Origin of the sequence: Arthrobacter burdickii, assembly GCF_030433645.1 — a bacterium.
In the GTDB taxonomy this organism is placed as follows: Bacteria; Actinomycetota; Actinomycetes; order Actinomycetales; family Micrococcaceae; genus Arthrobacter_D; species Arthrobacter_D burdickii.
Genome location: NZ_JAROCG010000001.1, coordinates 2787774 through 2899427, shown reverse-complemented (window position 1 = coordinate 2899427; position 111654 = coordinate 2787774). Strand labels below are relative to the sequence as shown.

General features: G+C 66.4%; 120 protein-coding genes, 1 pseudogene and 2 riboswitches (2 of these 123 running past the window's edge). Of the genes and pseudogenes, 58 read left to right on the top strand and 63 right to left on the bottom strand.

Translation table 11 applies throughout. From position 1 onward, the window contains the following. The 6 genes from P5G52_RS13665 to P5G52_RS13640 all read left to right on the top strand — a co-directional run. Window positions 1-858, top strand: the final stretch of a protein-coding gene (locus P5G52_RS13665) for a S8 family serine peptidase (protein ID WP_301228224.1). The gene continues 1944 nt to the left of window position 1, outside the view; the window shows 858 of its 2802 coding nt (coding positions 1945-2802); the start codon falls outside the window, past its left edge; the stop codon is at window positions 856-858. Between the two features lie 140 nt (window positions 859-998). Beyond that, on the top strand, window positions 999-1604 hold the full coding sequence (locus P5G52_RS13660; RefSeq protein WP_301228222.1) for a helix-turn-helix domain-containing protein: 606 nt from the start codon (window positions 999-1001) through the stop codon (window positions 1602-1604). Beyond that, complete coding sequence (locus P5G52_RS13655; protein WP_435868679.1) at window positions 1597-2340, top strand: B3/B4 domain-containing protein; 744 nt, start codon at window positions 1597-1599, stop codon at window positions 2338-2340. Before P5G52_RS13660 ends, P5G52_RS13655 begins: the two co-directional genes overlap by 8 nt. Further along, window positions 2327-3226: an EamA family transporter gene (locus P5G52_RS13650; RefSeq protein ID WP_301228220.1), complete on the top strand. Its 900-nt coding sequence runs from the start codon at window positions 2327-2329 to the stop codon at window positions 3224-3226. The genes P5G52_RS13655 and P5G52_RS13650 overlap by 14 nt, the downstream gene beginning before the upstream one ends. A 27-nt stretch (window positions 3227-3253) precedes the next feature. Continuing rightward, window positions 3254-4150 (top strand): dihydrodipicolinate synthase family protein, encoded by an 897-nt coding sequence (locus tag P5G52_RS13645; RefSeq protein ID WP_301228218.1) that lies wholly within the window; start codon window positions 3254-3256, stop codon window positions 4148-4150. Then, a complete protein-coding gene (locus tag P5G52_RS13640) occupies window positions 4128-5360 on the top strand; it encodes an MFS transporter (protein WP_301228217.1) in 1233 nt (410 codons plus the stop codon). The genes P5G52_RS13645 and P5G52_RS13640 overlap by 23 nt, the downstream gene beginning before the upstream one ends. Here P5G52_RS13640 and P5G52_RS13635 read toward each other — a convergent pair. The 6 genes from P5G52_RS13635 to P5G52_RS13610 all read right to left on the bottom strand — a co-directional run bounded on the left by P5G52_RS13635 (window position 5317) and on the right by P5G52_RS13610 (window position 12148). Beyond that, on the bottom strand, window positions 5317-5646 hold the full coding sequence (locus P5G52_RS13635) for a hypothetical protein (RefSeq protein ID WP_301228215.1): 330 nt from the start codon (window positions 5644-5646) through the stop codon (window positions 5317-5319). The two genes, P5G52_RS13640 and P5G52_RS13635, sit on opposite strands and share 44 nt — an antisense overlap. Then, a complete protein-coding gene (locus P5G52_RS13630; RefSeq protein WP_301228213.1) occupies window positions 5643-6329 on the bottom strand; it encodes a hypothetical protein in 687 nt (228 codons plus the stop codon). The genes P5G52_RS13635 and P5G52_RS13630 overlap by 4 nt, the downstream gene beginning before the upstream one ends. Before the next feature lie 119 nt (window positions 6330-6448). After that, on the bottom strand, window positions 6449-9145 hold the full coding sequence (locus P5G52_RS13625) for a winged helix-turn-helix domain-containing protein (RefSeq protein WP_301228211.1): 2697 nt from the start codon (window positions 9143-9145) through the stop codon (window positions 6449-6451). A gap of 122 nt (window positions 9146-9267) precedes the next feature. Further along, entirely contained in the window at window positions 9268-10746 is a 1479-nt protein-coding gene (locus P5G52_RS13620) for an MFS transporter (RefSeq protein ID WP_301228210.1), read from the bottom strand. A gap of 54 nt (window positions 10747-10800) precedes the next feature. After that, on the bottom strand, window positions 10801-11652 hold the full coding sequence (locus tag P5G52_RS13615; protein WP_301228209.1) for an HNH endonuclease: 852 nt from the start codon (window positions 11650-11652) through the stop codon (window positions 10801-10803). Between the two features lie 142 nt (window positions 11653-11794). After that, complete coding sequence (locus tag P5G52_RS13610) at window positions 11795-12148, bottom strand: hypothetical protein (RefSeq protein WP_301228207.1); 354 nt, start codon at window positions 12146-12148, stop codon at window positions 11795-11797. A gap of 179 nt (window positions 12149-12327) precedes the next feature. Here P5G52_RS13610 and P5G52_RS13605 point away from each other — a divergent pair, with 179 nt between their 5' ends. Then, entirely contained in the window at window positions 12328-13467 is a 1140-nt protein-coding gene (locus P5G52_RS13605) for an App1 family protein phosphatidate phosphatase (RefSeq protein WP_301228206.1), read from the top strand. A 32-nt stretch (window positions 13468-13499) separates the two neighbouring features. Next, entirely contained in the window at window positions 13500-14402 is a 903-nt protein-coding gene (locus tag P5G52_RS13600; protein ID WP_301228204.1) for a methylenetetrahydrofolate reductase, read from the top strand. 33 nt (window positions 14403-14435) lie between these two features. On the opposite strand, the gene P5G52_RS13595 is transcribed toward P5G52_RS13600, so the two are convergent. Beyond that, window positions 14436-15482 carry an SDR family oxidoreductase gene (locus tag P5G52_RS13595; protein ID WP_301228202.1) on the bottom strand — a complete coding sequence of 349 codons (1047 nt, stop codon included), beginning with the start codon at window positions 15480-15482 and terminating at the stop codon, window positions 14436-14438. A 92-nt stretch (window positions 15483-15574) separates the two neighbouring features. Further along, on the bottom strand, window positions 15575-16528 hold the full coding sequence (locus tag P5G52_RS13590) for a LysR family transcriptional regulator (protein WP_301228200.1): 954 nt from the start codon (window positions 16526-16528) through the stop codon (window positions 15575-15577). A 408-nt stretch (window positions 16529-16936) separates the two neighbouring features. On the opposite strand from P5G52_RS13590, the gene nrdH reads away from it, so the two are divergent. The 8 genes from nrdH to P5G52_RS18335 all read left to right on the top strand — a co-directional run bounded on the left by nrdH (window position 16937) and on the right by P5G52_RS18335 (window position 25277). Further along, entirely contained in the window at window positions 16937-17182 is a 246-nt protein-coding gene (gene nrdH, locus P5G52_RS13585) for a glutaredoxin-like protein NrdH (protein WP_087073531.1), read from the top strand. 38 nt (window positions 17183-17220) lie between these two features. Further along, a complete protein-coding gene (gene nrdI / locus P5G52_RS13580; protein WP_301228198.1) occupies window positions 17221-17694 on the top strand; it encodes a class Ib ribonucleoside-diphosphate reductase assembly flavoprotein NrdI in 474 nt (157 codons plus the stop codon). Continuing rightward, window positions 17691-19850 carry a class 1b ribonucleoside-diphosphate reductase subunit alpha gene (gene nrdE, locus P5G52_RS13575; RefSeq protein WP_301228196.1) on the top strand — a complete coding sequence of 720 codons (2160 nt, stop codon included), beginning with the start codon at window positions 17691-17693 and terminating at the stop codon, window positions 19848-19850. The genes nrdI and nrdE overlap by 4 nt, the downstream gene beginning before the upstream one ends. 96 nt (window positions 19851-19946) lie before the next feature. Then, window positions 19947-20921: a class 1b ribonucleoside-diphosphate reductase subunit beta gene (nrdF, locus tag P5G52_RS13570; RefSeq protein WP_301228194.1), complete on the top strand. Its 975-nt coding sequence runs from the start codon at window positions 19947-19949 to the stop codon at window positions 20919-20921. A 280-nt stretch (window positions 20922-21201) separates the two neighbouring features. Then, window positions 21202-21693 carry a DUF1801 domain-containing protein gene (locus P5G52_RS13565; RefSeq protein ID WP_301228192.1) on the top strand — a complete coding sequence of 164 codons (492 nt, stop codon included), beginning with the start codon at window positions 21202-21204 and terminating at the stop codon, window positions 21691-21693. Between the two features lie 43 nt (window positions 21694-21736). Beyond that, window positions 21737-24238 carry a molybdopterin oxidoreductase family protein gene (locus P5G52_RS13560; protein WP_301228190.1) on the top strand — a complete coding sequence of 834 codons (2502 nt, stop codon included), beginning with the start codon at window positions 21737-21739 and terminating at the stop codon, window positions 24236-24238. Continuing rightward, window positions 24235-24696 (top strand): hypothetical protein, encoded by a 462-nt coding sequence (locus tag P5G52_RS13555; protein WP_301228188.1) that lies wholly within the window; start codon window positions 24235-24237, stop codon window positions 24694-24696. The genes P5G52_RS13560 and P5G52_RS13555 overlap by 4 nt, the downstream gene beginning before the upstream one ends. 380 nt (window positions 24697-25076) lie before the next feature. Then, the gene (locus P5G52_RS18335; RefSeq protein ID WP_363321893.1) at window positions 25077-25277 is read left to right on the top strand and encodes a hypothetical protein; all 201 of its coding nucleotides are present in this window, start codon (window positions 25077-25079) and stop codon (window positions 25275-25277) included. A gap of 114 nt (window positions 25278-25391) precedes the next feature. Here P5G52_RS18335 and P5G52_RS13550 read toward each other — a convergent pair whose 3' ends face one another. The 3 genes from P5G52_RS13550 to P5G52_RS13540 all read right to left on the bottom strand — a co-directional run bounded on the left by P5G52_RS13550 (window position 25392) and on the right by P5G52_RS13540 (window position 28594). Next, window positions 25392-25589 (bottom strand): helix-turn-helix domain-containing protein, encoded by a 198-nt coding sequence (locus P5G52_RS13550; protein ID WP_435868678.1) that lies wholly within the window; start codon window positions 25587-25589, stop codon window positions 25392-25394. A gap of 333 nt (window positions 25590-25922) precedes the next feature. Further along, the gene (locus tag P5G52_RS13545) at window positions 25923-26165 is read right to left on the bottom strand and encodes a YegP family protein (RefSeq protein ID WP_363321892.1); all 243 of its coding nucleotides are present in this window, start codon (window positions 26163-26165) and stop codon (window positions 25923-25925) included. 1097 nt (window positions 26166-27262) lie between these two features. Then, window positions 27263-28594, bottom strand: a complete 1332-nt coding sequence (locus tag P5G52_RS13540) for an HNH endonuclease (protein ID WP_363321891.1) — start codon at window positions 28592-28594, stop codon at window positions 27263-27265. Window positions 28595-28846: 252 nt separating this feature from the next. On the opposite strand from P5G52_RS13540, the gene P5G52_RS13535 reads away from it, so the two are divergent. Continuing rightward, on the top strand, window positions 28847-29800 hold the full coding sequence (locus P5G52_RS13535) for a GlxA family transcriptional regulator (protein ID WP_301228184.1): 954 nt from the start codon (window positions 28847-28849) through the stop codon (window positions 29798-29800). A gap of 191 nt (window positions 29801-29991) precedes the next feature. On the opposite strand, the gene P5G52_RS13530 is transcribed toward P5G52_RS13535, so the two are convergent. Both P5G52_RS13530 and P5G52_RS13525 read right to left on the bottom strand, forming a co-directional pair. Beyond that, window positions 29992-31362, bottom strand: coding sequence for a DJ-1/PfpI family protein (locus P5G52_RS13530; protein WP_301228182.1), 1371 nt, complete (start codon window positions 31360-31362; stop codon window positions 29992-29994). A gap of 225 nt (window positions 31363-31587) precedes the next feature. Next, a complete protein-coding gene (locus tag P5G52_RS13525; protein WP_301228180.1) occupies window positions 31588-32028 on the bottom strand; it encodes a hypothetical protein in 441 nt (146 codons plus the stop codon). Window positions 32029-32215: 187 nt separating this feature from the next. Between P5G52_RS13525 and P5G52_RS13520 the strand changes: the two genes are divergently transcribed. Further along, window positions 32216-32452, top strand: coding sequence for a hypothetical protein (locus tag P5G52_RS13520; protein ID WP_301228178.1), 237 nt, complete (start codon window positions 32216-32218; stop codon window positions 32450-32452). Here P5G52_RS13520 and P5G52_RS13515 read toward each other — a convergent pair. From P5G52_RS13515 to P5G52_RS13475, 9 genes are all read right to left on the bottom strand, one after another. Then, complete coding sequence (locus P5G52_RS13515; protein WP_301228177.1) at window positions 32434-33288, bottom strand: sigma-70 family RNA polymerase sigma factor; 855 nt, start codon at window positions 33286-33288, stop codon at window positions 32434-32436. The genes P5G52_RS13520 and P5G52_RS13515 overlap by 19 nt on opposite strands. A 184-nt stretch (window positions 33289-33472) precedes the next feature. Further along, the gene (locus P5G52_RS13510; protein ID WP_301228176.1) at window positions 33473-35020 is read right to left on the bottom strand and encodes an amino acid permease; all 1548 of its coding nucleotides are present in this window, start codon (window positions 35018-35020) and stop codon (window positions 33473-33475) included. Window positions 35021-35029: 9 nt separating this feature from the next. Next, complete coding sequence (locus tag P5G52_RS13505; protein ID WP_301228174.1) at window positions 35030-36436, bottom strand: aspartate ammonia-lyase; 1407 nt, start codon at window positions 36434-36436, stop codon at window positions 35030-35032. Between the two features lie 8 nt (window positions 36437-36444). After that, on the bottom strand, window positions 36445-37503 hold the full coding sequence (locus P5G52_RS13500; RefSeq protein ID WP_301228172.1) for an asparaginase: 1059 nt from the start codon (window positions 37501-37503) through the stop codon (window positions 36445-36447). 60 nt (window positions 37504-37563) lie between these two features. After that, entirely contained in the window at window positions 37564-38292 is a 729-nt protein-coding gene (locus P5G52_RS13495; protein ID WP_301228170.1) for a FadR/GntR family transcriptional regulator, read from the bottom strand. A 141-nt stretch (window positions 38293-38433) separates the two neighbouring features. Continuing rightward, a complete protein-coding gene (locus P5G52_RS13490; RefSeq protein ID WP_301228168.1) occupies window positions 38434-39288 on the bottom strand; it encodes an ABC transporter permease in 855 nt (284 codons plus the stop codon). A gap of 9 nt (window positions 39289-39297) precedes the next feature. Continuing rightward, entirely contained in the window at window positions 39298-40194 is an 897-nt protein-coding gene (locus P5G52_RS13485; RefSeq protein WP_301228166.1) for an ABC transporter permease, read from the bottom strand. A 34-nt stretch (window positions 40195-40228) separates the two neighbouring features. Then, window positions 40229-41425 carry an ABC transporter substrate-binding protein gene (locus P5G52_RS13480; protein ID WP_301228164.1) on the bottom strand — a complete coding sequence of 399 codons (1197 nt, stop codon included), beginning with the start codon at window positions 41423-41425 and terminating at the stop codon, window positions 40229-40231. 34 nt (window positions 41426-41459) lie between these two features. Next, entirely contained in the window at window positions 41460-42527 is a 1068-nt protein-coding gene (locus tag P5G52_RS13475; protein ID WP_301228162.1) for an ABC transporter ATP-binding protein, read from the bottom strand. A 134-nt stretch (window positions 42528-42661) separates the two neighbouring features. Between P5G52_RS13475 and P5G52_RS13470 the strand changes: the two genes are divergently transcribed. The 3 genes from P5G52_RS13470 (at window position 42662) to P5G52_RS13460 (ending at window position 44585) form a co-directional block, all read left to right on the top strand. Beyond that, window positions 42662-43414, top strand: a complete 753-nt coding sequence (locus P5G52_RS13470) for a FadR/GntR family transcriptional regulator (RefSeq protein ID WP_301228160.1) — start codon at window positions 42662-42664, stop codon at window positions 43412-43414. A 4-nt stretch (window positions 43415-43418) separates the two neighbouring features. Next, window positions 43419-44108: a cache domain-containing protein gene (locus P5G52_RS13465; protein WP_301228158.1), complete on the top strand. Its 690-nt coding sequence runs from the start codon at window positions 43419-43421 to the stop codon at window positions 44106-44108. A 141-nt stretch (window positions 44109-44249) separates the two neighbouring features. Beyond that, complete coding sequence (locus P5G52_RS13460; protein ID WP_301228156.1) at window positions 44250-44585, top strand: DUF4440 domain-containing protein; 336 nt, start codon at window positions 44250-44252, stop codon at window positions 44583-44585. On the opposite strand, the gene P5G52_RS18330 is transcribed toward P5G52_RS13460, so the two are convergent. Genes P5G52_RS18330 through P5G52_RS13440 form a run of 5 tightly spaced genes read right to left on the bottom strand, consistent with a single transcriptional unit; the run spans window position 44582 to window position 50426 of the window. Further along, entirely contained in the window at window positions 44582-45067 is a 486-nt protein-coding gene (locus P5G52_RS18330; protein ID WP_363321890.1) for a hypothetical protein, read from the bottom strand. The genes P5G52_RS13460 and P5G52_RS18330 overlap by 4 nt on opposite strands. A gap of 11 nt (window positions 45068-45078) precedes the next feature. Further along, window positions 45079-45993: a M20/M25/M40 family metallo-hydrolase gene (locus P5G52_RS18325; RefSeq protein WP_363321889.1), complete on the bottom strand. Its 915-nt coding sequence runs from the start codon at window positions 45991-45993 to the stop codon at window positions 45079-45081. 4 nt (window positions 45994-45997) lie between these two features. Further along, window positions 45998-47773, bottom strand: coding sequence for an N-acetylglutaminylglutamine amidotransferase (locus P5G52_RS13450; RefSeq protein ID WP_301228154.1), 1776 nt, complete (start codon window positions 47771-47773; stop codon window positions 45998-46000). A gap of 23 nt (window positions 47774-47796) precedes the next feature. Beyond that, window positions 47797-49275, bottom strand: a complete 1479-nt coding sequence (locus tag P5G52_RS13445; protein ID WP_301228152.1) for an aminotransferase class I/II-fold pyridoxal phosphate-dependent enzyme — start codon at window positions 49273-49275, stop codon at window positions 47797-47799. Window positions 49276-49295: 20 nt separating this feature from the next. Continuing rightward, window positions 49296-50426 (bottom strand): glutamate--cysteine ligase, encoded by a 1131-nt coding sequence (locus P5G52_RS13440; protein WP_301228150.1) that lies wholly within the window; start codon window positions 50424-50426, stop codon window positions 49296-49298. 222 nt (window positions 50427-50648) lie between these two features. Here P5G52_RS13440 and P5G52_RS13435 point away from each other — a divergent pair, with 222 nt between their 5' ends. From P5G52_RS13435 to P5G52_RS13425, 3 genes are all read left to right on the top strand, one after another. After that, window positions 50649-51275, top strand: coding sequence for a TetR/AcrR family transcriptional regulator (locus P5G52_RS13435; protein WP_301228148.1), 627 nt, complete (start codon window positions 50649-50651; stop codon window positions 51273-51275). Beyond that, window positions 51272-52891 carry an MDR family MFS transporter gene (locus tag P5G52_RS13430; RefSeq protein ID WP_301228146.1) on the top strand — a complete coding sequence of 540 codons (1620 nt, stop codon included), beginning with the start codon at window positions 51272-51274 and terminating at the stop codon, window positions 52889-52891. The genes P5G52_RS13435 and P5G52_RS13430 overlap by 4 nt, the downstream gene beginning before the upstream one ends. A 223-nt stretch (window positions 52892-53114) precedes the next feature. Next, window positions 53115-53309 (top strand): YegP family protein, encoded by a 195-nt coding sequence (locus P5G52_RS13425; RefSeq protein WP_301228144.1) that lies wholly within the window; start codon window positions 53115-53117, stop codon window positions 53307-53309. A 156-nt stretch (window positions 53310-53465) separates the two neighbouring features. Here P5G52_RS13425 and P5G52_RS13420 read toward each other — a convergent pair whose 3' ends face one another. The 4 genes from P5G52_RS13420 to P5G52_RS13405 all read right to left on the bottom strand — a co-directional run bounded on the left by P5G52_RS13420 (window position 53466) and on the right by P5G52_RS13405 (window position 56146). Continuing rightward, the gene (locus tag P5G52_RS13420; protein ID WP_301228141.1) at window positions 53466-54248 is read right to left on the bottom strand and encodes an SRPBCC family protein; all 783 of its coding nucleotides are present in this window, start codon (window positions 54246-54248) and stop codon (window positions 53466-53468) included. A gap of 145 nt (window positions 54249-54393) precedes the next feature. Continuing rightward, window positions 54394-55209, bottom strand: coding sequence for an alpha/beta fold hydrolase (locus P5G52_RS13415; RefSeq protein WP_301228139.1), 816 nt, complete (start codon window positions 55207-55209; stop codon window positions 54394-54396). Between the two features lie 46 nt (window positions 55210-55255). Then, entirely contained in the window at window positions 55256-55657 is a 402-nt protein-coding gene (locus tag P5G52_RS13410) for a VOC family protein (RefSeq protein ID WP_301228137.1), read from the bottom strand. A 123-nt stretch (window positions 55658-55780) separates the two neighbouring features. Beyond that, complete coding sequence (locus tag P5G52_RS13405) at window positions 55781-56146, bottom strand: hypothetical protein (protein ID WP_301228135.1); 366 nt, start codon at window positions 56144-56146, stop codon at window positions 55781-55783. A 139-nt stretch (window positions 56147-56285) separates the two neighbouring features. On the opposite strand from P5G52_RS13405, the gene P5G52_RS13400 reads away from it, so the two are divergent. Then, window positions 56286-56828 (top strand): hypothetical protein, encoded by a 543-nt coding sequence (locus P5G52_RS13400; RefSeq protein WP_301228133.1) that lies wholly within the window; start codon window positions 56286-56288, stop codon window positions 56826-56828. A gap of 85 nt (window positions 56829-56913) precedes the next feature. On the opposite strand, the gene P5G52_RS13395 is transcribed toward P5G52_RS13400, so the two are convergent. After that, window positions 56914-57807, bottom strand: a complete 894-nt coding sequence (locus P5G52_RS13395) for a ribonuclease Z (protein ID WP_301228131.1) — start codon at window positions 57805-57807, stop codon at window positions 56914-56916. 254 nt (window positions 57808-58061) lie between these two features. Here P5G52_RS13395 and P5G52_RS13390 point away from each other — a divergent pair, with 254 nt between their 5' ends. Both P5G52_RS13390 and P5G52_RS13385 read left to right on the top strand, forming a co-directional pair. Further along, the gene (locus tag P5G52_RS13390) at window positions 58062-58832 is read left to right on the top strand and encodes a CPBP family glutamic-type intramembrane protease (protein ID WP_301228814.1); all 771 of its coding nucleotides are present in this window, start codon (window positions 58062-58064) and stop codon (window positions 58830-58832) included. A gap of 21 nt (window positions 58833-58853) precedes the next feature. Further along, window positions 58854-59465 carry a DNA alkylation repair protein gene (locus P5G52_RS13385; protein ID WP_301228129.1) on the top strand — a complete coding sequence of 204 codons (612 nt, stop codon included), beginning with the start codon at window positions 58854-58856 and terminating at the stop codon, window positions 59463-59465. Window positions 59466-59483: 18 nt separating this feature from the next. Here the strand turns inward: P5G52_RS13385 and P5G52_RS13380 are convergent, their stop codons facing one another. The 3 genes from P5G52_RS13380 to P5G52_RS13370 all read right to left on the bottom strand — a co-directional run bounded on the left by P5G52_RS13380 (window position 59484) and on the right by P5G52_RS13370 (window position 62232). After that, window positions 59484-60245 carry a glycosyltransferase family 2 protein gene (locus P5G52_RS13380; RefSeq protein WP_301228127.1) on the bottom strand — a complete coding sequence of 254 codons (762 nt, stop codon included), beginning with the start codon at window positions 60243-60245 and terminating at the stop codon, window positions 59484-59486. A gap of 43 nt (window positions 60246-60288) precedes the next feature. Beyond that, window positions 60289-61194, bottom strand: a complete 906-nt coding sequence (ypfJ, locus tag P5G52_RS13375; protein ID WP_301228125.1) for a KPN_02809 family neutral zinc metallopeptidase — start codon at window positions 61192-61194, stop codon at window positions 60289-60291. Between the two features lie 78 nt (window positions 61195-61272). After that, window positions 61273-62232 (bottom strand): SGNH/GDSL hydrolase family protein, encoded by a 960-nt coding sequence (locus P5G52_RS13370; RefSeq protein WP_301228123.1) that lies wholly within the window; start codon window positions 62230-62232, stop codon window positions 61273-61275. Window positions 62233-62537: 305 nt separating this feature from the next. Here P5G52_RS13370 and P5G52_RS13365 point away from each other — a divergent pair, with 305 nt between their 5' ends. Further along, window positions 62538-63395: a Rieske (2Fe-2S) protein gene (locus tag P5G52_RS13365; RefSeq protein WP_301228121.1), complete on the top strand. Its 858-nt coding sequence runs from the start codon at window positions 62538-62540 to the stop codon at window positions 63393-63395. A 121-nt stretch (window positions 63396-63516) separates the two neighbouring features. Here the strand turns inward: P5G52_RS13365 and P5G52_RS13360 are convergent, their stop codons facing one another. After that, a complete protein-coding gene (locus P5G52_RS13360) occupies window positions 63517-65070 on the bottom strand; it encodes an MDR family MFS transporter (protein ID WP_301228119.1) in 1554 nt (517 codons plus the stop codon). Between the two features lie 383 nt (window positions 65071-65453). Between P5G52_RS13360 and P5G52_RS13355 the strand changes: the two genes are divergently transcribed. From P5G52_RS13355 to P5G52_RS13325, 7 genes are all read left to right on the top strand, one after another. Next, window positions 65454-66230, top strand: a complete 777-nt coding sequence (locus P5G52_RS13355; protein WP_301228117.1) for a thioesterase family protein — start codon at window positions 65454-65456, stop codon at window positions 66228-66230. Between the two features lie 121 nt (window positions 66231-66351). Beyond that, a complete protein-coding gene (locus P5G52_RS13350) occupies window positions 66352-66636 on the top strand; it encodes a DUF427 domain-containing protein (protein WP_301228115.1) in 285 nt (94 codons plus the stop codon). A gap of 122 nt (window positions 66637-66758) precedes the next feature. Then, window positions 66759-67787, top strand: coding sequence for an aldo/keto reductase (locus P5G52_RS13345; RefSeq protein WP_301228113.1), 1029 nt, complete (start codon window positions 66759-66761; stop codon window positions 67785-67787). A 153-nt stretch (window positions 67788-67940) separates the two neighbouring features. Continuing rightward, window positions 67941-68039: riboswitch (TPP riboswitch) on the top strand. 38 nt (window positions 68040-68077) lie between these two features. Next, complete coding sequence (thiM, locus tag P5G52_RS13340; RefSeq protein ID WP_301228111.1) at window positions 68078-68923, top strand: hydroxyethylthiazole kinase; 846 nt, start codon at window positions 68078-68080, stop codon at window positions 68921-68923. Then, window positions 68923-69582, top strand: a complete 660-nt coding sequence (thiE, locus tag P5G52_RS13335; RefSeq protein WP_301228109.1) for a thiamine phosphate synthase — start codon at window positions 68923-68925, stop codon at window positions 69580-69582. The genes thiM and thiE overlap by 1 nt, the downstream gene beginning before the upstream one ends. Window positions 69583-69704: 122 nt before the next feature. Beyond that, the gene (locus P5G52_RS13330) at window positions 69705-70505 is read left to right on the top strand and encodes an alpha/beta hydrolase (protein WP_301228107.1); all 801 of its coding nucleotides are present in this window, start codon (window positions 69705-69707) and stop codon (window positions 70503-70505) included. Between the two features lie 161 nt (window positions 70506-70666). After that, window positions 70667-71401, top strand: coding sequence for a lipoate--protein ligase family protein (locus P5G52_RS13325; protein WP_301228105.1), 735 nt, complete (start codon window positions 70667-70669; stop codon window positions 71399-71401). Window positions 71402-71432: 31 nt separating this feature from the next. Here the strand turns inward: P5G52_RS13325 and P5G52_RS13320 are convergent, their stop codons facing one another. The 3 genes from P5G52_RS13320 to P5G52_RS13310 all read right to left on the bottom strand — a co-directional run bounded on the left by P5G52_RS13320 (window position 71433) and on the right by P5G52_RS13310 (window position 73498). Further along, window positions 71433-72062 carry an MBL fold metallo-hydrolase gene (locus tag P5G52_RS13320; RefSeq protein WP_301228102.1) on the bottom strand — a complete coding sequence of 210 codons (630 nt, stop codon included), beginning with the start codon at window positions 72060-72062 and terminating at the stop codon, window positions 71433-71435. Beyond that, complete coding sequence (locus P5G52_RS13315) at window positions 72062-73147, bottom strand: S-(hydroxymethyl)mycothiol dehydrogenase (RefSeq protein ID WP_301228101.1); 1086 nt, start codon at window positions 73145-73147, stop codon at window positions 72062-72064. Before P5G52_RS13315 ends, P5G52_RS13320 begins: the two co-directional genes overlap by 1 nt. 93 nt (window positions 73148-73240) lie before the next feature. Continuing rightward, window positions 73241-73498 carry a mycoredoxin gene (locus tag P5G52_RS13310; protein ID WP_301228099.1) on the bottom strand — a complete coding sequence of 86 codons (258 nt, stop codon included), beginning with the start codon at window positions 73496-73498 and terminating at the stop codon, window positions 73241-73243. Window positions 73499-73646: 148 nt separating this feature from the next. Between P5G52_RS13310 and P5G52_RS13305 the strand changes: the two genes are divergently transcribed. The 4 genes from P5G52_RS13305 (at window position 73647) to pgsA (ending at window position 77394) form a co-directional block, all read left to right on the top strand. Then, window positions 73647-73949: a chorismate mutase gene (locus P5G52_RS13305; RefSeq protein WP_301228097.1), complete on the top strand. Its 303-nt coding sequence runs from the start codon at window positions 73647-73649 to the stop codon at window positions 73947-73949. Window positions 73950-74168: 219 nt separating this feature from the next. Next, the gene (thrS, locus tag P5G52_RS13300; RefSeq protein WP_435868700.1) at window positions 74169-76163 is read left to right on the top strand and encodes a threonine--tRNA ligase; all 1995 of its coding nucleotides are present in this window, start codon (window positions 74169-74171) and stop codon (window positions 76161-76163) included. Then, complete coding sequence (locus tag P5G52_RS13295) at window positions 76163-76774, top strand: HIT family protein (RefSeq protein WP_301228095.1); 612 nt, start codon at window positions 76163-76165, stop codon at window positions 76772-76774. Before thrS ends, P5G52_RS13295 begins: the two co-directional genes overlap by 1 nt. Continuing rightward, window positions 76774-77394 carry a phosphatidylinositol phosphate synthase gene (gene pgsA / locus P5G52_RS13290; protein WP_301228093.1) on the top strand — a complete coding sequence of 207 codons (621 nt, stop codon included), beginning with the start codon at window positions 76774-76776 and terminating at the stop codon, window positions 77392-77394. Before P5G52_RS13295 ends, pgsA begins: the two co-directional genes overlap by 1 nt. 28 nt (window positions 77395-77422) lie before the next feature. Here pgsA and P5G52_RS13285 read toward each other — a convergent pair whose 3' ends face one another. After that, complete coding sequence (locus P5G52_RS13285; protein ID WP_301228091.1) at window positions 77423-77878, bottom strand: DUF7793 family protein; 456 nt, start codon at window positions 77876-77878, stop codon at window positions 77423-77425. A 229-nt stretch (window positions 77879-78107) separates the two neighbouring features. Between P5G52_RS13285 and P5G52_RS13280 the strand changes: the two genes are divergently transcribed. After that, complete coding sequence (locus P5G52_RS13280; RefSeq protein ID WP_301228089.1) at window positions 78108-78329, top strand: hypothetical protein; 222 nt, start codon at window positions 78108-78110, stop codon at window positions 78327-78329. 57 nt (window positions 78330-78386) lie between these two features. Here the strand turns inward: P5G52_RS13280 and P5G52_RS13275 are convergent, their stop codons facing one another. The 3 genes from P5G52_RS13275 to P5G52_RS13265 all read right to left on the bottom strand — a co-directional run bounded on the left by P5G52_RS13275 (window position 78387) and on the right by P5G52_RS13265 (window position 81121). Further along, window positions 78387-79640 carry an acyl-CoA dehydrogenase family protein gene (locus tag P5G52_RS13275; protein WP_301228087.1) on the bottom strand — a complete coding sequence of 418 codons (1254 nt, stop codon included), beginning with the start codon at window positions 79638-79640 and terminating at the stop codon, window positions 78387-78389. A 73-nt stretch (window positions 79641-79713) separates the two neighbouring features. After that, window positions 79714-80334, bottom strand: coding sequence for an AmiS/UreI family transporter (locus P5G52_RS13270; protein ID WP_301228085.1), 621 nt, complete (start codon window positions 80332-80334; stop codon window positions 79714-79716). A gap of 37 nt (window positions 80335-80371) precedes the next feature. Continuing rightward, a riboswitch (SAM riboswitch) is annotated at window positions 80372-80484 on the bottom strand. A gap of 247 nt (window positions 80485-80731) precedes the next feature. Beyond that, window positions 80732-81121, bottom strand: a complete 390-nt coding sequence (locus P5G52_RS13265; protein ID WP_301228083.1) for a MarR family winged helix-turn-helix transcriptional regulator — start codon at window positions 81119-81121, stop codon at window positions 80732-80734. A gap of 72 nt (window positions 81122-81193) precedes the next feature. Here P5G52_RS13265 and P5G52_RS13260 point away from each other — a divergent pair, with 72 nt between their 5' ends. Next, window positions 81194-81364, top strand: coding sequence for a zinc-binding dehydrogenase (locus tag P5G52_RS13260; protein ID WP_301228081.1), 171 nt, complete (start codon window positions 81194-81196; stop codon window positions 81362-81364). A 95-nt stretch (window positions 81365-81459) separates the two neighbouring features. On the opposite strand, the gene P5G52_RS13255 is transcribed toward P5G52_RS13260, so the two are convergent. The 4 genes from P5G52_RS13255 to P5G52_RS13240 all read right to left on the bottom strand — a co-directional run bounded on the left by P5G52_RS13255 (window position 81460) and on the right by P5G52_RS13240 (window position 83387). After that, window positions 81460-81828: a hypothetical protein gene (locus P5G52_RS13255; protein ID WP_301228079.1), complete on the bottom strand. Its 369-nt coding sequence runs from the start codon at window positions 81826-81828 to the stop codon at window positions 81460-81462. 349 nt (window positions 81829-82177) lie between these two features. Further along, window positions 82178-82600 carry a GNAT family N-acetyltransferase gene (locus P5G52_RS13250; RefSeq protein ID WP_301228077.1) on the bottom strand — a complete coding sequence of 141 codons (423 nt, stop codon included), beginning with the start codon at window positions 82598-82600 and terminating at the stop codon, window positions 82178-82180. 169 nt (window positions 82601-82769) lie between these two features. Continuing rightward, window positions 82770-83105: a hypothetical protein gene (locus P5G52_RS13245; protein WP_301228076.1), complete on the bottom strand. Its 336-nt coding sequence runs from the start codon at window positions 83103-83105 to the stop codon at window positions 82770-82772. A 72-nt stretch (window positions 83106-83177) separates the two neighbouring features. Continuing rightward, on the bottom strand, window positions 83178-83387 hold the full coding sequence (locus P5G52_RS13240; RefSeq protein WP_301228075.1) for a DUF4177 domain-containing protein: 210 nt from the start codon (window positions 83385-83387) through the stop codon (window positions 83178-83180). A 505-nt stretch (window positions 83388-83892) separates the two neighbouring features. On the opposite strand from P5G52_RS13240, the gene P5G52_RS13235 reads away from it, so the two are divergent. Both P5G52_RS13235 and P5G52_RS13230 read left to right on the top strand, forming a co-directional pair. Further along, window positions 83893-84207 carry a hypothetical protein gene (locus tag P5G52_RS13235; RefSeq protein ID WP_301228073.1) on the top strand — a complete coding sequence of 105 codons (315 nt, stop codon included), beginning with the start codon at window positions 83893-83895 and terminating at the stop codon, window positions 84205-84207. Between the two features lie 206 nt (window positions 84208-84413). Further along, a complete protein-coding gene (locus P5G52_RS13230) occupies window positions 84414-85151 on the top strand; it encodes an ankyrin repeat domain-containing protein (RefSeq protein ID WP_301228071.1) in 738 nt (245 codons plus the stop codon). Window positions 85152-85462: 311 nt separating this feature from the next. On the opposite strand, the gene P5G52_RS13225 is transcribed toward P5G52_RS13230, so the two are convergent. Continuing rightward, complete coding sequence (locus P5G52_RS13225; RefSeq protein WP_301228069.1) at window positions 85463-85870, bottom strand: RidA family protein; 408 nt, start codon at window positions 85868-85870, stop codon at window positions 85463-85465. Window positions 85871-86005: 135 nt separating this feature from the next. Beyond that, window positions 86006-86146: a hypothetical protein gene (locus tag P5G52_RS13220; RefSeq protein ID WP_301228067.1), complete on the bottom strand. Its 141-nt coding sequence runs from the start codon at window positions 86144-86146 to the stop codon at window positions 86006-86008. 145 nt (window positions 86147-86291) lie between these two features. On the opposite strand from P5G52_RS13220, the gene P5G52_RS13215 reads away from it, so the two are divergent. After that, complete coding sequence (locus tag P5G52_RS13215) at window positions 86292-87500, top strand: cysteine desulfurase-like protein (RefSeq protein WP_301228065.1); 1209 nt, start codon at window positions 86292-86294, stop codon at window positions 87498-87500. A gap of 110 nt (window positions 87501-87610) precedes the next feature. Next, complete coding sequence (locus P5G52_RS13210) at window positions 87611-87997, top strand: ACT domain-containing protein (RefSeq protein ID WP_301228063.1); 387 nt, start codon at window positions 87611-87613, stop codon at window positions 87995-87997. A gap of 178 nt (window positions 87998-88175) precedes the next feature. Here the strand turns inward: P5G52_RS13210 and P5G52_RS13205 are convergent, their stop codons facing one another. Next, a complete protein-coding gene (locus P5G52_RS13205; RefSeq protein WP_301228061.1) occupies window positions 88176-88607 on the bottom strand; it encodes an SRPBCC domain-containing protein in 432 nt (143 codons plus the stop codon). A 201-nt stretch (window positions 88608-88808) separates the two neighbouring features. Here P5G52_RS13205 and P5G52_RS13200 point away from each other — a divergent pair, with 201 nt between their 5' ends. Together P5G52_RS13200 and P5G52_RS13195 are read left to right on the top strand one after the other, a co-directional pair. After that, on the top strand, window positions 88809-89273 hold the full coding sequence (locus tag P5G52_RS13200; protein ID WP_301228059.1) for a GNAT family N-acetyltransferase: 465 nt from the start codon (window positions 88809-88811) through the stop codon (window positions 89271-89273). Window positions 89274-89434: 161 nt separating this feature from the next. Next, window positions 89435-89878, top strand: coding sequence for a GNAT family N-acetyltransferase (locus P5G52_RS13195; RefSeq protein ID WP_301228057.1), 444 nt, complete (start codon window positions 89435-89437; stop codon window positions 89876-89878). Window positions 89879-90205: 327 nt separating this feature from the next. On the opposite strand, the gene P5G52_RS13190 is transcribed toward P5G52_RS13195, so the two are convergent. Beyond that, a complete protein-coding gene (locus P5G52_RS13190) occupies window positions 90206-90487 on the bottom strand; it encodes a winged helix-turn-helix transcriptional regulator (RefSeq protein ID WP_301228055.1) in 282 nt (93 codons plus the stop codon). Continuing rightward, window positions 90484-90888, bottom strand: a complete 405-nt coding sequence (locus P5G52_RS13185) for a VOC family protein (RefSeq protein ID WP_301228053.1) — start codon at window positions 90886-90888, stop codon at window positions 90484-90486. The genes P5G52_RS13190 and P5G52_RS13185 overlap by 4 nt, the downstream gene beginning before the upstream one ends. 731 nt (window positions 90889-91619) lie before the next feature. On the opposite strand from P5G52_RS13185, the gene P5G52_RS13180 reads away from it, so the two are divergent. Genes P5G52_RS13180 through P5G52_RS13170 form a run of 3 tightly spaced genes read left to right on the top strand, consistent with a single transcriptional unit; the run spans window position 91620 to window position 93085 of the window. Continuing rightward, the gene (locus P5G52_RS13180; RefSeq protein WP_301228051.1) at window positions 91620-91958 is read left to right on the top strand and encodes an ArsR/SmtB family transcription factor; all 339 of its coding nucleotides are present in this window, start codon (window positions 91620-91622) and stop codon (window positions 91956-91958) included. A 1-nt stretch (window position 91959) separates the two neighbouring features. Next, complete coding sequence (locus P5G52_RS13175; protein ID WP_301228048.1) at window positions 91960-92604, top strand: dihydrofolate reductase family protein; 645 nt, start codon at window positions 91960-91962, stop codon at window positions 92602-92604. A 10-nt stretch (window positions 92605-92614) separates the two neighbouring features. Then, on the top strand, window positions 92615-93085 hold the full coding sequence (locus P5G52_RS13170; protein ID WP_301228046.1) for an SRPBCC domain-containing protein: 471 nt from the start codon (window positions 92615-92617) through the stop codon (window positions 93083-93085). A gap of 13 nt (window positions 93086-93098) precedes the next feature. On the opposite strand, the gene P5G52_RS13165 is transcribed toward P5G52_RS13170, so the two are convergent. Then, on the bottom strand, window positions 93099-94055 hold the full coding sequence (locus P5G52_RS13165) for an IS481 family transposase (RefSeq protein WP_301224114.1): 957 nt from the start codon (window positions 94053-94055) through the stop codon (window positions 93099-93101). Between the two features lie 246 nt (window positions 94056-94301). Here P5G52_RS13165 and P5G52_RS13160 point away from each other — a divergent pair, with 246 nt between their 5' ends. Further along, entirely contained in the window at window positions 94302-94865 is a 564-nt protein-coding gene (locus P5G52_RS13160) for a GNAT family N-acetyltransferase (RefSeq protein WP_301228044.1), read from the top strand. Between the two features lie 201 nt (window positions 94866-95066). Next, complete coding sequence (locus P5G52_RS13155) at window positions 95067-95537, top strand: GNAT family N-acetyltransferase (RefSeq protein WP_301228042.1); 471 nt, start codon at window positions 95067-95069, stop codon at window positions 95535-95537. 41 nt (window positions 95538-95578) lie between these two features. Here P5G52_RS13155 and P5G52_RS13150 read toward each other — a convergent pair whose 3' ends face one another. The 3 genes from P5G52_RS13150 to P5G52_RS13140 all read right to left on the bottom strand — a co-directional run bounded on the left by P5G52_RS13150 (window position 95579) and on the right by P5G52_RS13140 (window position 97290). Further along, window positions 95579-96055: a GNAT family N-acetyltransferase gene (locus P5G52_RS13150; RefSeq protein WP_301228040.1), complete on the bottom strand. Its 477-nt coding sequence runs from the start codon at window positions 96053-96055 to the stop codon at window positions 95579-95581. Window positions 96056-96121: 66 nt separating this feature from the next. Then, window positions 96122-96781, bottom strand: a complete 660-nt coding sequence (locus P5G52_RS13145; RefSeq protein ID WP_301228038.1) for a hypothetical protein — start codon at window positions 96779-96781, stop codon at window positions 96122-96124. 185 nt (window positions 96782-96966) lie between these two features. After that, the gene (locus tag P5G52_RS13140) at window positions 96967-97290 is read right to left on the bottom strand and encodes a hypothetical protein (protein ID WP_301228036.1); all 324 of its coding nucleotides are present in this window, start codon (window positions 97288-97290) and stop codon (window positions 96967-96969) included. 722 nt (window positions 97291-98012) lie between these two features. Between P5G52_RS13140 and P5G52_RS13135 the strand changes: the two genes are divergently transcribed. Next, window positions 98013-98252 (top strand): hypothetical protein, encoded by a 240-nt coding sequence (locus P5G52_RS13135; protein ID WP_301228034.1) that lies wholly within the window; start codon window positions 98013-98015, stop codon window positions 98250-98252. A gap of 315 nt (window positions 98253-98567) precedes the next feature. Here P5G52_RS13135 and P5G52_RS13130 read toward each other — a convergent pair whose 3' ends face one another. The 4 genes from P5G52_RS13130 to P5G52_RS13115 form a co-directional block, all read right to left on the bottom strand. Continuing rightward, entirely contained in the window at window positions 98568-99452 is an 885-nt protein-coding gene (locus tag P5G52_RS13130) for a GAF domain-containing protein (RefSeq protein WP_301228032.1), read from the bottom strand. Window positions 99453-99699: 247 nt separating this feature from the next. Next, window positions 99700-100104, bottom strand: a complete 405-nt coding sequence (locus tag P5G52_RS13125; protein WP_301228030.1) for a hypothetical protein — start codon at window positions 100102-100104, stop codon at window positions 99700-99702. Window positions 100105-100119: 15 nt separating this feature from the next. Continuing rightward, window positions 100120-101547 carry a BTAD domain-containing putative transcriptional regulator gene (locus tag P5G52_RS13120; RefSeq protein ID WP_301228028.1) on the bottom strand — a complete coding sequence of 476 codons (1428 nt, stop codon included), beginning with the start codon at window positions 101545-101547 and terminating at the stop codon, window positions 100120-100122. A 624-nt stretch (window positions 101548-102171) separates the two neighbouring features. Then, window positions 102172-102582: a hypothetical protein gene (locus tag P5G52_RS13115; protein WP_301228026.1), complete on the bottom strand. Its 411-nt coding sequence runs from the start codon at window positions 102580-102582 to the stop codon at window positions 102172-102174. Window positions 102583-103356: 774 nt separating this feature from the next. Between P5G52_RS13115 and P5G52_RS13110 the strand changes: the two genes are divergently transcribed. Further along, entirely contained in the window at window positions 103357-104103 is a 747-nt protein-coding gene (locus P5G52_RS13110) for a response regulator (RefSeq protein ID WP_301228024.1), read from the top strand. A gap of 753 nt (window positions 104104-104856) precedes the next feature. Here the strand turns inward: P5G52_RS13110 and P5G52_RS13105 are convergent. After that, window positions 104857-106173 (bottom strand): hypothetical protein, encoded by a 1317-nt coding sequence (locus P5G52_RS13105; RefSeq protein WP_301228022.1) that lies wholly within the window; start codon window positions 106171-106173, stop codon window positions 104857-104859. 372 nt (window positions 106174-106545) lie between these two features. On the opposite strand from P5G52_RS13105, the gene P5G52_RS13100 reads away from it, so the two are divergent. After that, window positions 106546-106941, top strand: a complete 396-nt coding sequence (locus P5G52_RS13100; RefSeq protein WP_301228020.1) for a recombinase family protein — start codon at window positions 106546-106548, stop codon at window positions 106939-106941. A 115-nt stretch (window positions 106942-107056) separates the two neighbouring features. Then, window positions 107057-107527, top strand: a complete 471-nt coding sequence (locus tag P5G52_RS13095; protein ID WP_301228018.1) for a hypothetical protein — start codon at window positions 107057-107059, stop codon at window positions 107525-107527. A 459-nt stretch (window positions 107528-107986) separates the two neighbouring features. Here the strand turns inward: P5G52_RS13095 and P5G52_RS13090 are convergent, their stop codons facing one another. Continuing rightward, window positions 107987-108436, bottom strand: coding sequence for a hypothetical protein (locus P5G52_RS13090; protein WP_301228016.1), 450 nt, complete (start codon window positions 108434-108436; stop codon window positions 107987-107989). 1155 nt (window positions 108437-109591) lie between these two features. Between P5G52_RS13090 and P5G52_RS13085 the strand changes: the two genes are divergently transcribed. Both P5G52_RS13085 and P5G52_RS13080 read left to right on the top strand, forming a co-directional pair. Then, entirely contained in the window at window positions 109592-110068 is a 477-nt protein-coding gene (locus P5G52_RS13085; RefSeq protein WP_301228014.1) for a GNAT family N-acetyltransferase, read from the top strand. A gap of 57 nt (window positions 110069-110125) precedes the next feature. Further along, window positions 110126-111067 (top strand): annotated as a pseudogene (locus tag P5G52_RS13080) (serine hydrolase domain-containing protein). 201 nt (window positions 111068-111268) lie between these two features. Here P5G52_RS13080 and P5G52_RS13075 read toward each other — a convergent pair. After that, window positions 111269-111654, bottom strand: the final stretch of a protein-coding gene (locus P5G52_RS13075; protein ID WP_301228012.1) for an AraC family transcriptional regulator. It continues 484 nt past the right edge of the window; 386 of the gene's 870 nt are visible here — the last part of the coding sequence; the start codon falls outside the window, past its right edge; the stop codon is at window positions 111269-111271.

The window sequence follows — 111654 nt, the reverse complement described above, 5'->3', positions numbered from 1 at the left end:
CCCGGCTATGACGGGCTGACGAAGGTGTCCGCTCAGACCGCTGCCGTCACCGCCGGCTCCCTGACGGCCCCCGTTCCGACGGTCTCCGGTACGACCAAGGTCGGCTACACCCTGACCGCGAACACCGGCGCCTGGACGACGGGGACGACGCTGAAGTACCAGTGGTACCGCTCCGGTGTCCCGATCACCGGAGCGACAGGCGCCACCTTCGCCCTGACGGCCGCCGACCTCGGCAGGAGTGTCAGCGTCGGAGTGACCGGCTCGAAGCCCGGCTACACCACCGTCCTGAAGTACTCGGCGTGGTCCGGGACCGTCGTGGCCGGAAGCCTGGCAACCGCAAAGCCCACCGTCACCGGCACGACCAAGGTCGGCTACACCCTCACGGCGAACACCGGCACCTGGACCTCGGGGACGACCTTCAAGTACCAGTGGTTCCGCACCGGCGTCCCCATCACCGGCGCGACCGGAAAGACGTACGCGCTCACCGCGGCCGATCTCGGCAAGAACATCAGCGTCGGAGTGACCGGCTCCAAGGCCGGGTACTCCAACGCGACCGTGTACTCGGTGCGGACGGTTGCCGTCGCCGCAGGCACGCTGACCGCCTCGAAGCCGACCGTGTCGGGTACCACTCGCCTGAACTACACGCTGACGGCAAACACCGGCACGTGGACCACGGGGACGACGTTCACCTACCAGTGGTTCCGCACCGGAGTTGCGATCACAGGTGCGACCGCGAAGACCTACAAGCTCACCACCGCGGACCTCGGCAAGACCATGAGCGTCGGGGTGACGGGCTCCAAGGCCGGCTACAACAAGGTCCTGTCGTACTCGGTGCGGACCGTGGCTGTCACCCGGTAGGGCATCAATGATGGTGGCGGGCCCGGACTCCCGGGCCCGCCTTCGTCGTCAGGTCGACTCGCCGACACGGAAAGAGGTGCCGTCGCCACTCGGCACGTGAAGCATTAAATACTGCACTTCTAGTGCAGTATGATGCACTTATGGATGCAAGCACATCGGCCCTGGCCACGGCGATCGGCGATCGGGTGAAGGAGCAGCGACAGTCGAGGCGCTGGACCCTCGATCAGTTGGCGGAAGCGGCGGGGGTGAGCCGGCGGATGGTCGTCAACGTTGAGCAGGGAGCGGTGAACCCGAGCGTGGGTACGCTGCTGAGAATCGGGGACGCGCTGGGCGTCGGGCTGCCGGCATTGGTCGAGTCACCGCGCCCCAGGCCCGTGGCGGTCACCCGGAAGGGCGAGGGCGCGGTTCTGTGGAGGTCGGAATCCGATGGCCGGGGTGTCCTGGTGGCCGGCACGGAACTGCCGGATGTGGTGGAGCTCTGGGATTGGACGCTGGGTCCAGGGGACCGACACGGAAGCGAGGCCCACTCGGAGGGCACGAAGGAACTGCTGCAGGTCCGGCAGGGGTCGGTCACAGTAGAGGTGGGGGACGAGTCGTTCGTCCTCGAGGAGGGTGACGCCGTGTCCTTCCCCGGCGACGTCGCCCATGCCTACGCCAACGGAGGCACGGAACCGGCATGGTTCTCCCTGGCGGTCTTCGAGCCCGGTGCAGGGTCAGGACATGGAGTGGAGGTAGCCGGTGCGTGAGACGGAGATGCTCCAGGAATTCCTGGACGGTGCTTGGGTGGACGATGCGGTGTTCTCGCTCCGGCCCGACTACCGCGCCGTCCTGCTGGCGGTGGACGGGCTGCTGCCCGGTCCCAGCGACGAGTCCGGCGACCTGCTGCTGCAGGCAGCGGAAACTGCGGCGCGGAAAGCGCTGGAGGAACTGCCGGTGGAAAACCTCCCACAGGTGGCTGCCTGGCGCGAGGCCTACAAGTCGTTCGGGGCGAAGCCGCAGCGGACGCGCAACAGCCTGGAGTCGCTGCTGCGCCGCGCGGGGTCCGGGTTGCCCCGGGTGAACCGACTGACCGACATCTACAACGCGGTGTCGGTACTGCACCAGGTGCCACTGGGCGGCGAGGACCTGGCCGGCTACACCGGTCCGCCCCGACTCATCCGTGCCACAGGCGTCGAGGCCTTCGACACCATCGCCGGCGGCGATGAAGTGATCGAACACCCGGACCCCGGGGAGGTCATCTGGTGTGATGAGGCGGGCGTGACGTGTCGTCGCTGGAACTGGCGTCAGGGCCGCCGCACCCAGCTCACCGACGGTACAACCACGGCTCTGTTCATCCTCGACGCCCTGGCGCCCCTGACCGATGATGCCCTCACTGCCGCTGCCGACGACCTGACCGGCCACCTGATGGATTGTGGACCGGACGTCACCGTCGTCGGCCGCTTCATCACCGACGACGGGGAGCGCCATCATGAGCAGTCCTAGGGCGGGTGCCGCGGTGCCGCCATGGGCGCTCGCGGTGGCAGCGATCCTTTCCGTGCAGCTGGGGTCGGCCCTCTCCGTGGACCTCATCCGGGAGGTAGGTGCCGGAGGTACCGCATGGCTCAGGCTGAGCATGGGCGCGGTGATCTTCCTGATCATCGCCCGACCACCCCTGTCGCGGGTGCGGCGGAGCGATGTTCCGGTGCTGCTGGGATTGGGGATCACCACCGGGCTCGTGACAGTCGGGTTCCTCGCCGCGATCGAACACATCCCGCTCGGCACGGCGGTCGCCATCGAATTCCTCGGCCCGCTGACCGTCGCCGCCCTGCAGAGCCGTTCCCTGCGTGCGTTGATCTGGCCCGGTCTCGCCCTGTGCGGTGTTCTCCTCCTCACCGAGCCCTGGCACGGCGCGATCAACCTGACCGGCATCCTGTTCGCAGGACTGGCCGCCGTCGGGTGGGGTGTCTACATCACGCTCACCCAGCGCATCGGCGACCGGTTCACCGGGATCTCCGCGCTGTCCCTGACGATCCCGGTCGCGGCCGTCACCGCCGCGGCCATCGGTATCCCGCAAGCGGTGGGGCACCTCAGCCCCGGTATTCTCGCCGCGGCAGCCGGCCTGGCCATCCTCCTGCCCGTGCTGCCCTTCGCCCTCGAGATGCTGGCGCTGCGCCGGATGACAGCGACCGCTTTCGGGACCCTCATGGCCCTGGAACCTGCCGTGGGCCTGGTGCTCGGGATGATCGTGCTCCACCAGCAACCCTCTTCCCTCCAGTTCCTCGGGATCCTCCTCGTCGTCCTGGCCGGCGCCGCAGCACAACGTGGAGGCCGACGGCGAAGTCCCGCCGAGCAATTGCCCGGCGGGTCGACGCTGGACCCCATCCCATAACGCCCTACCCACCATCGGAGCCACTCCATGTTCACCGGCCTCAGCGCCTTCCCCCTCACCCCACTCGTCGACGACGAGGTCGACGAGAGAGCTTTCGTGCGCCTGATCGAACGTCTCGCGACAGCGGGCGTCGACTCCATCACGGCTCTCGGATCCACGGGCTCCTACGCGTACCTCACCCCTGAGGAAAGGAGCCGCGTCGCCCGGCTGGCCGTCGACCACGCTGCCGGCACTCCTGTCGTCATCGGCATCGGAGCCTTGCGGACCTCGCAGGTCCTCGCCAACGCGGCCAACGTTGAGAAGGCCGGGGCAGCGGGCCTCCTCCTGGCACCGATGACGTATCAGCCCCTCACGGAGGACGACGTCTTCGCACTGTTCCGGACCGTCACGGCGCACTCGTCACTGCCCGTCATCGTGTACGACAACCCGGGCACCACCCACTTCATCTTTTCTCCCGAGCTGTATGGGCGCATCGCCGAACTGCCCGGGATAGCCTCCATCAAGATCCCCGGCGTGCCCGCCGAACCGGAGGCGGCCCGAACCAGGGTCGGGGAGATCCGGGCTGTCATCCCCGACCACGTGACCATCGGTGTCTCGGGCGACGCCCGCGCGGCCGCCGGACTGGCCGCCGGCTGCGACGCCTGGTACTCGGTCATCGGAGGAACCCTGCCGGTCCTCGCCCTGGGGATCACCCGGGCGGCCAGGGAAGGGCGGTTCTCCGACGCCATCGCCGAGTCGGAACGGCTCGCCCCGTTGTGGAACTTGTTCTCCGAGTTCGGTGGGAGCATCCGCGTCGTGGCCGCTATCGCCGAACACCTGGCGCTGGCGACCACATCCAGCCTGCCCCTGCCCCTGCAGGGCCTGACCGAGGCCCAACGTCATCGTGTCGTCGAAGTGATCGATGAACTCGGCCTCGACCGGTAACCCCGACACCCGGGCTCCGGCGCTGATGAAGCGTCGTCGCGGGGCGTTGGGCCGCTACGTCTTCGCTGCGACACTGGTCCGGAGTGCCGACGGCGGTGCGGTGGTGGCCATCGTCCTCCTCGCCCATGCCTCGGGGCTACCCAACTGGCTGGCGGGGTTGCTGGGAGCGTCCATCACCGCCCCCCACCTCCTGGGGCCCTTCATCGCCCGCCGGCTGGATACCGCCCGCGACGGACGCCGGGTCATCGCGTTCTCCGCTGTCCTCCATGGCCTGCTCCTTGCCGGCGCGGCACTGCTCATCCCCGTCACATGGGCGCTCTGGCCGGCCGTCCTGCTGTTCGTCTCCGGGGTCTTCGGGCCGATGCTCACCGGCGGGATCAGTAGCCGCCTGCCCTCCATCGCCGGACCGGGGAAGCGCGACCAGCGCAGGGCGCAGAGCTGGGATGTGGCGAGTTACGGGATCAGCGGAACCCTCGGTCCTGCGGCGGTGGCCTGGATCGCGGCCACCTCCGACGCGCTGACAGCATCCTTGGTCCTCGCGGGAGCGGCGGTCCTCGGTGCCGGAGCGGTCCTCGTGCTTCCCCGCCAGGCACCACCCGATCACGCGGTAGCGGTGCCGTCGCCGCGCCAGACACTCCGGAGCATGTCGCGACACGGACCGCTGCGGCGCACGCTGGGCCTCACCGTCACGGTCGCTTTTTCGGTCGCCGCGTTACCGATCTACGCGGTCGCCATCGCTCCCGGCCTCGGCGGCGCTGCAACGGCCGGACTATTGGTCGCCGCGTACGGGGTAGGCAATCTCCTCGGGTCAGCAGGACTCATGGTCCGGCCGCTTCGCGGCGACGCAGACCGGCTCATGAGCTCCCTGGCCGTCCTCGTGGCGGCAGCATTGATCCTGGTGATTCTCGCCCCCTTCCTCGAGGCTTCCCTGGTCGCATTCTGCCTCGCCGGGGTGGCCAACGCGCTGTTCTTCGCGGCGACATTGGCCGCCCGCAGCGAGTATGCACCCATCGAGTCCCGCGGGCAGATCTTCATCTGGGTGGGTGCCCTCAAGATCGCCGCGGGATCAGCTGGAACCGCCGTCGCCGGTGCAACGACATCCCCCGCCGCCTGGGTGCCACTCGTCCTCGCGGTAACACTCACCGCACTGGCCACGACCGTCAGCATCATCGACAGACGCCGGCTGCCGTTCCGTCGTGGGCAGGGGTAGTACCGGCACGCCTGCCGATTGAGGCCAGCGGTTCTGGTGCGTCGTCATCGGCGCTCTGTGTGCGCAGGGTACGGTCGACGACGTCGTCGCGCAGGATGGTGATCGAGAGCAGGACCACTCCCAGATCGCCGACTCGCCGAAGCACCCCGTGGAGGGCGGCCTGATCGACGACGGCTCCGGTGAGCACGGTGGAGCCCTCCGCACCCTGCGTGAGCGTGAAGCCCTCGAACCAGGAATCCCATCCCGCATCGATCTGCGCTGCCAGGCGGATCTCGTAGCGGTTCATCGCACCAGGCGGCCGATGCCCGCTTCGTCCGCTCCCGCCCGCGACACGGAGGCGTTCCGCTGCTCGGACCAGAGGGAACAGCCGAGCCAGATCAGGGCGAAGCCCATGGGGACGGCAGCCATGCGCTCAAGGGTGTGGGGCAGGAACGCCCCGGCGATCGGCGTCGCGGCCGCCGCGGCGATCAGCAGGATGCCCGCTCCGCGCGACAGCACCCGGGCGCGGGTGACGGCGATCCCGAAGAGCAGCGCGCCGCCCACATACAGCAAAGCTCCGACATCGGGGAGTGCGGCCAGCGGGCCCAGGTCCGTCACGGCCTCGTACCGGCCGAACAGCCCGACGACATCCACGGAGACCTGGGGCGCGTCGGCGACGAACAGGGGCGCGACGAACGCTTCGACGAAGGTGAACGAGGACTGCAGGATGAAGAAGAAACCGAACATGAGGTACCCGATGAGCCCGAGGATCCCGAAGTGCCGTACCTGCCGCAGATAGATGGCTGTGATTCCGACGACGGCGAGCACCGCCTCGGCGAAGCTCAGGATGTGCACGACCGCCCAGCGTTGTGTGGACAGCGAAGCGACCACGTCGGCGGGGTGGATGAATTGGATGACGATGTACGCGAGCCCCGCCAGGACGGCGGCGACTGCGCCTCCGCGGGTAAGGGTGGACGGCGTGATGCTCATGATGCGCTCCTCGTGTTCCATGGCCGGGCGATCCGGCCACAGTCGAAAGCTACGCAGCGACGTGGTGACGCGGCATCACCACATCCGTCGAGCGTGTGGTGATACCGCCGCGGACGTCGCTAGATCAACCCCAGCGCTTCGGCGCGGCGGACAGCAGAGGCCCGGCTGCTGACCTCGAGTTTTACGTAGATGTGTTTCGTGTGGGTCCGCATCGTGTTGAGCGAGACGTAGAGTTCCCGGGCGATCTCCGGGCCCGACAGTCCTGTGGCGAGGAGCCTCAGCACGTGGAGTTCGCGCTCGCTCAACGCCTCGGCGGGGTACTCGGAGGCCAGGGCGGGAGCCGTATCGCGGAGTGCCTGGCTGAGCCGACGGACGTACTCGGGGCGGATCCCGGCGCCGGCCGCGGCGCGCAGGAGGGCCAGCATGGGCGCGCCCTCGTGGATGAAGAGCCGGAAGCCGCCCTCAGGTTCGGCCTGCGCGAGGGCGCGTTCGAGGGGGGCGAGTGCACGTGCTGTTTCGCCCTGCGCGTGGAATGCCAGAGCCTGCAGCACGCGGATCTCGCTCAGGCTTCCCATACGCCCGCCGCGTTCCGCCGAAGCCGCCAATCGGCCGAGCAGTTCCTGCGCATTGTCGAGCGAACGGCCGAGGGGAGTGACGGCGTGCTCCGCGATCAGGAGCCGGGCGAGGGTGACGTGTCCGAACTCCCGGAGATAGTCCGGCGTGTCCGTGAACGCCAGCCCTTGCTCGTCCACCCAGGCCCGCGCCTCGGGCAGGCGTCCCTGCGTGATGAGGATGCGGGCCCGAAGCGCGCCGATGGGGCGGACGTCGGGGAAGAACCCACGGCGGTAGACCTCTTCCGCGCGCGCCAGCGACTCGAGAGCGAGATCCGGTTCACCGTCGGCCTCCTGCACTCCCGCCATCGCCACGAACCACCGGTAGCGATGCTCGTGCGAGAGGGCGGTGTCGCCCAGATCCGTGCTCGCCGCCAGATGACTCCTCGCGGTCGCGAGGTCATTGCGCTCGCGATACATCTCGCTGATGCCCGCGTGGAGGTCTGCTGTCGGCTGACCGCCGTTGCACTGCTCGATGGACTGCTGCAGCGCGGCCTCATAGAGCGTCTGCGCCTCGCGCAGCCGGCCGAGCGGCAGCAGCATGTCGGCGATGACCATGGTGGTGCTCAGGGCGTCGGTCAGGTTGCCGGCAGCCTGAAGACTTTTTGCGGAGTTCCCGAAGGCGATGACGGCGGCCTCGAGGTCGCCGTCGGCCCACAGGGCGATGCCCACCATACCGGCCGCGGCGCCCCGTCCCAGGTGGTCCTCTGGTCCCGCCGCGTCCAGTGCGCGGCGGGCGTGAAGGGTCATCCCGGGCTGGTCTCCCTTCGCCAGGGCGAGGGAGGCGCGGTAGAGCGCAATGGTGACGGGCAGGGCCAGGAGTTCCTCGCCGGGCTCCGAATCGTGCCGGGGTGCTGTGCCGTCGCCGTCGCCCGCGAGGAGACGTTCCGCCTCGGTCAGTCGGCGATCGGCGGAGGCGAGGTCGCCGGCGACGAGTGAGGACCATGCGGAGAACACGCGGAGCACGGGCCTGCGCTTCTGGGCGTCCTCCGGAAGCCTTGCCAGCCATCCGAGGAGGGTCGCATCCTGCCGGCTCCTGCGGACACCGGGGATGGTTGTCTCGACGACCCGCGCGGCCCGCGGGAAGTCGGCAGCTTCGAACGCATGCCGGACCGCCTCGTCGGGCGACCCGTTGGTCTCGTACCACTCACTGGCCAGGGTGTGGAGCTCCGCGCTCTCTCCCGGGCCGCGCGCGAGCAGCCTCGAGCGCAGCACGTCCGCGAACAGGTGGTGGTATCGGTACCACTGCCGGCTGTCGTCCAACGGAACGATGAACAGGTTGGCGCGCTCGAGCGACTCCAGCATCTGGGTGCTGTCGGTCTGCCCGGTCACCGCGTCGCACAGCGGACCGCTGAGCCGGTCGAGGATGGCGGTCTGGAGGAGGAACTCGCGCACGTGGAGTGGTGCATGCCGGAGAACCTCTTCGGTGAGGTAATCGATCACGAAGCGATTGCTGCCTGTGAAGGCGTCGATGAAGGCGGGGACGTCGGGGCTGTCGCGCAGGGACAGTGCCGCGAGTTGAAGCCCTGCGATCCACCCCTCTGTGCGCGTCTCGAGCGCTGCGACGTCCTCGCGCGTGAGGGCGAGTCCTGTCACCCCGTTGAGGAACGCGGCCGCCTCATCGGGCGTGAAGCGCAGGTCGGCGGCGCGCAACTCGGTCAGGTCGCCGCCGGCCCGCAGCCGCGCCACGGGCAGGAGCGGATCGGAACGGCTCGCAAGAGCGACATGCGTCGTGGGCGGCAGATGGTCGAGCAGGAAGACGACGGCGTCGCGGACGGACGGGTTCTCGATGACCTGGAAGTCATCCAGGAAGAGGATCATCGGCCGGGCGCCGCGGGACATGTCGTTGATGAGCGCGGTGAGGGCCGCTTCGGCCGACGACCGCACGTCGTGCTCCTCCGGGCCGACGTCGGGGTCGGCGTGGTGGAGTGCGGCCGCCAGGTAGGTGAGGAAACGGACGGGGTCGTTGTCACTGTCCTCGAGTGACAACCACGCGACGCGCATTCCCGGCTCCTGCCGACGCAGCTGGGCGATCCACTCGGCGAAGAGGGCCGTCTTGCCGAACCCGGCGGGCGCAGAGACGAGGGTGAGTCGTCGTCCTGCCTGGAGTGCGGCGGTCAGCCGGCCGACGAGACGGGGCCGGGAGATCGCCTGCGGGCGCGGGGACGGCACGAAGAGCTTCGTCGCCAGGACCTCCATCACCATGGGCTCATCCTAGGGTGCGGGGACAGTGCGCCGGGCCAGCCGCGTAGGCCGCCGGTGAAGGGCCGCAAGCACGACGACGACCTACCGGAGGTGCGACGCGAGCGCCTGTTCCCGCGGAGTCATCACGGAGCGGGAACCGCTGCGGCCGTCCGCGCATACGACGCCGAGATCCGGCGGTAGACCGGCGTTCCGAAGGCCACCAGTGCCGCAGCGATGATCACGACCCCTGCGGCCAGGAAGACCAGGGCGATGCCCCGGGAGGTTCCCTCGCCGAGCACCGGGGCCAGCTGGGCGCCTCCTGCGGTCGACCGGGCGTACGGGATGATCCAGAATTGGGCGATCGGCGCGATCAGGAACGCGGTGACCGGCGCTGCCGCGGACTCGAACGCCATGGCGAATCCGAACACGCGCCCCTGCCGGTGCAGGGGCACGACCTGCTGGATGACCGTCTGTTCGGCGGCCTCGATGAACGGCACCAGGACCAGATAGAGCCAGATGCCGACGACGTACAGCCATGCCCATTCCCGGACCGTGAACAGCGCACCGACAACACCCATCAAAATGACGGCGATGAGCATGGTGCGCAGCGGGTTGGACCCGAGGCCGAATTTGCCGATCAGGGTACCGCCCACGATGAACCCGGTGGCGCCGAGCGCGAAGTAGGTTCCCCACAACTCGACGGAGAACAGTTCCAGGCCGTAGGGATCCATCAACGCCATGTAGACGCCGCCCACGAAGTTGTTGAACGTGGAGAACACGATCAGCGCGAACAGTCCCGGAATGACCAGGATCGCCGCCACGGAGCCGCGGAGGTCAAAGCCTCCGTGCGCGTCCGTCGCAGCCGCGCGCACCTCTTCGGGCATGCGCAGCGTGAGCAGGTGCGCGAAGGCCAGTGCCGTCAGCACGAGGGCGACGACGATGGTCCAGCCCATGCCGACCAGCCCGACCGACAGCCCGGAGAGCACCGAGGTGATGACGAACATCAGTCCCTGCGCCATGCCCACCAGCCCGTTGGCGTTGGCCCGCCGATCCGGCTCGATGAGGATGGTGACCGTGGTGGAGAGGGCGATGTTCCGCAGGTTCTCCACGACGGCGCCGATCAGGATGATCAGGGTGAAGACCCAGAACCATGGCTGCCCCAGGTCCAGCAGCCTGGCGGCGGGCGTGAGCAGGAACAGGACCCCGGACAGCGCGAACATCGCCAGCGTGAAGCCGGCAGCGAAGCGCATCACCGCCAGCTTGCGGTAGCGGTCCACGAAGGTGCCGAAGCTGATGCTGGAAAGGGCGATCAGCAGCATGTAGGCCCCACCGATCACCCCGGTGGCGATCACGTTGCGCGTCTGCAGGTATGCCCAGAACGTCAGGGCGAACCAGAGGTAACTGGTCGTGATGTTCGCGAGGCCGGTGTTCACCAGGATGCCCAGGAAGGCGCGGGACCGCTCCGCCGGACTCCGCAGGGACGTGTCGATGGCGCCGTCATCGTCTGGGCGCCGGCCGGCCTCGTCCGCGTCCTGCAGGGAGGGGACGGGCAGATCCTCGGGGAGGCCCGCGTCGCCTGGAACCGCAGCGGCCCTGGGCAGGGCCGGGTCCTGCCCGGTCATGCGCCCTAGTGTACTGACAATCGCTCCACACGGGAACGGCCGCGATCGGCAGGATCAGGCGCCCAGGATCCGGGCGGCGGCCGCCTCTGCGTCGAGCTGCTCGTCGGTCAGCACGGATCCGCGCAGGAATCCGCTGGTCCGCAGCCGGGTCCTGATCTCCTCCACGGTGAGCGGTTCGGGCCACCGGCTGTGGGCCACGACGTGGCAGTTCGCGCAGAGGGGGATCAGGTCGACGAGCGGGTCGACCTCGTACCCGGAGTCCACGAGCTCCAGCGGCGTGATGTGGTGGACCTGGATCAGATCCGCGGCTCCGCCGTAGCCCTGCTCGAAGTCCATGCCGCATGCATGGCACGCTGACCCGCGGTGGGCCACCGCCACCCGGCGCAACTCGGGGTCGCGCTCGAAGCGATTGACCACCACATGCTGGGTCGCCGTGGACGGTAACGCTCCGGGGATCGGATCGAGTGAGCCGGGCTCAGGGGAACCGGTGGCTGCCCAGAGAGAGCGCAGCGCCACCCCGGTCCCGCCGTCGACGGCGAGCACGCCGAAGCCCCCGGCCAGGGCGGGGAGCCGCTCGATGAGCTGGTCCAGCGGTACCTGGTCGCCGTGGGGGAGCAGGTTGTCGAAATCGACCTCGATGCACTGTGCCGGCTCGTCGGTTCCCCCTGCAGCAGCACCATCGGAGGCGATGCCCGCAAGGCTCCCATGCCCGATCAGTCCCCGCATGGCAGGACGCCGGCCGGCGACGATGAGCCAGACATCCATGCCGTGGTCCAGTGGCGTCCTGGCCGGAACCATCCAGCGCTGCCTGAGGACGCCGGTGCTCCGGACGGTGCCGACGTCCGAAGCGAACGTCCCCCTCCATCCCGGCCGCTCGGGGTCCCACTCGATGATCAGTGCGGTCATGGCATCGAGTGTCCCACGGCCGGTCCGGGAGGCCGAGGGGAGGACAGTCCTTCAGCAACCGGTGAACCGACTCGTCCCAGGCCGAGAGAATCGGAACGCGTCGGAGACCCGGGAAGGCAGACTTGGTGCCCCAGTCTTGTCGTCAGAGGGTCCAGGACGGCTGGCCGTCCCACAGCCCGTATTCGCCGAACGTCCCGATGATCTGCCGGATGCCGGGCGCCAGGACGGGGACGTTGTCCTCCACCGCGATCAGGGGCCCGTAGTGCCGCAACTCGGCCATCTCGTTGGCGAAATGGAGTGCCCAGGCATGGTCGGTGGTGAGCGTGGCCCCGCCGGCTGCCACCGCCTCGAGGGCCGATTGCGCCTTGCCGAACCGGATGGCATGCGCCAGATCGGCCGCGGTGGTGCGGGGGTCGAGTTTCGCGCAGGTGTCCCAGTCGTGCAGGACCCTTTCCTCCACGAGGCGCACGCCCTTGTATTCCCAGCCTAATGCCATGACATCCCCACTGATCGTTCGCCTGATCGAAGTTCCAGCGTCCCAGCCACCACTGCCTGCTTCAAGATCGTCCAGACGTGAAGTCGGAGTTGTTAGACGCCTGTGACCTGTGCCTCCCGTTCTGCGCGACCAGCACGGGAGAGGTCGTCCCCGGGATGCCGCCGTGCCAGACTGGGGGCATGTGTCCACGATCTGCGAAGTCGCACACCCCGTCCGCCGGCCGCGGAAGCAGGAATCCCGTGAAGCCGGGGCTCGAAGACCGCCACCTCGCGGTGCGTCTCGACGACGCCTGGCTCAAGTTCCAGACGCGCCTGGCGGTCCGGCGCGGCAGGGTCGACACCGTCATCCCATACACGGGGTACGGTACGACGTCGTGGGTGCGGGTCCTGGCACGCGTCGTGCTCGGTGATCCGAGGGACACGGGGCGGGGCGCGCAGTCCGGCCCGCTCAAGCCTCTCAAGGAGGGCATGCGCGGCTGGCGCAACTTCACGAGCGCCCCGGTGGCCCACGCGGTGGTCCACGTCACTATCGGCGACACCGTGCACGACGTCGAGGCGGACCGCGGCGGCGTCGTCGACGCGCGCATCCCTGTGACGCTCGACGCCGGCTGGCACACCATCACCGTGCAGTCGGGAAATTCCCGCGTCGTGGAGGCCCCGGTGCGGATCGTCGCGGACACGACGGATTTCGGCGTCGTCTCCGACATCGACGACACCGTGATGGTGACGGCCCTCCCACGCCCCTTCCTCGCCGCCTGGAACACCTTCGTGCTCGACGAGCACGCACGGACACCGACTCCCGGCATGGCCGTGCTGTACGAGCGGATCGTACGGACCCTTCCGTCGGCGCCCGTGCTCTACCTGTCGACGGGCGCCTGGAATGTCGCGCCGACCCTGTCCCGCTTCCTCTCCCGCAACCTGTATCCGGCAGGGCCCAAGCTCCTGACCGACTGGGGACCGACCCGCGACCGGTGGTTCCGTAGCGGCCAGGAACACAAGCGGACGTCGCTCGAACGGCTGGCCGAGGAGTTCCCCGGCGTCAAGTGGCTGCTGGTGGGCGACGACGGCCAGCACGACGAGGCGATATATTCCGAGTTCGCGCAGCGCCACCCGCAGAACGTCCGCGCCATCGCCATCCGCCAGCTGTCCGTCGGTGAAGCGGTACTCGCGGGTGGCCGCTCCAAGACCGGCGTCCAGCCGACACCGGGTATCCCGTGGATCTACGCGCCCGACGGAGCCGGGATGTCCGAGAAGCTCGAGGAGCTCGGCATCATCCACAGCGAGGTACGCTCGGCCGATGTACCGGAGGAAACGGACTGATCGATCCTGCGGCACCTACGAAGAGGACCCAGATGTCGCCACCCACCTATCCCGCCCTGTCCTACGAGCTGTACCCGCCCCGGAACGCCGAGGCGGAGGACTCGCTCTGGACGACCATCCGTCGCCTCGAGGGCACGCGTCCCGATTTCGTGTCCGTCACCTATGGTGCTGCCGGCAGCAACCAGGAGACGGCGATCGACCTTCTGCGGCGCCTGTTGACGGAGACGACGCTCAAGCCGCTGGCGCACCTGACCTGCGTCGGGACCAGCCGCGCCGACCTGACGGAGATCGTCGACCGGCTCATCGGCGGCGGGGTCCGCGGCATCCTCGCCCTCCGCGGCGACGCGCCCGAAGGACGGGAGAGCCGGCCCGGCGACGTCGAGCACGCGGACGAGCTCGTGCGGCTGATCCGGGAGGTCGAAGCGCAGCGGGTCGCCCAGCTGGCAGCCGGCAAGGTATCGGTCGGGGTAGCGGCCTACGCGACCCGGCATCCGGACTCGCCGAGCTTCGATCAGGACATCGAGGTGCTGCTCGCCAAGGAAGTGGCGGGGGCCGACTTCGCGATCACCCAGGTGTTCTTCCAGGCCTCCGACTATTCGCGGCTGGTCACGCGCGCACGGCAAGCCGGCGTCACCATCCCGATCATCCCCGGCGTCATGCCGATGACGAGTACCCGGCGCCTGAAGAAGCTGAGCGGGCTCGCGGGCATCGACGTCGACGAGGCCCTTTGGGGACGCCTGGAGGGCGCCCGCACCGACGAGGAACGCCGCCGAATCGGCGTCGAGGCGACCGTGGACCTCGCACGGGCGGCGCTCGACGACGGTGCGCCGGGGCTCCACCTCTACACCTTCAACGAGCATTCCGCCGCGCTCGACGTCCTGGATGCCCTCGAGCTGGAGCGCCCACCGGAGGCCGGCCTCGCAGCCTCGATGTAGCCGACCGGCAGCCGAAGGCCTGCGTCCGCGGGCCTAGGAACCCTTGCTCGCGGCCTTGACGGCCTGTCCCACCGTCCCCGCGGCCCCTGCCACCACGGGGAGGGCGCCCTTGAGCTTGTCGCCGAACACGACCGCGCCCGCACCCACGAGCGCGGTGCCGAGGACCATCCGCTGGGCCGTGCGCCGTTTACCGCTCCAGCCACCGGTCACTGCGGCATTCGCCGGGTCCAGGGAGGGCCCGTACAGGTTGCCGGTCGAGTCCTCGGCCGGTTCCTTCTTGGACAGATGGCTGTTCTCCACCTGCACGGCCATCACCTTCTCGAGCCGGGCCGGCATGAGCCGGTGCTGCCGGACCATGGAACGGCCGATCCTGCCGACCGCCACCTCCCGGGTCGGTACCTCGACGACGTCGAGGATGGCCTTCGCGACGCGATCCGCGCTGTAGACCGGCGGCATCGCCACGGCGCGGCGGCCGGTGTAGTTCGCGGCGTGGTTGAAGAAGGGCGTGTCGATGGTGGGCGGAAGGACCGTGCACACGTGGATGTGCTTCTTCCGGTCCAGTTTCAGCTCGGACCGCAGGCTGACACCGAGGGCCCGGACGGCCGCCTTCGACATGGAGTAGGCGGAGGTGTAGGGCTGGGGGATCTCCCCGACGATGGACGCGACGTTGACGAGGACGCCTGACCCCTGGTCCTGCATGCGCTCCAGTGCGGCCCGGGCTCCGTAGACGTAGCCCATCACGTTGACGTCGATCACCCGCTCGAAATCGCGCAGCGGCACCTCGAGGAACGGCGAGAAGAACGAGACGGCGGCGTTGTTGACCCATACGTCGATGCGCCCGAACTCCTCGACGGCCCTGCTCGCGAGCTCCTGGACAGCGTCGTACTCGGAGGTGTCGGTGGGAACGGCGATGGCACGGGAACCCAGCGCCGTGCACTCGGCGACGAGCGTCTCGAGCGCTTCCACCCTCCGGCTGGCGAGGACGAGGTTCGTGCGGCGACGGGCGAACCGAAGGGCTGTGGCCCGGCCGATGCCGCTCGCTGCCCCGGTGATGACGACCACGCTGTTCTTGATCCGCATTGGGTTCCTCCTCGGAAGATCAGAAAACCAGCGGACCGGTGCCCGCTCCTGACCCGAAGGTACGGACAGCGCCGGACGCTTGCAACGGGAATTCAGGAGCCGGAGGTGCGTGCGTAGCCGGGGGCGGTGTGCTTGGGACCGATGCTCTGACCCCGGAGGATATCCGCGAGTTGGTCCATGAAGAGCCGCACCCGTGCGTCGTCGGCATCACCCGTGCGCAGGGCGAAGATGCTGCGCGCCAGCCGGATCTCCGGGACGTCGAGCGCCACGATGCCCTCGGGCCGGTTGACCATGGCGAGTTCGGGCACCAGGGCTGCTCCCAGGCCCGCTGCGGTGAGCTCGAGGCTTGCATTGAAGTCGTCGCAGTAGGCCGCGATACGTGGATGGAGGTTGCAGCTCGCGAAGAGGCGTTCGATGACCGTCGCGTCCGCGGTGCCGGGGTGGTGCATGATCCACGGCATGTCCGCGAGCTGGTCGGCGGTGACGCGCGACCCGCTGCGGATGCCCCAGCTCGCCGGGAGGATGACCCGGAAGTCGTCGTCGCCGATCCACTGGCGGCTCAGGGTCGACGGCCAGGCGAGTCCGGCCTGCCCGACCTGGTACACGAGCGCGAGGTCGAGATCGCCCCCGGTGCGCAACCCCTGGATCGTGTGCGCCGGTTCCCCGACGAAGACGCGCAACGACACACCGAGCCGCTGCCATTCCGGCATGCGCAGCAGTCGCGGGAGCGCGAACGTCACGAGGCTGGGGAAGATGCCGAGCCGGAGCTCATGGGCGGGACCAGTGCCGGCACGGGCGGTCGAGGCGAGCAGCGCATCGATATCGGTCAGGACCTTCGAGGCATGCCGGGACATCGCGAGGGCGGCGTCCGTAGGAATCGCGCTGCGGGCGGCCCGCGTGAAGAGCGTGGCGCCGGTGTCCCGTTCCAGTGCCGACATCTGCTGGGATACCGCCGACGCCGTGTAGCCGAGGCTCGTGGCGGCGCCGCTGAAGGACCCGTGGCGGATGACCTCGAGCAGTGTCCGCAGGTGGACCGGGTTGACCACGTCGTACTCTTCTCGTCGGCTGATTCTTTCGCCCCAGTCTTCTACACGCGACTCCCGCGACACGCCAGGGAAACGCGACACGGAAGTTTTTCAGCCTGTGCGGAAGTACTCCACAGTGTGTGGACCATGTGCCTTTTTCGACCTCGGATCGGCTCGTTTCCGCGCTTTCCGGAGCCCCGGATCTGTGGACATCGTGTGGACTACTCGCTCCCGTAATGACATACTTGTAATACATCATCTAGGGGTATGCATGAGTTGGTCGCACTAGATGTAGTATCGAGGGACAGAACAACCGCTGGACGGGCATGGGCCCGGAGGCGCGGAAATCCCCGGATTTCCTTCCCCTTTCCGGGGCCGCGCGCCACCCATGACACAGCATGACAGCAGTAGAGAAAAGGGGACTTAGACATGACCGTCACGGTTTACACAAAGCCGGCTTGCGTACAGTGCAACGCCACCTACCGGGCTCTGGACAAGAAGGGCATCGCCTACCAGAGCGTCGACATCTCGCAGGATCCCGCTGCACTCGAGCGCGTCCGCTCGATGGGCTACATGCAGGCTCCGGTCGTCATCACGGACAACGACCACTGGTCCGGATTCCGTCCCGACAAGATCAACTCGCTCGCCGACTCCGTCGTGAGCTCGGTAGCCTGACCGGTTCCCCTCGGGGATCCGCTGGTGTGGCATCGGACATGGCCACGATTGCCGTGGAGGACCGAGCCGACCGCCCCGATCCGGCAGAAGCCGGAGGCGGGGAGGGTCCGGTCACCGATGCCCGGCTGATCTACTTCTCGTCGGTCTCCGACAACACCCACCGCTTCGTCGAGAAGCTGGGGGTCCGGGCCGCCCGCATGCCACTGCTCACCAGGGAGCCGACGCTGCGGGCGCTTCGGCCCTACGTGCTGGTCCTTCCCACCTACGGGGGAATCACCGGCAAGGGTGCGGTACCCCGCCAGGTCGTGAAATTCCTGAACAACGAGCAGAACCGCAACCTCCTCCGGGGGGTCATCGGGGCCGGTAACACCAACTTCGGTGAGACCTACTGCCTTGCCGCCGACATCGTCGCCGCCAAATGCAACGTCCCCGTCCTGTACAGATTTGAAGTCATGGGCACGTCCGAGGACGTGGACCGAGTTACCAGAGGATTGGAAGAGTTTTGGACATGAGTGTTGCAGAGACGGAGACGGGCGCACCCGCAGCCGCGGTGGACCGCTTCAAGGACATGGGCTATCACGAGCTGAACGCCATGCTCAACCTGTACGGCGCGAACGGAGAGATCCAGTTCGACGCCGACCGCGAGGCTGCGCACCAGTACTTCCTGCAGCACGTGAACAACAACACCGTGTTCTTCCACGACCTCGAGGAGAAGCTCGACTACCTCGTGAAGAACGAGTACTACGAGCGGGAGACGCTCCACCAGTACACGATGAACTTCATCCGTGACCTCTTCAAGCGCGCCTACGCCAAGAAGTTCCGCTTCGAGACCTTCCTCGGCGCCTTCAAGTACTACACCTCGTACACGCTGAAGACGTTCGACGGCAAGCGCTACCTCGAGCGCTACGAGGACCGCGTGTGCATGGTCGCCCTCCACCTGGCCCGCGGCAATGAGGAGCTCGCCACGCAGATGGTCGACGAGATCATCGACGGCCGCTTCCAGCCCGCCACCCCCACGTTCCTCAACGCCGGCAAGCGCCAGCGCGGCGAGCTGGTCTCCTGCTTCCTGCTCCGCATCGAAGACAACATGGAGTCCATCGGCCGGTCCATCAACTCGGCCCTGCAGCTCTCCAAGCGCGGCGGCGGCGTCGCGTTCGCGCTGACGAACATCCGTGAGGTCGGCGCGCCGATCAAGCAGATCGAGAACCAGTCGTCCGGCGTCATCCCCGTGATGAAGCTCCTCGAGGACAGCTTCTCCTACGCGAACCAGCTCGGTGCCCGCCAGGGTGCCGGCGCCGTGTACCTGCACGCCCACCACCCGGACATCAACCGCTTCCTCGACACCAAGCGCGAGAACGCCGACGAGAAGATCCGCATCAAGACGCTGTCCCTCGGCGTCGTGGTCCCCGACATCACCTTCGAGCTCGCCAAGCGCGACGAGGACATGTACCTGTTCTCGCCGTACGACGTCGAGCGCGTCTACGGCATGCCGTTCTCCGACATCTCGGTCACCGAGAAGTACTACGAGATGGTGGACGACGCCCGCATCAAGAAGACCAAGATCAAGGCGCGCGAGTTCTTCCAGACGCTGGCGGAGATCCAGTTCGAGTCCGGCTACCCGTACATCATGTTCGAGGACACCGTGAACCGGGCCAACCCGATCGACGGCAAGATCATCATGTCCAACCTGTGCTCCGAAATCCTCCAGGTCTCCGAGCCCACGACGTACAACGAGGACCTGTCCTACGACCAGGTGGGCAAGGACATCTCCTGCAACCTCGGCTCGCTGAACATCGCGAAGACCATGGACTCGCCCGATTTCGGCCGGACCATCGAGACCGCGATCCGCACCCTCTCGGCCGTCTCGGACATGAGCCACATCAGCTCGGTGCCGTCGATCGCCAAGGGCAACGACGCCTCGCACGCCATCGGCCTCGGCCAGATGAACCTGCACGGCTACCTCGCCCGGGAGCGGGTCCACTACGGCTCCGAAGAGGGCCTGGACTTCACCAACATCTACTTCTACTCCGTGGTGTACCACTGCATCCGGGCGTCGAACCTGATGTCCATCGAGACCGGCCGCCGCTTCGCCGGCTTCGAGAAGTCCAAGTACGCGAGCGGAGAGTTCTTCGACAAGTACACCGACCAGGTGTGGGAGCCGGCGACGCCGCGCGTGCGTGAGCTGTTCGCCGACGTGCATATCCCCACGCAGGAGGACTGGCGTGCCCTGAAGGCCTCGGTCATGGAGCACGGTATCTACAACCAGAACCTGCAGGCCGTCCCGCCGACCGGTTCCATCTCGTACATCAACAACTCGACGTCCTCCATCCACCCGGTGGCTTCGAAGATCGAGATCCGCAAGGAAGGCAAGCTGGGCCGCGTGTACTACCCGGCGCCGTACCTGACCAACGACAACCTGGAGTACTACCAGGACGCGTACGAGATCGGCTATGAGAAGATCATCGACACGTACGCCGCTGCCACGCAGCACGTGGACCAGGGCCTGTCCCTGACGTTGTTCTTCAAGGACACCGCCACCACGCGTGAGATCAACAAGTCGCAGATCTACGCCTGGCGCAAGGGCATCAAGACCGTCTACTACATCCGTCTCCGCCAGCTCGCGCTGGAAGGGACCGAGGTGGAGGGCTGCGTCAGTTGCATGCTCTAGGCAACTAAGTCGTCAGGCCGGGCATTCCGCCCGGCCTGACACTCCAGGCTCCACCGGTATCACCGGCATTACTTACACGCAGACAAGGAACACACCATGAGCGAGAAGCTGAAGCTCGTCGACCAGGTCCAGGCCATCAACTGGAACCGTATCCAGGACGACAAGGACGTCGACGTCTGGAACCGCCTGGTGAACAACTTCTGGCTGCCCGAGAAGGTGCCGCTGTCCAACGACGTGCAGTCGTGGGCGACGCTGACGCCGGAGGAGCAGACGCTCACCATGCGCGTCTTCACCGGCCTCACCCTTCTCGACACCGTGCAGGCCACCGTCGGTGCCGTCAGCCTCATCCCTGACGCGGTCACCCCGCACGAGGAAGCCGTGCTCACGAACATCGCGTTCATGGAGTCGGTGCACGCCAAGAGCTACTCCTCGATCTTCTCCACATTGGCCTCCACCAAAGAGATCGACGAGGCGTTCCGCTGGTCCACGGAGAACGTGAACCTGCAGAAGAAGGCGAACATCGTCACGGACTACTACCGCGGCGACGATCCCCTCAAGCGCAAGGTCGCGAGCACGCTGCTCGAGTCCTTCCTGTTCTACTCCGGCTTCTACCTGCCGATGTACTGGTCCTCGCGCGCCAAGCTCACGAACACCGCCGACCTCGTGCGCCTGATCATCCGGGATGAGGCGGTGCACGGCTACTACATCGGCTACAAGTTCCAGCGTGGCCTGGAGAGCGTGACGCCGGAGCGCCGCCAGGAGCTCAAGGACTACACCTTCGAACTGCTCTTCGAGCTCTACGAGAACGAGGTCCAGTACACGCACGACCTCTACGACTCCGTCGGTTTGGCCGAGGACGTCAAGAAGTTCCTGCACTACAACGCCAACAAGGCGCTGATGAACCTCGGCTACGAGGCGATGTTCCCGTCCTCGGTGACCGACGTGAACCCTGCGATCCTCTCGGCGTTGTCCCCGAACGCCGACGAGAACCACGACTTCTTCTCCGGCTCGGGCTCCTCGTACGTGATCGGCAAGGCCGTGAACACGGAGGACGAGGACTGGGACTTCTAACAGCCCAGTGACAAGTCAGATCGCTAGGCGCTGCGAGATGCGGGCTTAGTTGAAGGATGCGGAGAGCCTGGTTGGACGTCGTCCAACTGGGCTCTCCGTTTTCGTGCAGCCTGTGAAGTGGCAGGCTCGTTGGAGTCGACGTCGGATCAGCTCGAGTAACCCGTGATCCATTCCAGGGCGGCCTCCGTCTGAGGGTTTGCCCAGAACCATTTTCCGCATTCTGTCCCAGAAGGCATGCGCTATCGCTCCATCCGCAGTGTCGAAGGACTACCATCTCGCCATGGACAGCGAGGAAGACCTGAAGAGCGAGGTCCCGAGTGCGGCCACCAGGGCCGCGGTTCAGGGCGCCGCCTGGACACTGCCGGAAGCCATGACGGGCCGGGCAAGCCCCACGAACGCGGCGGTCGGGGACAAGCCCGTCTTCGCCTACATCGCCAGCCTGCCGCAGCCTCAGCGCGGCATCGCCGAAGCGGTCGATTCCCTGGCGGCCAAGACGCTGCCCGACCTGCAGCGCTGCGTGAAGTGGGGCATGGCGTACTACGGCGTGGGCGACGGGTGGTGCTTCAGCTGCGGCGGCTTCGCCGGCCACGTCAAGCTCATGTTCATCAATGGCGCGGCGCTCGAACCGGCACCGCCGACGACACCGGTGGGGATGGGCAAGTCGACGCGGGGTGTGGAGCTCGAGTCGGAAGAAGACCTCGACGACACCCAGGTCGCGGCGTGGATGACACAGGTGGCGTCCGTGCCAGGTGTCGGGGGCAGGAAGCATTGAACCGTGAGATCAGACGGAGCAGCTGCAATGGAGGGTAGTGGCCATGGTTGATCGTATTGCCGAGATATGGGGCACCCGCACTCCCTATGCCCGCGATGAGCGGTGGCCGGTGCGGGTGGACCAGGTCCTGGCCGAGGGCATCCACGAGTCCGACGTCGAGCGGTGGGTGCAGTCCGCTTGCGTGTTGTGCAGCAACGGGTGCGGCATCGACATCGCTGTCAAGGACGGGTCGATGGTGGGGGTCCGTGGCAGGGCGATGGATATCGTGAACCATGGTCGGCTGGGACCGAAGGGTTTGTTCGCGAGCTGGCAGGGCGTGGACAACAAGGACCGCCTCACCCGACCCCTGGTCCGGGAGAACGGGGTGCTGGTGGAGTCGGACTGGGACACAGCGATGCAGCGGATCGTTTCCCGCAGCAAGACCCTGCTCGAGAACAAGGGCCCCTTGTCCCACGGCTTCTATACGAGCGGGCAGTTGTTCCTCGAGGAGTACTACGCGCAGGCGATCGTCGGGAAAGCCGGCATCGGCACCCCGCACATGGATGGCAACACCCGGTTGTGCACGGCGACAGCGGCTACGGCCATGAAGGAATCCTTCGGCTCGGACGGTCAACCGGGTAGCTACGTCGACATCGATGAGTGCGACGCCATGTTCCTGTTCGGGCACAACATGGCCGAAACGCAGACCGTGCTCTGGGCGCGGGTCCTTGATCGGATCACCGGCCCGGACAAGCCGAGGATCGTATGCGTGGACCCCAGGTTGACCGACGTCGCCCGCCACGCGGAGGTGCACCTGGCGGTCCGGCCCGGTACGAACCTGGCGCTGATGCACGGGCTGGTACGCGAACTGTTCACCAACGGGTGGATCGACCAGGACTACATCGACCAGCACACCATGAACATGGATGAGCTGCGCACTACCGTCGAGCCGTGGACCCTGGATTCCGTGGCGGAGACGTGTGGCGTCGACGCAGAGGACGTGCGCCGCGCGGCCGAGATCTTCGGCACGTCGGACCGGGTTCTGTCCACGGTCCTGCAGGGCTTCTACCAGTCCTCCCAGGCCACGGCGTCCTCGTGTGCGGTGAACAATCTGCACATGCTGCGCGGGCTGATCGGCAGGCCCGGGTGCGGGATCCTGCAGATGAACGGGCAGCCCACGGCGCAGAACAACCGCGAGTGCGGGGCCGACGGGGACCTGTCCGGATTCCGGAACTGGGAGAACCCCGAGCACGTCCAGGAGTTGGCGGACCTGTGGAACGTCGATTCGGTAATCATTCCGCACTGGTCTCCGCCCACCCACGCGATGCAGATCTTCCGGTACGTCGAACAGGGCTCGATCGAGTTCCTGTGGATCTCGGCCACGAACCCGGCGGTGTCCATGCCGCAACTGCCCCGCATCCGGGACATCCTCGCCAGTTCGAGCCTGTTCCTGGTGGTGCAGGATCTCTATCTGACCGAGACCGCCCGCTACGCCGATGTCGTCCTGCCCGCCGCCGGGTGGGGTGAGAAGACCGGGACGTTCACCAACGTCAACCGCACCGTGCACCTGTCGGAGCAGGCAATCGATCCGCCGGGGGAGGCCCGCAGCGACCTCGACACGTTCCTGGACTACTCCAGGCGCATGGGCTTCACCCGACTTGATGGAACACCCCTGCTGGACTGGAAGGGGCCGGAGGATGTTTTCAACGCCTGGAAGGAATGCACCCGTGGTCGTCCATGTGACTACACCGGCATCACCTATGACAAGCTCCGCGGCGGCAGCGGTGTCCCGTGGCCGTGCAACGAGGACCACCCCGACGGAGTGGTGCGGCTGTACCGGGACGGGGTGTTCGCCACCGACCCGGAATATTGCGAAACGTACGGGCATGACCTGCTGACCGGTGCGACAATCGGCCCGGAAACCTATAAGGCGATGAAGCCCGCGGGGCGCGCGATCTTCAAGACCGCGCCGTACCAGCCGGCACACGAGACACCGGACGAGGACTACCCCTTCAGATTCACGACGGGGCGCACCGTGTATCACTTCCATACCCGTACCAAGACCGCCAGGTCCCCGCAGCTCAACCACGCCGCACCCGATGCCTGGGTGGAGATGTCCGTCAACGACGCCGAGTCCCACGGGCTGATCGAAGGCGACATCGTGCGGGTCGAATCCCGACGCGGGCATATCACCGCCCCCGTGCGAGTCAGCGGGATCCGGGATGGCAGCATCTTCGCCCCGTTCCACTATGGGTACTGGGACGAAGGCACGAGCGGAGGCGCAGCGCCGAACACGAGGTACCGGGCCGCGAACGAACTCACCATCACCGAGTGGGATCCGGTCTCCAAACAACCCGTGCTGAAAAATGCGGCCGTCCGCGTCGAGAAGATCGCCGACGGGGTCGGGCAGTCTTTGGCCCCGACCACCACCGCCTCACGCCCCGCGGAACGGGGCGGGAATCGCAAGCACGTGCTGCCCACGGTCGGTGGACCCGCAGCCCAGGCCAAGGAAACCATGGCGCCCGTGGATCCGCCGATGGTCGCGACGGAGGAGGAACATTCATGAGGCTTCCTGTCTACCTCGGCCTGCTGCACAAGTCCGAGGCCACCCTTGCCCGGTCTTTTCGGCAGGTGTCCGAAGGACACGGGCATGAACCTGACGTCTACTTCATATGTCAGGCCCTTGCGGCGCAGTGCGATGGACACCAGCAAGCCCTGGCTCCGGTCATCGAACGATACGGCGAGGTGGATAAGGACGACGAACCTGAACGCCTGCATGCCGACGGACTGTCCGAAATCCGATCAGGACCTGTCGGACTCCTGCGGGATCTGCAGGACCTCTACCTTCTCGCGAGTCTGGTCGACATCACCTGGACCATGATCAAACAAGCAGCCCAGGGGCTCAGGGACAAGGACCTGTTGGACGTGGTGACCAACTGTGACGGACAAACCAAAACCCAACTCAAATGGCTGCAGACCCGCATGAAACAAGCAGCTCCACAAGCCCTCATCGTCGCTGAGTGACCCATGGTCTGCGGGGTGCCGGCGGCGCCTCACCCCTGCGGCCTTCACGGACGCCGTGGGTCACCCGATGCCCAGGGCGGCTGTCATGGCTTCGTCAGCTACTTCGGCGGCTCCGGAGTGGGCTCACAGGATCGAAAGGGAATTGATGACGAAGAAGTCACTCCATGTGCGTCTCGCAGGCTCGGGCAGCCGTCTTGGCGGTGGATTGTACGCCGCGACGCTGTCCCTGATCGTCCTTGCAGCAAGCGGAGCCGTCGGCCTGGCTCTTCACGCCCCCTGGTTGTTCCCCGCCTCTATGGATTCGGCTTGCAGGATGATCCATCGGCTCCTGCCGGAGGCCTGACCATCGCGCACCTCCTGGCAGGAGCCTGTCGGTCGCAGTGACAACCCTGGTGCTGACGTGGGCAAAGAGGCCGCACCCACCAGCTGGCGCGACAACCCTCATCGTCAGTCTCGGCATACTGACCGGACCCCCACTACTGCTGTCCATGGCGGGAGCCATAATTTTCATCACGATGTTCGGATGGGGACTCAACATGCTGTTGGGTACGAAGCCTTCCACTGCCCAAGAACAGGAGTGACCGGAACCAGAGCAGACCCATGAACGCCGTGTCCGGACCGTCCACCCCGCCGCCAACAACGACGACTCCCGGTGCGCGGGTGTCGTGCCACCGAGGTTGGCGACGAGGGGTGGATCAGTGCCCGGAGTTGACGGCTTCGAGGTACTGCTGCACGGCTGTTTCGGTCACCCTGTAGGAGCGGCCAAACCGAATCCCGTGCATTGCTCCGGACTGCACCAGACGGTACACCGTCATCTTCGAGACCCGCATCCGGGCCGCGATCTCCGCAACTGTCAGCAGGTTCTCCGTTGAATTATTCTGCACCATTGTCACGTCTGCTCCTTACGTCTCACGAGACACTTCCGTGTCTTCACCAACAGTGACTGCCGCCGACGTGTCCCGCATGAGTAGCTACTACTTGTTTTCCTGATTCACGCAGCAAGTAATTGCCGGAAGTGGTGAACGTTCACGTTCAGCCATCCTCGACAACCGCGCGTATGGGCGCGTCATCCCTACCCGGAAGACCGAAAACCAGATCTCGAAGCGAGTTGTCGTTCCGCAGCTCCGGCATATCTTGGCCGGGCGCTGTAAGCGCTTCAAGTATCAGACGGTCTGGCGTCTATCGGGCATTGCCCTTAGCAGGCGGCCACACTTGGACTGAGGGGTTTATGACGCGTCCGAGTACGCCGATGAGGGTGCTGGCTTCGTTACTGCTTTGCGGGACATCTTCGGGCAGAGGTCCGTGATCAGCCCCGTCCCAGCGCACTCACGGACCACGCGAATACCCTCCACCGCTGACGCTTTATCCGAGAACTGCCCGGACACGGCCACGACCGTCCCATCGGACGCTTTCAACCTGAACCTGAAGGAAACTCCACCGTCCTGGAAAAGCTCGAACGTTCCAGCCATAACTACCCCCTAATCACCCAGGCAGAGGAACTGCTCGGGTCGTTCATTGAATCCGGAACTCAACGCTGCGTTCCGGCCGGCCCGAAAACGGGATAGGGCTTGCCCTATGTGACCCCAGCCACACCCAATGCACACATAGTAGGGGCCTTATTTCGTACTGGCGAGTATTAGCGTTCGGGGTTGATCGGCGCAAGCGCTTTCTCGGAGTTGATTACTAAGTAGCCTAGGGTTATTGTGCCGTTATTTGCTAACTAGCCTAATCTTTCCGGTCATTCCGCTAAGCAATCTAGCATTTCATTTCCTTTATTCTGGGCGCTGTTAAGTACTTGCATTCGACGGGTAGTGCCACGAGCAGGCAGGTATTCACTACTGTTGTATGTCTTGTCTTCCGTTCCTATACCCATGGCCGCTCGCTGCTCAGAGGCGGTCTGTTGTGGCTTCTCGCCGCGTGTTCGATGACCTTCCTGCCTTGCTGCCTGGTCCTGCTTCTGAATCTCTATCGGGGTACTACCTACGAACTTCACCTGTCCTCAGCGGTACAGCTCCTGACGTCGGGCATCATGGTGGCGCTCAAACCAGTACCGGCCCATGCACTCACCGTGAGGATGCTGGAGGAACACAGAATTCAACTGCACTATGCGCTCCGCACAGGCGTTCTGCCACTCGCCAGTCTTTTCAGCGACTGGCGTGATGAACTCGCACATTACGAGAGGGCGTACTCGCTAGCCTTGCGTGTCCTGCCCGCCGGGACGGCGATGGTCATCCTCTTCGATATTTGTGGTTTCCTTCGTGATCCACTGAGGGCCTCTTTTTCCTCGTGTGCGCAGTGGCCCCCGCGACTTTCGGGGTTGCGGCGTTCGCGTCCTCAGCGGTTCGGCTACAGAAAGTGAATGTGGTGGAGGGCAAGCTGCGCGATCAGATCCAGCTACTGGGTGCCTATGTCTGACCCGTGTTCACCGGTGCTTTCGACGGAGACGCAGGTGTCTGCGAGGGTGAACGTCGTTGCCTCCCATTCCCTGCCGGTGTCGGCCCTCGAGCTCATCATGGGGCAGCAGGCATTCCCAACCGCGTGACATCCCGATCAGCCGGCGCGTGCGTCAGGCGGCGAGCTTGTCCAGACGATCGGCGCGGAGCGCCTTGATGTGTCGGCGCATCAGCCGCCGATACCGCCGCAACGACACGTCGCCCACTTCAACGCCGTTGCCCGGCGGAGGAGGCGCTGTCGACCTGTACGTGTGGCCGGTGGGAGTGCGAACTTCAAGTGCATGCCGGACAGCGGGGACTGCCCTCACCATCCAGCCTTGAAGTTCCTTCGTGTGGTTGCAGGCTTCACAGAGACCGGCGCTGTTGGAAAGACTCGTGGGTCCGCCGTCGCGCCAGGGGACGATGTGGTCGTAGTGGCGGATAGGCGCGTCACAATAGGGCGTTCTGCAAGAGTGATCCCGAGCTTCGATGAAACGGCGTTGGCCTGCCGAGAAGAGCCGGGCCCGGGAGTCTACGGCGAGGAGCTCGCCGCTTCCGGGGGCGGTATACAGGCGCCGGAGCCAGGCTTGGAAGTCCTTCCTGGAATCGGACAGGTGCGGAGTCACCAGCGTCCGAGCCCAACCGCCTGGAACGACGCCGTACCCGGCGAGACGGGCCGGTTCGCTGTCTCCCTCAAAGAGCGTGCGGTCCGTCATGATGAGCTGGATCTCCACCCCGGAGATGCCTCCCGGCGTGCCGGTGGTCCGTTCGACCAGCGCATCCGCCATGACCTGACCGCGGCTACGGGCATCCCCGTCTGAACGCAGGGAATCTGCATGCCGGGCGAGTTCTGCGTACACCGCCACGCCTTCGGCGACGGGAAGCAGGGCTGTCAGGTAGGCCATCGTGTCGGGCGCCGGGCGCAGACTGACATGCCGCTCACCGGCTGCGTGGCGTGCCCGGTCCGTGACTGAGCGAGGATCCCTGCGGTACGACGCCGTTCGGGCGGCGGCGACGATCGCACGATCGCCGGCGCCCACGAAGGTCCCTGTATCGGCCGACAGCTCCTCATCCACCGCACAGCGATCCGAGGCGCTCACGCACGCCGTCTCCCTCACCAGGAGCGTTGCGCGCCATTCGTTCAGCCGGCCTGTCTCCAGCGCGGCCAGGGTGTGCGGCATCTCCGTGACGAGCGCCCTGGCCAGACCCAGCAGGCGACTCCCGCGGGACGGGGACTCGCGGCGGGCGAGGGCGATCTGCGCGCCGACGCCCTGCCCCTGCTCTGCAGCGGGAACGCCCGCCTCAGCCTGCGTGCGGCGCTCAGACACGTCGAACGCAACGGCGAGCCTGGCCTGAAGTGCGGCGACGGCAGACTTGAGGTCTTCGAGGTCACGCACCTGGTCGATCAGTTCGGCGCTTCCGCTGCCGGATCGAATGGAACCGACCGCGTCGATGAGATCCCGCACGCCGAGATGACGGACAGCGGAGGCTGATGCAGCGCCACAGCGATGTGCGACTGCTTCCCTCAGAGCTTCTTCGCTGCCGTCCATGTCCTATTTTCTCGCCTGCCACTGACATTTTGAGGCCCTCCCGGAGCAGCTGGCCGGCTGGGTCGGGTGCGGCAGGGGAGCCCGTCGTCGGACGGGGTGACGCTGGCGGGCAGTGCGACAGGGACGCCGACAAGGGTCGATGAAGCCGCCGGTCAGTACAGTGGTCCCATGCACCGAGTCGTCGCCCTGGCCTTGCCCAACGTGGTGGCCTTCGACCTCGCGATCCCGGCCCAGGTTTTCGGCCATGAGGATGAGCGGGAGAGATACTCCTTCCGGGTTTGTGCAGCGGAGCCCGGGCTGGTCCCCACCACCTCCGGGTACTCCATTCAAGCCCAGGATGGGCTCGACGCCTTACTGTCGGCGGACACCATCGTGGTGCCCGGTTACGCGCCGTTGAACGATCCTCCTCCGGATGTCTGCCAGGCCCTTCGCGACGCGGCGGCGCGTGGCGCTCGCGTGGTGTCGGTCTGCACCGGAGCCTTCGCTCTCGCTGCTGCAGGCCTGCTGGACGGTAAGAGGGCGACTACCCACTGGAAGAACGCCCAACGCCTACAGACCCTGTATCCAGGAGTCTCGGTCGACGCAGGTGTTCTGTACATCGACGAGGGCCGGATCAGTACGAGCGCCGGAGTGGCGGCCGGCATCGACCTTTGCCTACATCTGGTCCGGAAGGACCATGGAACCGAGGCTGCGAACAGCATTGCACGGCGTATGCTCGTGGCCCCGCACAGGGAAGGGGGCCAGATCCAGTTCATCGAACGTCCGGTCGCAGCGCCCCTGGACCTCTTCGCCGAGACCTGTGCGTGGGCCCGGCAGAACCTGGCCGAGCCGCTCACGGTCGACGCCCTTGCCGCCCATGCAGGGTGGGCCCCCAGGAGCTTCACCCGGAAATTCGTGTCCGAGGCAGGAACGCCGCCGCTGCGGTGGCTCACCGACCAACGCATCGCGGAGGCATGCCGGCTCCTGGAGACCACTGATCTGACGGTGCAGGCCATAGCCGCAAGGACCGGCCTGGGAACAACCGCGAACTTCCGGCTCCAGTTCGAGCGGAGACTCACCACGACGCCCTCCAGCTACCGTCGCCTGTACCAAGGCAGGAACCGGGCGGCTGCCCCAGCCTAGGCGTATCGACCTGGATGGTGGGGGTCGGGTGGCCCGGCACGAGAGCTCCGGCGGTGGTCACGGGCTGGTCCTCAGACCGCTGCGGGCCCGGGATCGCCGTCCGACACGAGAGCTCCGGCGGTGGTCACCGGTTGGTCCTCAGACCACTGCGGGCCCGGGATCGTCGCCCGGCACGAGGGCTCCGGCGGTGGTCACGGGCTGGTCCTCAGACCACTGCGGGCCCGGGATCGCCGCGTCAGGTGGGTGAGGAGGCTGGGAAGGGCACCGGCTCCCAGTGCGAGAAGGACTGCAACGCCCAGCAGGAGAGTCGATCGGAAGCCGCGCGCCTCCGTGTCCAGGTCGAGTTGCTCGATGGGATATTCGATGAACTTCGCCGTGGCGGCGACGGTAGCGCGTCCAGCATGGGCGGAAAGTTCTTCCAACGCGCTGTCGAACGCCGTTCGTCCCTCGCTGGGGGCGATCACCTCCGTCCTGATCGACCGCTCCGAAGCCCAGGCACCTAAACGGGGGTCCGGGGCCGCCGAGCCCGGGAGCACCAGGCGATCGACGGCGGGTCCGTGCGTGGACACCGGCGTGGTGAGCAGCACCATCCCGTGCCGGGTGGTCACGCTGGCGGTGGCCGCGACGGCGACCGTTCGGGCGGCTCCCGAGACCATATAGGCCTCGAACGTCGCCACGGCGTCCATCTCGCCGATGCCGTCCGTCAGCCCGACGCCGACAGTGGGGCGGAACCAGGGAAGGACGGCGTTCAGCCCCACCTGCGCGTCTGCAGCGGCGAATGCCTGTTCCGGGATGGCCGTACTTCTGGTCACGGACCAGCCGGGGTAACCCACCAGCGCGCCGACCCGGGCCGCTTCTTCGGGACCTGCGAAGTCATGAATCATCCGTAAGGCACCGGGCACACCGGAACTCACGCCGGCCGTCGTCGTGAACTGGCCGTCCTGGACGTAGCGCTGTCCGCCGACCCACTGGACGTCCGGGTTGCTCTCACGCAGCGAACCAAGGCGGGACCAGTGGGACGTCGCCGTATGCCCGTCGAGCAGACCCGCGGCTGCCAGCAGCATCGATCCACTGCAGACTCCCAGGATCCGGGCACCGTGATCGGCCTGCCGGACGATCCACGCGCGTGTGCCCGCCTCCTCCTCGCCGGCCGGTTCCTCGACTGCCGGAACCACCACCAGATCCGGCGGGGCGACAGCGCCGCTGTCGATGTCGGCAAAGGTGTGGGTCGGAAGAACCGGGGGTGCTCCCACCAATTGAACCGGCGCCCTGTCCTGCGAGACGGTGTACACCGAGAATGAATCCGAGCTCGCAAGCACGTCGTAGGGGGCCAGGACATCTGCCGCCTCGGTTCCGGTCCGCCCGAGAAGCACGGCAACCCTGACAGGGCCTTCCGAGGATGCCGCCGGTACCGGCAGGGCGAGGCTTGATGCAACGGGAATAGCGGCAGCGTTGTCCCGCTGGACGATCTCCGAGCCCGCCAGGACGGTCCCGACGAGTGTGCCCGCGACCAATGCCACGGCAACGGTGATGCTTGCCAGGCGTCGGAGTAATGCTCGCACGACGGTTCCTGGATTCTTCTTGATCGATTGCACGGGCTGCTCCACTGTCCGACTCCTGTTCGTGGGCCCGACCTCCGGGCCCACGAGTAACACTGGCGGGTTACGGCCCCGCAGAAGAGTAGTAAAAACGCCCTCCACCGATAGAATCCGGCCACGGGACCTCCCGCCGGTTCCGCAGAGAGGTGCGGCACCCGTCGTCGTGCCTGCGTGTCCTCCGATGAAGGTCTATCGGATGAGGGAATCCGCGGTGTCCTGGGAGTAGCGGAGGACTCCGTCGAAGGGCGTCAGGGTGAACCACTCGTCGTCGTACCTGTTTGCGAAGATCAGCACGTCGGAAGCCGTGTCGAGCGGATCACCGTCGGGGTACTGGCTGCCCTCGGTGCAGGTCACCGGCATCGACGAGACCCGTATGGTCCCACTCGGGAGATCGCCTTTCAGCACTTCGGAAACGTCCATCCGGTAGGAGTGCGCCTCGGCATCGTAGATCGACTCGGTCCCGTCCCGTTCCGTCCCTGCCCCGACGATCACCAGCTCCGCCTGATCGAACGTCTCCTGCGGCGTCTCGATGCGGACCCAATCGACGCAGGTCGCGCCCGAAGCGTACCCACAGCCGGCGAGGCCGGGGAGGAACAGGGCGGCGCCGAGACTGGTCGCGATGGCCCGCATGTGCCGAGGATATCGAGGGTAGTGTCCCCGGGGCGGCGAGCCCTGAAATCGTGATGGAACGGTGTCGCACCAGGAACGCTGCCGGATATTCGCCATCGGTCACAATTCCCCCTCGCCACTCGTCATAGGAGTGCAGGGCATCGGAGCCCTGCCGGGGGAAACCCGTATAGACCAAAGGATGATCACCATGAAGACGATGACCTGCAGCCAGCTCGGCGGCCCCTGCGACCACACGCTCCGGGGCGACGACGCCGACGCGGTGATCAAGGCCCAGGACCGCCATCTCCGCGACGCCGTCCGGGCCGGCGATACCAGCCATGGGCCGGCACACGAGGAGATGAAGAGCCGGTGGCGTAAGCCGTTCGCCGCGATGGGTTGGTACCGCGACACGAAGAAGGCCTTCGCTCAGCTGTCGGAGGACTGAGCCGGCCCGTCTGCCTCACGGCGCTGCACCGAGGCCAGTGCTTCGGGGGCGGCCCGGAAGGTGATTCCGCTGACCCGGCCGCCGACGACGGTGAAATCGAAGACCACCTTGGCCTCGCCGCGGTGGATCCACGCCGCGCCGGGGCGCGAACCAAGGAACACCGCGAACGCCGTCTTGGCGGCGCCGTTGAAGAAGGAAGCCACCTGCTGGCGCCCCGCCATCCTCTGCGGGGTGCCCAGCGCAACAGCGGCGTCGTCGCCCGTGACGATCACGTCGGGAGCGAGCAGTTCGAGCAGGCGGCTGAAGTCACCTCCGCGCGCGGCAGCGAGGAAGGCATCCACGACCTGCCAGTCGGGCATTCTGACGGGGGAGGGGCGGGCGACCTTTGCACGAGCCCGCGAGGCGAGCTTTCGGGCCGAGTCGGGGCTGGCGTCGAGGATTGTGGCGATGGTCGCGAAGTCGATGTCGAAGCTTTCGTGAAGGACGAATGCCACCCGCTCCCGGGGCGTCAGGCGTTCGAGCACGACCTGCAGGGCGAGACCGACGGTATCGGCCAGGGCCACCTCGTCGGCCGGATCCGGATAGGTCTCGGCGGGATCGTCATCCTCGAGTTCGTCCTGGGGCACGGGCGTCTTCGCCCTCAGCCGGTCGAGGCACAACCGGGTGGTCACGGTCGTCAGCCAGGCCGGGACATGGTCGATCTGCTCCGCAGAGGACAGGCGCAGCCATGCCTGCTGGACGATGTCCTCTGCTTCGGCATGGTCGGAGATGATCCGCTCGGCCAGGCGGAGGAGCCGCGGGCGCTCACCCTCGAATATTGCAGTCTGCTCGTGCATGTCGACACGCTTTCTCCCGGTCCTTCGTCATCCTAGGGACAAAAGGGCGCCGTGGCACGAGTTGCAGCACCAGGAAGGGGCGACGTCGACACCGAGGGGGAGGGGAAGCACGAACGGACGCAGAGTCCCCGCGTGGCGCGGGTTCTTCTGCGTCCGTTCGGTCCAGCGATGCCGGATGGGACGACTAGTCGCGGGCCTTCGCACCAGGACCGGGACGGTTCGCCACCAAGGGGTAGGGACCGGTGTGGCCGTCGCGGACTGCCGCGAGTTCCAGGACGCGGTCACGGCACAGCCGCCAGCCGAGCATCAGCAGGGGGATGATGACCACCAGGGAGCCGATGGTCCACGTGCCCACGGGCGAGTCGAAGGCCATCAGGACCAGCACCGCCAGCAGGAACGCGAGGGTGATCCACCCGGTGACGGGGGCACCGGGCATGCGGAAGGCGGGGCGCAGCAGCTCGCCGCGCTTGGCCAGCCGCGCCAGCTGCATCTGGCACAGGACGATGACGCCCCAGGTGCTGATGATGCCCAGGGACGCGACATTCAGCACGATCTCGAACGCCTGAGCGGGAACCACCGCGTTGAGGACGACGCCGAGAAGGGCGACGGCCGCGGTCAGGGCGATGCCGCCGTACGGAACGCCTGCCTTGTTCATCCGTGACGCGAACTTCGGGGCGGAACCGGCGACCGACATGGAGCGCATGATGCGGCCCGTGGAGTACAGGCCGGCATTGAGCGAGGACAACGCTGCAGTGAGGACCACCAGGTTCATGATGGCATCCACGCCGCTCACCCCAATGGAGCCGAAGAACGTCACGAACGGGCTCTCGCCGGCCTTGTAGGAGGTGTAGGGCAGCAGCAGCGAGAGCAGGATGAGCGAGCCGACGTAGAACACCGCGATGCGCACGATCACCGTGTTGATGGCCTTGGGCATGATCTTCTCCGGGTTCTCGGTCTCACCCGCCGCGGTGCCGATCAGCTCGATCGAGGCATAGGCGAACACGACACCCTGCATCACCACGACGGCGGGCAGCAGGCCGTTGGGGAACATGCCACCGTTGTCCGCGATGAGGCTGAAGCCGACCTCCTGGCCGTCCACAGGAGTCCCGAAGATCACGAAGTAGATGCCCACGACGAGGAAGGACACCAGGGCGACCACCTTGATCAGTGCGAACCAGAATTCGAGTTCCCCGAACACCTTCACGCTGATGAGGTTCAGGCCCAGCACCAGGATCAGGGCGGCCAGGGCCCAGGCCCACTGCGGCACGTCCGCGATCGGCGCCCAGTACTTCCGGAAGAAGTTCATGTAGAGCGCGACGGCCGTGATGTCGACGATCGCGGTCATGGCCCAGTTGAGCCAGTACAGCCAGCCCGTGACGAAGGCGGCCTTCTCGCCGAAGAACTCGCGGGCGTAGGAGACGAACGAACCGGAGGACGGCCGGTGCATGACCAGTTCGCCGAGGGCCCGGAGGATCATGAAGGCGAAGAAGCCGCAGATCGCGTAGCTGAGGATGAGCGCAGGACCCGCCGTGGCGAGGCGGCCGCCGGCACCCATGAACAGGCCGGTGCCGATGGCGCCACCGATGGCGATCATCTGGACCTGCCGGGGCTTCAGGCCCTTGTGGTAGCCCTCGTCCTCGCGGTGGAGGGTCGCCTCGGAGGCGTGGGCGTGGGCAGGGATCGTGTGGTCGGAGATGGCCGGTTGCTGCGTGGCCGGTCGTTGCTGTGTCATGAGGGTCCTTTACTTGCTCAGGTTGGCGAGGCGCCGCGGGCTGAGGAGTTCGGTGAGCTGCTCGCCGGTGAGCAGCCCGTGTTCGAGTACGAGTTCGGCAACGCCCTTACCGGTGGCGAGGGCTTCCTGGGCGATGGCTGTTGCGGTGGCGTAGCCCAGTTGCGGGTTGAGGGCCGTGACCAGGCCGATGGATTGTTCCACCGTGAGGCGGAGGTGTTCGGTGTTGGCGGTGATGCCCCGGACGCAGCGGGCCGCGAGGGTGCGGCAGGCTGCTTCCAGGTGGGAGATGCTCTTGTGGAGGCTGTGGACGATGATCGGTTCGAAGGCGTTGAGCTGCAGCTGGCCGGCTTCCGCAGCCATGGTGATGGTGACGTCGTTGCCGATGACCTCGTAGGCGACCTGGCTGACCACCTCCGGGATGACCGGGTTGATCTTCCCGGGCATGATCGAGGAACCGGACTGCACCGCCGGGAGGTTGATCTCGCCGAAGCCGGCGCGCGGGCCGGAAGAGAGCAGCCGCAGGTCGTTGCAGATCTTGGACAGTTTCACCGCGACGCGCTTGAGCACGCCGGAGAGGTGCACGAAGGCGCCGACGTCCTGCGTCGCCTCGATCAGGTCCACCGCCGTGACGAGCGGCAGGCCGGTGATCTCCGCCAGGTGCCGGCAGGCGGCCTCGGCGTACCCGGCGGGGGCGTTCAGGCCGGTGCCGATCGCCGTCGCGCCGAGGTTGATCTCGTGGATCAGCAGATCGGCTTCCGCCAGGCGGAGTCGATCCTCGCCGATCGTGACGGCGTACGTCCCGAATTCCTGGCCGAGAGTCATGGGGACCGCATCCTGGAGCTGCGTGCGGCCCATCTTCACGACCGTGCGGAATTCGAGGGCCTTGGCAGCGAAGGCATCTTCGAGCTCAGTGAGCGCTTCGAGCAGCTCCCGGGCGGCGAAGATCGTGCCCAGCTTGACCGCCGTGGGGTACACGTCGTTCGTGGACTGGCTGAGGTTGACGTGGTCATTGGGGTGCAGCCGCGCGTAGTCGCCCTTGGGGTGTCCGAGGATCTCCAGGGCCCTGTTGGCGATCACCTCGTTGGCGTTCATGTTCGAGGACGTCCCGGCACCGCCCTGGATGACGTCCACCACGAACTGCTCGCTGAGCCGGCCCGCCAAAACGTCGGCACAGGCTTCCTCGATGGCCCGGGCGCGCTCGCCGTCGAGCAGGCCGAGCTCGTGGTTGGTGCGGGCGGCGGCGAGCTTCACGGCAGCCAGGCCCCGGACCAGATGCATGTTGGAGGACAGGGGCTGGCCGGTGATGGGGAAGTTCTCGACCGCGCGCAGGGTGTGGACCCCCCAGTACGCATGCGCGGGGACGTCCCTGTCGCCGAGGAGGTCATGCTCGGAGCGGAAGGGGGAGTGGTCGGTCATCGTGATCCTTACGGGGCTTCGTCGGGGGGCGTGGACAGGAAGTCGAGGGCCTGGAAGGTGCCGACGGGCCGGCCTCCGCCGAGCACCGCGGTCCTGGCGATCGGGGCCAGCGGTCCGGTGTCGACGCCGAGAGCTTCCAGTACGGAGACGGCGACGGGCATGCGGGCGCTGTCCCCGCCGTCGGAGATCTTGACCGCCACGGCCCGGCCGTCCGGCAGGCCGATCAGCTGGACACCCTGGAAGCCGTCCTTCGCGACCGCACCGGGAGTGAGGCGCATGAACTCCGTGACGTCGCGGTGTTCTCCGGCCACCATGTCCGGGTGCCGTTGCATGGCCAGTCCGACGGCGGCTTCCGCAGTCGGTGTGCCGACCGCTCCCTCCGCTTCCGCTGCAGCGCGGGCAATGACACCGAACGCTCGGGCCATGCCGCGGAGGGTCAGGGCGAACAACGGGGTTCCACAGCCGTCGGTGGACAGTCCCGAGGGCTGCTCATCCGTCAGCTCGGCGACGGACCGGGCCACCAGCCGTTGCAGGGGGTGGCCGGGATCGAGGTAGCCCGTGACCGGCCAGCTGTTGATCACGCAGGTGGCAGCCATGGAGGCGTGCTTGCCGGAGCAGTTCTGGGTTAGCTGCGTAGCCGTCCGGCCCGCGCGGAGCCACTCGTCGCGCTCGGTGCTTCCGTACGGGAGGTCGGAGCTGTTGCCCAGTACGTCCGGGGCCAGTCCGTGCATCTCCAGGATCCGTCGGACACCGTCGACGTGCTGTGGGGCGCCGGAGTGGCTGGCCGCCGTGAGGGCGAGCAGATCGGCGGGAAGATCGAGTCCGGCGCGCACCAGGGCGACGGCCTGGAGCGGCTTGAGCGCCGAGCGCGGGTAGAAGGGAGCCAGTGGATCGCCCGCCGTGAGGACGGTTCGGGTGCCCGCGCCTGCCTCGGCGGTGGCGATCAGCGACCCGTAGTGGATGCTCTCCACCAGCCCGTCGCGGGTCTGTGCGGCGAGGGGCACGTGCTGCGGAAGGTGGTGGGACGCCGGTTCCGGGGCGGGGTCGGCTAGGGCAGGGAAGGGCATGGAGTCCTCGAGGGTGTTCTGGCGGTCGGCGACAGGGTGACGGGCACGCTGTGCGGAGAGTTACGGGCTGAGGATGGAGTCGAGGGCGGCGCCCACGGCGTGGAGGTGCCGGCTCATGGCGGCGCGGGCCTCCTCGGCGTCGCCCGCCTCCACGGCGGCAAGGATCTGCTGGTGTTCGCGATCCGACGCGTGCTGGCGGTCGGCCACCATGTTGAGGGTCTCCGACTGATGGGCCAGCGCATCGCGGATGCTGGAGACGACGTCCTCGAAGACCTGGTTGTGGCTGGCCCGGGCGATCGCGACGTGGAAGCCGGAGTCGAGGGCGACCCAGGCTTCGGGATCGTCCTCGGCGGCCATGGCGGCCACGATGTCCCGCAGGGCTTCGAGCTCCTCGGGGGTACGCCGTTCCGCGGCGAGTCCTGCCGCGGGTACTTCGATGTGCGGACGGGCTTCGGTGAGGTCCAGTGCGGAGTACTGGCCGAGCACCAGATCCTTGGCCACGTGGTTCGCCAGTACGAAGGTGCCGCGTCCCGTCCTGGTCACGGTCAGTCCGAGGGCGTTGCAGGAACGCAGGGCCTCCCGGACCACAGACCGGCTCACGCCGTACCGCTGTGCGAGGGCGGCCTCCGAACTCAGCTTGGCACCCACCTCCAGCGCACCGTTCTCGATGTCGCTGCGGAGCGCATTGAAGACGGCCTCCGCGGCACTGACGCGGGCCAGCGGATAGCTGGTGGCGGCCGGCGGATCGGCGGGATGCTGTCCGGCTGTCCGGCTGTCTGACAGGTTCACAGGAGAAATATGGCACACATCACAGACCCACGTCAATGCGGTCCCGGCCTACCTGCCGGCGAGGTCACCGCTCACGACGGAACTCGGGTGCGACCGCTCACCCCGCGTCCGAGACCGCCTGGGAGCCGAAGGGTACTTTCGTCACCGTGCCGTCGATGACGCTTTCGTGATGCCGGGCGACGCCTTCTTGCGGCTCCTGGTCATCCCGATGGCATCACCGGACAGGCGCTGTGCGAGCCAGACCGGGACGACGGACGCGATGATCAGGACGACGGCGACGACGTTGACCACGGGTGCCTGGTTGGGGCGGAAGAGGTTGTTGAGGATCCACACGGGCAGCGTCTGCTGGCCTGCCCCGATGGTGAAGGTGGTGACGATGATCTCGTCGAAGCTCAACGCGAAGGCGAGGAGGCCGCCGGCGACCAGCGCCGAGCGGAGCTGGGGGAGCGTGACGAGCCGGAAGGTGGTGAAGATACCGGCGCCGAGGTCCGAGGATGCCTCTTCGAGACTGCTGTTCGTCCTCCGGAGCCTGGCGATCGCGTTGTTGAACACGGTCACCATGCAGAAGGTGGCGTGGGCGATGATCACGGTCCAGAGGCTGAGGGACACGCCGAGCACCGTGGTGAACAGGTTGTTGAGGGCGATACCGGTGACGATGCCCGGGAGGGCGATCGGCAGGATGACGAGGAGGTTGATGACGTCCTTGCCGAAGAAGTCGTGCCGCTGCAGCGCCAGGGCCAGGAGGGTCCCGAGGATCAGTGAGATGGCCGTGGAGATGAGGGCCACCCACAGGGAGGTGGCGATGGCTTCCCGGACGCCCTCGGACTGGAAGGCCCGCGACCACCATTCCAGGGTGAAGCTGCGCGGCGGCCACCCGAAGCTCCGGTCGCTGTTGAAGGAGTTGACGACCACCAGGAGCAGCGGCACGTAGATGAAGAGCAGGACCACCGCCGTGAGGGTGCCGAGGGTGATGCGGGCACTTCTGGACAGTTTCACTCCGGGCTCCTAGAGATTGTTCAGGGCGCCGGTGCGCCGCACGATGAGGAGGTAGGCCATGATGACGGCGATCGGGATCAGTGCGACGGCGGAGGCCAGCGGCAGGTTGTTGGCGGCGCCGACGTTCGCGTAGACGACGGTCCCGAGCATCTGTGTCGTCCCGCCGACGATCTGCGCGGTGATGTAGTCGCCCAGGGTGAGGGCGAAGGTGAAGATGGTCCCGGCGATGATGGAGGGCACGAGGATCGGCAGGATGACCAGCCGGAGCGTGGCGAGAGGTTTCGCGCCGAGGTCGCTCGAGGCTTCGAGCAGGGAGTCCGGCACCCGTTCGAAGCCTGCATGGATCGGCAGGATCATGTAGGGCAGCCAGATGTAGGACAACGCGATGACGACGGCGGCCTCACTGTAGCCCGGACTGTTGATGCCCAGCCATTCGAGCAGCCCGCCCTCGGCCAGGACGTTGCGCCAGGCGTAGGCCTTCACGAGGTAGCTCGCCCAGAGCGGCATCAGGATGGCGACGACGAGGACACCCCGCCAGCGCGGCGAGGCGACCTTCGCGATGAAGAAGGCGATGGGGAGCGCGAGCACCATGTCGACGACGGTCACGAGGACGGCGATCCGCAGCGTCCGGAGGGCGATCGTCTGGTAGACGGGATCGGTGGTGACCTGGATGAGGTTGTCCAGGGTCCAGGTGGTGGACACCTTCCCGGTGAAGGTGTCCACCGTCCACAGCGCGGTGATGAGCAGTGCACTCAGCGCTGCGATGTAGACCAGGATGAGCCAGGCTGCCGGGGCGGTCAGGAGACCGGCGAGGCGCAGGCGCCCCCGCCGATACAGCAGTGCTGACAGTGCCTGCCGTGAGGGTCTCCCCGGGGCAGCGTCAGCTGGGCGTGTGTCGACGGACATGTCCCGACTCTTCCTTCCTGTCGTCGTTCGAGGGTCAGCCCTTGATTTCGGTCCAGGCCTTGGTCCACTCGGAGTAGTCGGTGCACTCGACGTCCGTGCGGCCATCGATGCAGTCGGCCACGGGCGTGGTCCAGTACCAGATTTGGCTCGCGTACTCCTCATCGCCGGAGTGGTAGGTCTCGCAATGCGACGCGTCCTGGGTCAGTTCGCAGGCGGCGGGGGTGGCCGGTGATTCACCGAAGTACTCGGCCACCTGCGCGTTGATCTCAGGGCTGGCGATGTGGTCGAGCCACTTGTAGGCGCAGTTCTTGTGCTCGGACTCAGCGCCGATCATCCAGGTGTCGGACCAGCCGGTGGCGCCCTCCTCGGGCAGCACCGTCTTCACGTCGGCGCCGTCGGCCTGCGCGATGTTCGCGCCCACCTGCCACGTGGTGCCGATGACGCTGCTGCCGCTGGCGAACGACTGCACTTCCTTGACGACGTCGGACCAGTATTCGCCGACGTGCTCGCGCTGGGCCTTGAGGAGATCGACGGCAGCGGCCAGCTGATCGGCGTCGAGCGCGTAGGGGTTGGTGATGCCGAGGTCGGGATTGTGGGCCATCAGGTAGACGGCCGCGTCCGCGATGTAGATGGGGGAGTCGTAGGCGGTGACTTTTCCGGAGTTCTGTTCGGCGTCGTCGAAGACGCTCCGCCAGGAGGTGGGGGCAGGTGTCACCTGGTCCGCCCGGTACATCAGCACGTTCGCTCCCCAGCCGTGGGGGACGCCGTAGTTGACGCCGTCGACGGTGTTCCAGAGCTGGTCCTTCAGGAAGGGGTAGATCCCCTCGTAGCTCTCGACCAGGTCCACGTTCACGGGTTCCACATCGCCGCCGGCGATGAGCCGCAGCGACGCGTCGCCCGACGCGGAGACGACGTCGTACTGGCCGCTCCGCATGAGCGTCACTGCCTCGTCCGAGGTGCCGAAGGGCTTGAAGTCGACCATGCAGCCCGTTTCCTCCTCGAACGAGGACACCCAGTCGACGGCCGGATCATTGGTGCCGTCCTCGACGTAGCCGGGCCACGCCAGGATCGAGAGGCTGCCTTCGCCTTCGCCGACCTCGGCCTGCGCCGTGAGTTCGGGGGCGGATCCCTGCCCCTCCGTGGAACCGTTGCTGGTGCCGCAGGCGGTGAGGGCGAGCAGGGTTGCCGTCGTGAGGCAGAGAAGGGGCAGGGCTGACTGGGTGCGTGCCATGAGGGTGCCTTTCGGGATGGGGAGGAGGGGTGTGTCAGAATGCCGGCGGAAGCCAGACGACGTCCTGCTGGTTCCAGGACAGGACTGCCGGCTGGCCGACGGCGAATTCTCCGCCTCTGCCGGCGGTCACGGGGATGAGCGCGACGGCGGTCGTCCCGTCGGAAAGGGTGCCCCGGACCTGCGTGGCGTGGCCCAGGTAGACCAGGGCGGTGACCGTCACTGCGATCCCGGTGCCGGGCCCTTCCGGGGGGAGGGGGCGTAGCTGGATGCGCTCCGGACGCACGGAGAACCGGTCGTCCCGGCCGTAGAGGGATCGGGCCAGAGTGCTGGGGAAGATGTTGGACGTCCCGACGAAGTTGGCCACGAATGATCCGTTGGGCCGTTCGTAGATCTCCTCGGGAGTACCGACCTGCTCGATCCGGCCCTTGTTGAACACCCCTATGCGGTCGCTCATCGTGAGCGCTTCCTCCTGGTCGTGGGTGACGAAGATGAAGGTGATGCCGAGCTCCTGTTGCAGCTCCTTCAGCTCGACCTGCATCTGCTGGCGCAGCTTCAGGTCGAGTGCGCCCAGGGGCTCATCCAGCAGGAGCACTTTCGGCCGGACGACCAGCGCCCGGGCCAGGGCGACCCGCTGCCGCTGGCCACCCGACAACTGGGACGGGCGCCGGTCGAGGAAGCTCCCGAGTTGGACCTGCTCCAGTGCTTCCGCCGCCCGCTGCCTGCGGTCCGCCTTGTTCACGCCCCGGACCCTCAGTCCGTACGCCACGTTCTCCATCAGGCTCATGTGCGGGAAGAGGGCGTAGTCCTGGAAGACGGTGTTCACGTCCCGTTCGAAAGGGGCCCGCGCGGACACGTCCTTGCCCTCGAGTTCGATGACGCCCGCGGTCGGCAGTTCGAAGCCGGCGATCAGCCGGAGGACCGTCGTCTTTCCCGATCCCGAGGGGCCGAGCATGGAGAAGAACTCCCCGGACCGAATCTCGAGGTCCACGGAGTCCACGGCGGTCGTCTCGCCGAACCGCTTGGAGAGACCGATGAGCCGGATGGCCGGCCCTGCAGGCGCGGTCGTCCTGCGCGAGGTCTGTGGCATGGCTGCCGAGGTCATCCGTGGCCCTTTCTCTGCTGCCGGTGTGGCTGCTTCGGTGTGAAGCCCGTCACAAGCGAGGCGTCCGAGAAAGAGTATAACTTCATATCTATTATGTATATACGGCTGCGTTAACTCCTCGTTACAGTGATGCCATGGACCATCATCGGGCGTCGTCGAGGGGGTTGTCGGCCGTCTTCGCACCGATCAGGACCGGAGGTCTCGCGGAAGAGGTCACCCGGCGGATCGAGCAGGCGCTCGAGACAGGCCTCCTGAGGGGCGGCCAGCGGCTGCCGCGGGAGGTCGAGCTCGCAGCGGCCCTCGGAGTCTCTCCCGTCACCGCGCGGGAGGCACTGTCCATCCTCCGCGAGCGCGGACTGATCACGACGGTTCGCGGCCGCAACGGGGGCAGCTTCATCATCGATGGCTACCTGCCCTCCACGGACCTGGCGCTCCAGAACCTGCAGGCGACGACCCGGCTGCAGATCAACGACCTGGGGTTGCACTACGAGGCCATCGCCTCGGCCTGCGCGGGCATCGCCGCGCGTCGTGCCGACGCAGCCGACCTGCACCGCCTGCACCAATACCTGCGCCCGCACGAGGACACGCTGCTATCATGGCGCCTGGTCGATTCGGAGTTCATGCTGGAGGTCGGTGCGATCGCCCGGTCGGCCCGCCTCGGCAGGGAGTTGGTCCGCATGCAGGCTGACCTCGGGACGCTCACAGTTCTGCCCTACACCGACGACGTCTTCCGGGAGTCCTCGGTCGGGCACAGGAACGAGGTGGCAGGGGCCATCGGCGATGGGGATGTCCTCGCCGCCCAGAACGCGACCAGGGACCTCATCCACACGATGGTCTCCTGGCTACTCAGGCGGAGGGCACGGGAGCTTCCGATGACGAAAGGGTGAGCACGTGACGACGGAGCTGTCGCCCGCGGTGACGCGGATCCGTGCCCAGATCGGTGGCGTGCAGTCCGGACTGGCCGACTGGGCGGTCGAGTTGGGGCGCCAACTGGCCGGCGTCCGGGGGAAGGTGCACGGATCGGCCATCGATGCCCTCGCCCTTCCTGCCGTCGAGGCGATGCTGGGCGACGCCGAGCGCTACATCACGGGGGCAGGGTTCATCGCGGGCTCCGGCCTGGTGGCAGCCGATCGAAGCTACATCGCCTGGTGGCAGGGCCCGGACCTCGAGCGGGTCGATGCCCTTGCCAACTTCAGCACGAGCTCCATGGACCGTTACCTCAGGGCGGAGTGGTTCCGTGTTCCCTTCGAGACCGGGGAACCGCATGCCACGGGTCCCTACATCGATTTCCTGTGCACGGACGAGTACGTCATGACCTTCACGCACCCCGTCGTCCTCCAGGCAGGCGGACCCGTTGCGGGAATCGTCGGGGCGGACATCTCCGTGCAGTCACTCGAAAGGATGCTGCTGGGATCGCTGACCGCCCTCGGACCCACGGCGACGCTCGTCAACAAGGGCGGACGCGTGATCGTGTCGGCCGCGGATGCCCTGGAACCCGGCGACCTCGTCACCGAGGGCGATTTCACCACCTCACTCGATATCGGGAACCACCTCGTCCTGCTGCTGGACCCCGTCACCTGACAGCAGCCGCGGCAGTAAAGCCGCTCCTGGAACGCTCCTGGGAATACGGCGTCGGCACCGGATCCCCGCCGTCGCCTCCGATCCCGGCTGTCCGAGCGCACTGGTCTGGACAGCCGCCGGCGGCATGGTCAGGATCAGTACATGACGCTTCCACGCCGCGAGACGGTTCTCCGATTCATGCGCGCGTTCCATCAGCAGGAGCGGGACGTCGCCGAGTCGATGATGGCCGACGACTTCGTCTTCACCAGTCCCCAGGACGACCACATCGACAAGCGCGCCTGGTTGGAGCGGTGCTTCCCGTCCGCGGACCACTTCGACGGGCCGGCACGAACCCTGCAGATCATCGACGTCGACGGCCTGGTCCTGCACCGGTACGAGTACGACGTCGCCGGCCGGACCTACCGCAACATGGAGGCGATCCGCGTGCAGGTGGGCATGGTGTGCGAGGTCGAGGTGTACTTCGGGGGAGCCGTCTAGACCCCGCTCGCCGGATCTTGCTGATCGGGCTGGTCGAGGCGGGCCAGCAGCAGCGCCTCGGCGACGATCGCGTTCTCGAAGTCGCCCAGGTGGATGGACTCGTTCGCGCCGTGCGCCCGGGAGTCCGGGTCCTCGGCGCCCGTGATGAGGATCTCCGCCTGCGGATACAGCGTGTTCAGGATCTCGACGGCCGGAATCGACCCTCCGACTCCCATGCACACGGCCGGCACACCCCACGCCTCTTCCATGGCCGAGAGCCTCAGCCGGGCCGCGCCCGAGGACGAGTCGACGGCGAAGCCCTCTGTCCGCCCGCCGGGCAGGAACCGGACCTCGGCCCCGAAGGGCTTCTGGGCTTCCACGTGCCGCCGGACGGCCTCCATGGCTGCGGCGGTGTCACTGGACGGGGCGAGGCTCAGGCTGAATCGAGCCCTCGCCGTCGGCTGCAGAGTGTCCGAGGACAGCGCGACGGACGGCGCATCCACTCCGATGATGGTCAGGGCGGGCTTCGTCCACAGCCGTGAGGTGATGCTGCCGGAGCCGGCGAGGGGGACGCGGGCCGGACCCCTGAGTCGGCCCGGAACTCCGCTTCGGACAGGGACGGCCCCGGTTCCTCGGTCGCGACCAACCCGGGCACTGCCACGCTGCCGTCGTCGTGGTGGAGCGTGGCAAGAAGCCGGGACAGGGCGGCGATCGCATCCACCAGGGGACCGCCGTAGGTTCCCGAGTGCAGGGCGTGGTCCAGCACGCGGACCTCGATGGTGCCCAAGACCAGCGCGCGAAGGCTGGTGGTGAGGGCCGGCACGCCCACGCGCCAGTTCCCCGAGTCGGCGACCACCAGCACGTCGGCCCGGAGATCGCCGCCGACCCGTTGCAGCAGCAGGGGGAGGCTGGGCGAACCGACTTCCTCCTCGCCGTCGATGAGGATGGTCACCCCGACGCCGAACCCGTCCCCGAGAACCCGCAGCACCGTGCGGACGGCGGCACAATGCGGGAGGACCCCCGCCTTGTTGTCCGCTACTCCTCTACCCCAGAGCCGGCCGTCCCTGGCGACCGCCGCGAAGGGCGGGCTCACCCACAGGTCCGGGTCACCGGCGGGCTGCACGTCGTAGTGAGCGTAGAGGAGGATGGTGGGCTTGCCGGGCTGTGCCGGACGCCGGCCCACCACCGCCGGCGCTCCCGGTGTGCCATCCGGCCGCGGCGCCTGGTGGATCTCCACATTCGGGATCCCGGCGTCCCGAATGAGGCCGGCCACCTCCCGCGCGGCCCGGTGCAGTTCGGACGGATCGAACGAATCCCACGCCATCGCGGGGATCCCCACGAGGGCGGACAGTTCGTCGACGACGGCGGGAAAGCCGGCCCGAACCGCCTGGCGCAGCCCGGGCAGCACCGACTCCGTGACCGGTGACACGCCGTCAGCCCACACCGTGGTGCTGGAGCCACATCTCCAGCAGGGCGAACTGCCACAGGACGTTGCTGTTGACCGGGGTCCGTCGGGAGTTGGGGTCCGCGAGCAGGCCCTCGACGACGTCCGGGGTGAAGAGCCCGCGCTGCTTGGCCTCCGGTGCATGCAGGGCGTCACGGACCAGGGAGATGAACGGCTCCTCGAGGTGGCGGAGTGCCGGGACGGGGAAGTACCCCTTGGGCCGGTCGATCACGGCAGCGGGCAGCAGCTCCCTGCCCAGGTCCTTGAGGATGCCCTTGCCGCCCTGCGCCGCCTTGAGTTCGGGTGGACACGCGGCGGCAAGCTGCACCAGTTCGTGATCCAGGAACGGGACACGCGCCTCGATGCCCCACGCCATGGACATGTTGTCCAGCCGCTTGACCGGATCATCCACCATGAGCAGGTGCGTATCCAGCCGGAGCGCGGCATCCAGCGCGGTGTTCGCACCGGGAGCAGCCAGATGGGCGGCAAGCACCTCCCGGCTCACATCCGTCTCCACCCTCCACTCCGGCTCGAGGATCCCGGCCAGCTCCTCGTGGCTGGAGTCGACGAACGAGGCGGAGAACGTGTCGAGGGCGTCCTGACGCGGAACGCGGGCCAGTGGCTGGTGGTACGCGTAGCCGGCGAACACCTCGTCGGCGCCCTGCCCGCACTGCACCACCTTGAGATGCCGGGACACCGTTGCGGACAGGAGGTGGAATGCCGTGACGTCATGGCTGGCCATCGGTTCGGACATCGCGCCCACGGCGGCATCGATGGACGGCCCGAATTCCGCGGTGCTGATGTGCAGCCGTTCGTGACGGGTGCCGAAGGTGTCGGCGATCAGGTCCGAGTAGGCGAACTCGTTGCCGGCGTCCCCGCCAGCGCCGTCGAATCCGATGCTGAACGTGGACAGCCCGTGCTGGCCCTCCTCCGCCAGCAGTGCCACCAGCAGGCTGGAATCCAGTCCTCCGGACAGGAGGACCCCGACGGGCACATCGGCGACCATCCGCCGTCGTACCGCGGTCTGCAGGGCGTCGCGGATGGCATCCTGCCAGTCCGTGGCTGACCAGTCCGAGTATTCGGCCTGGCGCGTGTAGGACGGGCGCCAGTACTCGCGGTCGTGCCAGGTCCCGTCCGCGCGAACCGTCCTGATGGTGGCGGCGGGAAGTTTCTGGATGCCGCGGAGGATGGTCCGCGGAGCGGGAAGGATGGAGTGCCAGCTGAGGTAGTGGTGCAGGGCGACCTCGTCGAGTCCCGAGTCCACACCACCCGAGGCCACCAGGGCGGGCAGGGTGGATGCGAAACGCAGCCTTCCCTGCACTGAGGAGAAGTACAGCGGTTTGATCCCGAGCCGGTCGCGGATCAGGAGGACCTCGTCGCGCCGGGGGTCGTACAGGGCGATCGCGAACATCCCGATCAGGTGGTGGACGAACCCGTCACCCCATTTGCGGTAGGCCTTGAGGATCACCTCGGTGTCACTCGTGGACCGGAACGTGAACTCGGGCTCGAGTTCGCTCCGCAACTCCTTGTAGTTGTAGATGCACCCGTTGAAGACGACGACCACGCCGCCGTCGTCGAGCATGGGCTGCGCCCCACCGGGCGAGAGGTCGATGATGCTGAGCCGCCGATGCCCCAGCGCCACCCGCCCCTCGGCCCAGATGCCCTCGCCATCCGGTCCCCGCGAGGCGATGGCTTCCATCATCCTCAGGACCGGCTCCCGGGAGGCCGTTGCCCCGAAAGCAATCTCGCCGGCTATTCCGCACATGGCACCTGCCTCGTTTCCTTGTCCTACTGCGATTTGTGCGGTTCTTCGCGGACCACCCGGATGGTCTTCAGCGAGGGATCGCCGGGATCGGGGAGGACCATGCCTGCCTCCACGCCGCTCCGGAGATAGTCGACGGCGGCCTTGTTGATCCTCTCGCCGGGCAGCAGGAGCGGCACGCCCGGTGGATACGGGGTGGCCATCTCCGCCGCGATACGCCCCGGGGCCTCCTCGGCCGGGACGACCTCCACAGCTCCGAAGAAGGCGTCCCGGGGAAGCATCACCGTTTCCAGGAACAGGTCCCCCTCATCGGGGATGACGACGGCGGGTGGACGGGGCAGGTCCGGCGCGGCGGCGGTCAGCTCCCGCAGGGCGGACAGGAGCTTGTCGGCTGTCGCACTGTCGTCCGAGACGGAGAGAACCGCTTCCGTCCGTCGGTGGTCGGTGGTCCCCATGTCCACCCGGCAGTTCTCCCGCAACCAGTCGGTCGCCTGGAATCCGCTGATGCCGAGCTGCGAGACGTCGATCAGGATGTGCAGGATATCCAGGTCGTGGGAAGCCTCGGCACGGACCAGCTCGTCCTCCAGGACGTGCAGTCCGGGAATCGCGTCGATGTCACGCCGCAGTCCGCGGGCGAGGTCGAGCGCCCTGTCGATCATGGACCTGCCGTCCTGCACCATCTGTCGGCGCCAGCCGTCGATGGCCGCGTACAGCATCACACTGGCGCTGGTCGTGGACAGGATGTCGGCGCACTGGCTGAGCCGGATCGGGTCCACGAGGCCGCCCTGCAGATGGAACACCGAACCCTGCTCAAAGCCCAGACCCATCTTGTGCACGCTCACCACGCAAACATCGGCCCCTGCCGACATCGCCCAGGTGGGAGTGTCGGGATGGAACGGCAGCTGTGCGCCCCAAGCCTCGTCGACGATCAGCGGTTTGCCCCGTTTGTGGCAGATCTCCACGATCGCCTCGAGGTCGGCACACGTCCCGTAGGGGGTCGGGCTGACGATCAGGGCCGCGGAGGCATCGGGGTACCGCTGCCACATCTCTTCGAGCGTCTTGGGTGCAGGGGGATGGGCGAGCTTGAGCTCGTTGTCCCAAGCCGGTTTGATCCAGCGCGGCTGCAAGCCGGACAGCATCAGGCCCGAGGCGACGGACTTGTGGGCGTCCCGGCCGATCAGCAGTTCTCCCTCACCACGCGTCACCGCCAGGATCGTCGCCTTGATCGACAGGGAGCTGCCGCAGGTGGAGAAGAACGTCTGGTCCGCGCCGACGGCCTCGGCCATCAGCGACTCGGCCCTCGAGAGGTAGCCGTTGGACGACTTCCGGTCATCCAGCCCCGAAGAGGCGACGACGTCGGACCGAAAGCTCTGTTCCCCCAGGACCTTCAGGACCCGCGGATCCACGCCTCTGCCCTGGCGATGTGCCGGCGGAGTGAAACCGTACCTCTCAAGCTTCTGGTGTTCGGCCAGGGCGTCCAGCACCGGCGTCTCGTTCTGGTCCACGGAACTCCCTCGATCGTCGGTTACAGGGTCCGGGCACTGGGCAGCAGCGGAGGCGTGAAGTCCCGGAACGGTGTCACCGGCACGTTGGTGATCCGGACCGCGTCGGCGATGACCTCACGAAGGCTGCCCTCCTGCATCTGAATGCTCCGCTGCCGGGCCGCTCCGGTGCCACGGGCCAGCACCTGGAACAGCAGGAACTCGACGGTGCTGAGGTCCCCCTGCTCCTTCAGCACGGACTGGATGGAGTCCACCAGCGCCATGACCACGTCGAAGGCGGCCCAAGGCCTCCCCGTCAGTGGATCCAGCAGGTCGCCGTCGAGCCCGTAGCGGCCGGCCTGCCAGGACGCGAGCCGCAGCTGCTGCGCGGAGGCAGGTACGGGCCTTTCGCCGTTCCGCCATTGCCTGGCCGCCGTCTCTACCAGCCCGCGCACCAGGGCGGCGAGGAGCACGGCGTCGTCGGCGAACAGGCAGACGTCGGCGATCCGGACCTCGACGGTGGGGTGCCGGTGACTCAACCGCGCGTCGAAGTAGATCTGCCCCCTGTCGAGGGGAACGCCGGAGCCGAGGATCTCCCGCACCTGTGCGTGGTACGCCTTCGCTGACCCGAAGACCTCGCACGGTCCGGCGGTCGGCCAGCGGTTCCAGGCCTGGGAACGATAGCTGGCGAAACCCGAGTCGGCGGCGTTCCAGTACGGCGAATTGGCGGTGATGGCCAGGAGCACCGGGAGCCACACCCGGATGCGGTCCAGAACGGCCACACCCTCCTCTTCCGACCCGATTTCCACGTGCACATGGCAGCCGCAGGTCAACTGCTCCACCGCGGTGAGGCCGAACCGCTCCACCATCTGCTCGTACCGCAGCCCCGGCGTGGTGGTGGTCCGCACGGGCAATGGAGAGGTCGCGAGGGCAACCGACCGTGCCCCGCAGGACCGCGCCGCCGCATCCGCACTCCTCCTCCGGTCCGTGATGTCCCGGGCGAGGGCGGGGAGGCCGACGTGGGGGAGGGTGCAGGTCTCGATCTGTTCCTGCTTCATCTCGCTGCTGAGGCCCGAGTCCCCGCCGAGGGCATCGAGCGCGGGACCCAGCGGCACGGCATGCCCAGCCCCGTCGACGATCAGGAATTCCTCTTCGACACCGAGCCTGCGGGTCATCGCGCGCCGCCGGGAGAACGTGACCCGACATCCTGCAGCGAACGACCTGCGGGTGAGCACCCGTCTTCGACACGATGGATCATCTTGCTCCTCGGCTAGGGCTCCCTCGACCTCGACTCCTCAAATGGTAAGCCTCCTTAGATACCGCCGACGAGGAAATCGGTCGCGCGCTCGAGGTTTTCTGCATTTGTGCACGATTTGCAGTTGCGCAAGAATGGGGGCATGAGTCAGAGTTGCGCTCCGTCGCTGCGGGAGCGCCAGAAGGCAGAGACATGGCGAGCTCTCCATCACGCCGCCGTCGCATCGGTCCTGGAGCGGGGACTGGAAAGGTCCACCATCGAGTCCATCACCGATCGGGCCGGCGTGTCACAGCGCACGTTCTTCAATTACTTCCCGTCCAAGGAGGATGCTGTGCTGGGCCTGCGGGCCCCCGTGCTGGATCCGGCCCTGCTGGAGGGTTTCTCCTTCGCGCAGGACGTGCTGGGCCAGGTCTCGCGTCTCCTCCTGGCGGTTGCCGGCAGTTCCCACGAGGGGGTGGACCAGGTCCGGCGCCGTGAGCTGACCCGGCAGTATCCCCACCTGATCCATCGGCTGATAGAGCGCATGAACGAGGCCGAGAACCTGGTGCGCGGAGCGCTGGCCGGCCTGCTGGCCGACAATCCGGAGTGGGCCGCGGGGATGGGGGAGAGCGGTGTGGACGACGTCGCCCGCGTCACCGTCATGACCGCCGCCATTCCCCTGCGCTTCACGGTCGCTTCCGGCACCTACAGCCCCGCAGCCGGCCTGGCGCCCGAGGATCTCGGGCCCGCCCTCGCACTTTTCCATTCCGTACAAAGGAAACTTCTATGACACCTCCAGCCGTTCCCCCCGCGGCACCGGCCGAAGGAAAACAGCACATGGTGCTGCTCTTCATCGGACTGATGCTCTCGATGCTCCTGGCCGCACTCAACCAGACCGTGCTGAGCACGGCGCTGCCCACGATCGTGGGTGAACTCCACGGAGTCAACGAGATGCTGTGGGTCATCACTGCGTTCATTCTCGCCTCGACGGTGACCATGCCCATCTACGGCAAACTCGGTGACCTGATGGGACGCAGGGCCCTGCTGATGGCCGCCATCGTGCTGTTCATGATCGGTTCGGTCGTGGGCGCCCTGGCGAACGACATGGCCGTGCTCATCACTGCCCGCGTCATCCAGGGCCTGGGTGGTGGCGGCCTGATGATCCTGTCGCAGGCGGTCATCGCCGACGTCGTTCCGCCTCGTGAACGCGGTAAGTACATGGGGATGATGGGCGGCGTCTTCGCCATCGCCTCGGTCGCCGGCCCCTTGTTGGGCGGCTGGTTCACCGAGGGGCCCGGCTGGCGGTGGGTGTTCTGGATCAACATCCCCCTGGGGCTGCTGGCGCTGGCCGGTGCCGTGTTCTTCCTCAAGCTGCCTCGACACTCCGGCAGGCCTCGCCTCGACCTGGGCGGCATGGTGCTGCTGGCGATCACGACGACCTGTCTGGTGCTCTTCGCCACCTGGGGGGGCAGCAAGTACGAGTGGAGCGACCCGATCATCCTCGGGCTCATCGCCGGCACGGTCCTCGGCGCCGTCGCGTTCGTCCTCGTGGAGCGACGGACGACCGAGCCGATCATTCCGCTGCACCTGTTCAGGGACCTCAACTTCAACCTCGCCACCATTGCCGGCCTCTTCATCGGTGTGGCCATGTTCGGGGCGATCGGCTACCTGCCGACGTACCTCCAGATGGCTTTCAGCGTCAACGCGACCAAGTCCGGCCTGCTCATGATCCCGATGATGGGCGCGCTCCTGGTGGCATCGGTGGTCTCCGGCCAGCTGGTCAGCCGTACCGGCCGCTACAAGTGGATGCCCATCGCGGGCGGCGTGCTGGTCGCCGTCGCCCTGGTGCTGCTCTCCACCCTGAAGCCCGGGTCGCCGCTCTGGGAGATCTGCGCCTATCTGGCCGTCATGGGTCTCGGGCTGGGCCTGAGCATGCAGATCATGGTGCTGATCGTGCAGAACTCGTTCCCGCTGCGCGAGGTGGGTACCGCTACCGCGTCGAACAACTTCTTCCGCCAGATCGGCGCCACGCTGGGCTCGGCAGTCGTCGGAAGCCTCTTCGCCCACCGGCTGGCCGACCTGCTGGTTGAACGGCTGCCCGCCGCGGCCACCGGGGGCGGGGCGCCGGGAGGATCGAACTCACTCACCCCGGCGCTGGTCGCCCAACTGCCGGCGCCGATCAGGGAGGCCGTCATCTCCTCCTACAACGACGCACTCACCCCGATCTTCGTCTGGATGGTTCCGCTGGCGCTGATCGCCGCCGTGCTGATGTGCTTCGTCAAGGAAAAGCCGCTCGCCACCGCCGTCGAACACGACGTACTGTCCGAATCGATCTCCGAGGGCAGCATCCTGATCACCGCGGACGACGACGACTCGCCCGTCCCGGCCACCCGGTCCGCGCGCTAGCCGGGCCGAGCGAGGCGTCCAGCGGTGGCCGCGGCCCTTCCGGATCCGCGACCCTTCCGCTGGGAGGATGATCAGGCCGCTCGTCACAAGGGCGGGGCCGGACGCATTTGCTGTTGCCTAAACGAACGGCAGCAGGTGTTATTGGGGGTGGCGCGCATCACGCGGGGGCCCTCGGTCGCCTGTCCCGACAGGCCGGCCGTGCTTCAGGACACAGGAGGCACACGTGGCAGGACGATTTGAGATCTATCACGACGACGGGGAGAAATTCCGGTTCCGGCTCACGGGAGACGACGGGGCCACCCTGGTGACGAGTGAGCCCTACGACGACAAGGACACCGCGGTGGCGGGCATCAACGGGATCCGGGACTGTGCCGCTTCGGCACTGATCGCCGACCTGACACTGGGACAGCGGACCTGAGCCTGTCCGCGGGACGGCTCGCGCTCGTGCGGGTCTGGCCGGCGAGGTAGGGGAAGGCAGTTCGGGCGAGCGACCACCCGGTATCAGCAGGCTGCCGGGCTCCTCGAGGAGGAGCCCGGCAGCAACGAGTGGCGCTCGCCGTAGGTGACCGGCGGGTTAGAGCGCCCCGCCTGTCGTGCGGTTCCTGTCGGTCACGGAAGCGTCGGTCTCGTCCACGGGGTGGAGCGTTTCCGTGGTGCTCGGGGAGAGACTGTCATCCGGGCCGGTGTAGACCTCGGGGGCGCCACCATCGGCGGGGGTGATGGTGACATCTGCTGAGACGTCCTCGGTCTTCTCGGAGCTCTTCTTGCTCGCGGCAACACCGGCAACTGCTGCTGCAGCTGCCAGGCCGACGCCCGCGGCGACCTTGCCGGACACTCCGGCCTTACCGCTGTCCCCGCGGGACGCCGCAGCAGCTTCCACGCCGGGCTGACCGACGGTGGAGCCCGCTCCTACGGACCCACGCCAGGCGCCCGTCGCATACCCCTCGTCCTCGATGAACGCCTTGAACCGTTCCAGGTCTGCCTCGGCCTGGTTCTCCACGACATTGAGTTTGTCGCCGATCTTCTCGACCAGGCCCTCCGGCTCGTACTCGAGCACGAGGTTGATCTGCGTCTGCCCGCCCCCGAGGTCCTCGAAGGACACCGAACCAGCATTCGTGGCACCTTCGGTCGCGGCCCATGACACCCGTGTGTCCGGCACCTGCTCCAGGATCCGCGCCTCCCACTGGCGACGAACGCCGCCGATCTCCGCCACCCAGGTCTGGCGCTCGTCATCGAGCTGCGTGATCGATTTGACCCCGCCCATGAAGTGGGGGAACTCCTCGAACTGGGTCCACTGGTTGTAGGCCACACTCACCGGCACGTTGACGAGGATTCTCTTTTCAACCTTCGTGCTCATAGCGACTCCTTCGGTTGTTTCGTGGATCGGAAATCAGGAATGAAGCATCATCCCGATTCATCAGCATGCTTAGCATAACGTCCGGAATCGATTGTTGGCGAGGCCCGGCACGGGAGCGCGGGGCACTGCACCCGGACCGCCGTCGTCAGTCGGTGAAGAATTCGATGAGGTGCGGTGAGACCGCCTTCTCGGAGACCTGGTGGGTCTGGCCGTCGAGGATGCGGTGGTCGGCCCCTGGAATCGTCTCTGCGATCGTCCGTTGGGCTGCAGCCACGGCGGGAGCTGCTTTTCCGCCGACCATGACCCGCGTCGGCACCGGGATCGTGGCCAGCCGCTCGAGCGGGGCAGCGAAGTTGTTGGTAACCCTCGTCTCGTACGGCAAGGTGCCGGCAGCTGCGGTCTGGTGTTTCCAGACTCCGGGCATGATGTGCAGCATCAGCGGAACGAAGGCCGGGAGGCCGATCATCTTGACCAGGAAGTAGGACACCATCGCTCCGCGCCTGTTGTCGGCGAGCATCTGCTCGAGGCGGGCCGCGTGGTCCACGGGAACCCCGTCGACCATTCCGATGCCGGTGTAGGGTGCTTCGAAGATCGCCAGTTTACGGATCGGGATACCCGAGGCGGCCGTTTCGAGCGCCAGCGCGGCGCCGGAGGAGATGGCGTACACATAGGGGTTTCCGCCGGCCGCGGTCATGACCGCGGCAAGGTCCTCGATCTCCCGCTGCACTGCGTAGGGTTGCGTGTCGCCGCTCCCGCCGCGGCCGCGACGGTCGTAGAAGAACACGGTGAACGACGAGGCCAGTTCTTCGGCAAGCTTGCGCGCGGGTCCGAAGGAGCGGCCGCAGAACGCCCCGTCCACCAGGACCACGCTCGGTCCGGTTCCGATCCTCTCGTACGAGATCAGTGTTCCGTCCGCCGACGGAACTTCTGCAACGGTCGTGATGTCCGTGTTCTGCTTCATGCTGAGGGCCTTTCGACGAGAAGTCCCCGTGCGTGCAGGGCTTGTGCTAGCTGAGCCAGTCGCTACGGTTCCGGATCTCCTGCACGGCCCATCCGTTGCCGTCCGGATCCGAGAAGTAGATGAAAGCGGACGCGTCGCCGTCTCCCATCCTGGTGACGGGAGCGACGTCGACTCCCCGCTCCAGCAACTCCGAGCGGGCTGACTCGACATCCCGCACCACGAGCTGAAGGCCGGAGATGGGTGGGCTTCCATCAGAACCCATTCCCTCCATGACCACCACGGAGCAGGATGATCCCCTGGGTGTGAGTTGGACGATCCGGACCCCCGGCGCGGGGGACACGTCATGGTCCAGGACGAAACCGATCTGGTCCCGGTAGAACTTGATCGAGCGGTCGATGTCGCTGCTGGGCAGGACGATCACTTCGAGTTTCCATTCCAGCGAGGTCATACCGGAACCCTACAGCCACTCCCACCTTTCGAACCGGGGATCGGGGGAGAATATCGCACCCCCGGACCGCCGACCGGAATTTCTCGAATTCGGCGCACAAAAGGGGGAATTATCGGGTCGGCTTCACTCCCGGCCCGTGCCGGAGTCGGAGTCGGACCAGCGGATCTGGCTGGTCGCGTGGTGGGCCCGCACCAGCGTCTGATGCAGCTCGGCAGCCTGACGTGCGGCTGTCTGCAACTCGAAGGCCGCCTCGAGCACGCCTTCGACGCTCTGTTTGTCCTCGGCGTGATGCCTGCCCGCCTGCAGCTGTTGATGCCACCTCCCCAACTGGTCCAGCACATGCGCGATCCTTTCCTGCACATGCACCAGTTCCCCCAGGGCGTCCGGCCCCTCGGAGGGGACGGAGAAGGCCGTGCCGGACGAAGCAAGCTCACGGGCAGCGACGTGGAGCGCCAGTGCGCGTTCATACGTGCCGGGCTTCCTGACCATCAGAACCCTCCCTGAAAGTGCTGGCCTAATCCTGGCTATGACCTTACTGTCGTCCTCAAGGGGCGCCGTCCGCGCCCGTAGGCGGTAGGACATGCTGGTCTTCAAGGTCCATGTTGAAGCGGCTGAGGATGGGTTCGTCGTGACCTGTCCCGATGTCCCTGCGCTCCACCACCAGGTCACCTCGCTCTGGGATGCGTGCGACGTGCGGACCGTCCTCGCCGGGCTCAACGGGGTTCCCGATGATCTCGTGTGGCTGCAGATCAGAGCCCAGGTCGGAGCGATCACCGTCGTCTCCGACGTCCATCCACTGCACTGGGTCGCCTTCCACTCCGTTGCGCGGCCGGCGCATCCCTCCTTCGATCGCGGGACCGTCGTCTTCGACCATGCCCTGACCGCCCTGCGGCACGAAGCCGATCAGGCTGATCGGGAAGGCCGAGCCCATGCCAGGGTCAAGGTGATCGTGTCGTTCCTGGACGGCACGAAGGTCCAGGTGCCCCGGGCAGGGGGCTACCCCCTCTCCGACGTCATGGACGGCACCCGTGCGACGCGGGACTTCAGCGGATGGCTCAGGTCCCAGCTGACCGGCCAGATGCTGTCGGTATCGGATTGGCATGCTCCCGTTGTCGGCCTGCAGGTGGGTGTCTTCGCTCCTGAAGCCGCCGACGCCCGGCGCTACCGCTGAGCCGGGAGCACCGGGGCAGGTCCGTGCTGTCGTCGGGTCGGCAGGCCCCACTTCCACCGCGTGTACATCCGGTGGGTCCTCCCGCTCACGCGGCGGAAGCGCGGCGCGGAGGAAACGCGATACGGTCCAGGTCCGACGCCGCGATGACCAGCGCGGAACCTGCTGCTGCCCTCGCCTGGTCCGCCAGCACCGCGACGTCGTCGTACCGCGACGAGAAGTGCGTCAGCACGAGTGTGCCTGCCCCGCCGTCGCCCGCGAGAGCACCGGCCTGGCCCGCGGTGAGGTGGAGGTACTGGTCGGCGAGCGCCGCGTCGTCGTCGCTGAAAGTGCTCTCCATGACCAGGAGATCGGCGCCTCCCGCGAGCGCGACAGCGCCGTCGCACACCGCCGTGTCCATGACGAAGGCGAAGCGGCGCCCCGGGCGATGCACGCTCACGTCCTCCAGCCGCACGTCGCCCAGGCTGCCCTCGCGCTGCAGGCGTCCCACGTCCGGCCCGGCGATGCCGAGGGCCGCGAGACGCTCGGGAAGGAACGTCCGTCCGTCGGGCTCGGTCACCCGGTAGCCATAGGCTTCGATGCGGTGCCGCAGCGGCTGCACGTCGATCCCGGGAGCGATCGGACCCGCCTCACCGTGGGGATGAAGCTGCAGATCGAGCCCCGGTGTCGCGAGGGAGACCAGTGCGCGAACCACGTCCTCGCCGGACGCGGGGTAGTGGAGGTGGACGGGGGAGGCGACGCCGTCGAGCACCATCCGGGACAGCACGCCGGGCAGGCCGAAGCAGTGGTCGCCGTGGACGTGGGTCAGGCAGATCCTGGTGATGCGGCTCGCCGCGACGCCGGCAAGGGTCATCTGGCGCTGGGTGCCCTCGCCGGGATCGAACAGGATGCCCTCGCGCTCCCACCGCAGGAAGTACCCGTTGTGGTTGCGGGTCCGGGTGGGCACCTGGGACGCCGTGCCGAGAATGACGAGCTCACGCATGACCCCAGTCTTGCATCGCGGGCCCAGCATCGCCGTCCTGCACTGCGGCCTTGCATGGTGGGGAATCAGCGCACGCACGGAGGCGGGCAGTGGACCGGGAGACGGCCGGGCGAAAGAATGGGCGGACGACGACGAAGGGACATGGTCACGTGGAGCAGCGCGCGCATCCGGCAGCGCCGGACCTGCCGGCCGGGCGCTCTCCGCGGACGGGCCGGGACTGGCAGCAGGGCGCATGGAACACACCGTCACGAGCGCTGGTGCCGGCAGCGCTGGTGTCCCTCGCGGGCTTCACCCTGTTCGCGCTCCATCAGCCGCTGATCGGATATCCGCTGCTGCTGGTGGCCCTCGTGCTGGCCCTCCTCGTCTCCAGGGTGCTGTTCCGGGACCTCCTGCTCGTGGCGTTCGGCGTGGCGGTCATGAGCCTGGTCCCGATCACCACCGACATCAGCCCCGCGCACATGGGCGTCATGGGCACGGCGATGATCCTCGCCGTCGGCGTCCCCTACGCCGTCTCCCGCTTCGCCTACCGGGACCATGCCATCACCTTCCCGGTCCGGACCGGCCAGCGGTGGAGCCGCGCCGAGAGGTGGTACCTGCCCGCCGTCGTCGTGATGGGCTACGTGCTGCTCCCCGTCTACATGCTCTCCACCGGCGTGTACCGCAACTGGCCCGCGGCCTCGGAACCGGACGACGTCGTGCGCCTGTTCGTCGGCACCAACGGGCTCGGCATCTGGGACGAGCTCTTCTTCATCTGCACCGTCTTCGCGCTCCTGCGCCGCCACCTGCCGATGGCACAGGCCAATGTGCTGCAGGCCGTGCTCTTCACCTCCTTCCTCTGGGAGCTCGGCTTCCACGCCTGGGCGCCGGTGTTCATCTTCCCGTTCGCACTGCTGCAGGCCTTCATCTTCACGAGGACGCGGTCCCTCTCCTACATCGTCTGCGTCCACCTGCTGTTCGACCTCGTCCTGTTCCTCGTCCTCCTCCACGCGCACAACCGCGCGTGGATCGACATCTTCGTCTACTGAGTGGCCGAGGACAGGAGCACCATGAGCGACCCGGCCGACTTCATCGACGAGTCCCTCCAGTACGAGAGCTCGGAGGAGCGCGCGGAGGACTACGAGCGGCGCCTGGGGACCGGCCTCGAGTACTACGGTGCGTCGGTGGGCGCCGTGCGCGGCACGGTCCGCAACGCGGAACGCCGGTACCCGGACCTCGGGCACGACGACGTCACCGCCCTCGCCTCCGAGCTGTGGGCCCGCCCGGTCTTCGAGCGCCGCCTGGCGTCCGTGGTGCTGCTGCAGTCATCGGTGCGCCTCCTGCGCCACTCCGACCTGACGCGCATCGAGGGTTTCCTCCGGTCCGCGCACATCGAGGACCTCGTGGACCCGCTTGCCGTCGACGTCGTCGGACCCCTGCTTCTCCGCCTTCCGGGACAGGACGGCGTCCGCGCCCGCGCGGTCCTGGAGCGGTGGGCGGCGGCGGACGACGTGTGGCTGCGCCGCGCCGCCGTCCTGGCGCACCTGCCCGCCTTCCGGGCGGGGGCGGGGGACGACGCCTTCTTCCGGCGCACCGTCCGGCTGGTCTCGGGGGCGCAGCAGGGCCGGGTGAGGGCCGTCGAGGACGCGGTGGCCCTGGTGCGGGCGAGCGGTGCAGGCTAGCGACTCCCGCGGGACGCGTTAGCGCACGTCGATGGTGCGGATGAGCTTTCCGCGCAGGGCCGGCACGAGGTGGTGGACGCCCATCATGCCCATCCCGTACCGCCGCACGCGCCGCATCGACGTAGCTACCTTCAGCTGCGGGTCGATCCGCACCGCTGCGTAGCCGAGGCGATGGGAGACCCGGACGGAGAAGTCGATGTCCTCGTCGCGTCGATCGATCGACGTCCGCTCGAATCCGCCCGTCGCGACGTAGGCGGACGCGCGGACCGCCATGTTGTGGCCGGCGACGAAACGCAGGTAGGCGGCGTCCAGGTGGGCGACCGCCATCAGGATCCTCAGGAGCCTGAGGGCTCCGGACATGAGCAGGTCATCGCTCCACCGGTAATAGCGGTCGCGCAGGGGGAGGCTGGTGCCGCCCAGGAGCTGCACGGTGGCGTCCCGGGAGAACGTGGCACGGATCCGGGTGGCCCAGTCCTCCGCCGGCTCGCTGTCCCCGTCGGTCCGGGCCACCACGGTGGAGCCGTCGGCGATCGCGGCCCGGAACCCCGTGTCACAGGCAGCCCCGGTGCCTTTCTGCGGCTCCGAGAGGATCCTGACGGCCAGGTCCGGATGGTCCGCGGCGAAGCGTTCCACCCGCTGGACGGTGTCGTCGGTGGAGCCGTTGTCCACGACGTAGACGGAGAGGCCCGCGCCGTCCCGCTGTCGGCGCAGTGCCTCGAGAGCACGGGCCACGTCGGGTTCGTTGAAGACGGGGACGACGACGGCAAGCCGGTCTGTCACTGGACTTCCTTCCGGTCCTCGAGCGGTGTCGCGGGACGGCAGGTCAGGGGTTGTCGAGGTCGGCTGCGGCGAAGGTGTCGCACGACCTCAGGTCGCCGGTCTCGTAGCCCTGGGAGAACCAGGCCTGCCGCTGCTCGCTGGAGCCGTGCGTCCAGCCCTCGGGGTTCACCTGTCCGGTCGCTGCTTCCTGGATCCTGTCGTCGCCCACCGACGCCGCGGCGGACAGGGCGTCCTGGAGGTCGGTCGTCGAGAAGGTCCGAAGGAACGGCAGGCCGGACTCGGGGTCCGGTACGGATATCGCGTGGGCAGCCCACATGCCGGCGAGGCAATCGGCCTGCAGTTCCACCCGGACGCCGCCGGACTCGGCTCCCTGCGGATCCTGCTGGGCGGCGCCGAGGGTACCGATCAGGTTCTGGATGTGATGCCCGAACTCGTGCGCCACCACGTACTCCTGCGCGAGTGGGCCGCTGGAGGATCCGAAGCGCGTGACGAGCTCGTCGAAGAACGCCGTGTCGTAGTAGGTCTGCTCGTCGACGGGGCAGTAGAAGGGGCCGACGGCGCTGGTTGCGGTGCCGCAGCCGGTATCGGTGCTGCCCGTGAACAGCACGACGCCGGGCTGCGTGTACGAGACGCCGAACTGGTCGAGGTAGGGCTGCCAGAAGCTGTCGAGGCTCTCCGCCGTCCCCAGAATGCGGCAGTCGAGCTGCTCGTTCGCATCGGTGCCGCGATTGCATGCATTGATGGCGTCGACGGAACCGCCGTCCTGTTCCTGCGTGGTCGTGCTGCCTTCCTCGAGTCCGAGCTGGTTCACGACATCGGGTCCGAAGATCAGTGACAGGATGAGGAGGAGGCCGCCCCCGAGACCGCCCCCGACGGCGGCGCCGCGTCCCCGTCCCCGCCGGTCGCTGACGCGGGAGGGATCCAGGCGGACGTTGTCATTGAAAGTCATGGCTCAACAATAAGCGGACTTAGCGTTGTCGTGGGCCACCATTCGGCGACGCCGGGACAGGGCTCCTCGAGCGGCCCGCTACTCGAGAGGCCGGCGCTCCCGGGGCCATTGGAGCAACGGGTTGATGGAAGTGTACGCGACACCCAGCTTCAAGGTCCTCAACTCCTGCTCGAGCAGGTCCGCCGCCCTCCGGTGACCCGGAGGGCCGAGGTGCACGTCGTCGGCGAGGAATGCCTTCAGCTGGTGGGTGGTCAGCCAGTCCCCGGCCGACACGAAGGGGATGCCGCGCTTGTCGGCCAGCTCGGCGAGCAGGGCGTCGACCTCATGCCGGCGCCCCCCGCCGTCCTGGGCGCTACGGCTCAGGGTGCCGATCATCACCATGCGCGAGGACGGATACGTACGTCCGAGCTCCAACACCAGGGCATTGGCGGCGGCAAGGATGTCACCGTCCGATGCTCCCTGGAAAGCATCGTTGCCTCCGCCCTCCACGACCACGAGTGCGGGATCCCCGTGCGGCAGCACCCAGTCTCCGCGGGTGAGTGAGTCGTAGTAGTTCGCATCGCCGGCTTCGTTCGCGGCAACGAATCCGGTGCCGCCGGCGCCGACGAACCGCACGGTATACCCGAGTTCGCGCAGGGCCAGCTGGGGCCAGTTGTCCTTACCGGCCGACTGTGAGTCCCCGATGAGGACGGCGGTGCGGCGGATGTCGGGCACCACGACTTCGCGGCGGTCCGTCACGGGATTCCTGGCGAAACTGCCGGGCGGCAGCTGCGCCGGCTGCATACGGGCCCGCATCGTCGCCCTGGTCGACTCGCTGGAGTTCCTACCCGGGGCCTCTTCGCCCACAGCATGCGCGGAGACGCGCGCGGGAGCGTCAGCGGGCGGGGCCAGGGCCCGGCGGGTCTGCGCCGAGGTGGGCGACACGCACCCTGCGAGGAGGGCGAGCGACAGCCCGAGGGACAGGAGGGCCACGCGTGGCGAACCCCTGGGACGTGCCGGCGGAGCCGCGAGAACTCCGGTCGTCGTGCTGCTGCGCATTGCCATCCCCATGCCCCCTCGGACTCCCCCTCCAGAGTCCTGCGCCAAGCCTACAAGCGCGGGAGACGTCGAGTCGTCCTTGATCCGGTGGCAGTCCGGCAGTAGCGGCCCATGGGCGGGGCGGCACACCGTGATGCCGCGGGCCGGGCGGGATTTTCGCACCGAAGTGCGCACAGGCCAAGACAAACCTCCCCGCGCGGCGTCGGGTTGTCAGGTGTAGTGGCTGCTGGAACGGTGGGGACCGGGCGGCGCCACGGTCAGATCCCGTCGGGTGGCCTGCCGTCCCGGACCAGAAGGAGCAAAGGATGAACATCCTGCACGTAATGCTGGACGGACTCGAGCACGCCAGGTTCCTCGACAAGGTCGCCGACCCGATCGCGGCAGCAGTCAGCAAAGCCGTCAAGCCTCGCATGATCCGGAACGTGCTCAGCGGTACCGCCATCGGCCACCACCTCCATCCCATGATGGTCGTCATCCCGTCCGGCGCCTGGAGCATGGGCTCGTTCCTCGACCTCGCCGGCGGCAGGAGCTCCCGCAAGGCAGCCGACCTCCTCGTCGGCGTCGGGATCCTCTCCGCCGTGCCGACTGCCATCGCGGGCCTGCACGACTGGTCCGACACCCAGGAGAAGGAACGCCGCGTGGGTCTCGTCCACGCGGCCGGCAACTCGCTGGCCCTGACGCTGTACACCGCCTCGGCCGTCGCGAGGGCCAGGGACAGCCGCACTGTCGGAGTCCTGCTCGGCCTCGGCGGCCTCGGGTCGATGCTGTTCAGCGCCTACCTCGGCGGGCACCTGAGCTATGCGAACGCCGTCAACGTGAACCGGACCGCCGGGCACGAGGCCCCGAAGGACTGGACGCGGGTCGCCAGCGACGCCGACATCGCCGAGGGCGGGCGGCAGATGGTCGAGGCGAACGGCGTGCCGATCCTGCTGCTGCGCCACGGCGGCAGGCTGACGGCCATGGACAGCGTCTGCAACCACCTCGGCGGGCCACTGCAGGACGGCCCCATCGAGGACGGCTGCATCACGTGCCCGTGGCACCAGAGCATGTTCCGGCTCGACGACGGCAAGAACTACCGCGGGCCCGCTGCCGTGCCGCAGCCCGTCTACGAGACGCGAGTCACCAGTGACGGCTACATCGAGCTGCGCCAGCCGGCGTCCTGACGCGCACGCCGGACCGACAACTGCACCAACAACTGCACCGACAACCGCACCTACGAAGAAGCCCCGCCGGGAGGACCCGGCGGGGCTTCTTCGTCGAGCCGGGGGCTCCTGGTGCAGGCTCCTAGTGCACGGGCGCGGGAGCATCCCCGGTCACCTGGGGCGTGCGCACGAAGAACGAGGCGACGACGGCGAGCAGGAAGATGACCGCCCCGTACAGGAACGCCGCCCGGATACCACCGGCCATCGCCGGAAGCTGCGCGGCGCCGTCGGCCGCAAGTGCCGTCGACTGGAGGGTCATCACCGAGATGAAGAGCGCGGTGCCGGCAGCGCCTGCCAGTTGCTGCGCCGTTCCGAAGACCGCGCTGCCGTGCGAGTACAGGTGCGGCCTGACAGACCCGAGGGCCGAGGTCATCAGCGGTGTGAACATGAGGGCAAGCCCGATGCTGAGCAGGACGTGTGCCACGAGGACGAGTTGCGCGGGGGTCGTCTCGGTGACCTGGGTCATCGACCAGAACACCGCGCTGACCAGGAGCGCGCCCGGGACCAGGAGGACCCGTGGCCCCCGGCGGTCGTAGATCCGGCCGACGACGGGGCCGAGGAGGCCCATGGCGAGGCCGCCGGGGAGGAGCAGCAGCCCGGACGCCAGCGGATCCAGGCCGAGGACGCTCTGGACGTAGATCGGGATCAGGATGATGGTGCCGAAGAGGGCCATCATGCTCACCGCGATGGCGACGATCGAGATGGTGAAGTTGCCGGACGTGAACACCCGCAGGTCGAGCAGGGCCGCGTCCCGGCGCTGCAGCACGAGCTGGCGGGAGATGAAGGCGGCGAGTCCGACGATGCCGGCGACCAGGGGGATCCACGCAGGGAAGGCACTGCCGGCGGCGGCTTCACCGAGCTGGCTGAGGCCGTAGATGATGCCGCCGAAGGCCACGGCGGAGAGGATGACCGACGGCACGTCGATCGACGATCGCCGCGGCTCGGTGACGTTCTGCATCTTGGCCGATCCGATGACCAGGGCCGCGAGGGAGATCGGCAGGACCAGCCAGAACATCCAGCGCCAGTCGAGCACACTGAGGATGGCTCCGGAGATGGTGGGGCCCAGCGCGGGCGCCACGGAGATCACGATCGAGATGTTGCCCATGATCTTGCCACGCGATGCGGGAGGCACGAGCGTCATGACCGTCGTCATCAGCAGCGGCATCATGATCGCCGTGCCGCTCGCCTGGACGACGCGGCCCACCACGAGCACGGCGAACCCCGGGGCCAGGGCGGCGATGAGGGTGCCGAGGCTGAACAGCCCCATGGCGGCCATGAAGACCGGGCGCGTGGTGAAGCGCTGGAGGAGGTAGCCGGTCACCGGGATGACCACGGCCATGGTCAGCATGAAGGCCGTGCTCAGCCATTGGCCTGCACCGACGGTGATGCCGAGGTCCTCGACCAGGCGCGGGATGGCCACGCCCATGATCGTCTCGTTGAGGATCACCACGAACGCGGAGATGAGCAAGATGGTGATGACCAGCTTGTCGCGTGCTGGGAGGGCGCCCTGGCCGACGGCTCCGGAGGGGGCGGTGTCAGAGGAGGCAGTGCCGGGGGAGACGGCAGGGCGGGACGGCGCAGCGCCTGCTCGGCTCGGAGTCGCGTCTGATACGCGGGACGGGGGACTGGAGGTCATGGGAATCCGCTCGGTTCGAAATGCTGTACGGCGCCGTCGGATGTCCTCCGTACGGGCCACGTTCGGGACCGGGCGCTGAATGGCCGGCCCGCTCAGTCAACTGAACCGCCGGTGTCCGGATCCTATTCCGGGATGCCGTCCTTCCGGTACGCCATTCCGTGTGCCCGTTGGTGTGTCCGCCGGGACGTGGCCCTGTCGGTGCCCCTTCGGCACGCGCTCGGCACGCGTTCGGGACGCCGCCGGGAGCGCACCGGCCTGTGCCTGCGACGGTGATTGCTCCACTAGCATGGGGCGGGTGCGTGACCCGGGACCGATGTCCAGGGCCTTTTCCTCCGCTCGCCGCGCAGGACGCGATCCCGGCTCGTCCAACGAAGGAGATTTCCGTGCCCGATTCTTTCTACCGTGATCTCGGCGGCGGGAGGTTCGAATCGACGATCCACGCCCAGGGCGCCTGGAACCCGGAAGAGCAGCACATGGCACCGATCTCGGGCCTCCTGACCCAGTGCCTCCTCGACTGCCAGCCGCGGGACGGCATGCAGCTCGGCCGCCTGAGTTTCGACATCCTCGGGATGATCCCCGGCGGTGAATTCGAGGTCAGCACAGCGGTCGTCCGGCCCGGACGGACCATCGAACTGCTCGAGGCACGCATGGAGGCCGGCGGCAGGACCGCCATCGTGGCGAAGGCATGGCGCCTCGCCACCCAGGACACGGCCGCCGTCGCCGCCGTGGAGGACCCGCGGATGCCCGGACCCGAAGCCGCCGGGCCGCACGAGGGCATGACGGCGTGGCCCGGAGGGTTCATCCGGTCCCTGGAGGTCCGGGTGGTACCGGGCCACCGTCCCGGGCGGGGGCAGGTCTGGATACGGAACCCCTACCCGATGGTGGAGGGCAGGACGAGCGCCGACGTCGTGCGCCTCGTGGGCATGATGGACGCGGCCAACGGCATCGCCTCGCGCGTGGCACCCGGTGGCGACAGCTGGATGTTCCCGAACGTCGACCTGCAGATCCACCTCCACCGCCCGCCGACCGGCGAGTGGCTCGGCCTCGATACGCGCGTCACGTTCGGCGCGAACGGTGTGGGACTCACCTCCAGCGTGGCGCACGACCTCGACGGTCCCTTCGGGCGGATCGAGCAGATCCTCACGGTGCGCAAGCTCTGACCCTCGTGCCCGGAATGCCCCGGCGCTCGGCGGGGTTGCACCGGGTACGGACGCCCTCGCCGCCGTCGGCAGGGTGCGGACAGCCTGCCCGCGCGACCGGAGGTCCCGAGGAAGAGGAACCATGACGAAAGCAATCTGGAAAGACAGGGTCGTCGCTGAGTCGGCGGACACCGTGATGGTCGAGGGGAACCACTACTTCCCCCCGGGTTCCATCTCCTCCGAGTTGTTCGTCCCCACGGAGACGCACACCGTGTGCCATTGGAAGGGCACGGCGAGCTACTACACCCTGGTGGTGGACGGCGAGCAGAACAGGGACGCCGCCTGGAGCTACCCGGAACCGAAAGAAGCGGCGGAGAACATCCGCGGTTACTACGCTTTCTGGAAGGGCGTCACCGTCAGCGAGTGAGCAGCGGACAAGGGGCGCCGTCCCATGACGGCGCCCCCTGCCATGCTGCTAGCAGGACAGCTGCGCTCGGCTCAGGATCCAAGGACACGGCGCCGCACGGCGCACAGCAAAGGAGCAACCCCATGGAGTACCGGAAACTCGGCAACAGCGGCACCTCGGTGTCCCACCTCGCCCTCGGCACGATGACCTTCGGGGCGGAGTCGGACGAGGCGACGTCACACGCCATCCTGTCCGACTACGCCGCGGCAGGCGGCAACCTGATCGATACGGCGGACGTGTACTCCGCCGGCACCTCTGAGGAGATCATCGGCCGCTGGCTCGCGAAGAACCCGGTGGAACGGGACCGGATGGTCCTCGCCTCCAAGGGACGCTTCCCGATGGGAACCGGCCCCAACGACCTCGGCCTGTCGAGGCGGCACCTCCGGCGAGCGCTCGACGCCTCGCTGGCACGGCTCGGGGTCGACCACATCGACCTGTACCAGGTGCACGCGTGGGATCCGCTGACCCCGCTCGAGGAGACCCTCGGCTTCCTCAACGGGGCGGTCGTCCAGGGCAAGATCGGCTACTACGGGTTCTCGAACTACACCGGCTGGCAGCTCACCAAGGCCGTGATGATCGCCCGCCAGCGTGGCTACTCACTGCCGGTGACGCTGCAGCCCCAGTACTCGCTGCTCGTGCGCGACATCGAAGCCGAGATCGTCCCCGCCGTGCTCGACGCCGAGATGGGCATGCTGCCGTGGTCCCCGCTCGGCGGCGGCTGGCTCACCGGGAAGTACACCCGCGACGCCGAGCCGACGGGCGCCACCCGGCTCGGGGAGAACCCCAAGCGCGGCATGGAAGCCTGGGAGAAGCGCAACGCGGACCGGACGTGGGACATCGTCGACACCGTCACCGGCATCGCGGCCGAGCGGGGCATCAACGCCTCCCACGTCGCGCTCGCCTGGGTCGCCGCGAAGCCTGCCGTGACCTCCGTGATCCTCGGCGCACGCACGCAGGACCAGCTGGCCGACAACCTCGCGTCGTCCGGCGTCGTGCTGACGCCCGAAGAGCTCCACCGACTCGACGAGGTCAGCGCCCCCACCTTCGGGGACTACCCCTACGGGGCCCCGGGGCAGGAGCAGCGCAGCCGCAAGATCGAGGGCGGCCGCTAGCCCGGCGCTGGTCCGTCCGGCGCTGCTCCGACCGGCGCCCCGGCAGGTCGGGCCCGCGCGGCCGCCGGTCCCGGCGCTGGTCCCTCCGACCGGCGCCCGGCACGCCGGGGCGGTGACGGGCTTGGAAGCATCCGCGCAACGCGTTATCGTTCGAGCAGCGACACGGGGTGTCCCTCCACCGGAGGGGCTGAGATAAGACCCGTCGAACCTGATCCAGCTCATACTGGCGAAGGGATGTCCTGCCGGGCCCTGGTGTCCGTCCGTCCTCTCGCCCCAGCGGAAGGCAGCACATGACGGAATTCCCTTCGGCAACCGCGGACCCCGCCCGCACGATCAGCGCCGAGGCCTGCGCCGGGTTGCTCGCAGACCTGCGCAGCGCCTCCCCGCTGATCCAGTGCATCACCAACGCCGTCGTCACCAACTTCACCGCGAACGTGCTGCTCGCCCTCGGTGCAGCCCCCGCCATGGTCGACATCCCCGGGGAAGCGGCGCAGTTCGCGCCCGTGGCCTCCGGGGTGCTCGTCAACCTCGGCACACCGACCGAGGCGCAGCGCGCGGCCATGCTCGAGGCCGCCGGGGCAGCGGCGTCGTCCGGCACGCCGTGGGTCCTCGATCCCGTCGCCGTGGGGTTCCTGACCGTTCGCACCCGGACGGCCCAGCAGCTCGTCGCCCAGCGCCCGACCATTCTCCGCGGCAATGCATCGGAGATCATCGCACTCGCCGGCTCGGGCGGTGGCGGACGCGGCGTGGACTCCCTGGACGAGCCGGCCGCGGCGCTGGGCGCCGCACGCCTGCTGGCATCGCGGTACGGGTCCGTCGTCGCCGTCTCGGGTGCCGTCGACGCCGTCGTCCCGGCCGACGGCGCCGTCATCCGGGTAGCCAACGGCACGCCGCTGCTGACCCGCGTCACGGGCGGCGGCTGCGCGCTCGGTGCCGTGATGGCGGCCTTCGCCTCGCTCACACCGGATCCACTGCTCGCGGCAACTGCGGCCACCGGCGTGTACACGCTCGCCGCAGAGAAAGCCGCGATCCTGGCGGAAGGCCCGGGAACCTTCGCCCCGCGCTTCCTCGATGCGCTCGCGGCGATCACCCCGGCCGATGTCCGTCAGGGCCTGGTCCTGCCGGAGGACTCCTGATGGCGCGGCCGGATCCGGCGTCGTACCTGCCGCTCTACCTCGTGACCGACACGGCGCTGTGCGCGCCCCGGACGGTCGTCGACGTCGTCGCCGCCGCCGTGGCAGGGGGTGCGACCTGCGTGCAGGTGCGGGACAAGCACGCGGGAGGGCGGGACCTGGTCGCGCTCCTCGCCGCGGTCGCCGACGCCGTCGCCGGTCGGGCGCCGGTGCTGGTCGACGACAGGGTGGACGTGTACCTCGCGGCGCGGGCGCAGGGCGCACAGGTGCACGGCGTCCACGTGGGCCAGTCCGACCTGCCGCCCGACCTGGTGCGGCGCATCGTCGGCCCCGACGCCGTCGTCGGGCTCAGTGCGGCGACGGCTGACGAGTTCGCCGTCGCCCATGCTCTTCCCGCCGGCACGGTGGACTACCTCGGCATCGGCGCGGTGCATGCCACGGCCACGAAACCGGACCACCCGGCGCCGCTCGGCGTCGACGGCGTCGCTGCCCTGGCGGGCACGGCGCAGTTGCCCTGCGTGGCGATCGGCGGCATCACCGCGGCGGACGCCTCCCCGCTCCGCAGGGCGGGAGCGGCAGGGATGGCGGTCGTGTCCGCGATCTGCGCGGCACCCGACCCCGCAGGTGCCGCCGGGCTGCTGCTGGAGGCCTGGGAGTCCTGAGGAGCGCGGGTGCACCGGTGCGACACGGGCGCGGGACCGTGTAGGTCGGCATGGTCCGATAACCGAAAGAGGCTCGGACGGCAACCGGGAGAGTGGGTGCGTGTCGCCCCTACAATCGCCGTGTGGCAACGAGGAGGGACATCCTTGCCGGCATGGTGATCGTGCCGCTCCTCGTGGCGGAGACGGCGTGTAACGGAGGTTCCATGGACAACGGACAGCCCACGGGTACGACGGCGGGGGATCCGGCCGTCCTGACAGCGCGACCGGGCGCGGCGGAACCGGGTACCGGGACGAGACCGGGGGTGCACGCCCTCGGCGTGGCGACGACCCGGGACCCGATCGTCTTCGTCCCCGAGTCCGTGGCCACCGATGAACCGGTTCCCCTCCTCGTCGCTCTCCACGGGGCCGGCGGGGACCCGCAGGGCGGATTGTCCGTCCTCCGCGCGGCCGCCGAGGAGCTCGGGATCGTCATCCTCGCGCCCGCCTCCCGCGCGGCTACCTGGGACGCCATCCGCGGCGGGTACGGTCCGGACACCGAGGTCATCAACAGGGCATTGGAAGAGGTCTTCTCGTTCGTCCCGGTCGATCCCGACCGGATCGGCGTGGCGGGGTTCTCCGACGGAGCCTCCTATGCGCTGGGCCTCGGGCTGGCCAACGGAGACCTCTTCAGCAAGGTGGTCGCGTTCTCACCCGGCTTCGTGCCGGCCGGGCCCCAGAACGGGCAGCCGGCCGTCTTCATCTCGCACGGCACCGAGGACGCCGTCCTCCCCATCGACGCCACGAGCAGGAGGGTGGTCCCCACGCTCAAGCGCCGCGGGTACGAGGTGGTGTACCGCGAGTTCGACGGCCCCCATACGGTACCCCCGGCCATCGCCGTCGAGGCAGGGCTGTGGCTCGAGTGGACGCCCCTCCCGACGCCCTGACCGGCGTGGGTCCTGCCGGCGCATCCTCCTCGATGTGCCGGCGGAACGAACTTCCCGCCGGCACCGCTTTAGCAGGAGCAGGACACGGGGTCTTCGGGGAGGCAGGCGCTGCCCGGCCCGTCCGCGCGCAGCTTCTCCCGGGCTCTGCCTACGATGGGTCGATGAGCACTCCATGGCATGGCGCTGCCGAGCTGGCGCTCGTTCTCGACCCGACATCGGATGACGCGGCCGCAGAGCTGGAGCGCGGCATCGCGCTGCTGCGCGAGGTCGCCGTCGGAAGCAGGCCCCCGACGCTGCGCCTCTACCGTCCGAGTCCCACGGTCGCCTTCGGGCAGCGGGACGCACGGCTGCCGGGCTTCGGCGAGGCGTGCGCGGTATCGACGAAGCACGGCTTCGTCCCGCTGGTGCGGCGTGCAGGCGGGCGCGCCGCGGCCTACCATCGGGGCTGCCTCGTGGTCGACCACCTCGAACCCGCCGCAGACCCCGTCGCCGGCACGCGGGCCCGCTTCGCCGCGTTCGGGGAGTTCTTCGCCGGGGTACTCACCGACATCGGACTCGACGCGCACGTGGGCGAGGTCCCGGGCGAGTACTGCCCTGGCGAATTCACCGTCCATGGCCGGGTCGACGGCGTCCCGGCCGTCAAGCTCGTCGGCACGGCGCAGCGCGTCGTCGCGGGTGCCTGGCTCTTCTCGTCGGTCCTCGTCGTGGAGGACTCGGCACCCCTCCGCGCCGTCCTCACCGACGTCTACGCCGCGCTGGGGCTCGAGTGGCGGCCAACCACCGCCGGAGCGGCGCAGGACCTCGCCGGCGGTGTGACGGTCGACGCCGTGGAGGACGCCCTGCTGGCGGCCTACGCCGCGACCCTGCGCCTTGCCCCGGCGTCCCGCCGCTCCTGACGGCGGGACGCGGGGGACCGGGCCTACGGCATCAGTGTCCGCGCTGGATCCATTCCTCCAGGTGCGGAGCCTCGTCGCCGATGGTGGTGCTGTCCCCGTGGCCGGTCCGCGCGATGGTCTCCGGCGGCAGCGTCAGGAGCCGGGTGCGGATGGACTCGATGATGGTGGGGAAGTCGCTGTAGGAGCGGCCCGTTGCGCCCGGCCCGCCCTGGAAGAGCGTGTCGCCCGTGAAGACCGTGCCCGCCTCCGGGAGGAGGTAGCAGACCGAGCCGGGGGAGTGGCCCGGCGTGTGCAGCGCGGTGAGCGTGACACCGGCGACGTCGATCGTGTCACCATCGCGGATCCACTGGTCCGGGCTCAGCTCGGGGAACACCCTGTCCCACAGTTCGCGGTCGCCCTCGTGGAGGTAGATCGGCGCGCCGACGGCGTCGAACAGGTCACCGACGGCGCGGATGTGGTCGTCGTGAGCATGCGTCAGCAGGATCGCCCGGACCGTCCGCCCGTTCACCTGGTCGAGGATCGCCGCCGCGTCGTGGGGTGCATCGATGACGACGCATTCCTCGTCGTCGCCCACGATCCAGACGTTGTTGTCCACGTCCCACGTCCCGCCGTCGAGCGAGAACGTCCCGGACGTGACGAGGTGGTCCACGCGTGCCGCCATCAGAGCTCCACCACCGAACGGAGGACGGCGCCGCCGTGCATCTTCCCGAAGGCCTCCTCGACCTGGTCGAGGCGGATGCGCTCGGTGACGAAGGCGTCGAGGTCGAGATTGCCCTGCAGGTAGTGGCTGACGAGCATGGGGAAGTCCCGGCTGGGCAGGCAATCGCCGTACCAGGAGGACTTCAGTGCTCCGCCCCGGCCGAAGACGTCGAGCAGCGGGAGTTCGATGGTCATCTCGGGGGTGGGGACTCCGACGAGCACCACGGTCCCGGCGAGGTCGCGCGCGTAGAACGCCTGCTGGTAGGTCTCGGGCCGTCCGACGGCATCGATCACGACGTCGGCTCCGTTGCCGCCGGTCAGCGCCCGGATGGCTTCCACGGGGTCCTCCTCCTTCGAGTTCAGGACGTGCGTGGCGCCCAGGCCCCGTGCGAGTTCGAGCTTCCGGTCGTCGATGTCGACGGCGATGATCGTGGTGGCTCCGGCGAGCCGGGACCCCGCGACCGCGGCTATGCCCACGCCGCCGCATCCGATGACGGCGACCGAGTCGCCCCGGGAGACGTTGCCCGTGTTGATCGCGGCTCCGATGCCCGCCATCACGCCGCAACCGAGCAGGCCCACGGCCGCCGCGTCCGCCGCCGGATCGACCTTGGTGCACTGGCCCGCCGCCACGAGGGTCTTCTCGGCGAAGGCGCCGATGCCGAGGGCCGGGGACAGCACGGTGCCGTCCTCGAGCGTCATCTTCTGCGTGGCGTTGGCGGTGTTGAAGCAGTACTGCGGCTCACCCCGGCGGCACGCGCGGCACTCGCCGCAGACGGCCCGCCAGTTGAGGATGACGCGGTCGCCCGGTGCGACGGTGGTGACGTCGTCGCCCACGGCGCTCACGACGCCGGTGGCCTCATGGCCCAGCAGGAACGGGAACTCGTCGTTGATGCCGCCCTGCTTGTAATGCAGGTCGGTGTGGCAGACGCCGCACGTCAGGATATCGACCAGCGCTTCGCCCGGTCCGGGATCGGGTACGAGGATGGTCTCGATGGCGGCGGGGGCATCCTTCGCCCGCACCACGACGCCCTGAACTCTATGCACCATGTCTTCGCTGTCCTTCCGCTGGGAACGGCGGCCTGGGAACGGGCCACCGTTCCCAGCATATGGCGGGAAGGACCGGCGCGGAGGGTGGCCGGGCTAGACGGCGACCCTGGTCCGGACCTCGGCGGCGGACGGGTTGGTGGCCGTGCTGCCGTCCGGGAAGATCACGGTCGGGACGGTCTGGTTGCCTCCGTTGAGGGATGCGACCAGTTCCGCGGTGCCTTCGACCTCCTCGATGTTGATCTCGGTGTAGCCGATGCCCTGGGCATCGAGCTGAGACTTCAGGCGCCGGCAGTACCCGCACCAGGAGGTCGAGAACATGGTGATGGATCCGGCTTCTGGCGTGTAGTCCACGGTGCTCCTCAAATCTGCGTGCGCACGTGCCGCACGCGTCGATACGCGGGCAGCTGATCCGCCCGCATGGTACTCAACACCGCAGGAGGCGGTGCCATTCCTCCCCGCGGCAGGTGGCGACCGCCGGTGGCAGCGGTAGGCTTCCGCCATGGGTGATGCAGACGACGAGCAGAACGTGAAGCAGTTGGCGGCCGTCCGTGTCGCCATCAACGAGGTGGACGAGCAGATTGTGTCGCTCATCTCCCGCAGGGAGCGCCTCGTCCGCCGGGCGGGTGCGCTCAAGCGCGACGACGCCTCCGTCCGCGCCCCCGCCCGGGTGGAGCAGGTCATCTCCAATGTGCGCGGCTACGCGTCACTGCAGGGCGTGGACCCGACGGTCGTCGAGGAGACGTACCGGGCGATGATCGCCGCGTTCATCGAGTTCGAGATGAGGGTCCGCCGGGAAGGCTGACGCGCGGGGCCCGGGTGGCCTCCGTCGACCGACCCGTGGAGGTGATGGTCGATCTGCCCGTCCATCGGTCCAGTCGAGCGGAGGAGTGTTGGTCGGCCCTGCGCCCACCCGATACGATCAGCAAGGCGGTCCCGGCCCTTGCCGGGTCCCGTCACGCCCGTTCGGGCGACCAATTTTTTCCCAGCACCAAGGAGACCGCCCGTGTCAGCGCCCCAGCCCATGAAACTCATCGTCGACGGCGAAGAGAAGCAGGCGACGACGGGCACCACCGGCACCGAGCTGTTCAGCGAACGGCGTGACGTCGTCGTGATGCGCGTGGACGGAGAGCTCAGGGACCTCGATCAGGAACTTCCCGAGGGTGCCTCCGTCGAGGGCGTCACGCTGGAGGACCCGGCCGGCCTCGAGGTGCTCCGCCACTCCGCAGCCCACGTCATGGCCCAGGCCGTGCAGCAGCTGCGTCCGGGTGCCAAGCTCGGCATCGGGCCGTACATCACCGACGGCTTCTACTTCGACTTCGACGTCGAGGAACCCTTCACGCCCGACGAGCTCAAGCAGCTCGAAAAGATGATGCTGAAGATCGTCAACACCAACCAGCGTTTCGTGCGGCGGGTCGTGTCCGAGGACGAGGCCCGCGAGGCCATGAAGGACGAGCCGTACAAGCTCGAGCTCATCGGCCTCAAGGGCGGGGCCACCGAGGAGGACGGGGCGTCGGTCGAGGTCGGGGCCGGAGAGCTGACGATCTACGACAACGTGGACCGCAAGTCCGGCGACGTCGTCTGGCAGGACCTCTGCCGCGGTCCCCACCTGCCGAACACCAAGCTCATCTCCAACGCCTACGCGCTGACGCGGTCGGCCGCCGCCTACTGGCGCGGCAGCGAGAAGAACAAGCAGCTCCAGCGCATTTACGGCACGGCGTGGCCCACCAAGGACGCGCTGAAGGCCTACCAGGAGCGCCTGGCCGAAGCCGAGCGCCGCGACCACCGGCGCCTCGGCACGGAGCTGGACCTCTTCTCCTTCCCCGACGAGCTGGGCTCCGGGCTGCCGGTGTTCCACCCCAAGGGCGGCATCATCCGCAAGGCCATGGAGGACTACTCGCGCCAGCGCCATACCGATGCCGGCTACGAGTTCGTCTACACGCCGCACATCACCAAGGGCCACCTCTACGAGGTCTCGGGGCACCTCGACTGGTACCGGGACGGCATGTTCCCCGCCATGCACGTGGACGAGGAGCTCAACGAGGACGGCACGGTGCGCAAGCCCGGGCAGGACTACTACCTCAAGCCCATGAACTGCCCCATGCACAACCTGATCTTCCGGTCGCGCGGGCGGTCCTACCGCGAACTGCCGCTGCGCCTGTTCGAATTCGGCTCCGTGTACCGGTACGAGAAGTCCGGCGTCATCCACGGCCTCACCAGGGTGCGGGGCATGACCCAGGACGACGCCCACATCTACTGCACGCGTGAGCAGATGAAGGACGAGCTCACCGGGACGCTCAACTTCGTGCTCGGCCTCCTCAAGGACTACGGCCTCGAGGACTTCTACCTCGAACTCTCCACGCGCAACCCCGAGAAGTCCGTCGGGTCGGACGAGATCTGGGACGAAGCCACCCGCACCCTGGCCGAGGTCGCCGAGTCCTCCGGACTGGAGCTCGTACCCGACCCCGGGGGAGCCGCGTTCTACGGCCCGAAGATCTCCGTCCAGGCGCGTGACGCGATCGGACGCACCTGGCAGATGTCGACCATCCAGCTCGACTTCAACCTGCCCGATCGCTTCGAGCTCGAGTACCAGGCAGCCGACGGTTCGCGCCAGCGCCCGGTCATGATCCACCGCGCCCTGTTCGGGTCGATCGAGCGCTTCATGGGTGTGCTCACGGAGCACTACGCCGGAGCTTTCCCCGCCTGGCTGGCGCCCGTGCAGGTGCTCGCCATTCCCGTCGCCGAGGCGTTCAACGACTACCTGTTCGATGTCGTCGACAAGCTGAAGGCCGAAGGCATCCGCGCGCAGGTCGACGCCGGGTCGGACCGCTTCCCGAAGAAGATCCGGACGGCGAGCAAGGAGAAGGTGCCGTTCGTGCTCATCGCGGGCGGCGAGGACCAGGAAGCCGACGCCGTCTCGTTCCGGTTCCGTGACGGCAGCCAGGACAACCAGGTGCCGGTCGACGAGGCGGTCCGACGGATCGTGGAGGCGGTACGCAGCCGGGAGGCCACGGTCTGATGGAGGACGCGGACAATCCGGGCGGGCACGGCCCCTACGCGGGCGACGCCGCAGTGACGGACGATCTCGAACTGGCGGGCGTGCCCGACGCCTTCCAGCGACTGTGGACGCCGCACCGCCTCGCCTACATCAAGGGAGGGCAGGAGCAGGTCACGTCGGAGCAGACCTGTCCGTTCTGCCGTGCGCCTCAGCAGAGCGACGAGGAAGCCCTGATCGTCCACCGCGGCACCCATGCCTTCGTGCTGCTCAACCTGTTCCCCTACAACGCCGGCCATCTCCTGGTCTGCCCCTACCGGCATGTGCCCGACTACACGGACATCGACGAAGCGGAGACCGCGGAGATCGCCGCCCTCACCCAGACGGCCATGCGCGTGCTGCGGAAGGTGTCCAATCCCTCGGGCTTCAACCTGGGTATGAACCAGGGGGTCACCGGAGGCGCGGGTATCGCTGCACACCTGCACCAGCACGTGGTGCCCCGATGGGGCGGGGACGGGAACTTCCTGCCGATCATCGCGCAGACCAAGGCGATCACGCAGACGCTCGGTGAGGTCCGCGAGCAGGTCGCGGCGGCCTGGCCGTCCTCGGGGACAGCGGCGGGATCGGCTTCCTGATGCTCAACAGGTACGCGCGCGGTTTCTTCACGGCCCTCTTCACGCCGCTGGCCCGCCTGTTGCTCAAGTGGGGCGTGACGCCCGACGCCGTGACCATCACCGGCACCATCGGTGTGGCCGCCGGAGCGCTGGTCTTCTACCCGCTCGGCCAGCTGTTCTGGGGCACGGTCTTCATCACGCTCTTCGTGTTCTCCGACGTCGTCGACGGGATCATGGCGCGCATGAAGGGCCACGGCGGACTGTGGGGGAACTTCCTCGACTCGACGCTCGACCGCATCGCGGACGGGGCGCTGTTCACCGGCGTCGCCATCTGGTTCTTCACAGGCGGGGAAAACCCGGCGATCGCGATCGCAGCGCTCGCCTGCCTCGTGCTCGGCATGCTCGTCTCCTACGCCCGGGCGAAGGCCGAGTCGCTCGGCTTCACGGCGAACGTGGGGCTGGCGGAGCGCGCCGAGCGCCTCGTCTCCGTTCTGGTCGTCACGGGACTGACGGGCCTCGGGCTGCCCGAGGGAGTTCTGCTGGCCGTCCTCGTTGTCCTGGCGGCGGCGAGCCTCGTCACGGTCTACCAGCGGGTGAGGGCCGTCCGCAGGCAGTCGCTGGCGGCGAAGCCCGCGTCCTGACGAGCTCTGCTGCGACGCTCTGCAGCCGTCAGGAAGCCCGGCGGCGGACGAAGGGGTCCCGGTCCACCGTGAGGCTCATCGCGTGTTCCACCGGGTCGGCACACAGGATGTCATGCATGAGCCCCAGCCACTCGAGAGCGGCGCTCCGCTCCGTGAAGTACTCCGACGGGTAGTCGGCCTGCTCGTAGGGCACCGCCAGCATGCGGTCCATCGGCTCCGCACCGACCATGGCGCACGCGAGGATGTCGCGGGCCGCTGTCAGGACGCGACGGGCACCGAACGAGATGGATGACACCTTGTCGAGTTCGAAGTACAGGACGTACTGTCGCCGGCCCGTGAGGTCGAAGCACTGTTGGAGGATCGCGACCGCGTCCGACTCCGTGATCACGGAGTCCTGCCCGAGCCTCAGGCGCACGGCACACCGTGCCAGCCGGGTGAGGCGGAAAGGGCGGGGGATACCGGTGCTGGTCTCGGTGCTGATCATGGGGGCTTTCGGTGGTCTCGTCGGGTCGGTTCCCCCGAACCGACTTCCGTACACCGTGTGAGACCAGACGGATCGCCGGGGGAGCACCATTCTAGCGACCGCCGGAGTCATGACCCGAATCGGTGCCGGCGCTGTGGCGCATCCTCGGTGTCCCGCGACCGATGATTCCGGCGGGCCAACCCCGTCTAAGGGAGGAAGCACGCAGACCGATCTCCGGACAGGACACGCCATGACCTACCTGACAGGGTTCCTCCCCGACCTGCACATCGTCTCGGACCTGGACCTGCTGCTGCTGCAACGCGGGGCAGCAGCAGGTCATCCCGCCCCGACGACGGGGCCCCCTTCCCCGCCGTGGCCCGCCGCTGCGCTCGACTCCGTCCTCGACGAACTCGATCGCAGGGACGCCTGCCCGGTCGGGCACCGGACGGGGGTTCGGCGGACACCGCGGTGACGGCACCCTGGAGAACTGATCCTGCTGCGCGCCCGCGGACCGCGGGCGCGCACCTTCTCAGGCTTTCGCGGGCGCGGCGCCCGGCGCAGCCCCGATGGACCAGACGCGCGGCGGGACGGCACCGTTGACCGAGTGGTCACCGATGATCCTCGCCTTGAAGACCCACGGGTTGTGGTTGGCGGCCGTGCGCGCATTGCGCCAGTGCCGGTCGAAGTTCTTCGCGGTACTCACGCCGGAGGCGGCGAGCGCGTTGAAGACATCGGATGTCGCGCGGGTGGCGAGCGCTGACAGGATGACCTGAGCCTTCGCGGTCTCGAGTTCGGCGACGTCGTTGCGGCGCTCGTCCTCGACCTCGTCCCCGAGGAATGCGCCCTCGTAGGCGAACTGCAGCGACCGGGCGGCCCGTTCGACGGTCGCATCCGCCGCGTACGCCGCCGCGGAGACCTCGCCGATGACCTGCAGGATCTGCGGGTCGGCCGCGAACGACGACGCATTGCCGTGGCTGAAGATCCTCGTGCGGTTCCGGACCTCGCGGGCCACGTCCCGTTCGGCGGCCGTGATGCTTCCGGCGAGGACGGCGAGGAGCACTGCCTGGTAGAACGCGGTCTGGTACTTGAACCGGGTGTCGAAGTCGATGACGTTAACGGCGTCGACCCGGGCCTGGTCGAAGGTGGAGGTGCCGGAGCCCGTGGTCTGCTGGCCGAAACCGTCCCAGTCGTCGCTGTGGGTCACCCCCGGCTGGTGCGTGCTGACCACCGCGATGACCTTGACCCCGTTGTCGGTGCGCTGCGCGAAGGTGTCGATCCAGTCCGCGAAAATGCTGCCGGTCGAGTAGTACTTGGTTCCACTGACGCGGAAGGCGCCGGCGTCGTCCGGGTCCGGGCTGACCTTGGTGATGACGTCTCCGATGGTGACGGTGCCGACCTCCGTCCAGGAATTGCCGACGATCTCGCCGTCGACGAAGCGCTTGAACCACACCTCGCGCTGGGCTCCAGTGGATACCAGGCGGTCCTCCACGAATGCGAAGTGGGCGCGCAGGGCCTGCGGGATGTTCGAATCGGCGGCTGCGAGCTCCGTGAGGAGGCGGAACAGCTGGGGCAGTGAGGCGCCGGAGCCGCCTGCGGACACCGGGACCCTCAGTGCGCCGAAGCCGGCGTCGATGAGTGCACGGATCTCCTCGCGGGGGAGCTCGTGCTCCTGCTCGCGGCGGGATGAGCCCTCGGCGATGCGGGCGAACAGCGGCCGGAAGCGGGCGGCGAGGAGCTCGTACTCCGCGTCGGTGGCTGGAGGGGTGTGGGTCAGCGTGGTCATGGTCGGCCTTTCGGTGGAAGCGGATGGAGGGGAGATGGGAGGGGATTTCGGGACGGGTACGGAGGGGCGGACGTCAGGCGGGAACGGCGACCTGCGGGGCCGCCGGCGCCTTTGCAGGTCGGGAGCTGACGGCACCGGCGACAACGAACAGCACAGCGAGGATTCCGGCAACGCCGAGGGCGGAGGTCCAGCCGGCCGGCCAGGCGCTGTTGAGCCCGAGGACGGCCGGAGGAACGGTGCTGGCCGTGCCCACCAGGATGGCGCTCCATCCGGTGATCCGGGTCAGGTGCGCCGCATCGAAGGCCAGGAGCAGGAAGAAGAGGCCCCACAGCACCGCCCACGCGAGCCACAGCACCGAGCTGACCGGGTCGTCGTCCAGGGAGGTGCCGGCGAAGACGACGGCGAGTACGGCGACGAGCCCGCAGAACCATCCGACACCCGACGCACCCAACCCGGCGACCGAGCCCAGCCCCACGTAGAGGTAGGTGAGCCCGAAGAGGAAGATACCGCTCGCCGAGCCGATCGCGGCGGGATCGGCAGCACCGGCGGACGCGATCAGCGTCGCGATCACCAGCTGGAGCGTGCCGATCACCAGGTTGAAGAACCCGGAGTCGCGGGATGTGACCCGGCCGAGGAGGCCGAGACCGTTGATCAGGAGGGCCGCTCCGGACAGGAGGAGGCAGATGTACGACATGGAGGTCCCGTCGACGGGACGCGGAGCCCCGAGGCCCGCGCCGTGCTTGCCCCGACGCTGGTGCGCGGGACCGGATCTTCACCTGGGGCACCCCGCCACGGAGGGGGTTGCCGTCCAACGAGCCAGGGCTTCGCGTTGGAACTCTTGATCTGTAGGTACGAGACTAGGCGCTGGACCGGGACGGTTTCCAGCACAAGGGCGAGCTTTGACGCTGCGTGACGCCGCATGACGAAGCGGTCTGTGATGGAGGACGCGGAGGCCGGCGCGACGACGGCCTCGTGCCCTCTGGCGCAAGAACGAGGAAAGGGCGACGACGCCGCACCACCGTCGCGGCCGGGACGAGGGCCGACTGATGGGCCGATCCGGCCTGCACGGACACTGGCCGGATCGGACAGGGTCAGGTCTTTCGTCGTCGGGCTGCTGAGCGGGGTGGGGCTGCTCGGAGGTGTGCGCTGACCTGACCGAGGATGCGGGCGAGGTCGGTGGCGTCGTCATCGCTGAGCGGGGCGAAGAGGAGTCCACGGACGGCCTCGATATGCCCGGGAAATACTGCCTGGAGTACGTCGCGGCCCGCAGCGGTGATGGCGACGATGGTGCTGCGCTCATCGTCGGGCGAGGGGGATCGGGTGACCAGGCCCCGCTCCTGAAGCAGTTGTGCCTGATAGGTCAGGCCGCTGCGGCTGTAGACGACACCATCGGCGAGGTCGGTCATGCGTAGGTGGCCGTCGACGGCGTCGCCCAGGCGTGCCAAGAGCTGGAACTGGACGTAACTGAGGGCCCCCGGCATCGCGAAGCCGTTTCTCGACCCCGGAGCGCAGGAGGCTGCCCACCTCCGTGAACGCGAAGTACGCGCCCAGTTGTGTCGGCGTCAGGGAAGCGGGACCGCCTCGCGCAGCTCGTGTCCCTCGTCGATGACGGCGCGCTCACCGTCGAGGTGACGCGCAGGATCACCCTCCCGGAACTGCCCGCCCTCCATGCGGAAGCCAGCGCCGGTCATGTCCCAGGGAAAGTCATCGTCATCCCCGCCTGACCTGGAGTCAGGCGCCACGAACCCCGCAGAAGAGGATGGCCTACCGGCTCACTTCAATGCGGTATGCCACCCCTGAGCGGGACGTGGTGACCGGCTCACTGAACCGGAATGTTGTCCTGGATCCTGGTCCATCCGTCTTTCTCGAGGTCATCGGTCGCATAACCGTCCGTGACGAGTGCCATAGTGTGTGGCCCGTCTTTCGTTCCGGGCAGCGAAGTGGTGGTGACATGACCAGTACCGGTGCCGCAGCCGGCCATGAAGGCACTCTCGTCCTCGTCCCTGATGCGGATCAGGCAAATGCCGGCATCATCAGCCCTGACGAGGAAGTAAGTGAAACCCTCGCTCGCAGCAGCCTTCCGGACGGTATCAACTTCGAGGTCCTGAATGACGACGTACGCGCAATTGATCCTCCAACGTCGCTTCCCGATCGAGAGCCGCAATTCCAGCCCCACCACTGCACCCACTGATTACCAAGCCCGCGGCCGCCAGGCCCACTACTGCCACAACTCGCGGTGAACGCACATCGCCTCCCTTGCCGACTGTCTCTCTGGACGCTAATTCAGTTGGTCGGCCCTGTCTTCGTCCCTTCGAATCAGCGCGACCCGTATCGAGATGCCGATGGAGAACGGTTCCTGGGCGGCAATGGCAGGGAAGCTGCACTTCCTCGGGTTCCTTTTCCATTCAGGCACGCAGGATTTCCGTGTACCTGCGGGCCCTGCCGTCCGCCATCGTGCGGAAAAACGCACTGATGTGTACAGGAAGGCTACTGACAAATCGGACCAGGGCGAGGAAGATCGGTCGGCCCTTGGGTAATCAATCGAACCTCACGAAGGCTCGGATGAGTGCTCCTTGAAGCTCCTCGATCTGGGTGTAGCCGAGCGCTTCATAGAACGCTTTCTGCTGTGGCTCGTCGTCTGTAATCAAGACTTTCTGACGCACATGCGGATACTGTTCGAGTGCTCTTTCAGCGAGGGCCCGTCCTATACCTCTCCTGTGGTGTGAGGGCAGCACGAGGATGTCCTGGAGGTAGCAGATCGAGGCATTATCGGAGATGACCCGTGCCAGCCCAACGAGCGTCTTGCCATCATGAGCGGCCGCAAGGGTCGAAGACCCTTCCAACGCTCGTTGAAGATTGTCAGGGTCTTTCGTGTAGGCCAACCATTCCACCGCACCATAAAGCGCGAGGACCTCGCTGAGCTGGAGGTCCTGCGCATTCACTACAGCAACGGTGGTCATGTTTTATCCGAACACGAGAGTCAGTCGACGAGATACCGGGCACGCTGTGTGCCCGGTGAGCTCAGAACGAAGACAGTGACTACGCCGGTCCCGAACATGACGGTTGCGGCTATGAAGGTCTTCCTTCGAGCAAGGGTCCATGACGGCCTTCTTAGGGAGGCGTAGCTGGTCAGGCCAGGTTGCGGGGGAGCCGGAACTCGCCCCACCCGAAATGGCTTTCGGCTATGAAGTCCTGAAGATCGCCCTGCACAAAGCGAACGAGCACATCCACACCGTCGTCAAGAGGAAGGCTGCCAGAGCCACCCTCTTCGCCGAGCACCTGCCATCTGACCCAAGCGTCGTTCGTTTCGATGATGGTGTCAGCAGGGAGCTCTGTGCCATTCGCACCGTCGGCGACCCTCTCCAATCGAAACGTCAACGACCGTAGCTCTCCGGGGCTGAGCATCGACTCGAACATGGGCTCGAGGAGCCGCCGCACCTCTCGCACATACATCGGTCCAGTCATGTGTTCACGATAGAGACATTTAAGCTGTAAGCGCCTCAGTCGACTGACTGAAAGTCGATCGGCTGAAGCGTTTTACGTGAGGCTCTCAAACACCATTGTCGCCTGGATGCGGTCGCCGCCGCCGAGTCCCTTGCTCCCGCTGCTCGAGGTGGTGATGGTGTGGAGGCGGTAGCCCTTAGCAGCTTGATCGTTAATAGACTTCTCCAAGGAGGTCAGGTTGCCCGAACCGGTTCCCAGCAGCTTTTCTTTGAGGATTACCTGTAGGACGACATACTGCGGCATTGAAAATTCCTCCCGTTGCTGGTCGATTGGGGCCATGCTACTCGATGTGGCGGCGCTTCTCTTGGGACAGAGTGTTGGCGCGGCGAGGGTTCGATCGGTCCGCAAACCGATGGGTGAGCGGGCGCTGACGGTATTGATGGTCGACGTGGATGCTAATCGTCGTATTCCACGTCAGCGAAGGCTTTGACTTCTGCTCGAAGTTGCTCGGCGGTACTCGTGCCCTCGGTTTTCCAGGCGACTTCGTTCTCAGGCGAGTTCCACTCGCTTTGATGCAATTTCTCGGCCTCCCATGTGTTGTACCAGGTGCGAAGCCGGCGGGTGAGGTTCTCCCGGTGGTCAGGCCCAGCAGCGGCGCACGGACAGAATCAGCTTGCTACGCGCTTTTCCAACGGATGGGTACCGACCTCTTCACAGCATTGATGCCGCTGCAGACTGCGCTCATACTCAGACAAAGGCAGATGCAGCCGATTGTGCGACCTCTTACCGACCGACCCTCAGGAGCGAAATGTCCGGTGCAACATTGGCAAGGTCGACGATGAGATTCGGGACGAGACTCGGTATCGCTGCCATCGCCCTGATCATTCTGGGTCCATTCATCAACAGGAACTTCGGCGTAGGAGACAGCCTGAGTTTCATGTCGCTTCCCGAAGTCTGGGAATCAGCACCGATCGCTGTGCTGGTGTCCTTGACCTACCTGATCTTGCTGATACCGTGCGCGGTGCTCTCAGCCATGCTCATCACCACCTCCCTGGTGATCCGTCACGCCGAAGCAAGCGAACAATCAACAAGCAACAAGGACTCAACCTCGAACACACACTGATTTTCCCAAGCTTCCGCCTGCCCAACCAACCATCAGGACGTGCGCGCGAAGGATCGATGACCGGACCTGGCGAACGCCCGTGACTCCCGCGTTGAGCTGTGCCTGGCCCACGGTTGTCCGATTCATGGCCCGAGTATGCTGGCGGGCATGGGAATGGTCCCGATGAAGTTTTGGGCCACCTCGGCGGTCCCGAGGCAGGCGTCGCGGTGAGGGCCCTCGTGCAGCGTGGTGTTCTTGCCGTACTGCTGCTGATGACCGGCTGCACCGACAACGGCGAGGTGACCGGTCCAACGCAACAGGCGCCTTCCGGGTCCGCGCGTGCGTCGAGCACGCCTCGCCCGTTGAGCACGCCGAGCCCGTCGCCGCTAGCTGTGAAGTCCGCTCCGGGTGTCTCGCCGAGCAGCCCATCGGTTACTTCCAGGTCGCTCGCCCCCGGCGAACTGATCGCGCTGAATCAGACCCTGATCGGGGCGGCCTGGGACAACAATGTCACCGAAGCTCGCCGGCTCATCGACGCCGGCGCTGACGTGAACTACGAGGACGAGACCCAACAGAGCGCTTTCCTCATCGCAGCGAGTGAGGGCTACCTCGAGCTGCTGGACCTGACCCTGAGCAACGGTGCGGACGTCCACGCGCGCGACAGTTACAACGGCACGGCACTGATCCGCGCCGCGGAGCGTGGCCACGCGGACGGGGTACGAAGACTACTGGAGACGGACGTGGACATCAACCACGTCAACAACCCGGGCTGGACCGCACTAAACGAGGCGATCATCTTCGGCGATGGCTCGCCCCGGTACGTGGAGACCGTGCAGCTGCTCGTCGAAGGCGGCGCCGACGTGAGGCTCCCTTCCCAGCGTGATGGTGTGACGCCCTTGCAGCACGCCACCTCCCTGGGCTTCCAGGAGATCGCTGCTATTCTGCGCGAAGCGACGGAACAATAGGCCGCGGGCGTCGCCACAACAGCAGGAGAAGTATTGCCGCTATTGACAAGAGCCTCTGCGTGGCCGACCGGAACGAATCGACGCGATCGACGACGAGTGACCCCACTATGACCAGAACGATCACGACTACGCCTATCCCTGTGATCAGAAGCGCAAGGTTGACCGGCATCGCATCCGTGTCAATCCGAGTGGGGTACATGAACTGATCCAAGCCTGAGATACCTCCAGACACAACAACTGAGCCTGAGCGCCTATCGCCGGAACTCAGGGAGCCCACCTGGGCATCACTCAGCGGGATGCTGCATGAACGATCAGCTGTGAACAGCGGCAACGGCCTCAATCTCCACGAGCTGGTGCTCGTAGCCAAGAACAGTCACCCCTACCAGGGTGCTCGGGACGTCATGGGTGCCGAAGGCTCGGCGTACAACCTCCCACGCACGGACGAGATCATCCCGGTCAGTTGATGCCACAAGCACCCGAGTACTGATCACGTCCTCGATGGTGGCTCCAGCTTCCTGGAGAGCAGTCGTCATGTTCCTGATGCACTGTTCCGCCTGAGCTGCATAGTCACCTTGACCTACGGTCGCTCCGGCCGTGTCGAGGGGGCAGGACCCCGCGAGGAAGATGAGTCGAGCATCTGCCGGCGCAGTGGCCGCGTATGCATACTGCGCCACGTCAGATAGCGCGGTGGAGCGAATCAAAGTCACTTTCGAAGCCATCCGCGCCCAGCTTTCCCTCGTACCGACGAAGCTTCAGCATCCCACCTGCCGCACTACGCGGAGGAGGATCGTCCTGGGCTCATCTCCCTGATGAGTTGGTGTGCGTAGTGCTTCAGGTTCTCGCGAAGGCGCGGGCTACCTGGACGTGGTGGACTCGTCGGCACGCAGCGAGGTGATCGCCCGAGCGACGAAGAGGGCTCCTGCGGCGAGCATGATGGACGCGCCCAGGATCACGTACCAGATGGTGGCATTCAGAAGCGAGAAGATTCCGGCCAATGCGAAGGCTGCGCTGGCGAGGCCACGAAGGATGGTGTCTCTGCGCCTCTTTGCATCGCGATTGGAGCAAACCTTTCGAACTGGTCCACCGCGACTCCCGCCCGCGATGTTTCCCGTATCGATTCTCACCTGAGAGAGTGACGACATGACCCTGGACATCGCAGCCTTCCGCGCGCAGTTCCCCGCCCTGCTCACCGGTACCGCCTATTTCGACGGCCCCGGCGGAACACAGGCTCCCGCCGTCGTAGGAGCCGCGATAGCCGACACCATCACCGGGCCGCTCTCCAACCGCGGTTTCGGTATGGGCTCGGAGAGGAACGCCGACTCGGCAGTCAGCGCTTTCCGGGAGGCGATGGCCGACCTGCTGGGGGCGCATCCTGGCGGCGTCGTCTACGGGCGAAGCGCCACGCAGCTCACCTACGACTTCTCCCGCCACCTCGCGAAGACCTGGCAGCCGGGTGACGAGGTCGTAGTGTCACGCCTGGACCATGACTCCAATATCCGCCCCTGGCTGCAAGCAGCCGCCGCGGTCGGTGCCACCGTGCGCTGGATCGATTTCGACCCGGACACCACGGAGATCGACGAAGCGTCCGTCGCAACCGCGATCACCGAGCGCACGAAGCTGGTGGCGATCACCGCCGCGTCGAATCTGCTCGGCACGAAACCGCCGGTGCGCCGCATTGCCCATGCCGCGCACATGGTCGGCGCACTCGTCTACGTGGACGGGGTGCACTACACCGCTCATGCGGCGGTCGACGTGAAGGCGCTGGGAGCTGACTTCTTCGCCTGCTCGCCCTACAAATTCCTCGGACCTCACTGTGGTGTTCTCGTGGCCGACCCGGAGCTGCTGGAGTCACTGCAGCCGGACAAGCTGCTGCCGTCCACGAACGCGGTTCCCGAGCGATTTGAGTTCGGCACCCTGCCGTACGAGATCATGGCCGGTGCCACGGCGGCCGTGGATTTCCTCGCCGCGGCCGCGCCCGGCGCCGCAACCGGCCGTCGTGCGCGCCTTCTTGCATCCGCCCACGTGGTCGATGAGCACGAGCAGGCCTTGCGCTCCCGCATCGAGGCAGGGCTGGCCGAACTGGGCGACGCCGTCGTGCTGCACTCGAAAGCCCAGGACCGGACACCGACACTGCTGGTGACGTTCCCGGGCCGGTCCTCCGCGAACGGCTACCGATTCCTCGCGGATCGGAATATTCTCGCGCCAGCCGGTTCTTTCTACGCGTACGAAGCCTTCCGTCGCCTGGATCTCGAGGACAGCGCCGCCCTGCGGATCGGCGTGGCGCCGTACAACAACGACGACGACGTTGACCGCCTCCTGGCCGCGCTCGGCGAGTTCGTTGCTTCGTAGCGCGGAATGAGGTCTCAAGGCGGGCTGGTTCGAGGACCTCATCATCCACCGTTCGAGCACCGCTCGAAAAACCTCAAAGCACGCGCTGCTTGCAGCGGAACAGGAACATCATGGCCGGCGAGACGAATCTCCAAGCACTTCTGCGCAACATGTCACCGGTGCTCAACGATGGAGCCTACGTATTCTCGATCGTGGAGTCCGACATTCCTTCCGGCGTCCATCCCGTGGTCACCGTCCGTGAGCAGGAGGGCCTGACCCTCGTGGTCGAGCAAAGCGAAGCCGACACGGCGGGGCTGTTCTATGAGTACGTGGCTGCATGGATCACCCTGGAAGTGCATTCCGCACTGGAGGCTGTCGGGCTGACTGCTGCGATCAGTAAAGCCTTGACGGACGCCGGCATCAGCTGCAACGTCGTCGCCGGGTACACCCACGATCACCTGTTCGTACCGGAAGCCAGGGCGCAGGAGGCCCTGGCAGCCCTGCGCTCCCTCGGCTAGCTCCTGCTGTGCACGGGGCGAGCTGGCACGGTGGCCGGCACACCAATCGGAGTGCGCTTCTTGGCGCCCAACTCAACGCACCTAAGGCCGACGCAATGAGCGGGAACGACCATCTGCTCGGCTGCCGGGCGTCTGTACTCCCACCTCAAGAGCGGTAGATTCGGTACTTGTCCACGGCTCACTCTCGCTCGGCGATACTCTTCACACCCGTCACAACGGCGTCCCACATGCCCTTCGAGTGCGCTGCTTCCTCGGCACTTGCATTGTTGTCCTGAGCCAGCGTCAAGTACGTTTTGCCGGCTTCGCTCTCCAGCGTCCAGGCGAGCGTGTGATAGTTCTCCGGTTTGTCCTGCATGCGGCTGAGCGGACTGAAATGGGTCACGACCAGCCGCTGGCCGGGTTGAAATGCGAGGACTGTGCCCTTGTCCTCATAGGCCGTGCCTTCCCAAATGCCGCGCCAGACGATCGGTCCGCCGACCGTCCAGTCGGTCACGACGTCCGTGCCGAACATGAACTCCTCGATGAAGTCGTGATCGGTAAGGACTGCCCATACTCGGCTTGTCGGCGCATTGATCGAGACCGATGAGGTCGCGACGTACTTCCCAGGCATCTGAGCTCCCATTTCATCTGCCACCGGTTCGGAGCAGAACCTGTTCGCAGACACTACGCCGCCGGAAGGACGCCCGGAAGGCGCGGGGTTCGGCGTGCGGGCACCAGGTGCTCGAGAGTGTGCGGCAGGATCGACTAACGCGCGGTGTTCTTCTATCGATGAGGACTGTAGGTGACCGCAACTGCGTTTATCGTCGCTGCCATGGAACTCACAACCCTGACTCCGGAGAACCTCGGTAGGGCCGTCAGCATCGCACTTCGGCCCGAACAGGAAGCGTTTGTTGCGCCGGTTGTGCAATCGATCGCCGAAGCTTATGTGACACTCACAGCCTGGCCACGACTCGTGGTCGACGGCGACGAAGTGCTGGCCTTCATCATGGGCAACTTCGATCCCGACCACGAGATCGAAGCATTCCGTGCCGGCATCTGGAGACTCAATGTAGCCGCGTCCGCGCAAGGACGCGGCGTGGGACGGTTCGCCGTCGATGCGTTGGAGGAGGAGGCGCGTGCCCGCGGCGTGGAGCGCATCTCTGTCCTGTGGGAGCGCGGCGAACATGGCCCAGAAGGGTTCTACCTCAAGCTGGGTTTCATCCCTACCGGCGAGGAACTGTTTGGAGAGGTGATTGCGTTCAAGGACCTCAACGACCGAGGAAGAGTGTCCCCGTAGAGGATCCCCAATCGATGCAGTGCAGCAGCGACGAGAACTCCTTGCCCATCCCCACCCCAGCCAGACGACCTCCTATCGTCCAGCGCCGAGGTTCAGTCACGTTGGTGCAGTTCCGGTACGTCACTCGACGTTCGACCGCGCGGATCTCATAGTGTGGTGGGATGGGCACCCCTGAAGACGAGATCCTGATCGTCGCCGACGAGGAGCAGGCGCGACGCTGCTTCCCCGCGTTCCATGAACTCCGACCACATCTGGATGAGGACACGTTCGTCGCTCGTTGGCGCGAGCAGTCATCCACGGGGTACCAAATCGTCGCAATCGAGGCCGACGGGCGCATAGTCGCCGCGGCAGGCTTCCGTGAGCTGACAACAATGGCATGGGGCAGAATCTTGTACCTGGATGATCTGATCGCGCTGCCGGAACACCGCGGCCACGGGTACGGCGGTCGCCTGTTGCGGCACCTGCAACACGAGGCGATCCGCCGCGGCTGCGATGAACTCCATCTCGACACTGGGTATACGCGGCACGACGCGCACCGCAGCTACCTGCGCAACGGCTTCGACCTGATCTGCCACCACATGGCATGGAGAGGCCCACAGGCGTAAACGGGGTCCTTCTCTCCTGCTATTCAGAACGTCGGTTGAGCGGTCCCTCTGCGGGACGAGTTTATGGGCGATTCGTTGGATTGCAGTGGCGTTTGGCCCAGGTCTCGTGATAGGTAGGGCGCTCCGCGACCTTCTCCCAGTCCGGAATCACCCACAGGCCGTCATGGCCGGTGCAACGGAACCAGCTATGACGACGGGACGCAGTGACCTCCAGGGTACTCACGGCACAGTGACACCCAGTCGTCACCAGCACGTATCTCGTAGGACTGACCGGTACCGCGCACGGGAATCACGGGTGCCTGCGCGCGGGTGTGCCCGGCGCGATACCTACACCTCCTGGGCGCCCCAACGCCGGAGCGCGACGATCGCCTCGCGCAGGGCGAGCCCGCGGTCGGTCAGCGCGTAGGCCCGGGTGTTGTGCCGCAGGGGCAGGCGGGACAGTACGCCGGCCGCTTCGAGCTCGCGCAGCCGGGTCGCGAGGATGTTGGTCGGCACTCCGAGGTTGCGCTGCAGATCGCCGTAGCGCTGCGGTCCGTCGAGCAGCCGCTCCACGACCAGTAGCGCCCACCGTGCTCCGACGACGTCGAGGGCCGCGGCCAGGTCGCTCACGCGGTCGGATCGGTGTCCGGCTTCATCCAGAACGGCGAGTAGTGGTAGCCGTCGGGGTCGTCGAACTGGCGCTGGTACATGAAGGGGTAGTCGTCGGTGTCACCGATCCGCCCACCCGCGGCAGCGGCACGCTCAACGAGTTCGTCGACCGCTGCGCGGCTGTCGAGGTCGAACGAGACCGTGACCTTCGAGGGCGTGCCGGGTCCGCCGACCAGCTCCTCGGCTCCACCGATGCTCGCGTACATCTCACGGCTGCCGAGCATGACGTACTGCTCGGGCGCGATCGCAAAGCACGACACGTTGTGATCGGACATCTCGGCGTTGAGGGTCCAGCCGAGGGTGGTGTAGAAGGTTGTCGCACGCTCGACGCTCGCGACCGGGCAGGTGATGAAAAGGCTCATGCGGCTATACTTGCAAAATACAAGTGAGACGTCAAGGCCCAGTCCCGCAGGCCGGCTAGCCCAACATCTGCTGAGGCTTTCAGGTCATATTTCAAGGACGGTTTCATGCGGAAGGAATCTGACAAGCGGGATCATCTTCGTCAGTCTTCTGGATGGCTGGGGGACCGCACCGATCCGGACTTCCCAGCGGATGTCACCGGATGGTGGCGAAGTCCGGACACGCTCTCATCGCTCGGTCCGGGTCTCGCGGCGCTCTTCGTTGACTCGACGCCGACCGTCGTCGTGGGTACCGAGTCGCATGGGAGCTTGCTCGGCGTCCTAACGGCGCAGCATCTAGGTATCGTGTTCGCGGAAGTGCGGAAGGATCCTGGGCGAGCGGCCGACAGCGATGCTTGGTGGGAGCCAATCCCTCGTCGAGATGAGTGGTGCGCCCTGGATTGGCGCTGCGGTCGTCGTCGACGGCCTTGAAAGAACCTCTCTACGACGGAAGCTCCAGGTCAAATCGATGCCAACATTCGAGAGCGGTAGTCCGATGAGACCGCCTCTGTCCGGTGAGCGGATTCGCCACGGGACGCTACGGGTGGGCGCCGGCGTCTCTTCCTGCCTTGGACTGACATCCGGTCTGCGACTGCGCGACTCTTCCGCGTGAGCCATGGCCGGTGTCACGGTTCGCAAGGCTCTTTTGATGAATCGATTGACAACCTCATCCTCTGGCCCGAACACTTAGGTGCGTGCCTAAGTATTATGAAGAGCTCGACTCCGTGCTCCGCGCTCTCGCGGATCCCACACGCCGAGCCATCGTCGAGCGGCTGGCAAAGTCCCCAGCGGTCGTGTCCGAACTCGCGGAGCCTTTCGAGATGGCGTTGCCGTCGCTCATGCAGCACCTGCGTCTGCTCGAAAACGCCGGTCTGGTTACGTCGCAGAAGCAAGGACGCGTCCGCACCGTGAGCCTGCGACCTGGCGCCCTCGACGTCCTGCACCTGTGGCTCGGGGAGCAACGAACCTCCGCTGAACGCCAAGCCGACCGGCTCGGCCTGCACCTGATCCGCACCACCCCAAAGGAAACCTGACATGACCCGCATCCGCATGAGCCTGTTCACTTCGCTGGACGGCTACACCTCGACAACCGGCCGTTCCCTGGAGAATCCGATGGGTGAGGACTGGGGGCGCCTCACGGAGGCATATATCGCAACCCGCACGATGCAGGAGCGCTTCGGTGTGACCGATGGTACCGGCACGACCGGCGTTGATGACTTCTACGCCTCCGCGTTCTTCCAGGGCGTCGGCTCCGAGATCATGGGCGCAACAATGTTCGGCCTGACGTCGTATCCCGACGATTCGGACTGGAAGGGCTGGTGGGGTGAGCGGCCGCCGTTCGGGACCCCGGTCTACGTTCTTACCCACGCCGCACCGCGTCCGCCGATCCCGATGGAGGGCGGTACGACCTTCCACTTCCGCCGTGGAGCCATCGAGGACGTGCTCGCCGAGGCGACCGACGCCGCAGGCGGCCTGGACGTGCGCGTGGGCGGTGGAGTCAGCACCGCGCGCGATTTTCTGCGCGCAGGCCTGGTCGACGAGTTGCACCTCATGATGGCCCCGGTTGTCCTCGGCCGGGGAACCCGACTATGGGACGACCTACCCAGGCTCGACCTCACCCACAAGGTGACGACGGAAGTGGCCGAGAGCGGCACGATCCACATCACCTTCACGCGATAGGAACGTACTCATGACGATCGAACGCCGGCTCGCCCGCGCCGACTTCACCCTAAGACGCGATTACCCTGTTCCCCTCGAGCGCGTTTGGGACGCCTTTGCCACAGAGGACCAGAAGCTGCACTGGTTTGGCGGCGGCGACACCGTCGAGACCGGCGAGTGGGTATTCGACTTCCGCGTCGGCGGACGCGACATCGACGAGGGGGCGTTCCACGGCGGTCCGGTCTCGCGGTACGAGGCCACATACACCGACATCGTGGAGCACGACCGGATCGTCACGACGTACGACATGTGGCTCGACGGGGTCCACATGTCGACCTCGGTGGCGTCGTACGAGTTCGCACCGATCGAAGGGGGCACTCGGTTCACGCACGTCGAGCACGGCGTCTTCTTCGACCAGTTCTGGGCCGACGGGCCGAACCGCGAAAGAGGCTACCGTGACCTGCTCGAGGCTCTAGGCAACTACCTCGTGTCGGGCACCTAGCTGTACTGGGCCATCAGGTTGGTGACACTCGGGTGATGGGTGTGGCTCCGATGCCGGTGTGGATGCGTTCAGTGTTGTAGTGCTGGAGCCAGGGTGCAAGGGCGGCTTGGCGTTGAGCGCTGCTGGTGAAGACCTGGCGGTAGGCCCATTCGGTTTGGAGTGTGCGGTTGAAGCGTTCGGCTTTGCCGTTGGTCCAGGGGCAGTGGGGTTTGATGAAGCGTTGAACGGCTCCGAGGTCCGCCACGGCCCGGGCGAATGCGGCGGAGTTGCGGTAGGCGAAGGCGTTGTCGGTGATGACGCGTTCGATACGGTTGATGCCTTGTTCGGCGAAGTAGATGCCGGCGCGGACGAGGAACCCCGCGGCGGTTGCGCCTTTTTCGTCGGGGAGGACTTCGGCGTACCCGACCCGGGTGTGATCATCGATGGCGACGTGGACGTAGTCGTAGCCGATGCCGCGGCCTCTGACCTGCTCGGAACGCCCGTGCGCCCGCCAGCCACCACCGGCCGGTATCCGTCCGAGTTTTTTGACGTCCAGGTGGACCAGCTCGCCGGGGGTGGTGCGCTCGTACCGGTTCGAGCTCGCCCGCGACGCACGAATTGGGGTCCCGGTGAGCGGATCGCAGTCCGCGAGCCGCGGCACCTGATGGCGGTGCAGGATCCGGGTCACGGTGCGTGCCGGGACACCCGTGACTGCCGCGATGCGCAACGGCCCGAAGCGCAGAGCCTGCCGGGCCTGCAGGACTTCCTGTTCCCGATCGGCGCTGGTACGCCTGGGCGATGATCGTGGTCGGCTCGAACGGTCCCGCAGCCCCGCGGTTCCTTCGGCCCGGTACCGGCCGACCCACCGGTACGCGGTCTGCCGGGACACGCCCAACTCAGCAGCGATATGGGCGACCGGGCGACCTGCCGCCACCCGATCAACAAGCAACTGTCTTCCATGCACCGTCAGACGAGCATTAACGTGGGACACGAGGACCTCCGGTCGCGAAGTGTGGGAACTAGACAGCTCCACTAAGCCCGGAGGTCCTCCTCATATCAAGCCCCAAGCGTCAACAACGTCCCAGCCCAGTACACCTAGCGCACCTGCCAGCGACTCTGTGCAGGCGCTCCACCGCCGAAAACCGGTTCAGTCCCCGCCATGTAGCCGCCGCACACGCCCGAAAGCACTCACCCCCCAGTGGCAACCAGACCCTGGGCACACCCTCTGGAGGAAACGATGTTTGAAGCAGTCGTGAGAGACGGGGTTGTCTTGAAGCCCCTTGAGACGTGGCACGCCGGCGAGTTTGCCGAGCATATGGGCAGGGCACGAGACCATATCCGGCCGTGGGTTGGACCGACTTTTGTCACCGACACCGTCGATGGTGCCCGGGCTACCCTTCAGCGTTACGCCATAGCCACCGCGAATGATGGAGCCCGTATCTATGGCCTCTGGGACGAAGGCAAGATCGTTGGAGGCGTGATGTTCGTCGCCTTTGACCCCATTTGGGGCATTTGCGAGGTCGGCTGCTGGCTCCAACCCGATGCCGTCGGAGGCGGCCTCATCACCCGGTCAGTCGAACTGCTCATGGAGTGGGCCTTCGTGGAGCGGGGGATGTCCCGCGTTGAATGGCGGTGCCGCACCGACAACGACCGCAGCGTTGCAGTCGCGCAGCGACTGGGCATGCGTTCGGACGGCGTTCTTCGCAGCAGTTGGGTCTACGACGAGAAACGTTACGACAAGGAGGTATTTTCGATACTTCGTGCCGAATGGACGAGCACACGACCTGTTGAGGCTCAATGACAGCCCCCGCCCCGACGGCGACCTCTCCGCCCTGAATGGTTGGATCCAGGGCTGGGCGTTCTCCCGCGGCATGGCTATGTCGCGAATCGTAAAAGCACCAGCCGTAAGTGAAAGTCCAATCGCATACTCATCCGGCTTCCCAGACCGCGCGTGAGCCGATGCTGAAACGCTCATGAAATAGGGGGTCACTATCCTTCTTCCATGACGTGCACCATCCAACTTGCCGATTTCGAGGAGCCCGCCCTCGAGGTATTCCTGCGTGCCCACTTGGCGGATATGGCACCGGAATCTCCTAAAGAGAGTCAGCACGCGCTGGACATGCCTGCCCTGCGACAGCCGGGCGTTCGGCTTTGGGTCGCTTTACACGAACGGCGAATAGCGGGCACGTGCGCATTAGCGGTGCTTGAGCCAGGGCACGAGGAGCTCAAAAGCATGCGGACGGAGCCTGAGATGCGGGGGCAGGGAATAGCGTCCCAGTTGCTGAATCACATGCTCGCGGATGCCCGAGCACGCAACGTTAGACGTATTTCCTTGGAGACCGGAAGCATGGGGTTTTTTGCGCCCGCCCGAGCACTCTATGCCAAGCACGGCTTCGGTCCGTGCCCGCCCTTTGGCTCCTATAAGGAGGACCCGCACAGCTCATACATGACGCGCGCAGTAACCGCCGCTTGACGATCGGTCAGCGGGCAGGGCCCTTTTGCAGGTCCGCTGACTTAGCCGAGTTCGAGAAGCATCGTGTCTGACGCACCGTTCCGTCCGACGACTCGGAAGCCTGCTCGGTCGTAGAGACGCCGGGCGTCGTTGCCGTCTTCGACGCTGAGGCTGATGCGTTGGAGCCCCCGCGTTCTGGCCACACCAATCAGCTCGTGAAGTAGTGCGCCGCCGATGCCTTGTCCGCGGAACCCCTCGAAGGTTGTGATGGACAGCTCCGGGGTGTCGGCGTCGACGAACCCGTAGCCGGGATCGCTCTCGGGTAGGAAGACGAGCCAGGCAACCGCTCTGACGGCGTTTCCCTCGTAATCCAGGAGCCCGAAGTCACGAGTCGAGGGAAAGGTCTTGAAGTAGTGCGCGATCTCGTGTGAGCCGTCCACGGCGTCGAACGTAAATCGTGGTGTGCTCCAGTTCATGTTGGCGAGTGTCGCCTGCCGCAAAAGCGCCCGGTCGTCCTGAGTAAGTGGTCGAAGGGCCATGGCGTAATCGTACTAACTTAAGAGTCAATGGAGCTGTCGCGCGATGAGTGGTCGCTCGCCTATTCCTCAACGGGACGGCGAGGACTGATCGCTTATTCCTGTGCCCGGTACGTTTGACGGCAGCTGTACTTTCTTCCCACGATCGTCCTTCTCCGGAATTGACTCTGGCATTACACCAGCCGTCGATGAGACGGCGCGCTCGTACGTTCCGCCGAATCCGATCCGCGTGATGTTCCGCAAACGGAACCGATCCAGGAACGACTCCCACCGTCCATGCTCATCGATCGTGAAGAGCCACAGGCGCTTTTTACTCCACCTCACCGGGACACCCATGAGCAGTTGTTCGGGATACTTATCCTCCCTGTAGAGCGAGACGACACCTGCCGCCTTCACGGCTGCCCGTATGAGCTGTCCAGGATTCCTTAGGTCGGCGGTCACGACCGGGCTGTGCGGGGGCCACGGGTTGTTCTCCCGGATGAAGCCGATGAAGGTATCGAAGACCCTAGCTCGCTTGATCGAACTGGTTCGAAAGGCCATGTAGCCGTCCCGGAGGACTCCCTCGCGCAGTTCGGCCAGGACCACCCATCCCTCAGACAGGTCGACCACAACACCGAATTCGGTTCTCAAGCCGCCGACGTTGCGAAGGATGCGCAAAGGGAGGGATTGTTCTTGGGAGAGGAGGAGAAGCTTGTTGATCTGCGATCGGCCCTTGGCTGCTGTACCCACGTGCCGAATCTAGATCACCTTCGGTCCGTTCTACCTCCGACTCGACGAGTCGCTCCGAGCCATCAGGAAGCAGCACCGTCTCAAACCAGCACGCACTTCCCTGTCGGGCCCACCGTGCACCGCGTGAGGATCCCTCAACGGAGCGCAGGTTCGGTTCTCATGTTGCCCTTTGCTGGCTAGCTTCCCTAGAACGGGGCGAATCCAACAAAGAGGGAGAGGAACAGGCCACAGAGGAGCCAAATGAACCCCAGAGCCGCGAATGCGGGGCTTCCCGGCGATGAACGGTTCCGAAGCACTGTCTGAGGGTTCACGCACAGGTAGATGAGGGCGATGAACGGCGCAAACAGTAGGGCCGCCGCAGCCATCCTGAAGATTTGGGCATCGGCATCGGCAGCGACCCCGAGCGCGAAACCCTGTTGGATCCTGATATACAACCACGCCCCTAAGAGGCTGGCAAACAGAACCGTTGCTGCTACTGAAACAGGCTTTCCGGTCTGGACTTTTCTCATCAGGCTTCCCTAACGTTCTCCGCATGCGGCGGGCTGACCTAAACCCTACTGCTAGATGAACTGTGGCGAAAACGCGCGGTGTCCGGTGAGGGATCCCTGCACGGGACGAGTAGATCAGGTCGGAGTACAGGTCAAAGGCGCCGTGCTGAGCCGGTACCGCAGGTGGCTCCGTCCGCGTTGGTCGGCCACATTGTTGAGGGCTGCTTCATACTCATTGCGATCGAAGACGAGCGGGCCGACAGAGGTGATCCTGTCCTCTTCCAAGAACTTGTTCATACCGGCACCGGGACCCTTCACTCGGCTCCTTTGCACGTCTCCGTGGCACCACCTCACCAGTGATACTTCAGATCGCGAAGTCACCACGCCGCCGGATACGGCGTCCGTCGGACGATCCCTCGTCGCGCTCGTTCGGTTGCAGGAACCGCGAGTACTGGCCTAGGGGCCAGCGTGATCGGCCAAATGATCTGGTAGCAATGCATTCATATCGTTACAGGTCCGGCACTCCAAACAGACTGGCCTGCGTGGTGCACTGAGATCTGAGATCCCGGACCAAAGGTGTCGACATGCAACATCGCCGTCCAGCAGTCTTCATGGCCGCTATCGCGGGGCTGGTCCTCGCCGCTTGCAGTCCGCCGCCTGATACAGGTACCGGTGGTGTGTTGTTCATTTCTGATGAAGCGCGTGCGGGGCGATCGGGGCCCGAAGCACTTTGGGAGGGAGTCGTGATCATCGCCGATAGTGGTTGCGTTCAGGGCCGGATGAAAGACGGCTCCTACTACAACTTGGAGTTTTCGGCCGGCACTCACTTCGACGACTCCGGAAGAATCGACATGGGTTTCGCCACCGTCGCCATCGGGGAAGATGTCGCTTTCGGTGGGGGGTACATGACCGAAGCCAGTCCGTCGACCCACCGTCCTGGTAGTTGCGTCGCTGGCTCGACTTCCCAGGTCTACACAATCTGACCAGTAGAGGACGCCGCCCGGCTACTAGTTGAACCCGCCGCCCTCGCACATCCAAAAATCGACCAGCACCCGTTGAGGAATCAGTTCCGCTGAGCGAGTGGGCGAGTTGGACGTAGCTTCGAGGATTGACGCATGTTCGCGTCAATTTCGGGGGATCCTTCGTTGTCTGACGTCTCAAGCAGTGAGCGAGATCTTGTACGCAGGTGACGCCGGGCCATTCTTCATCAGCCAGCCTGGGCACTGATGTTCGTGGTCATCTACGACACGGTGCTCACCCGCATCCACGCTGCATCACCGGGACCTTGGGTTTTTCGTTCAAATCCCGATTTCGATTTGGATCTGCGCGGCGAGGCGTCTGAGGACCTGCGCGTCGTAGTTGGTGAAGGTTCGGGGCTGGTCGTCGGTCAGGCAGATGGTTCCGATGCGCATGCCGTCGGTTGTGCTGATGGGGTGGCCGGCGTAGAAGCGGATTCCGAGCGGGCCCGTGACGAGGGGGTGATCCAGCCATTGTGGGTGGATGCTCGCGTCGGGAATGACGAGGGTGCGGTCCTGTTCGATGGTTTTCGCGCACATTGCGAGGTTCCGCGGGAGGTTCTGGGCGAGGGGCCCGACGACGGATTTGATGATCTGGGAGTCTTCTGTGATCAGGGCCATGTAGGCCGAGCTGACGCCGAAGTGGTCCCGGGCTTGGCGGGTGATTCGATCGAAGCGTTCCTCGGACCCGGTGTCGAGCAACCCCGTCTCGTCCAGCGCGTGCAGGCGCCGAAACTCGGTCTCGTCCGGGTCGGTCTCGTCCGGGTCGTCCCCTTTCCCGCCCGTGGCAGCAGTGGAATCAAGGGCGGAAACCCTGGTGGTGCTGTGCTCTGCGGCTGGGAGGGCGTCGAAGTCGTAGTCGTCGGGGGAGAGGGTCAGGGTGCGGAGGTAGTCGCTGTAACCGGAGGACGACGCGGTGACCTGGTCGCTGTACTGCGCACCATCGGTCAGCGAGCCCGTGCTGTCGAGCAGTTCATTGATGACCTGGGCGAGCAGATCGCGCTCTGCCACCGGAACCATCACCAGACCGGACAGATATCCCTGTAGCTCGAGTTCATCCCCCTCGCAGGTGAGCTCGAAGTACGTTGTGAGGATGTCTTCCAGCCTCAGACCGGCTGCGCGTACCGTCTGGATCGCACTCCACTGCTGCACATACTCATCCAGCACGTTCGATCCTCCGCCAACTCGTCTGTAATCCCTGCTCGATAACCTGACCGGATTCGTGTTACTGATCAAGGCTAAGCCTCTCGTGCGTTCCATGTCGCTGGCCTCCCTTCAGGAGCATCCGGTCGACACGAGGATGGGCCCTGCTTCCGTGGTTCAGGTTCACCCCTTGTGGGTGGCGATGTACTGATGCAGGCGGGTCTTGCCGGTTTTGCGGCGGTCTAACCGGACCGCGCAGTAACCCTGCGCACTAAGCCAGTGGCACTGCCACGTCTAGAGCTGGTCCGCCCTGCCGAGGAAACGGTATACGGGAGTGGGAACGATCGAAGGGAAGCGCACCAGACACGATCGCACATCCCTTCACGGCGGGCTCCCGGGCAAGGAGTTGGTTCGTGATCAATGGCCCGACCACGTTGTCGGCCAGGCGTTGGGTGATGTCCCTGGCGTTGGCCAGGGCGTGCTGTTCGGCTTCTGCTCGGATCCAGAAAGCAACGGGTGTTGCCACCAGGACGAGGGCCAGGAAGCCGACCGTGAGAAAACGTGCGACGGCTGCCCGGACCTCGCGTCGTTCGGTGACTTCCGGGGCAGTCGTGGTGTCGTGCGTGGTGTCGTGCGTGGTGGCGTGGTGGGTTTTTCCTGCGTGGAGTTTCCGCACGGTCGGCGTGCCCGGCTATTTTCCGGAAGGATCCGGCGCGGATCCGGTAGCGTCGCCCAGCCTGGCCACCAGCGACGGGTGCACGATCATGTTCCCTGGGCGGGCGTGCCGGAGGGTGTCGAGCATGACTCCCAGGGCGCCGTCCTTCGGAAGGAACCCGCAGATTCCCATGCGGGCAGCTTCCCGCAGCGCTTCCTGGGACGGGTTGCCCGTCAGCATGACGATCCGGGCCTGCGGTGCCTCGGAGAGGATCCGCTCGGCGGCGTTCAGCCCGGACCCATCGGCAAGATGCAGGTCCATGACGACGACGTCGGGGCGCAGGTCCCGGAACATCGTCGCGGCGGACTCCACCGATGTAGCAGCTCCCACACTCATGAAATCAGGTTCCCGGTCCAGTGCTCCGGACAGCAGATCCGAGAACGTGGTGTGATCATCGATGACCAGAACCCGCAGGCGCTCGGTCTGCGTCTCGGTCTGCGTCTCGGTGTCCGTCTCGGTGTCCGTCTCGGGTAGCAGTGATGCCGTGGGATGACTGTTACCCGAGACGGTCACCGCGCGCATCGACGCCCGGGGAGGCGCCGCAGCGTGCGTCGTCCCGGTAGTCGTCCCGGTAGTCGTCCCGGTAGTCGTCCTGCTGGTCGTCCCGGTGGTCGTCAGGAGCCTGGCCTGTGCTTCCTTCAGGACTCCGCTGGGCGCGCAGCCCAGTTCCTCGTCCATGACCCTACGGCAGCGGTCGAACACCCTCAGCGCTTCGGTGTTCTCGCCGTTCTGCTCCAGCCCCAGGACAAGGGCGGTCCACGCCCGTTCGTTCAAAGGATCCTCCCGGACCGTTTCATGGGCCCAGGCGATCGCCCTCCCGACATCTCCCATGATGAGCGCGGTTTCCGCGGCCAGGACACGGGTATGACCGACCCGCTCGGCGTGCAGGGCCCGTTCCTCTTCGGCCCAGGCCGGCAGCAGCTCGTCGCCGAGCAGCGGGGCGGAAGCGAGTTGGAGTGCTTCGGCCAGCAGTGGCAGCGCGACCGGTGGCGGTGCCACGCTGGCCTGCTTGGTGAGAGTTTCGAACCGGTTCGCATCAAGGCTCACGAGCGAGGGCTCGATCACGTAGCCGCCCGTGACCGTGCGCAGGGGACCTGTCCGGCCGGCTCCTGGCTGCAGCCGCCGGCGCAGGACGCTGACATAGCTTTCAAGGGTCGGCAGTGCGACGGCCGGAGGGTTGCCGTTCCACAGCAGATCGATGATGCGGGTCTTGGATACTGCCAGACCGAAGCTCAGGAGAAGGATCTCGAGTACCTGGCGGGGTTTGGGTCCGCCCAGGTCGTTGGCGTTGAGGGTAGTGTCTCCCCGGCGAATGGTCAGCGGGCCCAGGACGGAGATCTGAAGTGCCGACGACTGCCCGGACGCTTCGGAAAATTGAGTTGAATTAGTTGCTTTTTTGATCAATTCCAAAGCGATCACAATATCTTTCCCCAATTGATTTCCTGCCGCACCTAATAGAATTAGAAGGGGTCGGAGAACACATGCACACGAGTAGTCGGTACGCAGCGCGTAAGGGGCGTACTCAGTAATCCGAGTGATGGCCCGGAACCTGGGGTGAAACTTCTGTCGCCGTCCTCCCTTCACCGGAGGGAGGATGGATGATTGCAGCGTACGAAGCAACCATTACGTTGTGAGACGGACGGGTGGGCTGCTCGGATGGCGTCTGGAACTTACTGCCGAGAAGGAATGAACCCGGTGTCTTGAAGGAAGCCCGGCATCTGTAGGGAAGTGCCTGAACTCCGCGTTGACCTCCCCACGGCTCGTACCTCTTCTCCGTCGCTCTGGAGTGAAGGCATGCGCAGCGCGTGGAGAGGGCAGTAATTACTCATAGTGTCAGTGGTGGTCCGATGGCATTGGGTGCCACCGAGCAAATGGTCACAATGCTGCCCGTCGAGGTGGGCCGTCGACCGGGCTGCTGGCGCACCGGCCCGTCGGCCCATCTCGGAAAAGGCTAGGACCGGGGATAGCCGTGCATCCTGCATTCCCCGGGGTGAAGAGGCTTTTGGGAACCTCGTGCGCGCCGGGCGATCAGTGCGCCCGGTCTATCAACGAATCCTCAGGCGCTGACAGACGGTGGCGGCCGCTGGCGCTGTTGGTTGCGTTGATGAACACGGCCAGCGTCCTTGCTTCTGTCGGTGTCATAAAAACGTCAACGGGGTTGGTCCGGCCCGCGATGTGAAGAGTAAGAGTGAAGCCGTCAGCCTCCAGGCTCGGCCGGGCAGACCAGCTCTCCAGCACCGGCGGTACGTCCTGGCCGATCACGACGGAATGGTTCTCCAGGTGCCACGGAGACCCGGCGTCGATCAGCGCCTTATGTTCAGCGCAGACGTAGGCCTCGCGATAACGACCACCTAGGCCCTGACGATCCATCACGAAGGCGGCACCGGGATTTGTGCATCGAAGCACCGGACAAGGAAGCATGCTTATGACAGTACTCATAGATGTTGCGAAAATCCTGCATCCCCCACCGAAGCAGGCCTGTACCAGCGAGGCAGGTACCAGCGAGGTACGTCCCAACGGGTCGACGCGCCATCCGTGGTCTAAGCCCCGCAGGGTGCCCGAAATACTGAGTGTCGTCTCCGTGCCCGCAGTGGGTGGAATCGGCGGGTTTCCGGCCTGCCATGTCGTATGTGGGTGTGTGGCGTGGCAGCTGCCGTGATGGCGATACCCCATGGTGGGAGTCCCGGGATCGAGGTGGAGGAGGCTCCGCGAGGATGCTGCTGCGAGCTGGCGTGTCGCCGTTACTGAGACAGAAGACGGCGAGACAAGTTTTCGAGTCAGGAGCAGTCCCACAATCACGGGGCTCGGAGCCCTGACCAAGGCCCCGAAATGGTGTATCGAAACCTTTAGGTTTTCGAGACACAGGGAGCGTCGGTACTTCGGGAGGCGGACACCGAATTGTCTCGCGGGTGGGGGGGTCACAACACCTTTGTTCCGGACACGTCCCATGGGACACGCCGCGCCGTTCTGCTGTTCGTGTTTGAAGAGTGGTCCATGGACGGTCGTTTGCAGAACACGGTCATACCGTCCAGGGATGCCACTCCGCGGTTGTCCCTCTATCTAAGGTTTCCCCAGTGTCTGAGTCGCATCATGGTTTGACGGTTCACCGGTGGAGGTGTGCCCGAGGTACTGGTGCCCGTTTGTAGGTGCTGGTACCTTCTGCCCGGACTATGAGTACTGGCCATTCGTGGTCGTGATCGAAAGGACGATGCGATGAAGGAACCGGCTCTTCAGCTTTATGTTCACGCGCGTACCCGTACTTCGGGCAGCATGGGGGTAGAGCTTGGTTACTGGGGCGACGGCATGGCGATCGGTTCAAAGCCGGTAGGGGACGCGTTCGATTCAGGTGGCCCTCCGCAAGGGCCGATACAGACATCGCCGCTTCGAGCGTCGATCACTGCGCACGCTAGGTTCCAGAGGGGCACCAGTGAGCGTGGCCCAGCGGAGGAACATGCTTGCAGCCAGGCAGTCACAGACAGCGATCCCACGACGTGGCCTGAGACCAAGCCGGAAAGCGAATGCCTCCGCATCCTGATCGTCGATGACCACCGCACATTTTCCGAGTTGCTGGCGGGAGCAATTGACCGGGAACCGGACCTGAAGAGTGTGGGAACCGCACGAACCGTTGAGTGCGCGGTACCGATGTTCCGGAACCTCCGACCCGACGTCATCATCATGGATCTGTATCTTGCGGACGGTTCCGGGCTCAAGGCCTCCGAGCGGATTCTGTCGGAAGCACCGAAGACCCGGATTGTCATGCTGACCGGCAACCCGTCCCAGGGCGCGCTGCAGGAGGCAGCCCGCATGGGTATCTGTGGCTTCCTTCCAAAGGACGGTTCCCTGGGGATCATGCTGGACACTTTGAGGCACGCCCGTCCCGGCAACATGATCGTGCACCCGTCCCTGATAGCGAGACTGGGCAATACGGCCGCGTCCGTGCCGGAACCGGCAGGAACCTAACCGGGCAGACGATCGTGAGCGAAATCGCGCCGCAACGAGGCCAACCAGAACCTCACCCTTGGTCCTTGGGTCATCAAGGCTGCTGGAGGTCCGGGCAGCTGTTGCGCGCTTTCTCGCAGGCTGGTCTCGTTGCCCTAGTTCTTGTAGCACTCAGGGAAGGCGTACGGGTGCCTTCGGCAATCGCACCTTAGAGGGGTTGAACCCCATCAGTTCCCCGTCCGTCGGGTCCTAGGGATTCCCCAAGACCCGATGGGAGACGGCCGAGCATGACATCGGAAGCATCGCGTAAATACGTGAGGTTGCTGGTGCCAGCGGTTCTGCTCGCTCTCGTCGGGCCCCGGTCATCACGGTCCTGACGGCCGCTCCGCGGACTCCTCCTGCCCTGCTGGGCGCTTCAGCCCGACTTGATGGAGGAACTTGCGCGTATCCAGGGGTTCTTCCTACCGAGACCGACGGGTGGGTACCTCTCGAACCGTCTGCTGCTCTTGCCGATCAACCCGGGGCGAAACTCCATCGGGTGCGCGTATTGCTCGAGTTGACGGCGATGGAGGGGGAGCGCTTTGCAGGTGGGCTAGGGACCACAATGCCTCATCTCGACGCGCATCCGGATCTGGGTCGCGGCCCTGTCCGTGCTGTTGTGCGTCACAGCGGCTGGCACCGCCGCCGATCCCGCCGTCAACGTGAACGTGTCCGAAGTGCGGTTCAAGGCGTTCATTGCTTCCAAGGGCATCCCCGTCGCACCGGTCGTCACCGTTACTCCGGTCGGGCGGCGGCCGGTGTCGGTGCCTCTGTCGGATCCGTCGGATCGCCGCCGCCGCTACCGCCGGTGGGGTCGTAGTAGTGCCAGTACCGGCTTGTGGCGTTCACGTCGGCGAGCATCAGCAGGCCACTGTCGGCTGTGCCTTGCGCCGCGCTGTTGAGGTTCTGTTTCGTGGAGGTGACGTTGTGGACGTACTGGTCGGCGTCGACGATGCGGGGGATCTTCGGGGCGGTGCTGAAGTCGATAGTGTCCAGCGGCGTGGACTTCTCGTAGATCGCACCCCCGGTGCTGTTGCAGACGCCGGCGTCCGTCGTGTCACCGGGCTTGGGGTAGGTGGCGAAGGTCCGCAGCATCCGGGTGCTCTCATCGATCATGACGACCATCCGATTCGGACACTCCGCCACGGTCGCGATCGTGTGCGCCGTCCACGTCTCGGTTGCGCTATCCAGTGCCAGCAGCTGGATCAGCGGCTCGGAGGGGGCCGTGTAGGAGGTCTTGACAGCGGCGAACACCCTGCCGTCCGAGGAGCCCAGCCGTTTCAGGTTGATGTGGTCATCCCCGCTGTTCTGCCCCAACACGGCCGCTACCGGAGTGCTCCAGTCGGTGTCCGGTGCGCCATCGACGTGGTAGCTCCAGTACCTGCCGTCGGTGGCGTCGCCGACCTGCCGGCTCCACATCACGCCGATCTTGTTCCCGTCGAAGGCGATGACCGCCGAGGTGTCATCCACGGACACGTTGCCCAACCCTTGGGGGCTCGATGACGCGGGATGCGCGAACGGCGTCCCCCAGTACCTGCCATCGGTGCCGGTGGCGTTCAGGTAGATCCGGTTGCCCTGCTGCCAGGTGGCCCACATCCGGCCGGTGGAGTCCTTGTCGATGGTCAGCGCCTCGACGCGCTCGTCGTTGATCTGGGTGGCGCTGAGCAGCGTGTACGTCTTCGTGCTCCAGTTGTAGCTGTAGCGCCGCATCGTCGTCGGGAAGCCCGGTTCGGCCGGCAGGCCGTCGTTGACGAACCGATAGCTGGCCACGTTCAACGTCGTCCCGTCCCACAGCACGTCGTGGTGGGTGCTGGCCCGCGGGTCCGTCGCCACACCCGTATCGACCCACGAGCTCGTACCGGCATCGAACCGGAAGATATGGAAATCGGAGCTGGCGGTGTCCCACAGGTTCCCCCACCAGGACCCGTCGTTGAACCACAACGCACTCGTGGCCCGTTTCGTACCGATCGGCGACGGGGTCCCCGCATGCGAGGGGCCCTCGACTCCGGCATCGCCCGGCTCCGCCGCGCTTGCCGCTGGTCGCGGTGCCACCGCCGAGCCGGCCGAGGGAGCCGAGCCGGCCGATGGAGTTGTGGGCTCGGGTGCTGATGTCGGTGGTGCCGTCGGTGGGACCCGATCATCGAAGCCGGTGGTGGCGTTACTCGCGGTTGAACAACCCGTGAGCAGTAAGACAGCGAGCGCCGCAGACACCAGGTGCCTGCGGCGGTCGCTGAATGGGCAGATCATGGAGTTTTTTCCGTGGTCTGATCAGTTGCACCCTCAGCCCCGACATCACCGGTAGCAGCCGACGCTGCTACCGGCACCACCAGGGCACCCAGCCCAAGAGGCAACGCTGCCATCAGAGTGCCTAGCGATGAGGTCCTACGGACTCCGCCGTGCCACCACCTGTGAAGGAATGGGTCCTTGCGCATCGTTGCTCCCGAGGTCGATCGGCGTACCGAACTCCCCCTAAGTTTGTCCAGTGTCCAATGGTTGACCCATGAGAATCAACCCTCGATTGTGATCGTCCTACATTTGCAATGGATCGCCCCTCGATCAGCGACCAGAGTTGACGAAGCTTCTGGATCAGCTACGCCCGGGGGCACGCTCGTGGTCTGGCAGCTCGACCGGCTCGGCCGTTCCATCCGCCACCTCATCGATCAACTCACCGCACTTCAGGACAAGGGCGTCGGGTTCAAGTCGCTGCAGGAGACGGTAGACACGACCTCACCTGGCGGCCGCTTGGTCTTCCCCGTCTTCGCCGCTCAACTGGTCGGGAAGAACATGGATTGGTTCGTCCATTCGGGCAGGCGGCGCTGATGTTTCGATCGGGGCACGGAAGCTAGCCCCGTCGCTCGAGCCCTTCCCAGGACGACGAGGGGCACCTAGGTTCGAGGTGACTGGATCAACTTTCCCAGGGGGCCGTGAGCGCGTTATGACCAAGCAGGAAGCTTTACCCGCCCGTTTCTTCATCGGCCTGCTTGCCCTCGCAACCGCGGTGGTCCAACTTGTGGTCGTCCCACGAGCTGGAGCTGCGTACGCCGGCAGATACCCGGACGTCGCATACCTTGAACCCCTCTACGTCACAGCACTCATGGTTGCGCTCATCGGTCTCGAGATAGCCCTGCTGTCAGTATGGAAGCTCGTCTCGGCCGCGCTGACCCACAGAGCTTCGAGCAGCCGGTCACGGCGATGGACCAACATCATGGCCGCTTCTCTGATCTTCATGCCGGCGATCTTCGCAAGCATTTGTGTGCACGCCGGTTCCGTCGCGGGTGTCGGCGGTCCAGCAATGTTGTTCGGGCTCCTTGTATCCCTCGCCCTGGTCCCCCTTGCCTTCGTCCTGAAACGCTGGGTCAGAGAATGGTTCCGCAACGAGAATGCCTTCGCTCTGTCCACCAGCTAATTCTGTCCACCAGCTAATAGTCCCGCAGCGGGATCCCTCAGCGGGCGGTGTCACCAAGTAGAGGTGCTGCTTCTATGTCGGGGGCCCACTCTTGCCCTCGTTCTCAGTGCGGTCAGGTCGCAGGCACTGATCGTCCGCGGTACCTGATGCCGGTCAAGTGTCGTCATCGTCGTAGTAGTACGTTGTTCGACCGGTGTCATCAATTTTGGACAGGTCCGGCCACATGCTCGGCTCGTCCGATTGACTATTGCGCCAAGCGAAAGGGTCCGCGGTGATGACTGCAACCAATCCGAGTGCGACACCGATCAGTATGTCCCATCGATCGAGGACGAGACTGAGGATTGCGGCGGCCGCGAGCAGGCCTCCGACGACGTACAGGATGATTCGGATGCCAGTCTCCCTTCTCCTCCGACCTTCTTGGGCCGATGTCTGGTGAACCTCAGGTTGTGGTCGACAGCATCAATCAGATTGTGTGGGGGCGTCATCGTCGAGTGGTTGTCCTGCTAGGTAGTACCTGCGGATGTTCACGCCCAGCGCGATGGTGCACAGGATCGGCAGGAGGGGGAACAGGAAGTCGCCGCGCCATTGGATGAACCAGATGAAGAAACCCCAGAACAGGACCGTGAAGACGCCGAGGGCGATCAGTGAACGACAGGTAGGGATCTGAGGAAGGGGTTCCAGTCCTCGCTTCCGAAAGTCGTTGAGTTCTTTCACCGCAGCGAGGCTGAGAGGGATGAAGATCGCAAGGAAGAGCGCGATGCTGACCACCGTGCTCCAAACGACTGGAACTCCGAGGATGTCCGTGACGATGAGGATGAGCGTCCGAATCACCAGTGCCCAAATCACTACCGCGATAATCAAGCGCCGACGTGCAGGGTGGAGTGGTTCGGTTCTGGGTGACTCGGTCATTGCGTCGGCTTCAATGGCTTCTTTGCAGCTGTGCGGTACAACCACACGCACACTGCCAAGAGAACGAGATTCAAACCCTGTACCGCCCAGTAGAAGCCAGTCGCAGAGCGACCTTCGTACAACACGGACACCCAATTGCTAGCCATCCACAGCAACGCAAGAACTCCCATTGCCACCGCTTGGCCTTTCGTCGGCCACTTTCTAGCTTTGGACCTCATGGCTTGAGCCTACGGGCGGGGTCCATACGCAATCGCGCCACTTGGAACAAGGTGTCCCGCTCCGGGATCCTCCACTGCACCTCGACAGCACAGGGTCCGCGGAGGACCGCGCAACGGGAACAGAACTAGGTTGTGCCCCTAGTGCGATCAGTAACTTGGGCTGCGGCTGCTGCGGTTACAAGTAGTTCCTCGAGGCGGTCTTCAAACGATTCCTTTGAGCCGAAGAAGCTCTGTTCCGGTACTCGGAACCCGAAAGTGTCGAAAGCGTAAGCGTGGATAGAGGATCCTTCGGGTGAGGATGTTGTCGTCACATCCAGCGCAACCGGCAAGATCTTGCCCTTTGCGAGGAGGTTGCCCAGCACGTGGTATCGCCAGTTTGAGCCGGCCCGGACTTCTACTCGGTCACCACTTCGATGCACCCTCGCCCCAAGGTCGGAGAAGGCGCGCGCTACCGCTTCGAGGGCGACTGAGGCAGGCAGGGCGGAAACCCAGTGCTCAGTTACCTCAACGATTGGAGTGCTCCTTCGAGAGACAGAGTCCATAACACTGACCTTTCGTAGGCGGGGCACCTTTCTGGTTCCCAAGGGAGTGCTTTGTTGTTCGCTCAACTCGGGCGGGTCCAATCGCGACGGTAATGGCCCATCGACAGCCTTCCAATCGTCAGGTCGGTCACCTCCACTTACGACCTCCTCGGAAGTACTCTCCATACGAGTTCGCCGGGCTGTGGATTCCCCCGCCCCGAAATGCATCCAAGCAGCAGATCCCCACATAATTGCTCCTTCTACGCTCTTGAAGCCGGCATGTTGGTGCTTATGGTTCCTAGCACCAAGTATCTGCGTTGGTTCCCAGTAGATCGGCGTATTCACGGCTCAACCGGATAACGGCCGGGCAGCACTCAAAGGACGACGAGGATGAAGGACATGAGCGAGGGGACAATGTGACTGATGAGATTGAGGTCCGGCAGTGCGTCAACGGCGATCTTGCCGCGCTGGAAGCGACTGAACCACCAAGATCGGGCATCGCACGCAATCTCCTTCAGCACCAGGCCTCCGGCGCCATCGTTTACGCAGCAGCTTGGCAGACCCAGCAGCTGGTCGGGACGGTGGTCCTGGACCTGGTCTCAAACCACACCCCAGAGCTCAAGCATCTGTTCGTGCAGGAATCCGCTCGAGGTGCCGGCGTAGGTACCGCCCTCTGTGCCTGGACCGAAAAGCGCGCAGTCCAGGCAGGATTCGACAAGCTCTACCTCAGCGTGGGCGTCGAGAACCAAGCTGCTAGCCGGCTCTACGAACGCTTGGGTTTCACGTCATTCGGGAAGACAACGACGACGACCTATCAGTACGTCGACGACGACGGGCAGAAGCAGTGGGCCACCGAGACAGACGACCTTTTCGAGAAGGCGCTGGCGGGATGAGATCCATTCCCAGTACAGGGGCGCGCGGAGCGGATAGTCAAGTGAGCCTCGGTATCGGTGACGTCAGGCTCGTTCGGGGTACCCCTTTTCTCAGTATTGCGCCCGGGCGGATCGCGGCGGGTCTTCGTTGCAACTGCGGGGACCGAGGCGGAGTGCACCTTCGAGATCGGCTCGGTCTCGAAGGCGCTCACCAGCATGCTGTATTCCGATGCGCTGCAGCGCGGCGTAGTTTCACCGATGACGACGCTGGGGGATTTGCTTCCTCTTGACGGTTTCGGGCCCGTCGCCGCGGTGCCTCTCGGGTCGCTGGCCGTCCACCGATCTGGTCTCCCACGCCTGGCCCCCGGGATGTCCGTTCTGCGTCGCAGTCTGGCCTTCTCGATCCGCGGGGAAAATCCGTACGGCGAGACCCTCGCTGAGCTCCTTGAGTAGACGCGGGACGTGCGCGTAGGGTCGCCGCGACCGCGGTACTCGAATCTCGGGTTTCAACTTCTCGGGCACGCGACCGCGAGTGCTGACGGGCGCGGGTACGGCCGACTCCTCCGGGAGGTCTTTGGCCCTGGGTATTCGGCGCCGTCGCGTCAAGACGACCTTCAAGACGTCGACCTCCGGGGGGCCTCCCGGCTCGGCCGCCCGGTCCAGCCGTGGGTCGGCGAGGCCCTGGCTCCCGCAGGCGGCATCCGGGCGAGCATCAGCACCCTGGGTGGTCTCCTGCGGTCGATCCTGGATCAAACTGCTCCGGGTGTCACCGCGCTCGAACCCGTTGCAGATTTTTCCCCGGCGGTCCGGATCGGCGCCGCTTGGATCACTCTGCCGTACCGCCGCCGCACAATCACGTGGCACAACGGCGCGACTGGGGGATTCAGCAGCTGGATCGGTATCGACCGGGAAGCCCGCATCGGTGTGGCCGTACTTTCCGCGCGGCACGGAGCGGTGGATCGGCCGGGCTTTCGCCTCCTCGAGGAACTCGTAGCTAGCGGATCGGCAGTCCTCGACTGACGAGGCTGCACTCGATCTACCGATAGTCGGTCGGCTGACTGGCGCGATCCGTAACCATCTATCGTTTTCGCCCATACTCTTGACCCTCATTCCTTACTACTCCCGAACAAGAAGCCGCACCCTGCCTGAACTCACGATCGCTCGTAAGCGGATCGCCTTTGCGAACACGCCGCCGCCGGCGCGTTAAGGCGGGTGGTCGCTCTACCAGGCGTGTTCTACAGGGAGCCATAGTTCGCAGGTAGCTGTGCTGAAATCGTCGGCGCGATCGAGGACCGCGACGATTGATGGCCCGGGGCGAAGGCGCCATGGGTTGGAGGGAAACCAGTCAGTGGCTGTGGCCGCCCAGGCTGCCTGCAATGTAGCCGGGTATTCGCCCTCGGTGCGGAATACGGCCCATGTGCCGGCAGGAACATCGGTCGTCCAAAGATCTTCGGGGGTCTTGGTTGTGTCGGTGACCGCGACACCGTGCACGTATGTGAGCTCGCTGCCCTCGACGTAGTCAGGGTCGACGTCGAGGCTCACTTGGAGCAGCCCGGCCGGCTCAGTGTTGCTTAGCTCCTTAAGCCGGGCATGCTCTGCGGCGGGCA

Coding starts and splice junctions, on each gene's coding strand:
- P5G52_RS13365 (WP_301228121.1), top strand. CDS start 62,538: ATGAACATCCTGCACGTAATGCTGGACGGACTCGAGCACGCCAGGTTC.
- thiE (WP_301228109.1), top strand. CDS start 68,923: ATGGCGCGGCCGGATCCGGCGTCGTACCTGCCGCTCTACCTCGTGACC.
- P5G52_RS13435 (WP_301228148.1), top strand. CDS start 50,649: ATGAGTCAGAGTTGCGCTCCGTCGCTGCGGGAGCGCCAGAAGGCAGAG.
- P5G52_RS13545 (WP_363321892.1), bottom strand. CDS start 26,165: ATGGCTGGAACGTTCGAGCTTTTCCAGGACGGTGGAGTTTCCTTCAGG.
- P5G52_RS13415 (WP_301228139.1), bottom strand. CDS start 55,209: ATGAAGCAGAACACGGACATCACGACCGTTGCAGAAGTTCCGTCGGCG.
- P5G52_RS13625 (WP_301228211.1), bottom strand. CDS start 9,145: ATGGTGATGGAGGTCCTGGCGACGAAGCTCTTCGTGCCGTCCCCGCGC.
- P5G52_RS13110 (WP_301228024.1), top strand. CDS start 103,357: ATGAAGGAACCGGCTCTTCAGCTTTATGTTCACGCGCGTACCCGTACT.
- P5G52_RS13595 (WP_301228202.1), bottom strand. CDS start 15,482: ATGCGGATCAAGAACAGCGTGGTCGTCATCACCGGGGCAGCGAGCGGC.
- P5G52_RS13285 (WP_301228091.1), bottom strand. CDS start 77,878: ATGATCAGCACCGAGACCAGCACCGGTATCCCCCGCCCTTTCCGCCTC.
- P5G52_RS13615 (WP_301228209.1), bottom strand. CDS start 11,652: ATGACCGCACTGATCATCGAGTGGGACCCCGAGCGGCCGGGATGGAGG.
- P5G52_RS13265 (WP_301228083.1), bottom strand. CDS start 81,121: ATGCCGGGGGCCCTCAGTTACGTCCAGTTCCAGCTCTTGGCACGCCTG.
- P5G52_RS13360 (WP_301228119.1), bottom strand. CDS start 65,070: ATGACCTCCAGTCCCCCGTCCCGCGTATCAGACGCGACTCCGAGCCGA.
- P5G52_RS13660 (WP_301228222.1), top strand. CDS start 999: ATGGATGCAAGCACATCGGCCCTGGCCACGGCGATCGGCGATCGGGTG.
- P5G52_RS13305 (WP_301228097.1), top strand. CDS start 73,647: ATGGGTGATGCAGACGACGAGCAGAACGTGAAGCAGTTGGCGGCCGTC.
- P5G52_RS13450 (WP_301228154.1), bottom strand. CDS start 47,773: ATGTGCGGAATAGCCGGCGAGATTGCTTTCGGGGCAACGGCCTCCCGG.
- P5G52_RS13275 (WP_301228087.1), bottom strand. CDS start 79,640: ATGACCACGCTGACCCACACCCCTCCAGCCACCGACGCGGAGTACGAG.
- P5G52_RS13235 (WP_301228073.1), top strand. CDS start 83,893: ATGTCCGGTGCAACATTGGCAAGGTCGACGATGAGATTCGGGACGAGA.
- nrdE (WP_301228196.1), top strand. CDS start 17,691: ATGAGTGTTGCAGAGACGGAGACGGGCGCACCCGCAGCCGCGGTGGAC.
- P5G52_RS13460 (WP_301228156.1), top strand. CDS start 44,250: ATGACGCTTCCACGCCGCGAGACGGTTCTCCGATTCATGCGCGCGTTC.
- P5G52_RS13385 (WP_301228129.1), top strand. CDS start 58,854: ATGAGCGACCCGGCCGACTTCATCGACGAGTCCCTCCAGTACGAGAGC.
- P5G52_RS13225 (WP_301228069.1), bottom strand. CDS start 85,870: ATGGCTTCGAAAGTGACTTTGATTCGCTCCACCGCGCTATCTGACGTG.
- P5G52_RS13345 (WP_301228113.1), top strand. CDS start 66,759: ATGGAGTACCGGAAACTCGGCAACAGCGGCACCTCGGTGTCCCACCTC.
- P5G52_RS13150 (WP_301228040.1), bottom strand. CDS start 96,055: ATGGCCCTTCGACCACTTACTCAGGACGACCGGGCGCTTTTGCGGCAG.
- nrdI (WP_301228198.1), top strand. CDS start 17,221: ATGGCCACGATTGCCGTGGAGGACCGAGCCGACCGCCCCGATCCGGCA.
- P5G52_RS13535 (WP_301228184.1), top strand. CDS start 28,847: ATGCACCGAGTCGTCGCCCTGGCCTTGCCCAACGTGGTGGCCTTCGAC.
- P5G52_RS13090 (WP_301228016.1), bottom strand. CDS start 108,436: ATGACCGAGTCACCCAGAACCGAACCACTCCACCCTGCACGTCGGCGC.
- nrdH (WP_087073531.1), top strand. CDS start 16,937: ATGACCGTCACGGTTTACACAAAGCCGGCTTGCGTACAGTGCAACGCC.
- P5G52_RS13500 (WP_301228172.1), bottom strand. CDS start 37,503: ATGCCCTTCCCTGCCCTAGCCGACCCCGCCCCGGAACCGGCGTCCCAC.
- P5G52_RS13420 (WP_301228141.1), bottom strand. CDS start 54,248: ATGAGCACGAAGGTTGAAAAGAGAATCCTCGTCAACGTGCCGGTGAGT.
- P5G52_RS13630 (WP_301228213.1), bottom strand. CDS start 6,329: ATGAGCATCACGCCGTCCACCCTTACCCGCGGAGGCGCAGTCGCCGCC.
- P5G52_RS13270 (WP_301228085.1), bottom strand. CDS start 80,334: ATGTCGTACATCTGCCTCCTCCTGTCCGGAGCGGCCCTCCTGATCAAC.
- P5G52_RS13280 (WP_301228089.1), top strand. CDS start 78,108: ATGACCTACCTGACAGGGTTCCTCCCCGACCTGCACATCGTCTCGGAC.
- P5G52_RS13315 (WP_301228101.1), bottom strand. CDS start 73,147: ATGGTGCATAGAGTTCAGGGCGTCGTGGTGCGGGCGAAGGATGCCCCC.
- P5G52_RS13115 (WP_301228026.1), bottom strand. CDS start 102,582: ATGAGTACTGTCATAAGCATGCTTCCTTGTCCGGTGCTTCGATGCACA.
- P5G52_RS13650 (WP_301228220.1), top strand. CDS start 2,327: ATGAGCAGTCCTAGGGCGGGTGCCGCGGTGCCGCCATGGGCGCTCGCG.
- ypfJ (WP_301228125.1), bottom strand. CDS start 61,194: ATGACTTTCAATGACAACGTCCGCCTGGATCCCTCCCGCGTCAGCGAC.
- P5G52_RS13160 (WP_301228044.1), top strand. CDS start 94,302: ATGTTTGAAGCAGTCGTGAGAGACGGGGTTGTCTTGAAGCCCCTTGAG.
- P5G52_RS13560 (WP_301228190.1), top strand. CDS start 21,737: ATGGTTGATCGTATTGCCGAGATATGGGGCACCCGCACTCCCTATGCC.
- nrdF (WP_301228194.1), top strand. CDS start 19,947: ATGAGCGAGAAGCTGAAGCTCGTCGACCAGGTCCAGGCCATCAACTGG.
- P5G52_RS13295 (WP_301228095.1), top strand. CDS start 76,163: ATGGAGGACGCGGACAATCCGGGCGGGCACGGCCCCTACGCGGGCGAC.
- thrS (WP_435868700.1), top strand. CDS start 74,169: ATGAAACTCATCGTCGACGGCGAAGAGAAGCAGGCGACGACGGGCACC.
- P5G52_RS13620 (WP_301228210.1), bottom strand. CDS start 10,746: ATGACCGGGCAGGACCCGGCCCTGCCCAGGGCCGCTGCGGTTCCAGGC.
- P5G52_RS13350 (WP_301228115.1), top strand. CDS start 66,352: ATGACGAAAGCAATCTGGAAAGACAGGGTCGTCGCTGAGTCGGCGGAC.
- P5G52_RS13155 (WP_301228042.1), top strand. CDS start 95,067: ATGACGTGCACCATCCAACTTGCCGATTTCGAGGAGCCCGCCCTCGAG.
- P5G52_RS13610 (WP_301228207.1), bottom strand. CDS start 12,148: ATGGCATTAGGCTGGGAATACAAGGGCGTGCGCCTCGTGGAGGAAAGG.
- P5G52_RS13565 (WP_301228192.1), top strand. CDS start 21,202: ATGGACAGCGAGGAAGACCTGAAGAGCGAGGTCCCGAGTGCGGCCACC.
- P5G52_RS13480 (WP_301228164.1), bottom strand. CDS start 41,425: ATGGCACGCACCCAGTCAGCCCTGCCCCTTCTCTGCCTCACGACGGCA.
- P5G52_RS13430 (WP_301228146.1), top strand. CDS start 51,272: ATGACACCTCCAGCCGTTCCCCCCGCGGCACCGGCCGAAGGAAAACAG.
- P5G52_RS13095 (WP_301228018.1), top strand. CDS start 107,057: ATGACCAAGCAGGAAGCTTTACCCGCCCGTTTCTTCATCGGCCTGCTT.
- P5G52_RS13605 (WP_301228206.1), top strand. CDS start 12,328: ATGTGTCCACGATCTGCGAAGTCGCACACCCCGTCCGCCGGCCGCGGA.
- P5G52_RS13555 (WP_301228188.1), top strand. CDS start 24,235: ATGAGGCTTCCTGTCTACCTCGGCCTGCTGCACAAGTCCGAGGCCACC.
- P5G52_RS13215 (WP_301228065.1), top strand. CDS start 86,292: ATGACCCTGGACATCGCAGCCTTCCGCGCGCAGTTCCCCGCCCTGCTC.
- P5G52_RS13200 (WP_301228059.1), top strand. CDS start 88,809: ATGGAACTCACAACCCTGACTCCGGAGAACCTCGGTAGGGCCGTCAGC.
- P5G52_RS13520 (WP_301228178.1), top strand. CDS start 32,216: ATGAAGACGATGACCTGCAGCCAGCTCGGCGGCCCCTGCGACCACACG.
- P5G52_RS13525 (WP_301228180.1), bottom strand. CDS start 32,028: ATGCGGGCCATCGCGACCAGTCTCGGCGCCGCCCTGTTCCTCCCCGGC.
- P5G52_RS13205 (WP_301228061.1), bottom strand. CDS start 88,607: ATGCCTGGGAAGTACGTCGCGACCTCATCGGTCTCGATCAATGCGCCG.
- P5G52_RS13240 (WP_301228075.1), bottom strand. CDS start 83,387: ATGCCGCAGTATGTCGTCCTACAGGTAATCCTCAAAGAAAAGCTGCTG.
- P5G52_RS13185 (WP_301228053.1), bottom strand. CDS start 90,888: ATGAGCCTTTTCATCACCTGCCCGGTCGCGAGCGTCGAGCGTGCGACA.
- P5G52_RS13440 (WP_301228150.1), bottom strand. CDS start 50,426: ATGACCCGCAGGCTCGGTGTCGAAGAGGAATTCCTGATCGTCGACGGG.
- P5G52_RS13245 (WP_301228076.1), bottom strand. CDS start 83,105: ATGACTGGACCGATGTATGTGCGAGAGGTGCGGCGGCTCCTCGAGCCC.
- P5G52_RS13325 (WP_301228105.1), top strand. CDS start 70,667: ATGAGCACTCCATGGCATGGCGCTGCCGAGCTGGCGCTCGTTCTCGAC.
- P5G52_RS13175 (WP_301228048.1), top strand. CDS start 91,960: ATGACCCGCATCCGCATGAGCCTGTTCACTTCGCTGGACGGCTACACC.
- P5G52_RS13515 (WP_301228177.1), bottom strand. CDS start 33,288: ATGCACGAGCAGACTGCAATATTCGAGGGTGAGCGCCCGCGGCTCCTC.
- P5G52_RS13395 (WP_301228131.1), bottom strand. CDS start 57,807: ATGCGTGAGCTCGTCATTCTCGGCACGGCGTCCCAGGTGCCCACCCGG.
- P5G52_RS13485 (WP_301228166.1), bottom strand. CDS start 40,194: ATGTCCGTCGACACACGCCCAGCTGACGCTGCCCCGGGGAGACCCTCA.
- P5G52_RS13370 (WP_301228123.1), bottom strand. CDS start 62,232: ATGCGCAGCAGCACGACGACCGGAGTTCTCGCGGCTCCGCCGGCACGT.
- P5G52_RS13635 (WP_301228215.1), bottom strand. CDS start 5,646: ATGAACCGCTACGAGATCCGCCTGGCAGCGCAGATCGATGCGGGATGG.
- P5G52_RS13475 (WP_301228162.1), bottom strand. CDS start 42,527: ATGACCTCGGCAGCCATGCCACAGACCTCGCGCAGGACGACCGCGCCT.
- P5G52_RS13320 (WP_301228102.1), bottom strand. CDS start 72,062: ATGGCGGCACGCGTGGACCACCTCGTCACGTCCGGGACGTTCTCGCTC.
- thiM (WP_301228111.1), top strand. CDS start 68,078: ATGACGGAATTCCCTTCGGCAACCGCGGACCCCGCCCGCACGATCAGC.
- P5G52_RS13640 (WP_301228217.1), top strand. CDS start 4,128: ATGAACTCGGCCTCGACCGGTAACCCCGACACCCGGGCTCCGGCGCTG.
- P5G52_RS13645 (WP_301228218.1), top strand. CDS start 3,254: ATGTTCACCGGCCTCAGCGCCTTCCCCCTCACCCCACTCGTCGACGAC.
- P5G52_RS13510 (WP_301228176.1), bottom strand. CDS start 35,020: ATGACACAGCAACGACCGGCCACGCAGCAACCGGCCATCTCCGACCAC.
- P5G52_RS13405 (WP_301228135.1), bottom strand. CDS start 56,146: ATGGTCAGGAAGCCCGGCACGTATGAACGCGCACTGGCGCTCCACGTC.
- P5G52_RS13470 (WP_301228160.1), top strand. CDS start 42,662: ATGGACCATCATCGGGCGTCGTCGAGGGGGTTGTCGGCCGTCTTCGCA.
- P5G52_RS13505 (WP_301228174.1), bottom strand. CDS start 36,436: ATGACCGACCACTCCCCCTTCCGCTCCGAGCATGACCTCCTCGGCGAC.
- P5G52_RS13210 (WP_301228063.1), top strand. CDS start 87,611: ATGGCCGGCGAGACGAATCTCCAAGCACTTCTGCGCAACATGTCACCG.
- P5G52_RS13250 (WP_301228077.1), bottom strand. CDS start 82,600: ATGACCACCGTTGCTGTAGTGAATGCGCAGGACCTCCAGCTCAGCGAG.
- pgsA (WP_301228093.1), top strand. CDS start 76,774: ATGCTCAACAGGTACGCGCGCGGTTTCTTCACGGCCCTCTTCACGCCG.
- P5G52_RS13410 (WP_301228137.1), bottom strand. CDS start 55,657: ATGACCTCGCTGGAATGGAAACTCGAAGTGATCGTCCTGCCCAGCAGC.
- P5G52_RS13600 (WP_301228204.1), top strand. CDS start 13,500: ATGTCGCCACCCACCTATCCCGCCCTGTCCTACGAGCTGTACCCGCCC.
- P5G52_RS13140 (WP_301228036.1), bottom strand. CDS start 97,290: ATGAGAAAAGTCCAGACCGGAAAGCCTGTTTCAGTAGCAGCAACGGTT.
- P5G52_RS13195 (WP_301228057.1), top strand. CDS start 89,435: ATGGGCACCCCTGAAGACGAGATCCTGATCGTCGCCGACGAGGAGCAG.
- P5G52_RS13170 (WP_301228046.1), top strand. CDS start 92,615: ATGACGATCGAACGCCGGCTCGCCCGCGCCGACTTCACCCTAAGACGC.